This is a genomic window from Tsuneonella sediminis, from assembly GCF_051912845.1.
In the GTDB taxonomy this organism is placed as follows: domain Bacteria; phylum Pseudomonadota; class Alphaproteobacteria; order Sphingomonadales; family Sphingomonadaceae; genus Tsuneonella; species Tsuneonella sediminis.
This window is the reverse complement of the sequence record NZ_JBNCBU010000002.1, coordinates 57,159-167,353: the sequence shown is the minus strand read 5'-3', so window position 1 is coordinate 167,353 and position 110,195 is coordinate 57,159. Positions and strand designations below refer to the sequence as shown.

Here is a 110,195-nt window from a genome sequence, read left to right as displayed (position 1 = left end):
GACGGTCCGCGCGACAAGCGAGTCGTCGACGACCATGACGCGCACGGTCTGGCGTCGGTCGCGTGGCGCGGTTGACGCTCCGGCGGTGGTGGCACCCCGGTTCATACGGGAACTCAGGAAAAGCCGACAAGCTGGAGCTTGATCTGCAGCGTCTCGTGGTCGAACGGCTTCATCACGTACTCGTCCGCACCCGCGCTGATCGCCTCTCGAATGTGGGCGACGTCGTTTTCGGTGGTGCAGAAGACGACCTTGGGCTTGTTGCCGCCATCGCGCTGCCGGAGCTGGACGATGAACTCGATCCCGCTCATGACCGGCATGTTCCAGTCGAGCAGGATTACATCGGGCATCAACTGGGCGCACCTCTCCAGTCCCTCGCGCCCGTTTTCCGCTTCGTCGACCGTGAAATCGAGCGATTCCAGGATGTGTCGGGATACCTTGCGGATCACCCGCGAATCATCGACGACGAGGCAGTGTTTCATGGGTTGGTGCGATCCGTTCATGTTTTCATGGGTCTCCTAGGACCCGCAGGTAAGAATCTCGTTAAGCCGCCCTTGCGTGAGGCCCCGCGAGGAGGGCAGAGAGCGAGAGCAGCAGTGCCGGACCGCGAGAGGTCTCGATCAGGCCTTCGCCCACGCGCTGCCACCGGGGTCCGGCTTCCCCGGGGACGGGCACGGGTCCGGCAACCAGTTCGGCAACGTCGTCGACGGCATCAACGACCAGAGCATAGCGGTGCCCCTCGTGGTCGACGATGGCGGCCCGAGCGCCCGGTTCGGGCTTCGCCGGCGGGGCGAGACCGATTGCAGCCGCCGCGTCGATGACGGTGAGCGTTATCGACCGTAGCGCACTGAGGCCCCTTACGTATCCGGGAGCGCTCGGGATCGCCGTCACGTGATCGATCTCGACGACCGAAAAGACGTCGGCCGTGCGGAGGGCCACTTGCCGCCCGGCAAGGCTCAGGACAAGAACGAGGTCGCTCATGCCGCCCTCCCGGTGCGCAGCGCCGCAAGCCGCGCGAGTAGGCCCGCCCGGTCGTAGCGGTAGAGAAGCGGACCGTCGGGCGAGGTCGCTTCCGGATCGGCGCTGAGCGTGATCAGGCTGTCTGCAGGGTGATCGGTGAAGGGGTCGTCCGCGGACGCGATCGCGACGTCCACCGCGCCCGCGTAGCTTTCGTCGACGACGGCATAGCCCGCGCTTTCGACCAGCGGCGCCAGGATGGAGCGAGCCCACGGATCGCCTGCGGGGATGCGGCAGGTCATTCGGCGGGCCTCGCGCGCCGGGGCGGCATGCGCGGCGAACAGCCAGTGTCCGTCGAGCAATTCTGCCGGTTCACCGTCGATCAGGACGGTCCCCTCGACCGGTCCCGCCCGCCCGCTGGGCACGATCTCCTCGGGCAGGTCGACGGTATCGATGACGCGCGCGAAAACATAGGCGATCTCGCTCTGTCCGTCGCCGAGACGGAGGAGCGAAACCTGGCCATCGGGAAGGGTGCTTTCCCCGATGCCGGCGAGGGTCAGGATGCGGTCGCCGATCACGACCTGTGGCCGCTCGCCACCGAGATCGACGGCCCCGGCCGGCACGCGCTCGAACCGCCTGACGAGCGACAGGCGCACGGCCCGTCGGCGACCGTCGAGACCGACGAACAGCATGGCCTTGACGCACGCGCGCACCGCCTCTGCAAGTTCCTCGCTGGCCGCCGACCGGATCCGTCCGCGCACGTCGCCGACGAGACCGGACTTTCGCGAGATGCCGGCGATGTCGAGCATCAGGACCGGCTTGCCGTCGTCGAGAAGCGTGCTGCCCGCATACAAACCCGATGCCATGACCGCAGGGGCAAGCGGTTTGATCACGAGTTCCTGGTGGTCGAGCACCCGGTCGCACGCGATCGCGAAGAGGTCGCCCCCGGCGAGGCGAATGAGGACCAGCGTCGCAGCCTGCGGATCGCATTCACCCCCCATGCCAAGCACCCCGGCCAGCGAAACACAGGCAATGCGCCTGTCGCGAACGGTGACGAGAGTGGCGTCCCCCGCGCGGGCGATCTCGATGTGGCCGGCGCGGCCGTGAACGATCTCCTCGACATAGGATTGCGGCAGCGCGAACAGCTCTCCGCCGGCGCTCACCGTCAGCGACGGCACGATGCTGAGCGTCAGCGGCAGGCTGAGCAGGATTCGGGTTCCTTCGCCCGGCGTGCTTGTGACCTCGATGGTGCCGCCCACCCGCTCGATGTTGGCGCGCACCGCGTCCATGCCCACGCCGCGGCCGGACACCGAAGTGACCTCGTCCGCGGTCGACAGGCCCGGTTCGAAGATCAGCGCGCGGCGCTCGTCATCGGACAGGCTCTCGCCCTCGGCCGCGGTGAGCACGCCCACGGCGACGGCCTTGGCGACCAGGCGTTCGCCGTCGATCCCACGGCCGTCGTCTGAAACGGCGAGCATGATCCGGTTCCCGCTCTGGCGCGCGGACACCAGGATCGTGCCGATTTCGCGCTTGCCAGCCGCGTGGCGCGCCGAGGGAAGTTCGATGCCGTGATCGATGGCATTGCGGATGATATGAGTAAGCGAATCGCGGATCATCTCGATCATCTCGCGATCGAGTTCGACCTCGCCCCCTTCGAGATCGACCATGACCTGCTTGCCGAGTTCGGCGGCGAGGTCGCGCACCAGCCGCGGGATCGCAGCGTAGAGGTGATCGATCCGCTGCATGCGCAGCCGCGTGACCGCCTGACGAACTTCGTCGAGAATCCCGTTCAACCGTTCGAACGGAGCGTAGATCGGCGAATCGCTGCCGGCCTCGCGCACTCGCAGGGCGAGGTGGTTGCGCGCCAGCACGAGGTCCGAGACGCTCGCCATGACGTCGTCGAGCAGGCTTACGGGAAGCCGGATGGTGCGCTGGGCACCGCCCGATCGCGCGGCGCGAGTATCGCACGGCTCGTATGCGGGGCCGTCATCCGTGTCCTCGCCGACCCGGAGGGCCGCTATAAGATGCTCGTCGGACCCTGCGGGCATCTCTGCCCCTGCCTCGATCGCATCGACCATCGCGCCTATACGGTCGACGATGCCCAGCACCGCCGTCACGAGACGCGGGGTTGCCGAACGCTGGCCGGCGCGCACCTCGGCCAAGGCGTCCTCGGCGGCGTGGCTGAGGGCCTCGAGCCGGGGAAAATCGAAGAAGCCGCAGTTACCCTTGACCGTGTGCACGAACCGGAAAATCGCATCGAGACGCGTGCGGTCGGACGGCGCGGCTTCCCAGGCGACCAGTTCGCCGCCGATCGCTTCCATCATCTCGCGTGTCTCGGCCAGGAATTCGGCCAGCAGGTCGTCCATCAATCGCCCCCGGGTGCCCCTCGCAACGGGCTATGGCGGACGATGGTTAACGATGGGTTTGCGCCGTCGGCTGTTTGTGGCGCCGCGCGGCATGCGGCATAGCATTGCAATGGCAGATTCCCGGCGCTGGCAGTTCTGGATCGATCGCGGCGGCACCTTCACCGATGTCGTCGCGCGCGATCCCGGTGGCCGGCTCGCATGCGCCAAGCTGCTGTCGGACGACCCGGCGCACTATTCCGACGCGGCGATCGAGGCGATGCGGCGGCTGACCGGCTGCCGCGACGGGTCGCTCCCGCCAGCGGACGTCCGGATCGGCACCACAATCGCGACCAACGCCCTGCTCGAGCGCAAGGGCCAGCCGGTGCTGCTGGTGGTCACGAAGGGCTTTGGCGACCTGCTGACGATCGGCACGCAGGAGCGGCCCGATATCTTCGCTCTCGGGATCGAGAAGCCCGAGCCGCTACCTGACCAGGTTCTCGAAATCGACGAGCGGGTAACGCACGAGGGCGAGGTGCTGCGCGAACTCGACCGCACGGGCGCGCTCGCGGGCTTGAAGGCCGCTCGCAAGCGAGGCTTCAGAGCCGTCGCCATCGCGCTGATGCACGGCTTTCGCCACCCCGCGCACGAGGAGGCGCTTGCCGGCCTCGCCGCCAAGGCCGGGTTCGAGGAAATTGCCGTCAGTCACCGGGTCTCGCCGCTCGCAAAGCTCGTCGCGCGGGCGGAGACGACCTGTGTCGATGCCTACCTGTCTCCGGTACTGCACCGATATGTAGACGGTTTCGCCTCGGCACTGGGAGAGGGCCACGACCCGCTGTTCATGCAGTCGAGCGGAGGGCTTGCGTCGGGCCGGGTGCTGCGGGGCAAGGACGCGGTCCTTTCCGGCCCGGCCGGTGGCATCGTCGGGATGGCGGAGACCGCCCGCGCTGCCGGCTTCGACCGCGTGATCGGGTTCGACATGGGGGGCACGTCCACCGATGTCTCGCTTTTCGCAGGTGCTTACGAACGCGACAGCGAGAACCGCGTGGCAAACGTCCGCATCCGCGCGCCGATGCTGCGGATCCACACCGTCGCGGCTGGCGGCGGTTCGATCTGCCGCTTCGACGGCGCGCGTTTCCTCGCCGGCCCCGAGAGCGCGGGCGCCCGGCCCGGGCCGGCATGCTACCGCCAGGGGGGACCGCTGACGGTCACCGATTGCAACCTCGTCCTTGGCAAGCTCCAGCCCGCGTTTTTCCCGGCGGTGTTCGGGCCGGGGGCAGACGAGGTGCTCGACACCGCCGCCGCCGAGGCCCGGATCGATGCGGTGCTGTCCGAAATCGAGACCGCGACCGGCCGGCGCATGTCTCGCCACGAAGCCGCGGAAGGTTTCCTTGCGGTCGCGGTCGCCCAGATGGCGCAGGCGATCCGCTCGATTTCGGTTGCCAGGGGACACGACGTGGCCGGATTCGCGCTTAACTGTTTCGGCGGGGCAGGCGGACAGCATGCGTGCCTCGTCGCCGATGCGCTGGGAATAGGGACCGTGCTGATCCATCCGCTTGGAGGCGTGCTTTCGGCCTATGGCATGGGTCTTGCCGACCGCCGCGCGGTTCGGGAGGAAACGCTCGGCGTGCCGCTCGAGGGCTGCGACGCGCTGATCGGCAAGGCTTTCGAGCGCGTCGCGGGCGAGGCGCGTGGCGCTCTGGCTGAACAGGGTGTCGATCCCGAGCGGACCGTGATCGAAAGCGAAGCGCACATTCGCCTCGCGGCGGGCGACAGCGCGATTCCCGTGCCGTTGGAAAAGGAGGCTGCAATGCGCCAGGCTTTCGCAGCTGCGCACCGTGCCCGATTCGGATACGCTGCCGATGCTCCCCTCGTGATCGACATGCTGCGGGTGGAGGCCGTCGTGCCTAGCGGGCACGCGCCCGGCGGCGATTGTTCGGTGCCGGACGATCGGGGCGAACCGGTGGCGGAGGTCGCCTGCACGATGGCGGGTGAAAAACGGGCTACACCGGTCTTCGAACGCGCCACGCTGGGGCGGGGCCAGACGATCGAGGGTCCCGCGCTGGTGGTCGACCCGGTCGCCACGCTGGTGGTCGAGCCCGGATGGTCGGCCGCACAAGCCGGGGACGGCATGCTCGTCCTGTCGCGTACCGGCGCGGCGGAGGGCGCTCTCCGGGGGACGGGCATCGACCCCGCCCGGCTGGAGATCTTTGGCGGCCTGTTCATGGGCATCGCGGAAGAGATGGGCGCCGCCCTCCAGCATTCGGCAAGCTCGGTCAACATTCGCGAGCGGTTGGATTTCTCCTGCGCGGTGTTCGACGCGACAGGCAGTCTCATCGCCAACGCTCCGCACATCCCCGTGCACCTGGGATCGATGGGCGACAGCGTGCGCACGGTGATCGACAATCGCGCCGGCACGATGCAGCCGGGGGATGCTTACGCGCTCAACGCGCCCTACGCAGGCGGCACGCACCTGCCCGACATCACCGTCATCGCACCTGTTTTCGTCGCTGAGGACGAAGCCCCCTCCTTTTTTGTCGCCGCGCGGGGCCACCACGCCGACGTCGGCGGGATTGCCCCGGGCTCGATGCCTTCGAACTCCACACGGATAGACGAGGAAGGCGTCGTTCTCGACGACGTCCTGCTTGTTCGCGGCGGACGCTTTCGCGCTGACGAGCTGAGACACCTGCTCGAAAGCGGGCCGCATCCGGCGCGTAGTCCTGACCAGAACATCGCCGACCTCGCCGCGCAGGTCGCCGCATGCAGGCGCGGGGCCGACAGGCTGCTTGAACTGGTAGCAGCGCACGGCAAGGCGACGGTCTCGGCCTACATGGGACATCTCCTCGATTTCGCGGAAGGGGCGGTGCGGACCCTGCTCGGGAGCCTCAAGGGGGGCGAACACGCGGTCGAGATGGACGATGGAGCGAAGGTTCGGGTCGCGGTGCGTGTCGACCCGCAGGCCGGCCGCGCGACGATCGACTTTGCCGGAACGAGCAGCCAGCACACCGGCAACTTCAACGCGCCGCGCCCCGTGGTGCGCGCGGCCTGTCTCTATGCGGTGCGAACCCTGCTCGACAGCGCGATACCGCTCAACGACGGGTTCCTGCGCCCGATCGAGCTGCGCATCCCAACGGGCTCGATGCTGTCGCCCGAGTGGCCGGCGGCAGTCGTCGCGGGCAATGTCGAGACCAGCCAGGCCATTACCGACGCGCTGCTCGGAGCGCTCGGCGCGCAGGCCGGATGCCAGGGGACGATGAACAATTTCACCTTCGGCGACGCGGCGCACCAGTATTACGAGACGATCGCAGGAGGATCGGGGGCGGGCCCCGGCTTCGACGGCGCGGACGCGGTACAGACCCACATGACCAACAGCCGCCTGACCGACCCCGAAGTCCTCGAAGCGCGGTTTCCCGTGCTGGTCGAGGAATTCTCGGTGCGCCGCGGGTCGGGCGGCTCCGGCAAGTGGCAAGGCGGCAACGGGGCCATCCGGCGCATCCGGTTTCGCGCGCCGATGCGCGCCAACATCCTGTCCAATCGCCGACGGGTGGCACCCTCCGGCCTCGAAGGCGGATTCGACGGCGCGGCGGGCATTAACCGCATCGAGCGCGCCGACGGGACTGCCGAGCCGCTCGGGGCGACCGCCTCGGTCGATCTCGCACGGGACGACGTGTTCGTGATCGAAACCCCTGGCGGCGGCGGATGGGGCCAAGCGTGACGCTCGACGAAGCCCGCGCCCGGTCCTTCGCGCAACTGACGCTGCCGAACCTCACGCGGCGCTGGCCCTTCAAGCTCGACCAGGTGCTCGCCGGCGCCGACGACCTGTTGACCCCGGCCGAACTGCACCCCGTATTCCACGGCAGCTTCGACTGGCACTCGTGCGTGCACGGGTACTGGCAGGTCCTGCGTCTCGCTCGGCTGTTTCCCGGGATGCCGGAAGCGCGGGACATCCAGGTGCTCGCCGACGCGATGCTCACGCCCCGCAAACTCGGGGGCGAGGAGGCCCGGTTCGATCGCGCCGACGGGCGCGGCGCCCATCGTCCCTACGGGTGGGCCTGGCTCCTCGCGCTTCACGACGAAGCGGACTGCCACGCTGCGCCGTGGGGCAGCGCGCTCGAGCCATTGGCGCGAAAGCTCGCTGCGATGCTGGACGAGTATTTCCGCCTGCTGACCTATCCCATCACGGCCGGCACGCATGCCAACAGCGCGTTCGCGATGCTTCTTGCGCTCGACTGGGCCGAAAGGCGCGACGGGGATCTCGCCGCCCGGATCCGCTCGCGCGCACTGGAATGGTTTGCCGGATCGACCGACTACCGGGGCTGGGAACCGGGGGGCGACGACTTCCTGTCCCCCGCGCTGACCGCTGCCCTCCTGATGAGCCGCGTGCTCGAGCGCGATGCCTTTGCCGCCTGGTTTGAGAACTTCCTGCCCAATGCCGATCACGATCAGCCGGCCCCGCTGTTCTTGCCGGTTCGGGTCTCGGACAGGACCGACGGCAAGATCGCTCACCTCGACGGGCTCAATCTGTCGCGTGCATGGTGCTGGCTGGGAATCGGCGCTGCGCTGGGCGAGCCGGGCCGGTTCGCGCATGTCGCCGGGCGCCACGTCGCCGCCAGCCTGCCGCACATCGGCGAGGATTACATGGGCTCGCACTGGCTCGCGAGCTTCGCCCTGCTGGCACTTACCGGCGGGACAGCATTCGCCAGGCGATGAAGGCGGCTAGCGCGCCGCCGATGAGGTTGGCCGCCAGCTCGCCGGTATAGATTGCGGCCGACCCCCACAGCGGGCGAAGCACCCATGCGGCGGGCAGCATGATGAGGAACACCCGCGCGAAACTCTGCCCCAGCGACCAGTTGGCCTTGCCGACCGCGTTGAGAGCGCCATTCGCGACGATCAGCAGCCCGAACCCGGCATAGCCCCAGGCGGCGATGCGGATGTAGCGGGCGAACTCGGCGATGACGCGCGGATCGTCGGTGAAGAACCCTGCGAACCAGTTGCCCGCTGCGAACAGGACAGCCGCCAGCGTCAGTCCGTAGACGACGCAGAATGCCCCCGCCTGGAGAAAGGCGCGGCGCGCGCGCTCGAACTGGCCCGCGCCCCAGTTCTGCCCCACGATCGCGCCGATCGATGCGGACAGCGCAAGCAGGGGAACGATCGCGAAGCTTTGCAGCCGCCCGGCCGCCCCGAAGCCCGCAACCGCTTCCTGCCCCTGGCTGGCGAGCAGCGCGGTGAGGACCGACAGGCCGATGGGGTTGATCGCGTTCGAGAACGAGGCTGGCGCGGCGACGCCGGCGATATCGCGAACGGCGTTGCCGAGCCGTGCTCTGCGGATCAGCGTTGGATCGAGCGGCAGATGCGTGCCGTGCACGAGCCATGCCGCCAGCAGAACCGCGCACAGGTAACCGATCGTCGTCGCCCACGCCGCTCCGGCGATGCCGAGCGCGGGCAACCCCAGGCCACCGGTTATCAGCAGCGGATCGAGCACCCAGTTCGCCGCCGCATAGGTGACGGCGACGGCGGACGTGCGCTTGGCCTCCCCCTGCGCGCGCAACACGCCGTTGAGCCCCATCTGCAGCAGCAGCACCGGCATCCCGAGTGCGAAAGGACCCATATAGCGCTCGATCAGCGGCAACAGGTCGGGGGGCGCCTGGAGCAGACGGAAGAGGGGTCCGGCAAGCAGCCAGAGCGCGAGGCCCATGAGGGTCCCCAGGGCCAGAGCGAATACGATCCCGACGTTCGCCTGCCGGGCCGCGCGCTCCATGTCGCCGGCGCCGATCGCCCTCGAGACGACCGAATTCACGCCGACCATCACCCCCACGCCGAGGCTGGCGAGCGCGATGGTGACGGGGAATATGAACGACATTGCCGCGAGCTCGTCGCTGCCGAGCTGGCCGACAAAGTAGGCGTCGACGAGCCCCACGGACATCAGCGCTGCGGAGGCGACGACCATCGGCAGGGTCTGGGTGACGAGGTGGCCGCGGATGCTTCCGCGCGTCAGTCGGGCCGCCTCGCTCATCGGGCGGGGCGGTAGCGTGGTACCGGTGCGCGGCCAAGCTGCTTGTGCGCTCCGGCAGACCCGTGCGATAGATAGCGAAACGCATACCCAAGGAGAGGCGCGCGATGGCCACCCAGCTCAAGCCCCGGATCGAGTGCAGCGATGCCGAGTGGGAGGCGCGGCTCGAACTCGCGGCCTGCTACCGGATCTTCGACCTGATGGGCTGGTCGGAATCGATCTACAACCACATCAGCCTGAAGGTGCCGGGCGAGGACCACGCGTTCCTGATCAATCCGTTCGGGCTGCTCTACGAGGAAGTGACGGCTTCCAATCTGGTCAAGATCGACATCGACGGCAACGTGCTTGCCGGCAATTACCCGGTGAACAAGGCCGGGTTCACCCAGCATGCCTATTTCCACCGCCATCTCGAATGGGCGCACGCGATTTGTCACACGCACACGACCGAAGGGATGGCGGTGTCGAGCCACAAGGACGGGCTCCTGCCGATCAGTTTTTACGCCTGCAACTTCCAGGGCCAGATCGGCTACCACGATTTCGAAGGCGTGACGGTGCGCGCGGAAGAGGGCGAGCGGCTGCTGGCGAACCTCGGCAAGAACCGCATTCTCATGCTCCGCAACCACGGCCCGGTCGTCCTCGGCCGGACGATCCGCGAGATGTTCGTAACCGCATGGGCGCTTCAGCGCGCGTGCGAGATCCAGATCGCCACCCTTAGCCAGGGCGAGCCGATCATGGTTCCGCAGGACGTGATCGGCGTGCACCAGCGCGATCTCGGGCAGGCGCAGGCCCCGGGCGGCCCCGGCTATGCCGATTTTGAGGCGTGGAAGCGCAAGGTCGACCGGATCGACCGCTCGTGGCGCGACTGATCCGATAGAATGCTGTGACCGCGCTTACCGTCAACGGGCGGCCAGTCCGCTTCGACCTCGATCCCGATACCCCGCTGCTCCACGCTCTGCGCGAAGCGGCGAATCTGACTGGCACCAAGTACGGGTGCGGGACCGGCGATTGCCACGCCTGCACGGTCATCGTCGACGGCGAGGCGCTGAGGAGCTGCCTCGTCACGATTGCCGAGGCCGAGGGGCGCTACGTCACCACGATCGAGGGCCTGAGCCGCGATCGCAGCCACCCGGTGCAGCAGGCGCTGGTGGCGGAAGCGGCGATCCAGTGCGGTTTCTGCACCCCCGGCATCGCGATGGCCGCGGCCGCGCTGTTGGCGAAGAACGCGAATCCCACCGAGGCGGAGATCAAGGCGGCGTTGCCGCACCTGTGCCGGTGCGGAGTGTACCCAAGGCTTGTCCGCGCGGTCGAGCGGGCGGGGCGGGTGGTCCGGCGCGCGGAGACGATCAACGCCGCCCCCGCGCCCGGGATCAGTGCAGAGGATGCCGCGCGCGCCGTCCCGGCCATGGACCCGGACGGCTGACGCGAGGTTCCTAGAGCTTCACCTTCACGCCCAGGCGCACGCTGAACGGCTCGCCCGGCTGGATGTTGTTGTCGCCGTGCGCGCTCGAATAGTAGTCGCGGTCGAACAGGTTCTCGACGTTGAGCTGGAGCGCGAAGCGATCGCTGAGATCGAGGAACGCCGCCGCGTCCACCCGCACCCAATCCGGCAGCACGACCGCGTTGCTGAGCGAGGCGAACTGTTTGCCCTGGTAGACCGCGCCGAGGCCGAACCCGAGCCGGTCGGTCACGTCGTAGCGGGTCCACGCGCTCGCCTGGTGCTCGGGTACCTGCTGCAACCGCCGGCCCGCGGGGGCCGAAGTGGTGGTCGAGCGGATCTCGCCGTCGAGGTAGGTATACCCGAGGCTGGCCTGCCAGTTGGGCATCAACCGCCCGACAAGGCTGGCCTCGAACCCCGAGACGCGGCTTGAACCTGTCAGAACGGTCAGGCCCGGATTGGCCGGATCGACCGCGCGGGTGTTGGTGCGGTCGAGCCGGAACACGGCTGCGGTCGCGAACAGGGCGGGCGTCACCGCCCACTTAACGCCGGCTTCGAGGTTCTCGAATTTCTCGGGCGCAAGGCTCGCGGTGGTCGCGTCGAGGACCGAGAACTGGTCGCCCGACTGCGGGAGGAAGCTTGTGGCGTAGCCGGCATAGACCGACAGCGTCTCTGCGGGCTTGATCACGACCCCTGCGCGGGGGCTCCACTTGCGGTCGGTCCGCTCCGCCGCGAACCCGTTGACGAGATTTACCGTGGCAAGCTCGAACTCGTCGTAGCGCAGGCCGCCGACGAGCTGCACCGGCCCGAAATCGAGTTGCTCCTGGACGTAGCCCGACACCGTATCGAGCCGCGAGGTCGAGGCGCGCTGGATCGTCGTCTGGCGCGCGGCCGGGACCGAAAGGACCCGGGCGAGGGGCACCGTCACGCTCGTGGCGCCGTTGGCGAAGGCAATGTTGTAGCGGTCGGCATCGGTATTCTGTGCGCCCGCCTCGAACCCGGCAAGGAAGGTGCTGTCGATCGCGCCGAACGCGGCCTGCCAGACGAGGTTGCCCTGCACGATCCGGTTTTGCCGGTCGGTGCCGCTGGTATAGCCGTTGAGCGTCGCGGTCGTCGCGGCCGAGCCGGCGGGGACGACATTGGCGTAGAACTTGTCATGGTCGGCGAACTGGCCGGTGAGGTTGACCGACAGTCCCTCGGCGAGCTCGTGGTCGAGCTTCAGGCGCGCGATGTGCGCCACGCTCGTCGCATCGTTGAACGCCGGGTCGCCGAAGAATGTGCGATCGAAGCCGGTCAGCGGCTTGCCGTTCAGCGACGGAACGCCGCGGTCGGTAACCCGCCGGTCGTCATCGTAGGTATAGAAAGCCGAAAGGTGCGTCCGGTCGCCCAGGTTCACGGTGACCGTTGGCGAGATTCCGACGAACCGCCCCTCATAGAAGTCCCGCGCGTTGTCGAACTCCTCGTAAGTCGCGTTGAGGCGGGCAGCCACGGTCGCCGACAGCGGCTGGTTGACGTCGGTTGCGAGCGAGAACGCGCCGAAACTGTCGACATTGGCGTCGAGCCCGATCGCCGGCGCGGTGAATTCGGCAACCTTGCTAACCCGGTTGATCGCGCCGCCACCACCGCCGCGCCCGAAGATCAGCGCATTCGCGCCCTTGAGAACCTCAACCCGGGCCACGTTGTAGAGCGGCCGGTAGTATTCGGCATCGTCGCGCAACCCGTCGAGATAGAAGTCGGCGGTGCTTGCCTGGCCGCGGATGAAGACCTGGTCGCGGTGCCCCTCGCCGGTGTCGAGGCTGACGCCGGGGACGTAGCGCAGCGCCTCGTTGAGCTGGGTCACGCCCTGGTCGGCGAGCTGGTCCTCGGTGATGACGGCCACTGTCTGCGGCACGTCGATAAGCGGGGTCGGGGTCTTGGTCGCGCTGGACCCATCCTCGCTCGCATACCCGTCGCGCTGGCCTACGACGAGGATGTCGCCGGGCAGGTAGTCTCCCGGTGCCGAATCGGCGGCGAAGGCGGGGGCGGAAAGGGCAGTCGCGCAGGCGAGCGCGGCGCGGCAGAGAGACGACCTCATGAAATTTCCTTATTGCGATTCATTCTCGATTTCGCTGCCACTATTGAGAATAATTCGCATTCACAAGGCTCAATGTTGATTGGCGCGGAAAATTTTGCCCGCTAGCGGCGTCGCGAAGGAGATTTTCGGTGAAAGCAACGATCTGGCATAACCCCCAGTGCGGCAAATCGCGCGCGGCGCTGGCGATCCTCGAGCAACGCGGCGACCTCGATCTGACGGTCGTCGAGTATCTGAAGGACCCGCCCACGCGCGAAAAACTGGCCCAGCTCTACCGCGATGCCGGCATGGCTCCGCGCGAGGGCGTGCGGACCTTCAAAACCGATGCGGAGGAGCGAGGGCTGACGACCGCGGACGACGACACGGTGCTAGACGCGATGATGGCGGAGCCGCGGCTGATTGAGCGGCCGCTGGTCGAGACGGACAAGGGTGTCCGGCTGTGCCGTCCACCGGAAAAGGTCGAGGAAATCCTCTAGCTGGCGTTATGGCTGTCGCGGAGCCTCGAGCGCGGCATCGGGGTCCAGCGCGTACCAACCATGCACGAATACGACCGCGCATAGTGCGGCTATCGTGGCAAAGCCGATCGCTTCGTGGTGACCGTAAAGCCACACGCCCAGCGCCGGCGCCACGATATAGGCCGCGCCATTGAGCGAGGCGACGATGCCGCCTACCTGGCCTTGCTCCGCCCGGCTGACGGCAAGCGAGGCGCCCGCAGTGAATCCGGGCCGGTAGAGGCCGAACCCCATCGATGCGATCGCCATGCCGAGCGCAATTGCGTGGAGCGTATGCGAGAAGGCGAAAAGCACCACGCCAACGAGGGCCATCGCCATGCCCCACATTGTCGACGAGCGGGGGCCGAGCCGGAGCATCGGGATCAGGCCCCACTGGGCAAGCAGGGTCGCGATCGCGCCGCACATGAGAACCAGGCCGATCGGCCCCGTTCCGGCACCCGGGTCCGCGCGCAGACCGAGCCGGTCCAGTACGAAGAAGCCGGCAAGGCCCAGGAACGCAGCCTGCGCGTGGCCGCCTACCAGGCCCGCGACAAGCCACGGGCGCAGCCGCCGGTCGCGCCACGACAGGTCGGGAATGTCCGTGGGCAGTCCGTTCGCGCCATCGTCGTCGTCGCGATCCTGCACCCGCGGATTGGAATTGGCGCTGAAGGGAGCGGTGACCACGTCGCCGCGTGCCGCGAATTGCGGGTCGTCGTTGGGCAGGCTGGCGCGCAGTGCGACAAGCACGGCGATACCGAGGACTGCGAACGCGAAGAACGGGCCAACGAGGCCGGTGGCGGGAAAAACCAGCAGCGGCGCGACGGCGGGGCCGATTACCGTACCGAGCCCGAAGCTCGAGGCGATCAGGGCCATCGCCCGGGTTCTTTCGTAACGAGGGGTGCGGCTGGCGACATAGGCCTGCACTGCCGGCGGAGCGGCTGAACCGAAGCCGCCGTAGAAACTGCGCGAGGCTGCGAACAGCAGGAGCGTCCACAGCGGTGCCAGCCAGCCGTTGAGGCCGAGCCAGAGCATGAGCCCGCAGAGCGCGAAGCTGGCGATAAAGCCGATCAGGCCGAGCGCCATCATCGCCTTGCGCCCGCGCTTGTCCGAACGGCGCGCCCAGATGGGTGCGCAGATTACCCACAGCAGCGCCGACCAGGTGTAGGCGAGACTGATCCACACATCGGCCACCCCCAGTTCGGTGCCGATCGAGGGCATCACGGATTGCATCGCGGTGTTGCCAGCCGCGGTCACGAGCATGACCACGAACAGCAGTGCCATCCGTTCGCGCGAAATGGGTTTGCGCGGCGCCTCTACGGCAGGGGCGAGGGGATCGGCTTCGGCCATCGGCAACCGGCTAGACGCGCGGGTCCAAGCTTGCAATCGGACAGCGAAGCTGCCAGTTCCTGCGCCGTCGATTGCCCTGTCTCACGGGGTGCCGGACAGGGCGCGTTGCTTGACCAATTCCAGTGATTTCGCGATTCGCCGTGGCGAGACCGTCAGCGGCCGCGTCGCGCGTTTCTTCGGACAATGGGGCGTGTTTTTCCGCGGGTTCGTCGAGCATCCCAAGATGGTCGGCTCGATCATACCGTCATCGCGGTTCACCATCGACAAGATGCTCGGGCCGGTGAAGTGGGACGAGTGCAAGCTGTTCGTCGAGTACGGCCCCGGTGTGGGGACCTTCTGCCGGCCTGTCCTCGAACGCATGCGGCGCGACGGCACGCTGATCGTGATCGACACCAATCCGCTCTACGTCGAATACCTCAGGAAAACGATTTCGGACGGCCGCTTCCACGCGGTCCTCGGCAGCGCCGCCGACGTGGAGGAAATCGTTCGCGCCCACGGCTTCGACCACGCCGATTACGTGCTGTCGGGCCTGCCCTTCTCCACCCTGCCCGATGGCGTCGGGCCGGAGATTGCCGCCGCGACGCACCGCGTGCTGCGGTCGGGCGGCGCGTTCCTGGTCTACCAGTTCAGCGCCGCCGCGCGCGACTTCATGGCCAAGCACTTCGCCCGCATCGATAGCGGTTTCGAATCACTCAACGTCCTGCCCTGCCGCCTGTTCTGGGGCTGGAAGGACTGATCGTCAGCTGAACGTCTCGCTCACGGCTTCCGGCGCGGACCCGGCAAGCTGGCGGTGCGCGGCCGCCAGAACTGCGAGGAAGATCGTGTAGAACACGGCGTTGATCAGGCCCGAGACGAGGGCGTTGCCGACCTGCGCGACCTCGGGTCCGGCCAGTGCCAGGACCAGTCCGGCAACCATTCCGATCACGCCGCCGACGACAAGGACCGCCACGAACAGGAGGAGGACGAACAGGAACAGCCTGATCGAGTTTCCTTTCGTCAGACGCCACGAACGGCCCAAGGCGGAGAGGGGGTTCACCACACGTTCGATGGCGATGACCGGCGGAACCATCAGGAACTTGGTGAAGAGGTAGGCGAACGCCACCACCGCCACCAGCCCGAGCAGGACTCCGGTCGCCACCGAAACTCCCACGCCCACCGCGATCGGCAGCAGGAACAACAGTCCGTAGATGCAGCTCATCAGAAGCTGTGCGCCAATGTACGGCAGGAGCAGGCGGGCACCTGCGCCCAGCGCTTCGCCCACGGTCGGCCGGCTGCGGTCGGACAGCAGCGCAAGGAGGCCCAGCACCCCGATCGTCTGCAGGACGACCATGATGAGCAGCAGCCACCAGAACTGGCCGTAGAGGCCCATCATCGCCTCGCCCATGACGCGCGGGTCGGGGTTGCTCGCCTGCGAGGCTTCGAGGGCCGTCATCTCGTTTGAAAACACGAGCATGAAACCGACATAGGGGAGGAAGAAGAACACGCCGGCGACGATCAGCAGCACCTGCCGGTTGGCCGCCAGCAGGCGAACCGCCTCGTTCCACGCCGCGCCCATGTCGAATTTCATTCCCGTGCCTCCCTGTCGTCTTCAATTCCGGTCTTGATAACCGCGCGACGCGGCCCCACGCAATCGGCGATGTCGACGAACCTGCCACATGGGATCGAACTGCGGGTTTCCGAAGCGCCCGTGCCCTATCGTACCGCGCTTGCCCAGATGGACGCGCGCAATCGCGCCATCGCCGCGGGCGAGGCCGACGAACTCGTCTGGCTGCTTGAACATCCGCCGGTCTATACCGCCGGCACCAGCGCGGCGGCAGACGAGATGCTCGACCCGCGGTTCGAGATAGTCGAGGCGGGGCGCGGAGGGCGCTATACCTATCACGGACCCGGCCAGCGGATCGGTTACGTGCTGATCGACCTCTCGCGGCGGGGGAAGGACGTGCGAAACTTCGTTCACTCGCTGGAGGGCTGGGTGATCGCGGCGCTCGGCGATCTCGGGATCGAAAGCTGGCGGGCCCCGGGCCGGATCGGCATCTGGACCCGCGACGGAGACGCGGAAGCCAAGATCGGCGCGATCGGGGTGCGCGTCCGGCGCTGGGTAACCATGCACGGGTTCTCGGTGAACCTGTCGCCGGACCTGTCGCACTTCGCAGGCATCGTGCCGTGCGGGATCGCCGAATACGGCGTCACCAGCATGGAGAAGCTCGGCAAGCCGCTTGCCACCAACGCATTCGATGCGGCATTGCTGGCGCGCGCAGGCGAATTCATCGCCGCGCTGAAACCCTGCGAGACCGCGTGACCACGACCCGAAGTCTGATTGCCCTGCCGCTCGTCCTTGCCATCGCGGCCTGCGGGGGGAACGACCCCGGGGCCGAAGGCGAACGCAAGACCGCTGCGGGCGAGGTGCTTGGCGGCTCGATCAGCGACGACATGCTGCCGCTCGACACGGTGACCTCGCAAAGTCCCCCGCTGCGCAACGGCGGCGCCGACAGGACGGACCGCAAGTCCGAGGATACCGGCGCCGGCGATACGTCGGCGGCGGAGCCGGAGGCCGAGGCTGACGAACCGCAGGCGGTGGCCGAACCGACCGAATAGCAACTATTCGGCCGCGATCCGTTCTTCGTCCATCGTCGGATAGTCGACGTAACCCGCGGGGCCGGGCAGGTACCAGCTCTTGGGAACATCGACGTTGGGCGCCCACTCGGCCCCTACCCTGATGCGTTCCGGCAAGTCGGGATTCGAGATGAACGGCCGGCCGAAGCTCACTGCGTCGCAGCGACCGCTCGCGATGTCGGCGGCCGCGGCTTCGGCGGTGTAGTCGCTGTTGAGGACGAGCGGGCCGGTGTATATCTTGCGGATTACGCCGTCTTGGTGGGGAACCTCGGTCTGGCCGAAGGTGCCGTCGGGTCCGGGCTGGCGCAGTTCGACGAAGCCCAGCTTCAGGTCCTCGCAGACTTGCGCCGCCGCGCCGAACGTCGCTGACGGGTTGCCATCGTCGCACCCTTGCGTTTCGCCGTTGGGCGACAGGCGCACCGATACGCGGGGCGCGCCCCAGACCTCCACCAGCGCGGTCAGCACTTCGCGCAGAAAGCGCGCGCGGTTTTCCGGCGCGCCGCCGTATTCGTCGGTCCGCAGGTTCGTCGAATCGCGCAGGAACTGGTCGACGAGGTAGCCATTGGCGCCGTGCAACTGGACCCCGTCGAACCCGGCGGCCTTCGCGTTCTCGGCTGCCTTGCGATAGTCCGCGACGACCCGCGCGATGTCCTCGACCGACAGCGCGCGCGCCTGCTCGTGGTCCTGCCGCCCAGTGGGCGTATGGGCATGACCGGGCGCCTTCGTGGCACTCGCGGACACCGGCGGATTTCCTTCGAGCATGCTCGGGTGGACGAGCCGGCCCATGTGCCATAATTGCAGCACGATCGCGCCGCCTGCTGCATGCACCGCGTCGGTCACCTTCTTCCATCCGGCGACATGGGATTCGGTCCAGATGCCCGGCCCGTTGGGCCAGCCGCGACCTTCGGGGCTGATCGCGGTCGCTTCCGATATGATCAGGCCCGCACCAGCGCGCTGGCGATAGTATTCCACCATCAGGTCCCCCGGATCGGCGTCGGGATAGTTCGACCGTCCCCGTGTGAGCGGCGCCATCAGGATGCGGTTCCTCGCATGGATCGCGCCGAGATCGATCGGCTGGAAAAGGGCTTCGTGCATGGGCGGAATTTTCCTGCTGGTTTCGATTGGCAACCCAGCTAGGGGCGAGGGATGGCGGGCACAACCATCGAGGCGGACAAGAATAGCTACTCGGGGGGAGCGTGGCACTTGGCCGCGCTGCTCGGGGGCAACGTAGCGCTCGCACTCGGCCCGTGGCTTGTGCGGCTGACCGACACCGGGCCGGTTGCGGCAGGCTTCTGGCGCATGCTGCTGCCGCTGCCGCTGTTCGCGTTCCTGGCATGGCGTGAACGCGCCGGGAGCCGTCCGACGCGCAGGACGGTCCTCGTGCTTCTGGCCGCAGGTGCGTTCTTCGCCGCCGACCTTGCCTGCTGGCACATCGGCATCGAGCGCACGCGCCTTGGCAATGCCACACTGTTCGGCAATTCGGGCAGCGTGCTCCTGATGCTGTGGGGCATCGTCGCGCTGCGCCGCGCGCCGCGATCCGCCGAGTGGGTGGCGCTCGCCGCCTCGCTCGCGGGCGCCGCCATCCTGATGGGACGCAGCCTGGACATCTCCACCGCGACGCTGATCGGCGACCTGTTCTGCCTCGCCGCGGGGGTCTTCTACGTCTTCTACCTGATCCCGGCGCAGGCGGCGCGCGCGACGATGGGGCAGTGGAGCGTGCTCGCGCTCGTGTGCGCGGCGGCGGCGCCGGTGCTGCTCGGGATAGCGATGGCGCTGGGCGAGCCGGTGTGGCCGGGCGGGACGGGCTGGCTCCCGGTGGTGGGCCTGGCCCTGTCGAGCCAGGTGATCGGGCAGGGGCTGCTCGTCTATTCGATGAAGCATTTTCCGCCGCTGGTGGTCGGCATGGCGCTGCTGACCCAGCCCGCAATCGCCGCGGCGGTCGGATGGCTGGCCTTCGGGGAAACGCTCGGCGCGCCCGACATGGCGGGGATGGCGCTGGTCAGCGCAGCGCTGGTGCTGGCGCGGACACGGGTGCCGGTGGGGCCGAGGGTGCGGGCCTAGCGGCTGGTGGTTGCCCCGACCCTGCGCCGAACCGATCAGCCCGCGGCGAACGCGTTCGAGAACGCAGCGTGGCGGGCCTCGACCTCGTGGATTTCAGGGCCCGACAGGTGGATGCGGGCTTGTTCGAGCAGGAGATCGCCCTGGCGCTGCAGGTGCCGCTGCCGCGTCTCGTCGTCGAGGGTCGCGCCCGCGTCGCGCAGGGTGTCCAGCATGACCAGCGCGGCGATCCGGTTCGTGGCGACGCCGCTGCGGATGGCGCCGAAGCCACGCGCTAGGAAATGCGCGTAATCGTCGTCCATCGGGATCACCAGGTCGTCGCTGCCGCCCTCGGTGTCCGTGTTGATCCGCAACTTGAGATCGCGCTCGCCGAGCCGCGCCGTCGCCGCACCCAGCCAATGGAGCGCGGTGATCGCGGTGAACGGGTCGTTGATCCCGGGCGACAGCGCGCGCAGCCCGATCTCGACGAGTTCGTCGATCAGGAACTGAAGGTCTTGATACGGCGTCCGCGCGCTGCCCAGCGAGAGGCACTCGCGGATGCGGTCGGCGGGCGCTTCTACCGCTTCGTCGACTCCTTTGCTCTCGCCTTTGCCCCCATCATCGCCCTTGCCGTCCTGCGGGCACCAGTAGGCGATCGTCACCGATGGATGGATGAAATCGCCCGAGCGCACGTCGAGCACGATCCGGCCTGCGTTATCCGCGGCAATCTCGTGCAGCCGCTTCAGGTCGAGCACCTGGACGTAACCGGTGTCCTCGGCCCGGATCGGCACGCCCCCGTTGGACGCGGGAATCCGGTCTCCGGTGTTGGCGTCGGGATAGAGGTCGTCGATCTCCGTTAGCAGGCGGCGGCCGATGCCGGCGAGGACGGTGTTGATCCGGATCGACGAGGGCACGTGGTTGAGGAAGTAGACCAGCACCGCCACCGCGACCGCCATCAGGAGGTAGGCGACCAGCAGCGACAGCTGTGGCACGAAGCCGGGAAGGGCATCCTCGCCCGGTGACAGCAGCGTGGTCTCGTCCTCGCGCCGCACGCTGCGCAGCACCGTCACGGCATAGACGAAGGTGCCGATGAAGGTCGCCAGGCTGATCTGGTTTCCGCGATCCTCCATGAAGTTGTTGAGCAGGCGCGGGCCGTAGTTACCACTCGCGTAGGCCACGGCCGCGATCGTGATCGAAAACACGGTCGAGGCGACCCCGATCATCGAGGCCGCGATGATGTTGAGCATCGTGCTCGCGCTTTGCGGACGCGCGGGCTGGAGCGCCGACACGTCGCCGAGCCAGCTGGCAAAGCCGTTACGGTCCAGCCAGAGGGTGAGCACCGCCAGGCCGAGCGAACCCAGCGCGAACAGCGACGGATAGAACCAGTAGCTGGCGTTGACACGGTGCCAGAATGCCCCGAGCCAGGTCATCACGCGCCGTGTCCGGTCTTTACCAGATCCATCAGTCCCCGTCGGGTCCAGACTGGCTGGCATCCGGCGCGATCGCTCCGAGATCGCCCTTGCCGATCGTTCCGCTCGCCATCTCGAGCATGCGGTCGAGGCTCTGTTTCGCCTTCAACCGAAGGCCTTCCTCGATCTCGATCCGGGGTTCGAGATCGCGCAGCGCCACGTAAAGCTTCTCCATGGTGTTCAATGCCATGTAGGGGCAGATGTTGCAGCTGCAGTTCCCGTCCGCCCCGGGCGCGCCGATGAACGTTTTCTCGGGCAGCGCAAGCTCCATCTGGTGCATAATGTGCGGCTCGGTCGCGACGATCAGCGTGTCGCCTTCGAACGTCTTGGCGAACTGGAGAATTCCGCTCGTCGAACCGACATAGTCGGCGTGATCGATGATCGAAGGCGGGCATTCGGGATGCGCGGCGACCGGCACCCCCGGATGCCGCGCCTTGAGCTTCAGAAGCTCGGTCTCACTGAAGGCCTCGTGCACGATGCAGACACCCGGCCACAGCAGCATCTCGCGCCCGAACTTGCGGCTGAGATAGCCTCCCAGGTGACGGTCAGGGCCGAAGATGATCTTCTGGTCCTCTGGTATCTGGGAAAGGATCGTCTCGGCCGAGGAGCTCGTGACGATCACGTCCGACAGCGCCTTAACCTCGGTCGAGCAGTTGATATAGGTCAGCGCGATGTGATCGGGATGCGCCTCGCGGAAGGCCTTGAATTTTTCCGGCGGACAGGAATCCTCGAGGCTGCACCCGGCGTCCATGTCGGGCAGCACCACAATCTTTTCCGGTGAGAGAATCTTAGCCGTGTCGGCCATGAACTTCACCCCGCAGAATGCAATCACCTCGGCATCGGTATCGGCCGCCTTGCGCGAAAGCTCGAGGCTGTCGCCTACGAAGTCCGCGATGTCCTGGATCTGGGGTGTCTGGTAATAGTGCGCCAGGATCACCGCGTTGCGCTCCTTGCGCAGGCGGTCGATCTCGGCGAGCAGGTCGTCGCCGGTCGGCACTCTGGTTTCGACGCTCATTTCGGCTCCCGTGTCTGGGTTTGCTGATCCCTATAGCCGCAACGGGCGAGAGCGCGAGCGCGTTCCGCTACATCGCGAAACCCGGCGGGACATAGGGTTCCAGCGGACGCTCGGCGCCGGGGCTGCCGGCGACCACCCATTGCGTGAACGCGATACCCGGGCCGCTATAGGCGATGAGCATCGAGACTGCGAAGGTCGCGGCATAGATGCCCGTGCCCCACCAATAGGCCGGGTGGACGCGGCCGCGACGGCGCTTGTCGGCGACAACGGCGATCGCGGGAAAGACCAGGGTGGCCACGAAAGTGACGGACCACGCCTGAGGGATCAGGGGCAGGGGTAGCAGACGGCCGATGCCGGGGCCGGTGAGGACGGCCATCGCCACCAGCATCAGGCGCCGATGCCAGCCGTTGTGCCGCGGACTGAGCAGCGCCCAGAGTGCGAGCCCCGCGAAACACGCGAGCAGCATGACATTGCTGATGAGGAATTCGTTGAGCGCGAAGAAGAAGGGCCCACCGTGGCGCCGTGCGGCCACCGTCATGATCGTTACGCCCGCTGCGAGCATGGCGGGAATCCAGAGATAGGCGAACTTGCCCAGGGCGCGATGGAGCGCGCGCCGGCCGGTGGCGATCGTGAACGCCTGCGTCAGGTAAAGCGCGATCCAGCCCATGAAAATGACCGCGTGCACGTGGTAGGCGAGCGGAGAGGCGAATGTCGAGCGCCCCGTCGCGAGGTTGAGAACGAACCCCGCGACGATCGTGCTGGCCATTGCCAGCGCCATGATGAAGAAGAACCGCCGCTCGCTTCGTTCGAGCGAGAGCGCTGGTGCGTCGGACGCCAATGTAGCCATCTATGCCACCCCCGTTGCCAGCCGGGAGATACCAGATCGGCGGGACCCTTCCTTGTAGGAATCCCCCAGGGCGATCAGCGCGCCGGGCGTGCTTCGCCGTCGAAGCGCACCAGGACCTTGACGTCACCGAAGCCGGCGACCTGGAGCGGGATCGCGAGGTTCTGGCGCACTGCCTCCTTCGCCGCCTGACGAGCCATCGCCAGCACCTGCGGGTTCTTGGCGAACTGTGCGGCCTTGCGTTCGGCCTGCAGCGAGTTGTTGCGCGACAGGTCCTGGGTGGCTCCGCTGGTAACCCAGTTGCCCTGGGTGAATACCTTCTGCTGCGCCTCGTCGAGGTTGGGCTTCGAGATTCGCAGAGGCGGCAGGACGACCGACAGGGTGTCGGTTGCATCGTCCCAGTCGAACCGGTCGCGGTCCATGCTCGAAAGATCGAGGCGGTACTCGACGGTCGCGGGGATGATAGAGGCCTGACGGCTCTTGAGCAGGTCGAGGCCGAGCACCCCCCGGCTGTCGGTGCTCTCGGCGACGACTTCGAACCGGCTCGAGAAAACGTTCAGCGAGTTCTGCTTCTCGAAGGCCAGCATCGCGCTGCCGACCGGATCGCCTTCCTCCTCGTAAAGAAACGCCCTCCAGCCAAGCCAGGCCACGGCCGCCAGGAGCACGATGACGAGGAGCCACGGCGTCGCCTGGACGCGGGGGCGCGGGCGATCGTCCGCGATCGGCGCGCTGCGGTGCGTGTCGAGGTCGGTGCGATCTTCTTCTTCTACGATGCGGTCCATGCATCACCTGAACGGGCAACCATCCCGCGACGTTCCAGATCGATGAGGTGCGCCGTTACGCTCATCTCCGCGGCGCCGGTCAGACGGGGGTCGAGCCCCTTGTACATCCGAGGCACGAAGCCGGCAGCGGCCTGCGGTCCGCCGGACAGTATCCGCATGATCTGGTTCTCGCGCTGGCGGCGATGGCCGATCATTCCGCGCACGAGCTGGCGGGGCTTGTCTATCTGGGGCCCGTGCGCCGGGTAGAAGACCCGGTCCTCGCGAGCATAAAGCTTGTCGAGGCTTGCCATGTATGCGCCCATGTCGCCGTCGGGCGGCACGACCACGCTGGTCGACCAGCCCATCACGTGGTCGCCGGTGAACAGCGCGCCGCTTTCTTCAAGCGCGAAGCACAGGTGGTTCGACGTGTGGCCGGGCGTGGCGATGGCGGTCAGCGTCCAGCCGGGGCCTGTCATCGCCTCGCCGTCCTCGAGCACGCGGTCGGGCGCATAAGTGCGGTCGAACGCCGCATCGGCGCGCGGGCCGCTGTCGTCGAGGACCAGCGGCGCGCACCCGACGACCGGCGCGCCTGATCGCGCGGCCAGCGGCGCGGCGGCGGGTGAGTGGTCGCGGTGGGTATGGGTGCACATGATCGCAGTAACCCGCGCGTCTCCGACCGCGTCGAGGACCGCGTCGATGTGGCGCGGGTCGTCGGGGCCCGGGTCGATCACCGCAACCGCATCGTGTGCGCCGACGATGTAGGTTTCGGTCCCCGTGTAGGTGTACGGCGAAGGATTGGGCGCAAGGACGCGCCGCACGAGCGGCTCGAGCCGCTCGGCCTTGCCGGTGGGCCATGGTTTGGGGGGAGGACCAGCCATTCCTGCTACTTGGGGACGGCGGGGGGCGAAGTCGAGAGCCGGCGGGCGGGGCCGCCGGTTCAGGCCGCGCCGAATTCGCGGCCGAGCCGTTCGCGCAGGCGATGGACGGCCGCCGGGCGCACGGCGAAGCGATCGCGCCAGGCCGCGTCGAGCCGGGCGATACGCCCGTGGAAGGCCTCGGTCTCGGCGATGAGCTCGCAGGTGGCGGGCTCGAGCAGGGCGAGCTGTTCAGGATCTGCCCGGCGATCGGGCGGCAGCACGCCGCTGCGACGCAATTGGAACTCGCTCAGTTCGCCGCTGAAATAAGCTCGGTGATTGAGCAGCCAGGCAAGCACATGCATCATCCGCGTGGTCGTGCGCAGCCCTTCGACCGACAGGGCGATACGGACGAGGTCTTCGTTGCCCGCGCGCGCCGGCGCAAGGTCGAACGCCGAACGTACTTCGTCGGCGAGCACCAGCGCCTCGCAGTAGAGCGCCTCGATGATCGGCTGGTTGATGTCGGTCGGGTTGTTCATCCGGCCTTTACCGCTATCGACCCGCGACTCGCGCCGCCACCGGTTTAACCGAACAATCCTGCGGCTTTTTCGCGGGCGTCCCGTAACGGAACGGTTTTACGCGATGATGTCCGGCAGCAGCTGGTCCTCCACGATCGCGATCTGGTCGCGCAGCCGCAGCTTGCGTTTCTTGAGCCGGGCGATCTGCAACTGGTCGGTCGAGCCGCTCGAGGTCAGGGCGTCGATCGCCGCGTCGAGATCACGGTGCTCGGTCCGCAGCATGGCCAGCAGCTTCTTGAGTTCCTGCTCGGTCACGCCCGGTTGGCCTCTCCCTTTCGACAAGGGCCAGAATCGCCTCGTCCCGCGTTTTTGCGCAGCCCGTCGATTAGGCATTCGTCAGGGCTTCGCAAGCCATGATCGATATGGTTCTATAGGCCCAACGGCGGCCTCGTGCCCCTTACGGCACGAGTCGCTTCCGGGTTGCCACCTGAAAGGAGACACAGATGCTGTCATCGTCCCACGCCAATGCTCTGGAATCCAAGCATGCGAGCCTCGAGGCGCGCCTGCACGAAGAGATGAACCGGCCCCAGCCGGATGCGGCGACGGTCCAGCAGCTCAAGCGCGCGAAGCTCAAGATCAAGGAAGAACTGAACGAGATCTGACAGCCTGACCCGCCTCGTTCGCCTGCCCTAGGGAGGGTGGCGCGCATCGGTCACCCTGCGGGGCCGACCGTGCGCGTCATGGGGGTCGGCGACAAGGTCCAGTGCGCCACGCCGATTGCGCCTGGGCCATTGCCAGTTGGCGGCGCTGACCCTACTCGGTCCCAAGCATGACCGCCGCCGCTGCCGCCCGCACGATCCTGACCCGCCTGCACGAGGTGATGGCATCGCGGCTCCACCCTCAGGGCAAGCTCGACCAGGTCGTCCAGATCATCGGGGAAAGCCTCGATAGCGAGGTGTGCTCGATCTACCTCCTGCGCGAGGGAATGCTCGAACTGTTCGCCACCCGGGGGCTCGAGCAGAGCGCGGTCCACGTCACTCGCCTGGCGATCGGGGAGGGCCTCACCGGGACCATCGCCGAACATATCGAGACGCTCAATCTGGCCGAAGCGGCCGCGCATCCCGATTTCGCCTATCGCCCCGAAACCGGCGAGGAGAAGTTTCACTCCTTCGCGGGCGTGCCGATCGTCTATCGCGAGCGGGCCGTGGGCACGCTGTGCGTCCAGCACGCCGATCCGCGGCGCTACGAGGACGTCGAGATCGAAGCGCTGCAGACGGTCGCGATGGTGCTGAGCGAGCTGATCGCCCACGCCGGCCTTGTCGACGAGGAGACCAGCTCGCTCGGAGAGGCGCTGACCGGTCCGCAGGTGATCACCGGTCTGACACTCGTGAAAGGGATCGCCGGCGGTACCGCGACCTTCCACCAGCCCCGCGTGCACATCGAACACGTCGTGGCGGAGGACACCGAGGCGGAACGACAGCGGGTCTACCGCGCGTTCGACAAGATGCGCGACCAGATCGAGGCGATGGCGAACCAGGCCGAGTTCGGCACCGGGGGCGAGCACGACGAGGTGCTCGAGACCTACAAGATGTTCGCCTACGACGAGGGCTGGGGCCGCCGGATCAACGAGGCGATCGATTCGGGGCTGACCGCGGAAGCGGCGATCGAGCGGGTGCAGCAGCGCACCCGCATGCGCATGCGCGAGATCGACGACCCCCTGCTCGCCGACCGGATGCACGACCTCGAGGACCTGTCCAACCGGTTGCTGCGCATCGTTTCCGGCCAGCTCGGGACGGCTGCGACACAGGGCCTCAAGCGCGACACGATCCTGATCGCCCGCAACCTCGGCCCGGCCGAGCTGCTCGAATACGATCGTCGCCGCCTCAAGGGCGTGCTGCTCGAGGAAGGATCGCTCACCGCGCACGTGGTGATCGTCGCCCGTGCGATGGGAGTGCCGGTGCTTGGCCGGGCGAAAGGCCTGCGCGGGGTCGTGCGCGAGGGCGACGAGATCCTGCTCGACGCCGACAAGGGCATCGCCCACGTCCGCCCGACCCAGCAGACCCAGGACTTGTTTGCCGAGCGCTTCGCACAGACCCGGCAGAAGCAGGCCGCCTATGCCGAATTGCGCGACGTCGAACCGTTCACCCGGTGCGGAACGCGCATCCAGGTTATGATCAACGCGGGTCTGCGCGACGATATCGCCGCGCTGAACCTCGTGGGAGCCGACGGGATCGGGCTGTTCCGAACCGAGTTCCAGTTCCTCGTCTCGGCGACCCTGCCGCAGCGCGAGCGGCAGACGCGCCTCTACCGCGACGTGCTCGAGGCCGCCGGCGACCGGCCCGTGATCTTCCGTACGGTGGACATCGGCGGTGACAAGGCGGTGCCCTATCTCGATTCCGAGACTGCCAACGGCGACGAGAACCCCGCGATGGGCTGGCGCGCCTTGCGGCTGGCACTGGAGCGCGAGGGCTTGATGAAGGCGCAGGCGCGGTCGCTGCTGGAAGCAGCGGCGGGCAAGTCGCTCTACGTGATGTTCCCGATGGTGTCCGAGCCATGGGAATTCGATGCCGCCAAGGAGGTCTTCGACCAGCAGCTTGCATGGCTCAAGGGACAGAAGAAGCTCCTGCCCGACGAGATCCGCTACGGCGCCATGCTCGAGGTGCCGGCGCTGGCCGAGACGCTCGACCTGCTTCTTCCGCGCGTCAGCTTCATTTCCGTGGGCACCAACGACCTCACGCAGTTCCTGTTCGCCGCCGACCGGGCGAACCCCAAGCTGGCCGAACGCTACGACTGGCTGAGCCCGGGGATCCTCCGCTTCCTCCGGCGGATCGTGCAAGGCACCGTGGGATCGGGGGTCGACCTCGGGATCTGCGGCGAGATGGGCGGGCGCCGGCTCGAGGCGCTGGCGCTGCTCGGGATCGGGTTCCGGCGACTATCCATCACACCGGTGGCGGTCGGCCCGATCAAGGACCTGGTGCGCAAGGTGGACCTTGCGGAAATCTCCGCCGCGATGAACGCCTGGCTGTCCTCGCCGCCCGCCTCCTTGCGCGAGGAACTGTCCGTGTGGGCCGAGGCAAGAGGTATCGAGGTCGATTGAAACGCCGTGAACTTCATCGCGCGCGGGGCGCGCTTCGTCGCCAGCGCTCACACGCAATCGTGTCGGAAAGCTTGACAGTTCTCCAGCGCACCTCTTGAGTCGCCCGTGGGGGCGGTAGAGTCAATTTCGGGACGCCGCATGGAAATGGAAACGGGTTCGCTCGACGAACAGCTGCCGCTGCATGGCATCGGCGACAAGTTGCGCATAGCGCGCGAAAACGCCGGGCTGACCGTGGCGCAGCTGGCCGCCGAGACGCGCATTCCGCAGCGCCATCTCGAGGTCATCGAGGCGGGCGACTGGAACGAGCTTCCGGCGCGCACCTACGCGACCGGCTTCGCGCGCACGTACGCCAAGGCGGTCGGACTCGATCCGCGCGCCACGGTCGATGAGGTTCGCGCCGAACTTGCCGCCAGCGAGCCGGGAGACAGGGCGCGGGCAAGCGGCTTTGAACCCGGCGATCCCGCGCGCGTGCCGTCGCGGGGACTCGCGCTGTTCAGCCTGTTTGCGGTCATCATCCTGCTTGTCGGCGGGGTCATGTTCTACACGCGGGTGCTGGCGCCCGGAGCCGGTCCGGGCTCGCTGCTCGACGAGCAGCGCGCCGCCGAACAGGCTGCTGCAACGAAAGCACCCTCCGCGCGCACCCCGCCGGTTGCCGCACCTACCGGGGGAGCGGTCGTGTTCACCGCGCTGGACAACGGTGTCTGGGTCAAGTTCTACGACGCCAGGGGGAGCCAGCTCATGCAGAAGCAGATGGCGAAGGGCGAGAGCTTTACCGTTCCGCCCGACGCCGACGGCCCGCAAGTCTGGACCGGACGGCCCGATGCCTTCGCCATCACGGTGGGCGGGCGTCCCGTGCCCAAGCTGGCCGAGGACGATGTCATCGTGAAGGACGTGCCCGTGACCGCCGAGGCTTTGCTGGCGCGCGGGACCGATGGCGCCGCGACACCGGCGGCGAACCCGGCTGCCCCGACTGCCACCACCGCGGAGGCGGAGGGCACCTGAACGCTGTCCCCACCTTTGCCCCCGCGCTCGCTCGACAAGCGGCAGCGCTCCGATTTAACGACGCGGCCACGTTCATCGGCGGTTCGACCGCCGGAAGCGAGACGGCCTGAAGACTAGATGAAGACGACGGGAACAGGTTCGATGGGGATCACGACGTTTCGCGCGCTGGCCGCTCCGCTGGCGCTTCTGGCTGTGACCGGAGTTACCGCTCCGGCATACGCGCAGGACAGCGCAACCGAGGCGCGGCTCAAGAAGGCCGAGGCGGAGATTCGCGCGTTGCAGCGCAAGGTGTTCCCCGGCGGGGACGGCAAGTACTTCGAGCCGCAGATCAGCGCCGCGCAGCCGACCAGCAGCTCGGCTTCGGGAGCGCCCTCGACGACCGCCGTGACCGATATCCTCGCGCGGCTCGACGCGATGGAATCCCAGCTCGCCCGGCTGACCTCGCAAACCGAGGAGAACACCAACGCCATCCGCCAGCTCGGATCGCGTCTGGCTGCGCTCGAGGTGACGTCCGGCGCGGCCGCTGCGGCCGGACAGTCCACCGGCGGCGTTGCCGGGACCCCGCCGGCAACGCCGGCCCCGACGCTTGCGGCAAGCCGGCCGGCGCCCACGCCGACCCAGGCGGCGGCCCGGCCGGCCGGGCCGACCGCCGAGCGACTGGCAGCGGTCCAGGCCATCGCCAAGCCGCAGACCGACGATCCCGGCGACGACGAATACAGCTACGGCTTCCGCCTGTGGGATGCGGGCTTTTACCCCGAGGCGCAGCAGCAGCTTTCGCTGTTCGTGGAAAAATACCCCCGCCATTCACGCATCAGCTATGGCCGCAATCTTCTCGGTCGGGCCTATCTGGACGACGGCAAGGCCAAGGAGGCCGCGCCATGGTTCCTCAAGAATTACCAGACAGACAAGCAGGGTGCGCGGGCACCTGACAGCCTGCTGTTCCTTGCCGAGGCGATGATGGCCATGAAGGACACCAAGCGTGCCTGCATCGCGCTTGCCGAGTTCGCCGACACCTATCCGGCGATTGCGTCGGGCCGCCTCAGGAGCCAGTACGAAAGCGATCGGGCGAAGGTGAAGTGCAATTGATACGGGCGTTGCTTCCGAGCTGATCGATCGCTTTTCCGCCGATCTCGCGCGACTCTGGCCCGGGATCGACGGCGGCGGTCCCCTCGGCGTGGCCCTGTCTGGCGGACCCGACAGCCTTGCGCTGATGCTGCTGGCGGGAGCGGCCCTTCCGGGACGCACAATTGCCGCGACCATCGACCATGGCCTGCGGCCGGGCAGCGCGGCCGAGGCCGCCTTTGCCGCACGAGTCTGCGGGCGGCTGGGGATCGATCACGAGATCGTTTCGGTGGAGGTCGAACCCGGAAACCTCCAGGACCGCGCACGGGCGGCGCGCTACGATACGCTTCGCCGCTCGTTCGCCGCGCGCGGATGCGCCGTGATGGCGACCGCGCACCATGCGGACGATCAGGCCGAGACCGTACTGATGCGGCTCGCGCGGGGAAGCGGCCTTGCCGGACTGGCCGGCATCCGCGAGCGCCGCCTGACGATCGGTGACGAGCGCGCGGCAAAATTCCTGATCGTGCGCCCGCTCCTCGGCTGGAGAAGGGCGGAGCTTGCCGACATCGTCGCCAGGGCGGGTATCGAGCCGGTGCGCGACCCCTCCAATGCCGACGAGCGGTTCGACCGGGTCCGCGCCCGCGCGCATCTCGCGGCGCTACCCGATCTCGATCCCCGCATGATCGCGCGCAGCGCCGGCCTGCTTCAGCAGGCGGAAGCGGTCGTGGACGATGCCGTCGCCGCCGCGATCGCGTCGAGCGTCGACAGCGATGGCGACACGACCTGGTTCCGCTTCGGATATGCGACGGCACTGGAGGTCGAGGTGGTTTCCGTTATCCTGCGGAGCCTGGGGGCCGAGGCCGCGCGCTCCGCGGTCGCCCGCATGGTCGGCCAGTTGCACGCTGACGGTCACTCCACGCTTGCCGGCGTCAGGGCCAGGCGTGCGCGGCGCCGTTCCGCCGACGGGGCGCGGTTCCTTGCGTGGCGCTTCGAGCGGGAGCCTCCCCGGCGCGCGTGAACGCGGCGCCGATCAGATGATCTTGTCGCCCATCCCGATCATCTCACCGCGGGTGATGACGACCCGGTCGCCCGGTTTGGCGATGGCGAATATCCGCGAGACGAACTCGTCGGGCCCGGCGATGCAACCGTGGCTTGCATACCCGTTCTCGACCACGCTGCCGCCGTGGATCGCGACGCCGTCCCGGGTCAGGAACATCGACCATGGCATCGGCGCGTTGTCGTATTTTTCCGAGACATTGTGGCGCTGCTTGTACAATATCGGGAACGTGCCGAGCGGAGTCGGGTATTCATCGGTCCCGATAAGCACGGCGGCCGCCCCGATCTCGTAGCCGCCCTTGAATATCGACAGCACCCGCGCGTCGAGGTCCACCGTCATCACGATCGGCCCGTCGGGCACGCCCTCGTCGTCCCAGTGCCATTCGCCGTACTTGATCGGGCCGTCGATGGGCAGGATGCGCTTGACCGTGAAAGGGTTTCCGCCCGGCGATATGGCTGCTTCATCCGGCTTTCCGGCAGCTGATGGCATTGCCTCGCCACGCGCGGCCGGAGCCGAGAGGGCGGGGGCGGAGGCACGGTCGCGGCCGTGGCTCGCCGCGCCGGTGGCGAGCGCTGCTCCACCGAGGCCTAGCAGCACCGCAAGCACGCCGCCGACCGCCCATTTCAGCATCGATTCCATCGGCCTATCTAGACGGCTTGGGGTCCATGGGGCCAGCCCGCGCGGTCAGCGCGTCCCCCTGCGGGACGGCGGGATCGCAATGATTAACCCGTGCGCGCAACGGTGACCGTCTTGTTGCCGAAGTGCGAAGGGCCAAAGCTGGTGAGAAAGCTGACGTCGGCGGCATCCCGGCCCACGCCGATCTTCACCGTCTCTTCGGCGCTGGCCATCCCGGTCGCGTCTACAATGTACCACGCGCCGCCCCCCGGCGTGGTGCGATCGGCAAGGAAGACCTCGGCCACGGCGTGAAAATCGGGCGGTTCGACCCCGGGCGCGAAGCACGACACGTACCGCGCCGGGATCGTCGATGCCCGGGCCAGGGTAATGAGGACGTGGGCATAGTCACGGCAGATCCCGCGCCGCTCGACAAAGCTGTCGAGCGCGGTGGTGGTCGCCGTGCTGCTCCCCGGCTCGTAGGTGAAGTGCTGCGCGATCCAGTCGCGGATCGCGACGATCCGGTCGCCGCCGCTGGTCCCGCCGAATTCGTCCTCCGCGAACGATTGCAGCCGATCCGCAGGGCAGTAGCGCGAATCGAGCAGGTACTCGAGCGGATCGCCCGGCAGGTCGTGGGGAGGCAACTGGTCGAGTCCTGCCAGTTCGGGGGCAAGCCGGTGGACATCGACCGTCGCGTTATAGTCAACCTCGAAGCGGCCTTCGGCGTGAACGAGGATGCGCTCGCCGATGGCCTCGTGTGCGGGAACGCGGGCGCAGTGATCGCCGCAGGTCAGGACCGTCTTGGCCGAATGGATCGTCTGTTCGGGGATGGCGGCCGCCTCGAACTGAAGAATGAGGTCGGTCGGCGCATCGAGATGGAAATCGAACTTGGCGGAGATGGATATCGTCATGGTCTGGCCCGAACGGTTTGCTGTGGCGACGGTTTCCCCTGCCGCCCCCCTGTCTTTTGAATCTTCGCCGCGCTAGTCGCATCGCGAGCAAAGGAGAAGCGCATGCCGGGCCTGTGGTTCGACGAATTATCCGTTGGGCAGACGTTCGATCACCCGATCCGCCGCACGGTGACGGAGACCGACAACCTGCTGTTCACGACGCTGAGTCACAACCCCGCAGCGCTGCACCTCGACGCAGAGGCGATGAAGGCCAGCGAGTACGGCCGCATCCTCGTCAATTCGTGCTTTACGCTGTCGTTGATGGTTGGGGTCTCGGTTGGCGACACTACGCTCGGCACCGCGATCGCCAACCTCGGCTGGGACGAGGTTCGCTTTCCCGCCCCGGTGTTCGTCGGCGATACACTGCGGATCGAAACCGAGGTGCTTGAATTGCGCGAAAGCAGGTCGCGTCCCGGCGCGGGCGTCGTCACCTTCGCCCACCGCGCCTACAATCAGGACGGAACGCTCGTTGCCCAGTGCAAGCGTAGCGGCCTCCAGCGCAAGAGGCCGGCATGACCCAGGCCCTGCACGGCGCGCTCCGCAGCCTTCTCTTCATTCCTGGGGACAGCGACAAGAAGCTGGGTAAGGTGGCGGGGTGCGGCGCCGACGCGGTCATCCTCGATCTGGAGGATTCCGTCGCCCCCGCGGCAAAGCCCGCTGCGCGCCAGAAGGTCGCCGACTTCCTCCATGGCTTCGACCGGGAGGCAGCCGGTGCGCCGGGCCTTTGGGTGAGGATCAACCCGCTCGCCAGCGGCCTTGCCGAAGCCGACCTCGCTGCTGTCGTGCCGGTGCGACCCGAGGGGATCATGCTGCCCAAGCCCGACGGTCCGGAGGACTGCGCGCGACTGTCGAGCCTGCTCGATCACATGGAGCTGGCCCACGGACTGGCGCCCGGGTCGATCGGGATCATTCCCGTTGCCAGCGAGACGGCGATCGCGCCGTTCCGGCTGGGCGACTACGCCACCGCCGACCTGCCGCGGCTGCGCGCTATCACCTGGGGCGCGGAGGACCTTGCCGCGGCTCTCGGGGCGATCGGCAACCGGGGGCCTGACGGCGAATTCCTGTTCACCTATCGCATGGTCCGCTCGCTCACCCTGATGGCCGCGCATGCCGCCGGTGTTCCGGCGATCGAGACGCTCCACGCCGATTTCCGAGACGAGGCGGGCCTGGTGGCGAGCAGCCGGCAGGCGTTCTCGGAAGGTTTTTCAGGCCGGCTGGCGATTCACCCCGCGCAGGTAGGCCCGATAAATGCCGGTTTCACGCCGAGCGAAGACGAGGTTGCCTTTGCCCGCCGCGTGGTCGCTGCATTCGAGGCGGAGCCGGGCGCCGGCGTGGTCGGCCTCGATGGAAAGATGCTCGACATCCCGCATCTCAAGGCGGCCCAGCGAACACTCGCCATTGCCGAGCGGGCATGAGGGTCGAGGGCGGTACGCTGGCGTTCGAAACCGCGGGCGCGGGGTTCACCGACATCACTGCGGATGTCGCTGCATGGCTGAACGATTCGCAACTCTGTGATGGGGTGCTGACCCTGTTCTGCCGCCACACGAGCGCGAGCCTGCTGATCAGCGAGAACGCCGACCCGGCGGTCCGCCGCGACCTTTCGCGATGGCTCGCCCGCGCGGCGCCCGAGGGAAGCCTGTACGAACACGATTGCGAGGGGCCTGACGACATGCCCGCGCACATCAAGGCAATGCCGACCGGTACCGCGCTGACGATCCCGTTCTCGGACGGGCGAATGACCCTCGGTACGTGGCAGGCGGTCTATCTTGCCGAGCACCGCGAGCGGAACCATCGACGCGAGATCGCCGTAACAGCCATGGGGACATGAATAAGTATGCCCGCGCTATCCTCTGAAGGTGAGCGTCGCTAGGCAAAGGCCACACGATTTCGTCAACCGCCACCGGAGCGCAATGACCGAAGCCCGCACCAGCGCCGATTTCACCGCCGACAGGCTGCTTCTGTTCGGCGCTACCGGCGATCTCTCGCAACGCATGCTCCTGCCGTCACTGTGCGCGCTCGCGCACGACGGGCTGCTCTCGTCCGACCTGCAGATCGTCGGCACGGCGCGCAGCGAGATGACCGATGCCGAGTTTCGGGATTTCGCCCGCGAGGCGCTCGAGAAGTACCTGCCGCCCAATCGCCGCGGCGGGATGGCCGAGTTCCTCAACCGGCTGAGCTACCAGGCGCTCGACGCTTCGACGATTGCCGGCTTCGATGCCCTGGCGCGGAAGGTCGGCACGCCGGACAAGGGCCTGGCGATATTCCTCTCGACCGCGCCGAGTCTTTTCGAACCGACGATTGCCGGCCTTCAGGCGGCGGGGCTGACCGGGCCGAACGTGCGGATCGGTCTTGAAAAGCCGCTCGGCACCGATCTGGAATCGAGCTGCGAGATCAACGACGCCGTGGCGGCGGCCTTTACCGAGGACCGCATCTTCCGCATCGATCACTATCTCGGCAAGGAAACGGTGCAGAACCTGCTCGCGCTGCGCTTCGCGAACGTGATGTTCGAACCGATCTGGAACGCCAATTACATCGACCATGTCCAGATCACGGTGGCCGAGACGGTCGGGCTGGAAAGCCGCGTCGCCTATTACGACGACAGCGGCGCGCTGCGCGACATGGTCCAGAACCACATGCTCCAGCTCCTCGCGCTCGTATGCATGGAGCCGCCGACCAGCTTCGACGCGACCGCGGTGCGCGACGAAAAGGTCAAGGTCCTGCGATCGCTGCGCCCGATCGGCGACGGCGAGACGGTGACCGGCCAATACCGGGCCGGCGCCGTCGAAGGCCAGGCGGTCCCCGGGTACGACGACGAGCTGGGCAGGGATTCCGACACCGAGACCTTCGTCGCGATCAAGGCTCACGTCGACAACTGGCGCTGGAAAGGCGTGCCATTCTACCTGCGCACAGGCAAGCGCCTGCCCGAGCGGGTGACCGAGATCGTCGTCCAGTTCCGCTGCATTCCGTTCTCGATCTTCGAGAGCCGCGGCGCAAAGACCCAGCCGAACCGGCTCGTCATCGGCATCCAGCCCGAGGAAAACATCTCGCTCCGCCTGATGGCTAAGGTTCCCGGCCTCGATCGCGAGGGGCTCAGGCTGCGCCCGGTGCCGCTCGACATCTCGATGCCCGACGCCTTTGCCGGCGCAGTCAAGCGGATCGCCTACGAGCGGCTGCTGCTCGACCTTGTCGAGGGCGACCAGACGCTGTTCGTCCGCCGCGACGAGGTCGAGGCGCAGTGGGAATGGATCGACGCGATCCGCGCCCGGTGGACCGAGGCCGGGCTGAAGCCGCGGACCTACACCGCGGGATCGTGGGGGCCGAGCGCTGCGATCGCCCTTGCCGAGCGCGACGGGGTTAGCTGGCATGAGTAGACTTCACGACACCGTTCACCGCGTGACCGAGCGGATCGCGGCCAACAGCCGCGACAGCCGGGGGCGCTATCTTTCGCTGATGGACCGCGAGCGCGAGCGGGCGCCCGATCGCAACTCCCTCGGCTGCTCGAACCTTGCGCACGGTTTCGCCGCCGCGCTGGAGGACAAGCCCGCGATCGCGAGCATGCGCGGACCCAACCTCGCCATCGTTACTGCCTACAACGACATGCTGTCGGCCCACCAACCCTACGGGGCCTATCCGCCGCAGATGAAGGTCTGGGCGCGCGAGGTCGGGGCGACCTGCCAGGTTGCCGGCGGCACCCCCGCGATGTGCGACGGCGTGACGCAGGGACAGGACGGGATGGAACTCAGCCTGTTCAGTCGCGACACGATCGCTCTCGCCACCGCCATCGCGATGAGCCACGCGATGTACGATGGCATGGCGCTGCTCGGCATCTGCGACAAGATCGTTCCCGGCCTTGTCATGGGGGCACTGCGTTTCGGCCACCTGCCGGCGGTGTTCGTTCCCAGCGGCCCGATGCCGACGGGGATCGCCAACAAGCAGAAACAGAAGGTCCGCCAGCTGTACGCCGAGGGCAAGGCGACCCGCGCCGAACTGCTCGAGAGCGAAAGCGCAAGCTACCATTCGCCGGGTACCTGCACGTTCTACGGTACCGCCAACTCGAACCAGATGATGATGGAGATGATGGGGCTCCACGTGCCGGGCGCCGCCTTCGTGCCGCCGGGTACCCCGCTGCGCCAGGCGCTGACCCGCGCGGCGGTGCACCGGCTGGCAGAGGTTGCCGACGATCCCGAATATGCGATGGCGCGGACCTGCGACGAGAAGGCTTTCGTCAATGCCGTCGTCGGCCTGCTCGCGACGGGCGGTTCGACAAACCATGCGATCCACCTGCCGGCCATGGCCCGCAGCGCCGGGATTGCGCTCGACTGGAACGACATCTCCGAACTTTCGTCGGTCGTGCCGCTGATCGCGCGGGTCTATCCCAACGGATCGGGCGACGTGAACCATTTCCATGCCGCGGGCGGCATGGGCTACGTGATCGGCGAACTGCTCGAAGCCGGACTCGCTCACCGCGACATCCGCACGATCTGGGGCGGCGACCTCGCCGGATACGCCAGGGAGCCATGGCTCGATGGAGAGACGCTCGCCTGGCGCGAGGTCGGCGAAAGCGGCGACGATACCATGCTGCGGCCCGTTTCGGCGCCCTTCCAGCCCGATGGCGGGATGCGTCTGGTCGAGGGCAACTTGGGCCGCGCCTGCTTCAAGACCAGCGCGGTCGACGAGGAACGCTGGACGATCGAGGCTCCGGCCCGCGTGTTCGACACCCAGCACGCCGTCGCCGAAGCCTTCGCGAACGGCGAACTCGATCGCGACGTGGTCGTCGTGGTGCGCTTTCAGGGACCGCGCGCGAACGGCATGCCCGAACTGCACAAGCTGACACCGCCGCTCGGCGTGCTGCAGGACCGGGGCTACAGGGTCGCGCTCGTCACCGACGGACGGATGAGCGGCGCGAGCGGCAAGGTGCCCGCCGCGATCCACTGCACGCCCGAGGCGCTGGGCGGAGGGCCGCTCGCCCGGTTACGCGACGGCGACATGGTGCGGCTCTGCGCGAACACCGGCGCACTCTCCACCGATGCCGACCTGTCCGCCCGCGAGCCGGCGGCGATGCCCGTGGACGAGCAGGGAATGGGCCGCGAACTCTACGCGATGTTTCGCATCGGCGCCGATTCCGCCGAACGCGGCGCGAGCGCGATGCTGGCGGCGGGAGGGCTGTGATGGCCAGGAAGGCGAGCGACCTCGTCGTGGTCGACATCGGCGGCACCCACGCGCGCTTCGCGATCGCGACTCTCGCCCGCGACGGTTCGATCGCGCTCGGCGAGCCCGAGACCCTCCACACCGAAGATCACGCGAGCTTCCAGACCGCGTGGGAGGATTTTCGCGAGCGGCAGGGCGGCACGCTGCCCGACGCGGTCAGCATGGCGATCGCGGGACCTGTCGGCGGCGAGGTGATCCGTTTCACCAACAACCCGTGGATCATCCGTCCCGGCCTCGTGCGCGAGAAGCTCGGCGTCGAACGCTTCACCATCGTCAACGACTTCGAGGCGGTCGCGCACGCGGTCGCCCGCGCTCCCGAAGAACAGTTCATCCACCTGACCGGCCCCGAGGGCCCGCTTCCCGGGACGGGCCGGCTGACGGTGCTGGGACCGGGCACCGGTCTTGGCGTGGCGCATCTCTACCGCGAGCCCGATGGCACCTACCGCGTATCGGCTACCGAGGGCGGGCACGTCGATTTCGCCCCGCTCGACCAGATCGAGGACGCGATCCTCGCGCGGCTGCGCAAGCGACACAACCGGGTATCGGCCGAACGGGTCGTGTCCGGTCCGGCGATTTCCGACATCTACCAGACTCTCGCCGCGCTCGAGGGCCGTGCGGTGCACGAAGAGGACGACATCGCGATATGGACCCGCGGGATGGACGGATCCGACAGCCTCGCTGCAGCCGCCGTCGACCGGTTCTGCATGTCGCTGGGATCGGTGGCGGGCGACATGGCGCTCGCACACGGGGCCAAGGGCGTGGTGATCGCCGGCGGGCTCGGCTATCGCATCCGCGAAACGTTGCTCAGGTCCGCCTTTGCCGAGCGGTTCCGTGCCAAGGGCCGCTTTGCCGAGATGATGGCGGGCATCCCCGTCAAGCTGATCGTCCACCCGCAGCCCGGCCTGTTCGGAGCCGCCGCCGCCTTCATCTCCGAGCATTCGGGAGCGCGCAAGTGACCAGTATCGCATCCATCATGCAGGCCGCGCCGGTAATCCCGGTGATCGTGATCGACGACCTGGCCCACGCCGTCCCGCTCGCCGAAGCGCTGGTAGCCGGCGGATTGCCGGTTCTCGAGGTCACCCTGCGCACGCCGGCCGCGCTCGACGCCATCCGCGCGATGAAGGAGGTCGCCGGCGCGATCGTCGGGGCGGGGACGGTCACCAATCCGGACCAGCTTCAAGAGGCGATCGACGCCGGTAGCGAGTTCATCGTCTCGCCCGGCCTGACGGACCGGCTCGGCAAGGCGGCGGTCGACAGCGGCATCCCCTTTCTGCCCGGGATCGCCAACGCGGGCGACATCATGCGCGGGCTCGACCTTGGCCTTTCGCATTTCAAGTTCTTCCCCGCGATGGCCGCAGGGGGCCTGCCCGCGCTGAAGGCGCTCGCCGCGCCGTTCGGGCAGTGTCGTTTCTGCCCCACGGGGGGCATCGGCCTCGATACCGCGCCGGATTGGCTGGCATTCGAACCGGTCCTCTGCGTCGGCGGAAGCTGGGTCTCGCCCAAGGGCGCGCCCGATCGCGTCAGGGTCGAGGCGCTGGCCCGCGAAGCCGCGGCGCTGAAGCCGTGAAAACGGTTGCCGATCTCGTCGAACGCCTGCGCGTTCATCATCGGCAAACCGCCGACACGCCGCTGTTCAATCCGGTCTTTCAGCTGTCGCTCGACCTGTCGCGCGAGCTCGAGAGCGGCAAGCTCGGGCTTGGCGGCTTGGGCGCGATGATCGCTGAACTCGAATGCTCGGGAATGCAGAGTCGGGCCGAGCGGCTGCGCCGGCTGGTCGAGCCGACCCAGGCTCCCGAGACGCTCGCGGCACTCGTGGCAGAGGAAGCGGACTTCGATGCGTTCGCCGCTCGCTGGTCGCGCCCGCAGCTCCACGCGGTGTTCACCGCGCACCCGACCTTCCTGCTCGGCCCCGCCGAGGCCGATTCGGTCGCCGATGCAGCGAGCGGGCCGGGCGGGATTGACGAGAGTGTCTGTGTCGTCGCGGGAGAGCGGCCCCCGGTAACTCTCGATTATGAACACGGACGCGCGATGCGGGCGATCGGCCATGCGCAGGACGCGCGTGATCGCATCGTCCGCGACCTGCTCGCCTCGGCGAAGGAGCGATGGCCCGATCGCTGGACCGAGTTCGATCCGCTGCCGTTCCGCTTCGCCACATGGGTGGGCTACGACATGGACGGCCGCACCGACATCAAGTGGCACACCTCGATTGCCTATCGCCTGGGCGAGAAGGCGATGCGGCTCTCGCGATACGCCGATGTGCTTGAGGATATTGCGCCTGGTCACGAACTGGTCGGAACGCTGCGCCGCGCCGGAGAGCACGCTGCGCTGCACGCCCATGCCTTCACGGACGATCTCTCGGACCCTGCGGCGCTGTCGGGAGCAGCCAACCGCCTGACCGCGGATCATCCCGACAAGCTGCTTTCGCTTCGCCCCGTGATCGAGCAGCTCGAGCGCGAGGCGGACGGCGACCGGGCGGTGGCCATGCGCACGCTGGCCGCGGCAATGCGCGCGGACGGCCTGGGAATGGGCTGGATCCACTTCCGGGTGAACGCCAGCCAGCTTCACAACGCGATCCGCCGCCGGCTTCCCGAGGGGCACGAGATCGACATCGGCAGCCGCGGCGCAATCGCCACGCTCCGCGCGATGCTGACGGGCGTCACGCCGCTGAAGGCCAATTTCGCCGCACTCGCGGTCGAGAGTTCCACCGCGATCCGCCAGTTCCTCGCGATGGCGCAGATCCTCCATCACGTCGACGCCGACGCCCCGATCAGAATGCTCATCGCCGAGTGCGAACAGCCGGCGACCGTGCTGGCCGCGCTCTACTTCGCCAAGCTGTTCGGCATCGCGGACAAGGTCGACGTATCGCCACTGTTCGAGACCGAGAGCGCGCTCGAGCACGGCGGCCGCCTGTTCGATTCGCTCCTCGCAGAGCCGGCCTACCAGACCTATGCCCGCGCCCGCGGCCGGGTCGCAGTGCAAACGGGATTTTCCGACGCGGGCCGGTTCGTGGGGCAGATTCCGGCGAGCCTCGCGATCGAGCGCCTCCAGGGGCGGCTCGCGGCCGCGATGGAAGCCAACGGACTGACCGACGTCGCCGCGTTGATCTTCGACACGCACGGCGAGAGCATGGGGCGCGGTGCCCACCCGTCCGGGTTCGCCGACCGGCTCGAGTGGCCGCTGTCCCCCTGGGCGCGCCGCCGGTTCGTGCGGGCGGGAATCGCGCTCGAACCCGAGGTCAGCTTTCAGGGGGGCGACGGCTACCTGTTCTTCTTCACACCCGAACTGGCACTCGCCACGCTGACCCGCATCGCGTCGCTGCGTCCGGCCGACACCGATGCCGATGCGCCCGCGGACCCGTTCTACCGCCGCACCGACCTCAGCCTCGACTTCTACCGGGCCATCAAGGACCACCAGCGCGACCATCTCGAAAGCCGGACATATGCCCGCGCGATCACCGCGTTCGGCCTTGGCATGCTGGTAGAGACCGGTAGCCGCAGGTCGCGCCGCCAGTCGGACCTCGCCGCCGACCGCGACATGTCGCTGCGCCAGATCCGCGCAATCCCGCACAACGCCATTCTCCAGCAGCTCGGCTATCCGGTGAACATCATCGCCGGCGTGGGCAGCGCGGCGGACGGCAATCTCGAGGACATGGCCGCGCTGCTGCGCGAAAGCCCGCGCGGGCGGCAGATCGTGCGGCTAGTCCGCGCGGCGAATGCGCTGGCCAGCATCAAGACGGTGGCCGCCTACGGCGAGCTCTTCAATTCGGCCTACTGGGCAAGCCGCACCTATCGCGGGACGGAAGAACATCTCGCTCCCGCCTGCGCGGCGCTGGCCGAGTATCTCACCAAGGACGATCGCAACGGCGTGTTCCGCCGACTCGCGTCGCGTCTGCGTGTCGACGCGCTCAAGTTGCATCGCCTGCTCGACCTCGTGCCCGACGACAGCCTGCTGCCCACTCGCGAACAGGTGCGGCGCGAGATCGGAGTGCTGCAGGCGCTGCGGCTGGCGCTCCTTCAGCACATGTTCCTCAAGGCGGTAAGCATCCCGGCGTTCGCCCGCGCCAACGACATCAGCCGCGACGACGTGCTGGAGATGGTCTTCACCCTTCGGATCGACGACGCCCTGGCGCAGCTGCGGCGGGCCTACCCGGCCCAGGTCAGCCGGACGAGCGACTACGCGGTTGACGAGCCCGGCTCCTATCCGGACGGCGAAGGCGAGGGCTACGCCGCGATCCATCGCGAATTCATCGAGCCGATCGAGGCAGCCCACGCCCTGTCACTGAGAGTTTCGGTGGCGATCGCCAACCTTTTCGGTGCGCACGGCTGAGGCGAGACCGCCAGGCGCGTCAGTCGATCCCGTCGAGCTTGTCCTCGATGTAGAGCGGTCCGTGCCCGTAGAGATAACCGGGGTCAAAGTCGCCGTGGCGCTCCAGCTTCGTCCGGTTGGGCACGACGACCAGCCCGCGGCGAAACTCGGCGATTTCCGCGCGCCGCAGTTCGGACAGCGCCCGGTTCATGTGAATCGCGGTCGTGCCGCACATGTCGGCAAGGTCGGTCTGGGTCAGCGGGGCACGAAACCCGTTCGCCCGACCGAGTCCGACCATCTCGAGACGCCGCCAGATTTCCGACAGGCGGTGCGACACGCGGCGGCTGGCCTTCAGCTGCTCGAGCTTGAGCGTCCACTGCCGGTGGATCGCGGCATCGAGCAGCGTCGAGAACCAGAACAGCCGCGAAAGGTGGGGTTCGTTCGCGTGAATGTCTGCAATTCGCGCATGCGAGACAAGCCCTACGCGCGCCGGTCCCAGCGTGACGACGTCGTGATCGAGGCGCTTCAGGGCAAAGGCATGAAGGTCGACGAAATCTCCCGGCACCTGGATGCCCACGATATAACGCCGGTCGTGCTCTGTGATCGTGCGCACGATGAAACCGTCTATCAGCATGGTCGACCGGTCGGTCAGCTGGCCCCGGGCCAGGAGGCACGCCTGGCCTTCCAGGTCCACGACTTCCTCGATCGATTGCTCGAGCAGTTCCTTTTCCCGCTCGCCCATGGCGTGGCGGGACCGTCCCATGAGGAAACGGCCCGTCAGGGGGTATCGTCTGACATCGTCCACCACGTCCTCGTTTTATCGAACGGATGTGCATTCGGTTCCGGGCCGGCTTGAAAAAACCGCGACCGGGGTGGACGGTGCCGGGTGATGGAGGGACTCGTCGTTCTGGCCCTGATTGGGGTCGTGGCTTTCGTCTGGCGACGGGTGAGCCGGCTCGAGCGCGAGCTGGCGCAGCTGCGGAGCGAACTGCGCGGCGGCGTGTCGCGCCCGGCGCCGGGCGCGGTTCCTGCCGGACGCGCGATGGAACCCGACTTGCCCGTCCCGGCCGCTGCGCACGGACCGGCAGCCGATGCCGCGGCGCTTGCAGGTCTGTCGTCTGGCCCGCCTGGCGCTTTGCACGAGCGCGCCGCGGGATGGGGCCGCCTGGCGGTGCCGCGCTTCGATTTCGAGGACGTCTTCGGGCGGTTGCTGCCGATATGGGTCGGCGGAGTGACCCTCGCGGTGGCGGGGATTTTTCTTGTCCGCTGGTCGATCGACGCGGGCCTGCTGACCCCGGCGGTGCGAGTGCTGCTCGCGGGACTGTTCGGTCTCGCCCTTGTCGGCGGCGCCGAGGCCGCATTTCGCTGGCGCGAAAGGGTTGCCGACCCGCGCGTCGCGCAGGCGCTGGCCGGCGCAGGCCTCGCGACGCTTTATGCCGCCTTTTATCTTGCCGGAAGCGCTTACGGGCTGATCGGCTCGGGCGCGGCGTTCGTGGCACTGGCCGGCGTGACCGGCGCGGCGATCGGACTGTCGTTCCGATTCGGACTGCCGAGCGCCATCCTCGCGCTCGTCGGCGGGTTCGCCGCCCCCGCGCTCGTGGGCAGCGAGGACGCTAACCTGCCCCTCCTCACACTCTACCTCGCGCTGGTGACCGCAGGCCTCGCCTTTACCGGACGCCGGCAGGGCCGCGCCTGGCTGGGCATTGCCGCGCTTGCCGGGGGGCTGGGATGGGGCGCGTTGCTCATCGCGGGCGGAACGGAGCGAACGCCGGAAACCGCCGTGCTGGGCGCCTATCTGGTGCTTTTGGGCGCCGTCCTGCCGGCTCTCTCGGGGACCGGCGCCCGGCCTGGCCGGCTCGTCCGGGTCGGCGCATCGGGCCTTGCTGCGCTGCAACTCGCCATACTGGTCCAGCAGGGCGGGTTCGGCGGACTGGAATGGGGGCTCTACATGCTGCTGGGCGCCGCGCTCGCGTGGTTTGGCTGGCGCGAGCCGGCGATGCGCGAGGCGAACGCGGTCGCTGCCGCTGTCGCCATGGCGCTCGTTGCGTTATGGCCATCGGCGCAAGCGCAGGAATTCGGTCTCGTCGCGGGGGGTCTCGCCGCCATCTTCGCCGGCGTGCCGCTCGTGCAGTTGGGGCGCGCAGCGGGCCGGACGATCGACGTTGCGCAGGCGGCGCTCGTTGCCCTCGGGCTTGCGATCGCGATCCACCTGCGCTTCATCGACGGGCTTGCCGATGCCCCTTCGCCCGGGCTCGCGCTCGCGCTCGTAGCGACCGCTGGCATCGCGGTGGGGGCGGCCCTGCTCGCAGGCCGGTCCGCCGGAATCGATCCACGTTGGGTATGGACTGCTCAGGGCATCGCCGCGATTGCCGCCTATGACGCCGCCGCGCAGGTCCTGCCGGAAGGCGCAATGCCGTGGGCGGCGGCGATCGTCGCGGCGAGCTTCGCGCTGCGCACGGGACGGGCCTTCGGCGCGATTGCGGCATTGTGGGCCATCGCTGCGCTGTGGGCGCTTGATCCCCTCGGCACCTGGCTCAGGGCTGGGCTAGAGGGATTGGTCGGCGTGCCGGTAACGGTGGAAAAGCTGCCGGCATTGCGGACAGTTGCACTCGACCTCCTGCCAATCGCTTTCCTATCGGCCGCGTGGCGCCGGGCTGGCGTGCCGCACGCCGCGCTGCGACGGGTCCTCGAGGCGGCGGCGTTTGCAGGCTGCCTCGTTGCCGTGCACGTGGGCTTCCGCGTACTCTTTGCGGGAGTAGCGGGCGCCGATTTCGTCGATACGGGGGTGGTTGAACGCTCACTCTGGCAGGCACTCCTTGTGGGAGGCGCATGGCTCGCGCTCGCCCGGGGCCTTACCCGTGCGGGTCTGGCACTCGCGATAGGTGCGCTTTTACATTTCGGCTGGTTTTCGCTGGTCCTCCATAACCCGCTTTGGAGCGAGCAAGCGGTCGGTCCGCTCCCGATCGCGAACGCGCTTGTCGCGATGTATGCCGCCCCTCTCGCCGCGCTTCTTCTCGTCGGTCACCGGCTGGCGAAGGAGCCGCCCTGGCTGGGGTGGAGCATCGATGCGGCGACGATGGCCGTTCTCGCCGCGTTTGCGCTGTCCGAACTGCGACAGGCCTTTGCCGGTTCGCTCCTGATGGCCCCGCCCGTCTCACCGACCGAGGACCTGCTGCGCTCGTTCACCGCCATCGTGCTGGCGGCGCTGTTCCTGCTGTGGGGGTCTCGCGGGCGGGGAGGGCGCACCTGGCGGGTGGGTTCGCTGGCGGTGATGGTCGCCGCGGTGCTCAAGGTGTTCCTCGTCGACGCTGCCGGCCTCGAGGGGCTGGGCCGGGTCGCCTCGTTCATGGCGCTTGGCTTCAGCCTCATCGGCATCGGCTGGTTCTACAACCGCCAGTTGCGGACGGCTGCGGCGTGATGGCAGACGGGTCGATCCGGCGGCTCGTCCCGGGGTCCGGATGGCCAGCTTCGCGCAGCCCTTTGGCTAAGTCACGGAAGTTGCAAGAGACCGGCCACGGGCCGCGAAGCTGATTTTTTGACGATGGTTTGCCGATCCCGGTTCAGGAATCTGTCACCCGCGTAACATTTAGTGTAGGCACGGGGGCCTGGATGGAGGGTTGTGCGATGATTCTGTCCCGGATGGGAGGGTTTGCCGTGCTGGCGCTGACTTGCGCCGCGGTACCCGCTCACGCCGACGTGATGGAGATCGGTCCGCAGGGGCCGCGCTGGATTTCCGGCGCGCATGCGGCCGCGCCCGTGCCGGCTTCGGCGCCCGCACCCGAACTGGTCGAGCTCGCGGCGGACTTTCCGGTACCGCCGCATGCCATAGCCGATGCTGCAGCACAGGCGGGTCTGGTTCCCGCGCTCTACGCCGCCAAGGTGCACGAACTCGCCCGGCGGTTCGACCTTTCGCCGGCGCTGATCGAAGCGATGGTCTGGCAGGAAAGCCGCTGGAATGCTGCCGCGCGCTCGCCGGTCGGCGCGCGCGGGCTGGCGCAGCTGATGCCGGGCACGGCAAGCTACCTTGGGGTCGACCCCGACGATCCGTTCGCCAATCTCGAGGGCGGCGCGCGTTACCTGCGCGAGCAGATGGACCGCTTCGACGGCGACATCGAAAAGGCGCTTGCAGCCTACAACGCCGGACCCGGTCGCGTGATCGCGGCTGGGGGCATCCCGCGCATACGCGAAACCCAGGGGTACGTGGCCGCCATCATGGGCCGCCTCTCCGATCACTCACGAAAGCCGAACTGACCCGTATGATCCGCTTCACCCGCTTCCTTCCTTTGTCCCTGGTCGCCGTCTCCAGCGCCGCCTTCGCGCAGGATCCGCAAGGGTCGGGTCCGATCGTCGCCGCGCTGTCGTGGCTCCAGGGCACGCTGCTCGGCAACGTCGCCACCGCGGTCGCGGTGATGGCGGTCGCGGCGGTCGGCTTCATGATGCTCACCGGCCGGCTCAACTGGCGCTTTGGCGCGACCGTGATCATCGGCGTGTTCATTTTGTTCGGTTCGGCGAGCATCGTCGCCGGCATCCAGGGCGCTGCGGCGGCGAGCTGAGCAATGGAACTGGTCCGCCATCCCGTCCATCGCGCGCTGACCCGCCCGCAGATGTTCGCGGGCGTGACGTACAACTATTTCATCATCAACTTCGCGCTGACGACCGAGCTGTTCCTGATCACCGGTAGCTGGTGGGCGCTGCCCGCGGCGGCAGTGTTCCACCTCGTCGGCTATTTTGCCTGCCTGCGTGAGCCTCGCGTATTCGATCTCTGGCTGACCAAGGTCAGCAGATGCCCCCGCGTCCCGAACTGGAAGCGCTGGGGCTGCAACAGTTACGCCGCCTGACGGAAGGATTGGCGAGTATGAGCAAACGGTCATGAGCAAGTGGATTGGCGCCGCCGCCTGGAGCGCGAAGGAAGCCCGCGCCGGCGACCGCCTGCCCTATGCGCGGCTGATCGACGGCAGCACGCTGCTGCTGCGCGACGGCAGCGTGATGACCGCGCTCCAGGTTCCCGGCCTGCTGTTCGAGACCGAGGATTCGGACGCTCTCAACCACCACGCTGCGACGCGCGAGGTCATGCTGCGCTCGACGCTCGATGCACGCTTCGTGCTGTACCATCATGTCATCCGCCGCAGGGTGGAAATCGAGCTTGAGGCCGCGTTCCCCGACCCGCTGACAGCGCACATCGACCGCCGCTGGAAGGAACGGCTCGCGGGCGGCTCGCTATTCGTGAACGACCAGTTCGTTACCCTGATCCGCCGGCCCGCCCGGGGGAAAGCGGGCCTTGCCGAACGCGCGGGCAAGATGTGGTCGCGCAAGGGGCGCCGGGAGATCGAGCCCGATCCCCGCGACGTGCGCGCGCTCAAGGCCGCCGCCACGGGACTCGTCGCATCGCTGCAGGCCTATGGCGCGGCGCTGCTCGACGACTACCAGGGGCCGAGCGGGGCGACCAACAACGAGATCCTCGAGCTGCTCTCCGCGCTCTACAACGGCGAGATGCGGCCGGTGCGCCGCCCGGCCGAAGACACCGACATCGGCCAGATGCTGCCCTATCGCCGGGCGAGCTTCGGACTCGACGCGATGGAGTTGCGGGGAAGCGGCGAGCCTGATTTCGCCGCGATCCTCAGCCTCAAGGATTACCCCGAGGCGACCAGCCCCGGCCTGCTCGATGCGCTGCTGCGCCAGCCGTTCGAGATGATCGTCTCGGAAAGCTACGCCCCGTCCGAGCGGACGACGGCGCGGGAGCGGATGGATCTTGCGATCCGCCGCCTCAAGTCGGCCGACGAGGAGGCTATGGCCGAGCGCGCCGACATGCTCGCCGCGCGCGATGCGCTGGGCAACGGCGCGGTCGGCTTCGGCGATCACCACCTGACGGTTCTGGTGCGCGAGGCGACCCTGCCGGAGCTCGACGAGGCAACCGCGGCCTGTGCGGCGGCGCTCGCGGACACCGGCGCCATCGTGGTGCGCGAGGATACCAACCTCGAACCGGCGTTCTGGGGCCAGTTTCCCGGCAATGAGGCCTACATCGCCCGCCGTGCGATGATCTCGAGCGCCAACATGGCGAGCTTCGGATCCCTGCACGGCATGGCTCTCGGCCAGGCCGAGGGCAATCACTGGGGCGAGGCGGTCACGCTGCTGCAGACCACCAGCCGCACCCCGTTCTTCTTCAATTTCCACACCGGGGACCTTGGCAACTTCACCGTCATTGGCCCCTCGGGATCGGGCAAGACCGTGGTGATGAACTTCCTCGCCGCACAAGCGCAGAAGTTCGCCCCGCGCACGATCCTGTTCGACAAGGACCGCGGGGCCGAACTGTTCATCAGGGGCATCGGCGGGCGCTATGATCGGATCGCGAGCGGCGAGCCGACCGGGTTCAACCCGCTCGCCTTGCCGGATACGCCGACCAACCGCGCGTTCCTGCGCGACTGGCTCGGAGTTCTCCTCAAGGCCGACGGACCGGAGGAACTGGCGACGATCGCCGGCGCAGTCGATGCGGCCTATGCGAACGACGCCTCGCTGCGCCGCCTCCGGCACTTCCGCGAACTGCTTTCGGGCGCCCGGCGTCCCCGCCCGGGCGATCTGGCCGACCGGCTGTCGGCGTGGATCGCGGGCGGCGAGCATGCCTGGCTGTTCGACAACGAGAGGGACGAGCTCGACCTCGGGGCGCGGGTGCTGGGTTTCGACATGACCGCGCTGCTCGAGAACCCGCGGCTGCGCACCCCTACGATGATGTACCTCTTCCACCGGATCGAGGAGCGGCTCGACGGCAAGCCGACAATGATCCTGATCGACGAGGGCTGGAAGGCGCTCGACGACGAGGTATTCGCCGCGCGCATTCGCGACTGGCTGAAGACGCTGCGCAAGCGCAACGCGCTGGTGGGCTTTGCGACGCAGTCGGCGCGCGACGCGCTCGAGAGCCGGATCGCGACAGCGCTCGTCGAGCAGACCGCGACGATGATCTTCATGCCCAATGCCCGCGCGCGGGCCGAGGACTACTGCGACGGGTTCGGCCTCACCAGCCACGAACTTGCGCTGATCCGCAGCCTGCCGGCGCACAGCCGTGCGTTCCTGATCCGCCAGCCCGATGCGAGCGTGGTGGTGCGGCTCGACCTGTCCGGCGCACCGGAAGTGCTTGCGGTCCTGTCGGGACGCGAAAGCACCGTGCGCCGTCTCGACCTGCTGCGCGAGGCGGTGGGCGACAACCCCGCCGACTGGTTCCCCGCGCTGACCGGCCACGCATGGCCCGGGGGATCGGGGATCGAGGGCAGTGCGCTGGAAGGAGGCGGCGGCGACATCCCGTTCCGCCAGGCAGCCGAATGAGCGCGGCCTGCGACCAGGCGGCCCAGGGGGTCGGCAATGGCGTTGCCGCAGCGCTTCAGGCGGTCGATTGCGTGGCCGGCGAAACGATGGCCTCGGCGTTCGGGCGGCTATTCGCGCCTGGCGGGGCGATGGTCACGACGCTTACGATCCTGCTCGGCCTGTTCGTCGCCTGGTTCGGCATCAACCTGCTGCTCGGCCGCGCAAACCTATCGGTCCGCTCGCTCACGCCCCGGATGATGACCATCGGCGCGGTGCTGACCGTTGTCACCAGCTGGGTCGCCTACAGCACGCTCGTTCTGAACTTCACCGTCGCCGGGCCCGACTGGATCGCCGGCGTGATCACCGGCAGCCGCGAGAGCGCGACGCAGGTCTTCGCGCAGAAGATCGACGTGGTTTTCCAGGCACTGCAGCGGGCAAGTCCGCAGGTCGAGGGTAAGAACATCGGCGCATTCTCGCCCGAGGGCATGATGTGGCTTGGCGCGATGCTGTTCCTGCTCGGCACTGTGGGCGTGCTCGTCACCGCGCGCATCGCGCTCGCCGTGCTGGTCGCGGTGGGGCCTATTTTCGTCGTCATGGCGCTGTTCGGCAGCACCCGGGGGCTGTTTACCGGCTGGCTCAAGGGACTCGTCATGCTGGCGCTCGTACCGTTGTTCGCGGTGCTGGGGGGAAGCGTCATGCTCGAACTCGCGGTGCCGATCCTCGCCGTGCTGGTGCAAACGCCGGGACAGATCGATCCACAGGCGGCGATGGCATTCTTTCTCGTCGGCGCGGTTCACATGGCCCTGATGATTATGGTGCTCAAGGTCGCCGGGACCATGGTTGGCGGATGGCGGGTCTTCGGGCTGGTGCCCGAGAAGGGTGAGCGGGGCGGGGGCACATCGTCCGCGGCCGCCCCGACGGTGGTTCCAGCCGCCACCCCGGCCTCGACAGGGGCGAACCAACCCTCGAATGCAGGAGAGCGGCGCATCCCGGTGACCGCGTTCGCTACCGCGCCGGCCGCCAACGACATCGGCATCGCCGCCGCAGGCGGCGGCACCCGCGACACGCGCGTGGTCGCGGCCCCCGTTGCTTCAGCCGCCGGTCAGGCGGGTTCGGCGATGGGAAGCACCGGGCGCGCACGTGGCATCGGCAGCCGCTACAAATCGCCGCCCCCGCGCCTATCGGAGAAAGTGAAATGATCCGCGCAAGCCTTGCGCTCACCCTGCTCGCGGCGATGGGCACCGCCTTCGCCCCCGCGCACGCGGACGACGCGCGCATCGTCGAAAAGTTGTACGATGCCGGAAAGGTCGTCCGCATCGAAGGCCGGACCAAGGTCCAGGCGACGATCCAGTTCGGCGAGGACGAGCATATCGAGAACGTCGCGATCGGCGACAGCGAGGCCTGGCAGGTCACCCCCAACAAGCGGGCCAACCTGCTGTTCGTGAAGCCGCTGAGCCCGAGTGCCGCAACCAACATGACCGTGGTGACGGACCGCCATACCTACCTGTTCGATCTGGTCGCCTCTGCGCGTGCGCAGCCGATCTACGTCCTCAAGTTCGCCTACCCCGAAGAACCCAGGCCCGCGGCGCAGCTCGCAGCGAACGAGGCGCCCACCGAAGAGGAACTCGCGGCCGCCACCAACCCGCAGGCGGTAACCGACCCGGCCGATCTCAATTTCGCTTGGGAAGGCAAGGGCGACCGCAAGCTGCTTCCGGCGCGAACCTACGACGACGGTGCGGCGACGTTCCTCGCTTGGCCGGCGGGCAGCCCGGTGCCGGCGATCCTGATCAAGGACGAAAAGGGCACCGAAGGCCCGGTCAACTTCACCGTGCGGGGCGACGTGATCGTCGTCGACGGGGTCCCGCGCGAAATCGTCCTGCGCTCGGGCAAGGATGCCGCCACGCTCGTCAACGCAGCACCCGTCCGCGCTGCGCCCGCACCGGCTTCGCCGCAGGCCGCGCTCGCCCGCTCGGATGCGCAGATCAAGGAAGGGAACCGCTGATGCGCCTCGCCATGCGACTGCCGGCGAAGAAGGCCGGAGAACCCGCCTCGGGCGATCTCGACCCCCGCGAGGGCGAGAGCGCCGAGATCATCGATCTCGCCAGCCGCAATGCCTTTCCCGCGGTCACCCAGCGCAAGGGGAAATCCGACGGGCTTGGCCTGGCTGCCGGCGTTGCCGTCATCGGGCTGCTCGGGGCGGTTACGCTGTGGAGCATGAACGCCGCGCGCACGGAAAAGGCCGAAGGCGTGGGAAGCCCGCAGCCTGTCGAACAAGCTCCCGCGGTTCCGGCGCAAGCCGTCACCACCGTCGTGCCGACGCCCCAGCAGGCCGCGGTCGCGCCCCGGCCCGACCCGGCCCCTCAGCCGGTCTATGCCCAGCCGATCCAGCCGGTACAGGGCGTCCAGGCCAACCCCTATTCGAACCCCACGGTGGTATTCGACGCCAGCAGCCTGCCGGGCGGCGGGCTGGGCGAGGCGGCACCGGGGCCCGCCGGCGAGGGTCCGGCCGGCGCCGGCAGCGCGAACGACTTTGCCAGCAAGATCGGCGGCGTCGGCGGCGCTCCGGCACAGGCCCGGGCGATGGTCAATCCGCAGACCACCGTCACCCAGGGCACGCTGATTCCGGCGGTGCTCGAGACGGCGATCAACACCGACGTGCCGGGCTACGTGCGCGCGGTGGTGAGCCAGGACGTGCGCAGCTTCGACGGAACCCGCGTGCTGGTCCCCCGCTCCAGCCGGCTGATCGGCCAGTACCAGTCGGGCCTGCAGGGCGGGCAGAAGCGCGCCTACGTGATCTGGACGCGACTGATCCGGCCCGACGGTGCCTCCGTCAACCTTGCCTCTCCGGCGGTCGGCTTCGACGGCACGACCGGGCTCGAGGGCAGGGTCAACAGCCATTTCTTCCGCCGGTTCGGCTCGTCGATGCTGCTTTCGGTAATCGGCGGGCTGGCGACCGGCGGGGCATCGGTGGTGCTGGGCGGCGGGGCCAGCGCTGCACAGACCGCGGCGCAGCAGGACGGCCAGATCCCGCCCACGGTGCGGGTGCGGGCGGGCGAGCCGATCCGCGTGTTCACCGCGCGCGACCTCGACTTCTCGTCGGTGAAGTAGGCGCAGGTCCGCGGGCAGTGGCGGCCGACGTCCATTCCCTGTCCACCGCAAGCGGCAGCGCTGCGGAGCGCAGCGTCTACCTCGATGCCTACCTTGCGCCGTTCCAGCGCTGGCTCGACGTGGACACGGTGACCGAGATCCTCGTCAATCGCCCGGGCGAGGTGTGGATCGAGGATGCGGCGCAGGGCGGCATGCTGCGGGTCGAGGCGCCGGAGATCGACGACAGGCTGGTCCAACGCCTTGCCGAGCAAGTCGCCCGCGTCAGCCACCAGGGCATCAACCGCGAGCATCCCTTGCTCGGCGCAACCCTCCCGGACGGCGCGCGGGTGCAGTTCTGCGGCCCCCCCGCGGCGCGCCGGCACTGGGCCATGGCGATCCGCCGGCATCGGCGGCTCGACCTTCCGCTCGACGCCTACGACACCGGCCCCCTGGGCGGCGAACGGAGCCTACCGATCCCCGACGCGCAGGGCCAGCCGATCGCCTTCCTGCGCGAGGCGATCCGCCAGCGCCGTACGATCCTTATCTCGGGTGGGACAAGCACCGGCAAGACGACCTTCCTCAATGCGATGCTGGGCGAGATTCCAAAGGGCGAGCGGGTAATCCTTGTCGAGGATACGCCCGAATTGCGCCTGCCGGGCGAGAACGGCGTCGGACTCGTCGCGGTGAAGGGGGAACTGGGCGAGGCGAAGGTCACAGCCAACGAACTGCTTCAGGCGGCGCTGCGCCTGCGACCCGACCGGATCGTGCTCGGCGAATTGCGCGGTGCGGAAAGTGTCAGCTTCCTGCGCGCGATCAATACCGGGCACCCGGGAAGTTTCTCGACGATCCACGCGAACTCGCTCAGGGGGGCGCTCGAACAGCTTGCGCTGATGGTGATGCAGACGGGCATCGGCCTCAGTCGCAGCGACACGATCGCCTATGCTGCCGGCGTGATCGACGTGATCGTCCAGCTGGGCCGTGATGGCGAGGGCAAGCGCGGGATCACCGCGATCGCCGAAAGCGAAACGCTGGTCTGAACAGGTGTCATCCGGTTGCCATGGCGAAGCCGGGTAGCAGGATCGCGGTATGAAGGAAGCGCCGGGCCGCCTGGTCGGGCGATTTTCTATGCGGATTGCCCGAACGGCGAGAAGTCCGTCTTCCGGTCGAAGATCTCGACCCCCTCGCGTCGCTTGAGGAACCCGACCACTGCATAGGTGACCGGGGTCAGCAGCGCCTCCCAAGCGGTCTTGATCGCCCATTGCGAAAGCACCACCATCGCGAGCTGCTCGACCGGCCAGCCGGCGAGGCCATAGAAGGCGAGCGGGTAGAAGATCAGGCTGTCGAGGCCCTGGCCCACGAATGTCGACCCGATCGTGCGCATCCACAGGTGTCTGCCCTCCGTCATCACCTTCATCTTGGCGAGGACGAAGCTGTTGGCGAACTCGCCGGCCCAGAACGCGACGATCGAGGCCAGCACGATGCGCCACGAATTGCCGAACACGAACTCGTACGCGTCCTGGCCCGGCCACCCGGCGGCAGGTGGCAGCGCGACAACCACCCATGCCATGAACGCCATAAAGGTCAGCGCCGCGAATCCCGTCCAGATGACTCGCCGCGCCCGCGCGTAACCATAGACCTCGGTCAGCACATCGCCGATCACGTAGCTCAGCGGAAAGAACAGCACGCCCGCGCCGAACGCCCACTGCGCCCCGCCGGGCAGCACGACGTAACTGGGCTTCGAGGCGCCGATGACGTTCGACAGCAGCAGGATGGCGACGAATGCCGCCATGATAAGGTCGTAGTAGCGGAAATGCCGCGGTCCGGCGGCCTCCCCCTCGATCGCTACCACCGGTTCGCTCATGGGAATTGGAGTTATCGCGATTTGTGCCCCGCGAAAAGCACGCTATGCGCGTGTCCGCAGCGCGCCCGTAGTTCAACTGGATAGAGCACGAGCCTTCTAAGCTTGGAGTTGCAGGTTCGAGTCCTGCCGGGCGCGCCATCTTTCCCCTTGGGCGGCGTGCGAAGGAAGGCTGCGAATGCCTCGTTAAACGCCGAGATAGGCCGACATCAGCATCAGCACGATGAAGCCTCCCGCGAAGGCAGGGCTGGAAACCTTCAGCGGCGCACCGGGCTTGTCGGCCTCCGGAACGATCTGCTCGATCGTCGCCAGAAGCAGGAGCCCCGCGAAGAAGGCCAGCGCGAAAGCCATCAGGCTGGTGCTCGCTCCGTTCAGTAGAAGGAATCCGGTCGCGGCCCCCAAGACCGGCGTCAGCGGGTACGCGGTCGCCGCCCAGAGTCTATTTGATCGCTGCACGCCTGCCGAGCGGAAGTTTGCCGTGACCGCAAAGCCGCCGGGAAGGTTTGCGATGATCTGGCTGAAGGCGAGAAGCAGACCGAGGTCACTCGACACGGCGGTTCCCGCACCTGTGGTGAGCCCGTCTATCAGGAGATCGGTGGCAACGGCTACATAGACGGCCCACAGGCCCACGCGGGTCGTGTCCGAACCGAATTGGCCCTGGATGAAAACGGTCCCGCGCATGAGGACGATCGAGAAGATCGCGCCGCCCATGAATCCCAGGGCCAGCAACCAGTGATCGCCGCCTTCGACGGCGCGCGGCATCAACTCGACCGCGACGACCGCCGCAGCGATCCCCGCCGCCGCATGCAGCGCGGCCCCCGTCAGCCAGTCAGGTGGCTGCTTCCATTCTGCCAGCAGCGCTCCGGCGATCGTCCCCGCCGCGGGAAGAAGCGCGAGGAGCAGGACATAGCCAAGGCCCATTACCCGGCCCGCGTCATCGAGAAGGCTTTCGACGCTTCACCCCCTCTCGACCCGGGAGCGTGTCTGCGGTTCCCGCAGATAGCCGAATTCGTGTGCTCGTCCTTATGCTGAGACGAACGGGAGCCTTCGAGCATCCGGAGGTCGAAATGTGGCCTTCGGCTGCGCTTCCCGGCGCGTTATCGCATCGCGGTGCGATCCACGCGCGGGCGGGACGCAGATCATCCGCGCGCGGCGGACGCGAGCGGCTCTCCGTGGACCGGGTACCCCGCGTCGTCGGGAATCCTCAGCCAGCGTTCGCCGCCGCGCTCTTCCATCCACGGTGTGATCGTCTTGACGGGAATCGCCTCGGCATGGGCACGGGCTTCGGCAAACGAGCCGAACTGCGCGAGGCGCTCGAGGTTGCGCCGGGTCGGGAAGATGACCGCCAGCTCGCCGCGCGCAGCCATATCGAGCGCACCGGCGGCGCTGGTCCAGAACAGGTGCGTATTCTCGCTCCCGTCGATCTCGAGCTCGACTGCGCCTGTGCCGAGGTCGGCGAGATAGAATCGCGTGTCGAAGATGCGCGGGATCCGCTCGTTCTTCGGGTGCCAGCGTGCAAACGGAACCACGGCTTCGAGATCCAGCGTCCAGCCCATTTCCTCGAGCACCGGGCCCAGCAATCCCTTGCGCTCGAGCAGGACGCGCGCCTCGCGGGCCGCGCCGGCGGTTACCGCGCCGGTCAGGCCGATGGCAAGGCCGGTTTCCTCCAGCGTCTCGCGGACCGCGGCGATGCGGTGCGCCGCTTCGTCGGTGTCGAGCCCATGCGAGACCTCTGCCGCGAGTTCGCGGTCCTCGGGGTCGACGCGGCCCCCGGGAAAGACCGCCATGCCGCCTGCGAACGCCATCGAATTGTGCCGGGTAACCATGAGGATCTGCGGGGGTCCCCCGGCCGGATCATTGCGGAAGACGATTACCGTGGCTGCGGGAATCGAGGGGCGCTGGAGGTCGTCTGTCATGGCGTCGTTTGTGGCGCGCGGTGGGTTGCATGCCAATACCGATTCATGCCCGCCGGATGTCGGGAAACCTTACACTTCTGCGGCGCTGGAAAAATCATTAACCATTGCAGGGCGCTAAATTGCGCGCCCGGCGGCGATTGGCACGGATCGTGCTGCAGTGAAGATACCCCAACGGTCTTCCACCGAGGCGGGATCACTCGTCTCCCGATCCTGCCTCCCCGACCCAAGAACCCAATGAAAACGACCCGTCCGGCCAACCCAGCCGGACGGGTCTTTTCTCGTGCGCGAAAAAGTGTGCCGGTCGGGCGCCTCAATCGGCGGTGGCGACACCCTTCTCGGTGAGCATGGTCTGCAATTCGCCGGCCTCGAACATTTCCATCATGATGTCGCTGCCGCCGACGAACTCTCCCTTGACGTAGAGTTGGGGGATCGTGGGCCAGTCGCTGAAGGACTTGATACCCTGCCGGATTTCCATGTCCTGCAGCACATCGACGCTCTCGTACGAAACGCCGCAGTGGTCGAGGATCGAAACCGCGCGGTTGGAAAAGCCGCACTGCGGAAAGAGGGGGGTGCCCTTCATGAAAAGCACGACATCGTTCTGCTCGACGATATCGGCGATGCGCTGTTTGACGTCGGACATGGCCGGACCTTGCTTGCTATCAGGATGTGTCGTCGGGCGCTGGCCCGACCGCGTGGGGAATCAGTTGGGTACGGCGGTGGTCAGTTGCAAGGCGTGAAGTTCCCCGCCCATCCGGTGCCCCAGGGCATCGTAGACCAGCTTGTGCTGGCGGACCCGCGGGAGCCCGGCGAACGCGGCGCTGACCACGTGGGCGGCATAGTGGTCACCGTCGCCGGCAAGGTCGCGGATCTCGATTTCGGCATCGGGGATCGCGGCGCGGATAAGCGCCTCAATCTCGCTGGCCTGCATGGGCATCGGCTCAGCTCTCGCTCATGAGCTGGCGGCGTGCCTCGACGCCCTTTTCCTCAAGCGCGGTGCGGACTTCCGCCTCGCTCACCTCGCAGCCAGCCTGGGTGAGGTCGCCCAGCACCTTGCGGATGACGTCCTCGTCGCCGGCTTCCTCGAAGTCGGCCTGGACGACCGACTTGGCATAGGCATCGGTTTCCTCGGGCGTCAGGCCCATCTTCTCGGCGGCCCAATGGCCGAGCAGGCGGTTGCGCCGTGCGGCCACGCGAAAGGCGGTTTCCTCGTCCATCGCGAACTTGCGTTCCTCGCCGCGCTCGCGATCCTTGAAATCGGTCATCTGGTGTCTGCCTGCCTGTTTGAGTTGGTTGGTGCCGGCCCACGCTTTGCACGCGGCTTTCGTGCTGGCAAGGGTGCCTTGGACGGCTGCCCTCATCCAGCGGGAAATGCGCACGGGCGCAGGGGGGCGTCTCAGTCCATCGTCACCACGAGCTTGCCGACCGCTTTGCGGTTCTCGAGCCTGGCGATCGCCTCGGCACCGCGCTCGAGCGGAAAGGTCTCCGAGATCAGCGGATCGATCTTGCCCGCCCTCATCAGGTCGAACAGTTCGGCCGCCTGCGCACGGAACTTTTCCGGCTCGCGCGCGGTGAAGGCACCCCAGAAGACCCCGCAGATGTCGCAGCTCTTGAGCAGCGTCAGGTTAAGCGGCATCTTCGCGATACCCGCGGGAAAACCGACCACCAGAAAGCGACCCTCCCACGCGATCGCGCGCAGGGCGGGTTCGGAATACTGTCCGCCGACGATATCGTAGACGATGTTGGCGCCCTCGGGCCCGCAGGCTGCCTTGAACCTGGCGGCAAGATCCTTGCTCTCGTCCTTCGTCATCTCGCCCCGGGGATAGATGACGACGTCGTCGGCGCCGGCCCGCCGGGCCACCTCGCCTTTCTCCTCGCTCGAGACCGCCGCGATGACCTTGGCGCCGAAAGCCTTGCCGAGTTCGACCGCCGAGAGCCCGACACCGCCCGCCGCGCCGAGAACGAGCATCACGTCGCCCGGCTTGATGTGGCCGCGATCCTTGAGACCGTGAATGGTGGTCCCGTAAGTCATCATCAGCGATGCGGCTTTTTCGAACGGCACGCCCTCAGGCACCGGGAACAGCCGCCGCGCATCGACCGCGACCTTTTCGACCAGACCGCCGTTGCCGATCCCGCCGAACACGCGGTCGCCGGCCTTGAATTGCTCGACGCCTTCGCCGACCGCCTCGACCACGCCGGCGATCTCACCACCGGGTGCGTAAGGACGCTCGGGCTTGAACTGGTACAGGTCGCGAATCATCAGCGTATCGGGGAAATTGATCGCGCACGCCTTCACCGCGACCACGACCTGTCCGGGTCCGGGTGTGGGTTCGTCCACCTCGTCCAGGGTCAGCGTATCGGGGCCGCCGACGGCATGGGTGCGCAGAGCTTTCATAAGATGGGGGCCTTCATGCAGTCATCCTCCGTTCCGTGCGCCAGCCAGGGCAGCTCGCGCGCCTGCCGGTCCTCGTAATGAGCGATCGCGTCATCGCGGGCGAGCGTGAGTCCGACCTCGTCGAGCCCGTCCATGAGACAGGCCTTGCGGAACGGGTCGATCTCGAACGGGAAGCGATCCTGGTAAGGGGTCGTGACGACCTGATTATCGAGGTCGATCGCGACCGGGTCGGTCTTCGCGACCTCTAGCAGGCGGTCGACCTGCGCCTGCGGCAGCACGACCGCAAGGATGCCGTTCTTGAACGCATTGCCGGCGAAAATGTCGGAAAAGCTTGGCGCGATCACTGCCCGCACGCCCATGTCGAGCAGCGCCCAGGCGGCGTGCTCGCGACTCGATCCGCAGCCGAAATTGTCGCCTGCGATGAGGATGGGCGCGCCGGCGTATGCGGGATCGTCGAAGACGTTGCCGGGCCGGGCGCGCACGGTCTCGAATGCGCCGCGGCCCAGCCCTTCGCGGGTCACGGTCTTGAGCCAGTGCGCGGGGATGATCACGTCGGTATCGACGTTCTTCGCGCCGAACGGGATCGCCCGTCCCTCGACTTCGCGCAAGGGCTCCATCAGTCGGTTTCGGGCGGTTCGCCGGACGGGATCGACGGGAGCTGGTCGGGTTTCGGCTTGTCCTTGCGCTTGGATGCATAAAGGAGTGCCGCGGCGACGGCGGCCGATCCGATCGCGGCGCCTGCGGCGATTGCCTTGCCGGTGAGCTTCTTTGTCATGCACCCATCAATGCGGCGCGGCGCGGTGCCACGCAAGGGGTCACCTCAGGAAATCGGCTAGCCCGGCCCATAGCCGCTCTTTGTCCGCCAGCGGCATCGCCGCATAGGCGGGCGAGGAAGACGGCAGGTCGACCAACGCCAGCGGGCTGCCTGCCAGTTGCAGCCGGCCGATCGCGCTCGCCTTGCGGCCATTGAACGCCACGGCGCGCAAGTCCGGCAAGATGCCGACCAACGCGCGGACGGGGGCGGGGGCGGCTTCGCGGATTGCGGAATCGAGGCTGCCGGTTCTCCGCGCCGAGGCGACCGTGTCCCAGAGCGCGATGCCCGCGTCTGTCAGCGCGCCGAGCCTCCCTTCATATTCCAGGCCGGAAAGATCGCGCCCGATGGCGCGGCCGACAAGGTGCCAGAATCGGTTCTGCGGGTGCGCGTAATAGCGCCGCGCGGCGAGCGAGGCCTCGCCGGGCAGGCTGCCGAGAATCAGGACCCGCGCATCGGGGCGGGCGACTGGCGCGAAGGCGGACTTGCGCCCGGTCAGGGGGTGAGCTCGCGGACGTCGGTGAGCCGACCGGTCACCGCAGCGGCCGCCGCCATCGCCGGGCTGAGGAGGTGCGTCCGCGCCCCCGGCCCCTGACGGCCGACGAAGTTGCGGTTGCTCGTGCTCGCGCAGCGTTCGCCGGGCGGAACCTTGTCGGGGTTCATCGCGAGGCAGGCCGAACAGCCCGGCTCGCGCCATTCGAGCCCGGCGTCCGTGAACACCTTGTCGAGACCCTCTTCTTCCGCCTGCCGTTTGACCAGGCCCGATCCGGGGACGACGATCGCCCATTTGACCCCGTCGGCCTTGTGGCGGCCGCGCAGGACTTCCGCCGCAGCGCGCAGGTCCTCGATCCGGCTGTTGGTGCAGCTGCCGATGAACACGTTCTCGATTGCGACCTCGCTCATCGGCTGGCCTGGTTCGAGGCCCATGTATTCGAGGCTCCGGCGCGCGGCATCCTGCTTCGACGGGTCGGAGAAGCTTTCCGGGGCGGGCACGCTGCCGCCGATCGGGACGACGTCTTCCGGGCTGGTGCCCCAGGTCACGGTCGGCTCGACGGCAGCGGCGTCGATGACGACCGACTTGTCGAATGTCGCTCCCGCATCGGTTGCCAGCGAGCGCCACCATGTCACGGCGCGATCCCAGTCGTTCCCTTGCGGAGCGAGCGGACGGCCCTTGAGGTAGGCGAACGTCGTCTCGTCCGGCGCAATCAGGCCCGCGCGGGCGCCCGCCTCGATCGACATGTTGCACACGGTCAGCCGGCCCTCGATGCTCATCGCATCGAACACAGGGCCGCGGTATTCGATCACGTGGCCGGTGCCGCCCGCCGTGCCGACGACGCCGATGATATGGAGGACGAGGTCCTTGGCGGTGACCCCGGGTCCGAGCGCGCCCTCGACGCGGACTTCCATCGTCTTCGACTTGCGCAGCAGCAGGGTCTGCGTGGCCAGCACGTGCTCGACCTCGCTCGTGCCGATCCCGAACGCGAGCGCGCCAATTCCGCCGTGCGCGGCGGTGTGGCTGTCGCCGCAGACGATCGTCGCGCCGGGCAGCGAAAAGCCCTGTTCGGGCCCGACGACGTGGACGATGCCCTGGGATGCGTCCGTTGCGCCAATATAGCGAATGCCGAATTCGGGAGCATTCGCCTCGAGCGCGGCAAGCTGGGCGGCGCTTTCGGGATCGGCGATCGGCAGGCGGCTGCCGTCGGGTGCGCGGCGGGAAGTCGTCGGCAGGTTGTGGTCGGGGACGGCCAGCGTCAGGTCGGGGCGTCGCACGCGGCGGCCCGCGACCCGCAGCGCCTCGAACGCCTGCGGACTGGTAACCTCGTGGACGAGGTGGCGATCGATGTAGATCAGCGCCGTACCGTCGTCGCGGGTTTCGACGACGTGGGCGTCCCAGATCTTCTCGTATAACGTGCGCGGACGGCTGGCCATGAAACGGGGCTAGGCCCGGCGGCCCCGGGGAAACAAGATGGATAATCTTGTCCACTGTCTGGCTGTGCGTTTACCGGCGCGGACCGGCGTTGCCGGGAGGCGATGAAAATAAAACCGGTGTCGGTCATGGAAAAGCAAGGACGCACGCATTAACTGACAAGCATGTCAGCAGCGGCCCCTTTTCATTTTCCGATTCGGATCGTCCCCGGCGACATCGATTTCATGGGGCATGTGAACAACGCGCGCTATCTCGGCTGGGTGCAGGACGCGGTGCTGGCGCACTGGAACAAGCTGGCTCCTCCTGACGCGGTGGCCGAGCGGCTGTGGGTCGCGCTGAAGCACGAGATCACCTATCGCCGTCCGGCGTTTCTCGAAGACGACGTGATCGCCAAGACGGTGCTCGAAAAGATCCACGGCGCGCGCGCGTTCTACCGCACGGTGATCCAGCGCGGCGAGGAAGTGCTGGCCGAGGTCAGTTCGAGTTGGTGCTGCGTCGACGCGGCGAGCCTGCGCCCTGCGCGCATCGGCGAAGAGATCTCGCGGTTCTTTTTCCCCGACGACTGACCTATATTGGCCGTCGATGGACTGGCTTTTTCCCGCGCTGATCGTGCTTGCGACCGTGATCGCGATGGAGTTCGTCGCGTGGTCTAGCCACAAATACATCATGCACGGGTTCGGTTGGGCCTGGCACCGCGATCATCATGAACCGCACGACGGCTTTTTCGAAAGGAACGACCTCTACGCAATCGTCGGCGCGGCGCTCAGCATTGCGATGTTCGCGCTCGGCAGCCCGATGATCCTGGGAGAAAGCGCGTGGTGGCCGGGCACCTGGATCGGCCTCGGCGTGCTCGTCTACGGGATCATCTACACGCTGGTACACGATGGGCTGGTCCACCAGCGCTGGTTTCGCTGGGTGCCAAAGCGCGGCTATGCCAAACGGCTGGTGCAGGCGCACAAGCTGCACCACGCGACGATCGGCAAGGAGGGCGGGGTGAGTTTCGGCTTCGTCTTCGCCCGCGACCCGGCGAAGCTGAAGGCCGAACTGAAGCGCCAGCGCGCAGGCGGTATCGCGATCGTGCGCGAAGGCTCCGGGCCTGCCATTCGACAATAGACTGGACACGATTCCCGCAATCGGGAAGACAGCGGACAAATGGGTCGCGACCAAGCCGCAGTCGAGAAAAGCGAACCGCCCGGCCAGGCCCGGCTGACACGTGCCGACCTGCTGCGAATGGATCTTATCGCGCCGCCCGAGCAGGCGGCCAGCCTTGCCACCACCTTCTACCGCGTGCGGTGCGACGAACCTCATATCCGTGACGTGCAGCCTTCGTCGATCGGGATCCTCATCCTACTCGGGAAGGGTACGGGCACCCTGCGATTCCTCGACGGCCGGGTCGAGCGCGGCCCGGGGTTTACCCTGGTGACGCCGACCTCCGCGGCGACGACGCTGGAAATGGAAGGTCCGTGGGATGCATTCGGCGCGATGCTGAGCCCGGTGGGCTGGGCGAGCCTGACGGGCCTCTCGGCGGCGGACCACGGCAACCGCGTCCGCGCCGCAGCCGAGGTTGTCCGCGCTCCGCTCGCCGAAGCCGGGGAAACGATCCTGCGTGACTACGACCGGCTGTCCGACGCCGACAAGGCCGCTATCTTGGCGCAGGGAATGGCCGCCGCGGCGAGGCCCCTTCCGCCCCGTCATATTGAATTCATCCGGACCGTTGCGGCCTGGCTGGCGAAATCGCTCTCACCCTCGCTGGCCGATCTCTATGCCAGCTCAGGCTACGGCCCGCGCCAGGTCCAGCGGCTCGCCGAGCGATATTTCGGCCTCGCCCCAGCCACGCTCGTGCGCAAGTACCGTGCGCTGCGGGCGGCGGTCCTGCTGGCGAAGCCCGGCCTTTCCGAAGAGGACTTGGGCGCAATCCAGGACCACTTTTACGATCAGCCGCACATGATCCGCGAAATTCGCATGTTCGCCGGACGCACGCCTGCCCGGATCGCGGATCCGGACATGCCTTTCCTTTCGCGGTTCCTCGACCTGCGCCACTTCCGCCAGGCCGGCCCGCGGCTGGCCCCGATCCCGGAAAACCTGCGCGCCTAGCTCTGACCGCGGGCGATCCGCGCAGCATGGTCCTGCACTAGCGCGATCATGTTCGGCACCCCTTGAGTGCGGTTGCTGCTGAGCTGGTTCTTCAGGTCGAAGGGCGCAAGTGCCGAGGCGACGTCCATCGCGGCCACCTCGGCGGCCGGCCGGTCCTGGACCGCCGCGATGACGAGCGCGACGATACCCTTGGTGATCGCGGCGTTGCTGTCGGCCAGAAAGTGCAGCCGCCCCGCGTCGCCCGTCGGATAGACCCACACTGCCGCCGAGCATCCGCGCACCAGCGTCGCGTCGGTCTTGAGCGCCTGGGGCATCTCCTCGAGTTCGCGGCCAAGCTCGATCAGCAGGCGATAGCGGTCGTCGGGATCGAGGAACTCGTATTCCTCGGCAATGTCTTGCAGGCTCCGCATGGCGCGCGCCCTTAGCGCGCGGCGGCCTATCCTGCCAGCCCGCCCGGACGCGTCAGCGCGTAGTACAGGACATAGAACCAGCCGAAGAAGCCCTGGATCGCCGCCCACAGGATCGACTTGTGGAGCGACCACGAGATGGCCACGGCGATCGCGCTTCCGAGGCCGATGCCGGCCTTGGTAACGTCGGCGTGCACGGCGGCCATCAGAGGTCGACTCCGCTTGCGATCGCCTCGAGCTTGCGGATGCGCTCCTTGAGATCGCTGAGCTCGATCCGCGCCGCGCCCAGCGCGCTGCCGGTTTCGGGTTCGCGCGCGGATTCGCCGCCGCGCGCCATTGCGCCCGCCACTCGCTCCAGTTCGTGCTCCTTGAGGTCAAGCCAGCCCTGCCAGCCGCGCAGCATGGCGAAGGCCACGATGGCGACCGCGGCGAGCGAGGTGGCGGCAAGCAGGATAGGTTCGGTCATGAGAGGATCTCCCAATCAGGATTTCTCGCTGTCGCGCAGCGCCTCGATTTCGTCCGAGACCCGGCGCGTTTCGATGGCAGCGGAAGTGTTGGCGTCGGTCGCGATCCGCTCGAGCACCTTGATGCGCTCGCGCAGGTCGTCGATTTCTCCGCGCAAGGCGGTCTTCTCGCCATCGTCGGCCGGGGCCGCGTGGTTGCGCTTGCCGGCCTCGGACTGGATGCGCACGATCCGCAGCACCATGAAGGCGAAGATCGCGGTCATCACGACGAGCGCGGTCCAGAAGCTCACTGGACGTTCTCCCGGCCGTCGCGCAGGCGTTCGATGTCCTGCGTGAGATGATAGCCGCTGTCGGTGACGATCCGCTCGACTGTCGCGAGCCGGTCCTTCATCGAGCCGATCTCTGCACGGAGTTGGGCGTTTTCCTGAGACAGGAGCGTGATGCGCTCCTTGGCCTCGGCGTCGGTCCTTGGATAAACGGCCTGGCCCCAGGCCCCGTCGAGCGGATAGCCGTTCTTGATCCGCAGCCAGGTCGTGGTCACCCAGCCGAGGCTGATGGCCACCACGCCCACGGCAATCATCGGCGCAAGGGCCTCCAGGATCGCGATCTTTTCCATCACGCACGCTCCTTGCGCAGGCTTTCGATCGACACGCCGTTGTCCGCCTCGTGGACCCGGCGCTGGTCGCGGAGCGCCTCGATCTGGGTGGCGACATCGTAACCCTTGTCGGTGACGATGCGCTCGAGCACGCGGACGCGGTCCTCGAGCGCCTGTACCTGGCTCGAATACTGCGCGGCCTTCTCCGCGGTCGCATCGGCGGTCGCGCTGATCTGCATCTTGGCGAGTTCGCGCTGGTGGCGGGTCCACATCCGCACGATCGGGATCGACAGCGCTATAATCGGTATCAGGAGGGCAAGTGTGCCGTTGTCCATCGAAAAAATCCCCCTCGGAAAGATGCGATCAGCGCAGCCGCTCGATCTCGGCGTTCAGGCGCGGATTGCTGGTGACGTAGTAAGTCTCGACCTCGGCCAGCCGGCGATCGATCTCGCGGAATTTGCCGCGGATCTCGCGCGCGGTGCGCTTGGGACTTTGCCGGACCCGCTGCCAGTACTTCGTTTCCTCCTGGTCTCCGTAGAGGTGGGGCGGCTTCTTGTTGAGAAGCAGTCCGGCGATGAAGTAGGCCGGCAACAGGATCGGGGCGATCGTCAGCAAGAGGACGATGAACCCGAGCCTCACCCACAGCGCGTTGACGCCCGTGTAGTCGGCGATGCCTGCACAGACGCCCATCAGCTTGGCGTTCTGCTTGTCGCGGTAAAGCGTGGTGCGCGGGCTGTTCACTGGCGGGCTCCCTTCTTTTCGGCGATGAGGTTCTCGAGTTCGCGAAGCGGGGCGGCGTCGAGCTCGCTGTCGCGGGTCAGGCGGGCGGGCTTGAAGCTCGGGTCGTCGCTGGCGACCAGACGCTCGACCGTCTCCATCCGTTCGTCGAGCCGCTTGGCGAGGCTGTAGAGTTCCTCGAGCAGCGCTTCGTCATCGGTGGTGATCGTGGCCGCGGTTTTCCACCGCGTGATGTAGTGCAGGATGATCCACGGCAGTCCGATGAACAGCGTGGACATTACAATTACGACGTCGAAATCCATTGCCCCTTACTCCTTGTCCCCGGCGTCTGACTTGCGGTCCAGGCCGAGCGAACGCTTCATTTCCTCCAGTTCCTCGTCGATCTTGTCGGCACCCGCGAGGGCGGCGATCTCGTCGGCAAGGGTCGGCTTGCCGGTGCCGTCGGCGATGCTCAGCGCGTCGGCGCGGCCCTCGGCATAGTCGACCCGGCGCTCCAGCTGGTCGAACCGGGCAAGCGCCTCGTCGGCGCGTTCGTTGGTCATCAGGCTGCGCAGCTTGACGCGGTTCTCGGCGCTCTCGAGCCGCGCGGCGATTGCCGTCTGGCGGCTGCGCGCCTCACGCAGGCGGACCTGCAACTTCTCGATGTCCTGCTCGTAAGCGCGCAGGGCATCGTCCAGAACGGCGATCTCCTGGCGCAGCTGTTCGGCCATGTCGCCAGCCTTTTTCTTCTCGACCAGCGCGGCGCGGGCCAGATCCTCGCGATCCTTGCTGAGAGCAAGCTGGGCCTTTTCCGCCCAATCGGCCTGGAGCCGCTCGAGCTTGACCGTATGGCGGTGCATTTCCTTCTGGTCGGCGATCGTACGCGCGGCGCTGGCCCGGACCTCGACGAGGGTTTCTTCCATCTCGAGGATGATCATCCGGATCATCTTCGACGGGTCGTCAGCCTTGTCGAGCATGTCGTTGAAGTTCGCCGCGATGATATCCCGGGTGCGGCTGAAGATTCCCATGAAGGCGACTCCGTAGTTGGCGATGTCTCGCTGGGCGGCGGACTGGGTGGGGGTGGGGCTGCGGCGCAGCCGCTCTACTTCCTCGTCGAGCCGGCTGGCTCGCGGGGATGACGGGGGGTGGGCCGGAGCGCCTGACGCGCGGGGGGACTGGGTCCCGCGCGAGGGGGACTCGTCGCGCTCCGGCCCGAGGGGGTCGTTGGATGGAGGCTTGTTCATGCCAGCTCCACGGAGGCGACAGGGCCGTTCGCGGCGAACGCCGGAGCGGCTTCAATCTGCGCACTCAGTGCCACGAAGAGGGCCATCGCGGCGACACTCGCCATTGCGGCGTGGCCGAGGCGGGTCTGCAGGAAACGACGGTCGAACATGAATACCTCCGGTGAATGACATTCACACATCAGCAAGGGGCATGCCAATTGCGGATTTACGGATACGGGGCGGGGTTCAAGTGGCGCCATGATGGTTTTTGTTGCCGAGAGTTGGGAATTTTCGCTATTCCTTGGGTATGGAGAGGGAAAACCAGTTCATCGGTCAGTCCGACGCGTTTCTCGACGCGGTCGACCGCGCGAGCCAGGCCGCGCCGATGGACCGGCCGGTGCTCGTCATCGGCGAGCGCGGCACGGGCAAGGAATTGATCGCGGAGCGTCTCCACCGTCTGTCGACGCGGTGGGACGAGCCGCTCGTCACCATGAACTGCGCCGCGCTGCCCGAAACCCTGATCGAGGCCGAGTTGTTCGGTCACGAAGCCGGTGCCTTCACCGGCGCGACGCGCGCGCGCGCCGGCCGCTTCGAGGAAGCGGATCGCGGCACCCTGTTCCTCGACGAGCTCGCAACCCTGTCGATGCAGGCGCAGGAGCGGCTTCTGCGGGCGGTCGAATATGGCGAGGTGACCCGCATCGGGTCGAACCGCCCGATCCGGGTCGACGTGCGCATCGTCGCCGCGACGAACGAGGATCTGCCGAGGCTGGCCGAGCAAGGGCGCTTCCGCGCCGACCTGCTCGACCGGCTCAGCTTCGAGGTGATAACCCTTCCGCCCCTCCGCGTACGCGAGGGCGACGTGATCGTGCTCGCCGAGTTCTTCGGCCGGCGCATGGCGAGCGAGCTTCGCTGGGACAAGTGGCCAGGGTTCGCCGATCACGTGCGCGAACAGTTCGAAAAGCATCTCTGGCCGGGCAACGTGCGCGAACTGCGCAACGTGGTCGAACGCGCGGTCTATCGCTGGGGCGATTCGGAACAGCCGGTCGCGCACGTGGTGTTCGACCCGTTCGAAAGCCCGTGGAAGCCTGCCGCCACGACTGCTCCGGCCGTTTCGGACGGCGGGGGCACGCGGCCTGCACCGCCGGCCGCGCCCGACTTCGATTCGATCGACGACCTGCGCGCCGCGGTCGACGCGCACGAGCGCGCGATCGTCGAGAATGCGCTGGGACGCAACCGCTGGAACCAGCGCCAGACAGCCAAGGCGCTGGGTCTGACGTACGACCAGCTGCGGCATTGCATCCGCAAGCACGGACTGGCGGAAAGCGAGTAAGCCGCTTGCCTTTGGAGTGACTCGCGCCTATCTGGCCAGCGATCCCGACATCGCGAGACTGGAGGGGCTGGCGCCGAAAGGGGCCGGCACCGAAGGCGCATGGCGGATGAACCGGAGACCGAATGGCAGATATCGCGCGCCTCATCGAACTGATCGAACCCGAAGCCGACGCGCTCGGGCTCGAACTCGTGCGCGTGAAGATGATGCCGTCCGAAGCTGGCGACGGCGGCGAGGCGCTGCAGATCATGGCGGAAGACCCCGCGACGGGTCAGCTGGTCATCGACCAGTGCGCCGCGCTCTCGCGCCGCGTATCGGACATGATGGATGCGCGCGAGGAAGCCGGCGAAGTGCTGATCCCCGGCGCCTATCACCTCGAGGTGTCGAGCCCCGGCATCGATCGCCCGCTCACCCGCGACAAGGATTTCGCGAACTGGGCCGGCCACGAGGCCCGCATCGTCATGGACAAGGGCTTTGACGGCCAGCGCGTGCTCAAGGGCGACCTCAAGGGCATCGAGGCCGGCCAGGTGACGATCGCCGACCGCAAGGCGGGCGAGGTCACCGTGCCGCGCGCGCAGATACATTCGGCGCAGCTCGTCCTCACCGACGCGCTGATCGCCGCTACCAAACCGCTCGACATGACCGGCGCTGAAGAGGTGTCGGCGGGTGCCGGGGAAGAATCTCTCGAGACAGAGGAAGAGTAAGGACCAATGGCCAGTTCGATTTCCGCCAACAAGGCAGAACTGCTCGCGATCGCCAACTCGGTCGCTTCGGAGAAGATGATCGACAAGGCGATCGTCATCGAGGCGATGGAAGAAGCGATCCAGAAGGCCGCTCGCGCGCGCTACGGCAATGAGAACGACATCCGGGCCAAGCTCGACCCGCAGACCGGCGACCTGCGCCTGTGGCGCGTGGTCGAGGTGGTCGAGGAGGTCGACGACTATTTCAAGCAGGTGAACCTCGAGCAGGCGAACAAGCTGCAGGCCGACGCCAAGGTGGGCGACTACATCGTCGACCCGCTGCCCCCGGTCGACCTCGGCCGGATCGATGCGCAGTCCGCCAAGCAGGTGATCTTCCAGAAGGTCCGCGATGCCGAGCGCGAGCGCCAGTACGAGGAATTCAAGGACCGAGCGGGCGAAGTCATTACCGGGGTCATAAAGTCGGTCGAGTTCGGCCACGTGATCGTCAACCTGGGCCGCGCCGAGGGCGTGATCCGCCGCGACCAGCAGATCCCGCGCGAGGCTGCCCGTCCCGGCGAGCGCGTGCGCGCGCTGATCACCAAGGTGGAGCGCAACAACCGCGGGCCGCAGATCTTCCTGTCTCGGGCGCACCCGGAGTTCATGAAGAAGCTGTTCGCGCAGGAAGTGCCCGAGATCTACGACGGCATCATCACCATCCAGGCCGCCGCCCGCGATCCGGGATCGCGCGCGAAAATTGGCGTGATCAGCCGCGACAGCAGCATCGACCCCGTCGGCGCCTGTGTCGGCATGAAGGGCAGCCGCGTGCAGGCTGTCGTCCAGGAGCTGCAGGGCGAGAAGATCGACATCATCCCCTGGAGCGAGGATACCGCGACGTTCGTCGTCAACGCGCTCCAGCCCGCCACCGTCAGCCGCGTCGTCCTCGACGAGGAGGACGGCCGGATCGAGGTGGTGGTACCCGACGACCAGCTCAGCCTTGCAATCGGCCGGCGCGGCCAGAACGTGCGCCTGGCAAGCCAGCTGACCGGCCACCAGATCGACATCATGACCGAGGAGGAAGCCTCGGAGAAGCGCAGCAAGGAATTCGCCGAGCGTTCGAAGATGTTCGAGGAAGAGCTCGATGTCGACGAGACCCTCTCGCAGCTTCTCGTGGCCGAAGGCTTCGCCGAGCTCGAGGAAGTCGCCTATGTCGAGCTTGCCGAACTCGCGACGATCGAGGGCTTCGACGAGGAACTCGCCGAGGAACTGCAGAGCCGCGCGATCGAGGCGCTCGAGCGGCGCGACGCCGCCTACCGTGCCGAGCGCCAGGCGCTCGGGGTCGAGGACGCGCTGGCCGAGATCCCGCACCTGACCGAGGCGATGCTCGTCACGCTCGGCAAGGCGGGGATCACCACGCTCGACGACCTGGCCGACCTCGCGACCGACGAGCTGATCGCCAAGAAGCGCGAGACGCCCCGCCGGCGCCAGGCGCCGACCGACGGACCGCGCCTGCGCTCGGATCGCCCCAAGCCCGAGGACAAGGGCGGCGTGCTTGGCGAATACGGCCTGACCGAAGAACAGGGCAACGAAATCATCATGGCTGCCCGCGCCCACTGGTTCGAGGACGAAGAACCCGCATCCGAGGAGGCCGCTCATGCGGACTCCGAACAATGAGCGCCTGACGCCCGACATCGCCGAGGCGCCCAAGGCTCCCCGCAAGGCGGAGCCCGAGCGCAAGTGCATCCTCTCCGGGGAGCATGGCGGGCGCGCCACGCTCGTCCGGCTGGCGATCTCGCCCGATGGCGACGTGCTGCCTGACGTCCATGCGAAGGCTCCCGGCCGCGGCGCATGGCTTGGCGTATCGCGCGCCGAGCTCGAAGCGGCCCTCGCGAAGGGCAAGCTGAAGGGCGCACTCGCGCGGGCCTTCAAGGGCGCGTCGCTGTCGGTGCCCGACGACCTGCCGCAGCGCATCGAGGAGGGACTCGCCAGGGCCCTGCTCGACCGGCTGGGACTCGAACTGCGCGCGGGGCACCTTATCTTGGGATCCGACAGGATCGCCGAACACGCGCGCGGAGGGGCGGTGGAACTGCTGCTCCATGCCGCCGATGCGAGCGCCGACGGCAGCCGCAAGCTCGACCAGGCATGGCGCGTGGGGCGCGATGCCGAAGGGTCGGGCGAGACCGGCACGCGCTTGCCACTGGACCGGGCGGCTCTGTCTGTGGCAATGGGCCGCGACAACGTCGTCCACATGGCGCTGGCCGATCCGGCAGCAGCCGAGCGGGTATCGCTCGCGCTCGAGCGCCTGATGCATTTCCTGGGGCCGCAATCGGCGGCTGATACTGGCGGTGGGATCGAACCCGCCGTGCTGGACGACTGATCGAAGGACGAAGACGAGTTTTATGAGCGACAGCACCGACACTCCGCGCGAACGCAAGCCGCTTGGCCTCAAGCGGTCGATCGACGCCGGCGAGGTCAAGCAGACCTTCAGCCACGGCCGCACCAACAAGGTCGCGGTCGAGGTCAAGCGCCGCCGCAAGCTCGTCAAGCCGGGGGAGGAGGCAGCCGCCCCGACGCCGCCCCCGCCGCCCCCGCCGCCTCCGCCGCCGCCGGCAGCCTCTGCGCCCGCGCCCAAGAAGAAGGCCGCTCCTTCAAGCGAAACCCCGCAGGAGCGCGTCGCGCGCCTGCAGCGCGAGGCCGAGGAAGAGCGCCTGCGGCTCGCCGAGGAAGCGCGCGTGCGCGAGGAGGCCGAGAAGGCCGCCGCGCTCGAGCAGGAGAAGCGCCGCGCCGAGGCCAACCGCGAGGCCGAGGAAGAAGCTGCCAGGCGCGCCTCGGAAACGCCCCAGGCCCCTGAAAACGTTCCGGCGAGCCAGCCCGTCGAAGACGATGCCGGGAGCGGCAGCGAGGCCGACGCCGAGCCCGGCACGCCCGCCCCCGCGCCGCGCAGGTTCACGCCGGTCGCCCGGCCCGAGCCCAAGAAGCCCGAGCCGAAGAAGAAGGAAGAAAAGCGCGGCGCCCCGGCGCCCGAGCGTGGCGGCGATCGCCGCTCGGGCAAGCTGACCGTGACCCGTGCGCTCAACGAGGACGAGGGCCGCAGGGCGCGCAGCCTCGCCGCGCTCAAGCGGGCGCGCGAAAAGGAGCGCCGCCTCCACGGCGGTCCGGCGCAGAAGCGCGAGAAGCAGGTTCGCGACGTCGTCGTGCCCGAGGCGATCACCGTCCAGGAACTCGCCAACCGGATGGCCGAAAAGGGCGCCGACCTCGTGAAGGCGCTGTTCAATATGGGCATGATGGTTACCGTCAACCAGACGATCGACCAGGACACCGCCGAGCTGCTGGTGGAGGAGTTCGGCCACAACATCCAGCGCGTGTCGGAAGCCGACGTCGACATCGACCGCACCGAGGACAAGGACCCCGAGGACACGCTGAAGCCGCGCCCGCCGGTCGTGACGATCATGGGCCACGTCGACCACGGCAAGACCAGCCTGCTCGACGCGCTGCGGGGAACCGACGTGGTCAAGGGCGAGGCCGGCGGGATCACCCAGCACATCGGCGCCTACCAGATCCAGACCAAGGGCGGCGACAAGGTCACCTTCCTCGACACCCCGGGCCACGCAGCGTTCACCGAGATGCGCGCGCGCGGCGCCAACGTCACCGACATCGTGATCCTGGTGGTCGCGGGCGACGACGGGATCATGCCGCAGACGATCGAGGCCATCAATCACACCAAGGCGGCGGGCGTGCCGATGATCGTCGCGATCACCAAGTCCGACCGCGACGAGTACAACGCGCAGAAGATCCGCGAACGCCTGCTCGAGCACGAAGTCATCGTCGAGGCGATGAGCGGCGACGTGCAGGACGTCGAGGTCTCCGCCAAGACCCGGGCGGGCCTCGACGATCTGATCGACAAGATCCTGCTCCAGGCAGAGTTGCTCGAACTCAAGGCCAACCCCGATCGCGATGCCGACGCCATCGTGGTCGAGGCGCAGCTCGACAAGGGCCGCGGCCCGGTCGCCACGGTGCTCGTCACCCGCGGCACGCTCAAGCGCGGCGATACGTTCGTCGTCGGCACCGAGAGCGGCCGTGTGCGCGCGCTCGTCGACGACAAGGGCAAGCAGGTAAAGGAAGCCGGACCCTCGGTCCCGGTCGAGGTCCTTGGCCTCGGCGGCGTGCCGATGGCGGGTGATCAGCTGACGGTCGTCGAGAACGAGCAGCGCGCCCGCGAGGTCGCCCAGTACCGCCAGGAAAAGGCGACCGAAAAGCGCACCGCGCTTGCGCCGACGAACTTCGACACGATGTTCGCCGGGCTGCAGTCGAACGTTGTCGAGTTCCCGGTGCTGGTGAAGGCCGACGTCCAGGGCTCGGTCGAGGCGATCGTCACCGCGCTGCACAACCTGTCGAACGACGACATCAAGGTGCGCGTGCTCCACGCGGGAGTGGGCGCGATCACCGAAAGCGACGTGACGCTGGCAGCCGCGAGCAACGCGCCGATCATCGGGTTCAACGTGCGTCCGAACCCGAAGGCCCGCGATCTCGTCAAGCGCGACAACGTCGAGATGAAGTACTTCGACGTGATCTATCACCTGACCGAGGAGATCGGGAAGGAGATGGCCGGCGTGCTCGGCCCGCTCAAGATCGAGAACGTGCTCGGCCGCGCCGAGGTCAAGCAGGTGTTCCCCGCGGGCAAGAAGGACAAGGCCGCCGGCCTGCTTGTCGTGGAAGGCACGATCCGCAAGGGCCTGCACGCCCGCCTCACGCGCGACGACGTCATCGTGTCGGCCACGACGATCCAGTCGCTGCGCCGGTTCAAGGACGACGTCGACGAGGTCCGCGCGGGGCTGGAGTGCGGCGTCGTGCTGGCCGACACCAACGACATCAAGCCGGGCGACCAGCTCGAGGTGTTCGAGGTCGAGGAACGCGAGCGCACGCTGTGAGGGTTTCGCCGAAGGTGATACTTTCGGCGAGGAGATTACATGGAACATCAAGAAGCCATCGAGGCATACAATGCGCTTTCGTTCCTGTTGCGAGATTTCGAACGAAATCTCGCTGAGGGCGAAAGTATTCTAGTCAGTGGAAGCGGGCCGAACTCGCGAGAGTTTTTCGTTCACACCATTCAACGCGTTCGAAACCTTGTGATGGTCGTTGGAGATGACGACGACGGCCAGCTACGCCAGTTAATTTTCGCGCCCGACCAGATCTCGATTCAAGTGAGCAGCCATCGACGAGAGGGCCCTCGTAAGCCAATCGGCTTTCACTCAGAGTGATGGCGCGCAATACCTCCACTCCCGAACAGCAGTCGGTTCGCGTGCTCAAGGTGGGCGAGCGCGTGCGGCACATCCTGTCCGAACTGCTCGCGCGCGGCGAGGTGCACGACGAGGTGCTGACCGCGCATTCGGTCTCGGTCACCGAGGTCCGGATGACCCCAGACCTCAGGAACGCCAACGCCTACGTCAAGCCGCTGCTTGGCGAGGACGAGGCGGTGGTGATCAAGGCCCTGCGCACGAACACCGCGTTCTTCCAGCGCGAGGTGGCGAAGCGGCTCGGCCTCAAGTTCGCGCCCAAACTCCAGTTCAAGCCCGACGAAAGCTTCGACGAGGCGGACCGGATCGAGCGTCTGTTGAATGACCCGAAAGTCGCGCGTGACCTGGACGCCGACGACTGATGGCCAAGCTCTATTTCTACTATGCCAGCATGAACGCGGGGAAATCATCGACCCTGCTGCAGGCGGATTTCAATTACCGCGAGCGCGGGATGCGCACGATGCTGTGGACCGCGCAGCTCGACACGCGCAGCGAGGGCATGGTGCGTAGCCGCATCGGGCTGGAGGCGGACGCGCACCGCTATACGCCCGAAACCGACCTGTGGGCGGCGGTCATCGCGGCGCACCGTGCCGAACCGCTGGACGCGGTGCTGCTCGACGAGGCGCAGTTCCTGACGAGAGACCAGGTCTGGCAGCTCGCGCGGCTCGCCGACGAGGGCGATCTGCCGGTCATCGCCTATGGCCTCAGGACCGATTTCCAGGGCGAGCTGTTTCCGGGCTCGGCGGCGCTGCTCGGCATCGCCGACAAGCTCGTCGAGCTGAAAGGCGTGTGCCACTGCGGCCGCAAGGCGACCATGAACCTGCGCGTCGACGCCAGCGGAGCCGCGGTGAAGGAAGGCGCGCAGACGGAGGTCGGCGGCAACGACCGCTACGTCGCCCTTTGTCGCAGGCACTTCAGCGAGGCGCTGGGGCGCACTACATAGGGCTCCATCATGTCCGACACATTGCAGCTCGCGCTGGTTCTCGTCCCCTGCCTGATCGTAGCGATCGTGTTCCACGAGGTGGCGCATGGATGGACCGCGCTCGCGCTGGGCGATCCGACCGCGAAGGAACAGCGGCGTCTCAGCTTCAACCCGATCCGGCACGTCGATCCCATTGGAACGCTCGTGGTCCCCGGAGCGCTGGCGCTGTTCGGCGGACCGATCTTCGGCTGGGCGAAGCCGGTTCCGGTCAACTTCCGGCGGCTCGACAACCCGCGCTCGGGAATGATGCTCGTCGGCGCGGCGGGTCCGGCCATGAACTTCGCGCTAGCGGCGCTTGCCGCGGTCGCCCTGGGGCTGACGCTGACCGCGGGGTCCGCGCTGGGCTTTGCCGCCAGCGGCCTGCCGACGATCGTCGATGCCGACGGGGTCACCTCGCTGCTGGGCACGGGCCTGCTGGTGTTCATATTGATCAACACCTTCCTCGCGCTGTTCAACCTGTTGCCGATCCCGCCGTTCGACGGATCGCACATCGTCGAGGGTCTCCTGCCACGCTCGATGGCGCGCCATTATGCAAAGTTGCGCAACGTCGGGATGCTGCTGTTCATCGCCCTCATCGCGGCGACCTGGGCCTTCCCCGAAGCCGGTATCCTGAGCCGGGTGATCGGGCCGCCGGTCGAATGGGTGCTCGACCGCTATCTCGCGCTCGCGACGCTGGTCGCGGGAGGATGACCGGACCTGCCGCTTCTCCGCACGGCTGGCTGATCCTCGACAAGCCGCGCGGTCTCGGCTCGACCCAGGCGGTGAGCGCGGTCAAGCGGGTCATGCGCGAAGCCGGCTACGGCAAGGTCAAGGTGGGTCACGGCGGCACGCTCGACCCGCTGGCCGAGGGCGTCCTGCCGATCGCGCTGGGCGAGGCGACCAAGCTTGCCGGGCGGATGCTGGATGCCAGCAAGGTCTACGAGTTCACCATCGCGTTCGGCGAGGAGACCGCGACGCTCGATATCGAGGGCGAGGTCGTGGCGACATCGGACCGGCGCCCCCCGCTGGCCGCGGTCGCGGCGATCCTGCCGCACTTCACCGGCCCGATCGAGCAGGTCCCGCCGGCCTATTCGGCGCTCAAGGTCGCCGGCAGGCGCGCCTACGACCGCGCGCGTGACGGAGAGGAAGTCGAACTGGTGTCGCGACAGGTCACGGTTCATGACCTGCGAATGGCGAGCGGGAGGGTACCGCGCGAGATCGGTTCCGCGTTCGCCACCACCGCCGGGCGTCCCGACCCGTTCGATCCTGCCGCGCCGCTCGAACTGGCGGACAGCGTCACCCTTGTCGCAGCGGTCAGCAAGGGGACGTACATCCGCTCCCTTGCACGGGATATCGCACACGCGCTTGGAACTGTCGGGCACGTCACCTATCTGCGGCGCACGAAGGCGGGTCCGTTCCGCGAAGATCAGGCGATTTCGCTGGACTTGCTGAACGAAATCGGTAAGGGCGCGCCGCTTGAAGACCACCTTCTGCCGCTGGAGGCTGGGCTGGACGGTATCCCGGCCCACGCTCTCGACCGGACAAGCGCGCAGGCGGCCCGACAGGGCCGGGTCGTGTCCGGCAATGCCCTGCCCGACGGGCTCTTCCTTGCGACGGCGGACGGCGTCCCGGTCGCGCTGATGGAATCCGACGGGGCGACCGCGAAAGTGGTCAGGGGCTTCAACCTCCCCGATACCGCGAAGAAAGACGAAGACACATGACCGTTACTGCCGAAAAGAAGCAGGAAATCATCAAGGACAACGCCCAGGCCAAGGGCGACACCGGCTCCCCCGAAGTGCAGGTCGCGATCCTCACCGAGCGCATCCGCAACCTTACCGAGCACTTCAAGGACCACCACAAGGACAATCATTCGCGCCGCGGCCTGCTGATGATGGTCAACAAGCGCCGCAGCCTGCTCGCCTATCTCAAGAAGAAGGACGTCGAGCGGTACAACGCGCTGATCCAGAAGCTCGGGCTTCGCAAGTAACCAGTTTCTCGGAGGGGCGGCTTCGGTCGCCCCTTCGTTTATCCGGCCGGTCGCATGGGGCGATCCAGGCCATGGGGCGCGAAAAGCCCCGCACCGGACCGGGACGGAATCCCCGGCAGCAAACCCCGTCGATGCAATAGGGCCGGCGGGCGAAGGAAAAACCAGATGTTCGACACCAAGAAAGTAGAGCTGGAGTGGGGCGGCAAGACCCTCACTCTGGAAACCGGGCGCATTGCCCGCCAGGCCGACGGCGCGGTTCTCGCGACCTACGGCGAAACCGTGGTCCTGTGCGCCGTCACCGCGGCCAAGACCGTCAAGGAGGGGCAGGACTTCTTCCCCCTGACCGTCCACTATCAGGAAAAGTTCTCGTCCGCCGGGCGCATCCCGGGCGGCTTCTTCAAGCGCGAGCGCGGGGCGACCGAAAAGGAAACGCTGACCAGCCGCCTCATCGATCGCCCGGTCCGTCCGTTGTTCCCCGAAGGGTTCTACAACGAGATCAACGTGATCGCGCAGGTCTTCAGCTATGACGGCGAATGCGAGCCCGACGTGCTGGCGATGATCGCCGCGTCGGCGGCCCTCACCATTTCGGGCGTTCCGTTCATGGGCCCGATCGGCGCCTGCCGCGTCGGCTTCAAGGATGGCGAATACATCCTCAACCCGAAGCAGGCGACCGCGCTTGCCGATGGTGGGCGCCTCGACCTCGTCGTCGCCGCCACCCACGACGCCGTGATGATGGTGGAATCGGAAGCCAAGGAACTGAACGAGACCGAAATGCTCGGCGCGGTGGCCTTCGCCCACGACAGCATCCGCCCGGTCGTCAAGGCGATCGTCGAGCTGGCCGAGAAGGCCGCCAAGGAGCCCTGGGAAGTCGCCTCGCAGGACGGCAATGCCGACATGAAGAGCGCGATCAAGACGATGATCGGCGAGGATGTCGCGCGCGCCTACAAGATGACCAGCAAGGCCGATCGCCGCGACACGATCGAGGCAGCTCGCGACAAGGTCAAGGCGCACTACGCCTCGGACGAATTCGACGGCCAGCAGCGCATGACCGCGATCAAGCTGACCAAGAAGATCGAGGCCGAGATCGTTCGCGGCGCGATCCTCAAGGACGGCACCCGCATCGACGGCCGCAAGCTCGACGAGGTTCGCCCGATCGAGGCGACGGTCGGCGTTCTGCCGCGCGCGCACGGTTCGTCGCTGTTCACCCGCGGCGAGACGCAGGCGCTATGCTCGACCACGCTCGGGACCAAGGAATCCGAGCAGATGATCGACGGGCTCGAAGGGCTGACCTACGAGCGCTTCATGCTGCACTACAACTTCCCGCCCTACTCGGTCGGAGAAGTGGGCCGCTTCGGCGCGCCGTCGCGGCGCGACACGGGCCACGGCAAGCTCGCCTGGCGCGCGTTGCACAACGTGCTGCCGAGCCATGACGAGTTCCCGTACACCATCCGCGTCCTGTCGGACATCACCGAGTCGAACGGCTCGAGCTCGATGGCGACGGTATGCGGCGGGTGCCTTGCGATGATGGACGCAGGCGTTCCGATCGAACGTCCGGTCAGCGGAATCGCGATGGGCCTTATCCTCGAAGGCGACGACTTCGCGGTCCTCTCCGACATTCTCGGCGACGAGGATCACCTCGGCGACATGGACTTCAAGGTCGCGGGCACCGAAGCCGGCATCACCACCATGCAGATGGACATCAAGGTCGCCGGCATCACGCAGGAGATCATGGCCAAGGCGCTCGAGCAGGCGAAGGCCGGCCGTGCGCACATCCTCGGCGAGATGCAGAAAGCCCTGGGTTCCGCCCGGACCGAGCTGTCGGCCCACGCGCCGCGGATCGAGACGATGCAGATCGACAAGTCGAAGATCCGCGACGTCATCGGCACCGGCGGCAAGGTCATCCGCGAGATCGTCGCCGAGACCGGAGCCAAGGTGGACATCGACGACGAGGGGATCATCAAGATCAGCTCGTCCGACCTCAGCCAGATCGAAGCGGCCCGCAAGTGGATCGCCGGGATCGTGGAAGAGGCCGAGGTCGGCAAGATCTATGACGGCAAGGTCGTCAACATCGTCGACTTCGGAGCGTTCGTGAACTTCATGGGGGGCAAGGACGGTCTCGTCCACGTGTCCGAAATGAAGAACGAGCGCGTCGAGAAGCCCACCGACGTCGTGTCGGAAGGACAGGAAGTGAAGGTCAAGGTCCTCGAGATCGACAACCGCGGCAAGGTCCGCCTGTCGATGCGCGTGGTCGACCAGGAAACCGGCGAGGAGCTCGAGGACACCCGTCCGCCGCGCGAACCGCGCGGTGACCGGGGCGACCGTGGCGACCGTCGCGGCCCGCGCGGCGACCGCGGTGGCCGTGGCGGCGATCGGGGTGGGCGCGATCGCGGTCCGCGGCGCGACCGTGAGGATCGCCCCCGCGAGGGCGGCGAGAGCCACATTCCGGACTTCCTGAAGGACTGATCCGGTCAGGTAAGGTCAAGGGCCGTCGGAGCGATCCGGCGGCCCTTTCCTTTTGCGCCCGCCGGTGCGAGGGGGCTCGGCATGATCCCCCGCGAAACGCTCGCCATCGCCCGCATCCCCGGCGGCGACACGCTGACCCTGATGCGGCACGGCAGCGACCATGTCGTCATGCTCGGCCGGGACGAGCTGATGGGCACGCGGATGCGGTTCTCGGAGGAACAGCTCGCGGAGCTCACCCTCGCCGAGTTGGGAACCGACGCGCCTCGGCTGCTCATCGGCGGCTACGGCATGGGGTTCACGCTTCGCGCAGCGCTCGCGACGATAGGGCCGCAGGGCCGGGTGACAGTGGCCGAAATCGTGCCGGAAATCATCGAGTGGGCCCGGGGCCCGCTCGCGCACCTTACCGGCGATACGCTCGACGATCCGCGCGTCCGGGTCGAGCTGTGCGACGTCGCGGCGCTCATCGACGATGCGCTCGACGGCTCCTCGCCGCCGTGGGACGCCATCCTGCTAGACGTCGACAACGGGCCCGATGGGATCGTGCGGACCGGCAACGAACGGCTCTACACGCGCACGGGCCTTGCCCGGGCCCGAGACGCTCTGCGGCCCGGCGGAGTGCTGGCGGTATGGTCCGCCGCGCCCGATCCGAAGTTCGCGCGCAGGTTGAAGGATGCGGGCTATTCTGTCGACGAACGCACGGTGCGCGCGCGCCCGAACAACAAGGGCCCGCGCCATACGATCTGGTTCGCCCGAAAAGCCTGAACCGCCGCTAGCTCTGGACTCCCGGTCCGGCCGGGTTGCCCAGAAAATCGCGCTTGCTCAGCGGTACGCCCTTGCTGCGGAGCAGGCCGTAGAACGTCGTCGCGTGGAACTGGAAGTTCGGCATGTTGAAGCCGAGCAGGAAGCGCTCCCCGGGCAGCGTGAAGCGTGTCGTACCGCCAAGGACGAAGTCGATCGGGCGATCGCCCAGCGCGTCGACTTCCTCCGGCGTTGCCGCGTCCATGCGCCTTGACGCACCGGCGACCATGGCCCGCATGGCGTCCCAGTCTGCCGGGATGTCGGTAAAGTCGGGGGTGAATGCGCCGCCCGCCAATTGGTCGAGCGCATAGCCGCTGTGCACCCAGCACGAGCGGATGTGCCACGGCAGGGGCCACATGTCCTCCGCCAGCCGTGCTTCGATCAGCTCGCTGGCGGGAGTGCCGCTGTCGGCGCAAATGCCCTCGGCCTTGTCGATCAGGCCCGGCAGGGCGGCGAGCAACTGGCGCACCGTGGGTACGAAAGCGGCATAAAGATCGATAGCCACGATAATCTCCCGTCTTGGAATGAAAAAGGCCCGCCGGTCTGCACCGGCGGGCCTCTGATATTACATGCTCGGGCGCCCCATGCTCAACGGACGCGCGGCCCGCCGAACGGAAGAGGCGGAGGGGGGCGGCGCGCGCCGCGCGGCAGCTGCGCCTGGTACGCCCGGCCGCAATGCTCGACGCAGTAGGGGAAGCCCGGGTTCACCGCTTCGCCGCAGAAATGGAAATCGGGCTCGCCCGGGTGACCCATCGGCCAGCGGCAGACCTTTTCGCTGAGATCGAGCAGACTGGTCTTGTCAGCGATCTCAGGGCTTGGCTTGGCAGGGACCAGCCGCCGCGGGGGCGCCGGGGGGATCGGAGCCTGCTGATCGCCGGGACCCTGGCGGAGAAAGCCGCCCGGGCCGACCGATACGATCTTGGGCAGGTCGGGGGTTGGGTTCGGGATCGGCTGGCTCGGGGTGTCTGCGCGCGGGGCGGGGCGCGCTTCGGCCGCGGGCGCGGGGGTAGCGGGAGCCGGGCGCGGCGGTGCCGCCTGCGGAACCGACTTCTTCGGTGCCGGCTTCGCCGCGGCGGCCGGGGCTTTCTTCGGCTCGGGCTTCTCGTCGTTCGCCTTGACGGGCGAGGGGCGCGACTTGAGCCCCAATCGATGCGCCTTGCCGATCACCGCGTTGCGGCTCACTCCGCCAAGTTCGTCGGCGATCTGGCTGGCGGTCGCGCCGCCTTCCCACATCTTTTTCAGCGTCGCGATGCGTTCGTCGGTCCAGCTCATCGAGGGATATCTTTTCCTGTCGTCTCCGGCCTCATCGCCCGGGATACTTGCCTGTGACGGCGCTTGGCCCTAGTCGCCGCGCCATGGCCGATCAAGCCCAGCCCGTTGCGGCCACCGCTGCTACTCCCACGCCGTTTCGTCCGCGCGGGGAGCCGGTGATCCACGGCATAAACCGGATCGGTGTGTGGAGCCTCTATATTAAGGAGGTTCGCCGGTTTCTCAAGGTGCAGACCCAGACAGTCTGGGCCCCGGCGGTCACCACGCTGCTGTTCCTGGTGATTTTCACCGTCGCCATGGGTCGCAGCGGCCGGATGGTGCTTGGCGTCCCGTTCGCGACGTTCGTCGCCCCTGGCCTCATCGTCATGGGAATGATGCAGAACGCATTCGCCAATTCCAGCTTCAGCTTCCTGTCGGGCAAGATCCAGGGGACCATCATCGATCTTCTGATGCCGCCGCTGTCCCATGGCGAGCTGATGACCGGGATCGTGGGAGCGGCGGTCACCCGGGCGATCCTGGTCGGCGCCACGGTGGCGCTGGCGATGCTGCTCTATCCCGGGGTGAGCCTGGCGATGGCGCACCCGTGGGCGGTCGCCTGGTTCGGGCTGATGGGCGCGATCATGCTCGCGTTGCTGGGCCTGGTGACCTCGATCTGGGCGGAGAAATTCGATCACGCGGCGGCGGTGACCAATTTCGTCGTCGCGCCGCTCAGCCTTCTCTCGGGCACGTTCTATGTGATCGACAACCTCTCGCCCGTATTCCAGGCGATCAGCCGCGCAAACCCCTTCTTCTACGTGATCTCGGGATTCCGGTTCGGCTTCCTGGGCGAAAGCGACATCGGCAATACCAACCTCGCGGTGGTCTGGAGCGCGATCGGCCTGGGGTTGTTCAACGTGGCGCTCGGGGCGGCAACCTATGCGGTGCTGCGCAGCGGGTGGAAGCTGAAGAGCTAGTGCGTGAGCCCGCGGCGGAGCCGGTAGCGTCCGTCGGCAAAATCATCGAACAGTTCGCTCACCTGCGGGTGATCGACAGGGCCGTTCTCGGAATCGGCGAGCAGGTTCTGCTGGCTCACGTAGGCGACGTAAGACGAATCGCCGTTCTCGGCGAGCAGGTGATAGAACGGCTGGTCCTTGTGCGGACGCACGGCCTGGGGAATTGATTCGTACCATTCGTCGCTGTTGGCAAAGACAGGGTCGATATCGAACACCACGCCGCGGAAATCGAAGATCCGGTGACGCACGACCTCGCCGATTGCGAATCGCGAGCGCGCATGCCGCGGAGCCTCGATCGTGCGGCCAGCCGTGGGCGAAAAGAACTGCGCGCGGTCCATCGGGTGAAGGATATAGGCCGCCGCAGGTGCGAAACAAGCCGCGCGCCGTTCCCGTCCCCCAATGGTTGCGCAAGAGGTCTTGGCAAGCGCCGAGCGCTCGGCTAGGCGGCGCGCTCGCTTCGGCCGGCTCCCTCGTGGAGCCCAGCGCACGAACCTCGCGGAGAGGTGGCAGAGTGGTCGAATGCGCCGCACTCGAAATGCGGTGTACGGGCAACCGTACCGTGGGTTCGAATCCCACCCTCTCCGCCAGCCACCCGCAGCACAAGTCTGCGCCCCCGAGACAGGAACGGCTGGGAGCGCCGAACCTCTATTCCCCGAGCCGCTCCGGCCCGGACGGACTTTTCACGCCTCCGGGTTCTTGGCGCTCACCCGGACTCGCCGGCGGTAGGTCACGTTCACCCTGTCCGACAGGATGAGGTAGGGCAGCCATACAAACGCGCTGATCAGCACTTTCTGGATGTTGCCTTCAAGCAATGCGTGAAGCGGGCGAGCGACCTCTGCGGGGATGCCGGGTGTAGCGACGATCGTGCTGCCGATGAAAAGCTGCAACAGGATATCAAGGCCCCAGGCAAATAACAGCATCCGCGGGAAAAGGGGCACCGTACGCAAGGCCATGACGAAACAGACCATGTAGAAGAAATTCATCACGATGACGTCGCCTGCCATCATCATGAACAACCTGTTTCCCCATGTTGGAGCTTCGCCGCCCATCGCGGGCATCGCGACAAGAAATTCGAAACTGCGGACGACGACGTTGAGCAGCATGCCGACGAGCAGCGAGGCGATGAACCCGGTCGGCCCGAAGGCCGGGTTGCTTTGCGCCTCGATCACCCCGAGCCGCCGCCAGCGGCCGTAGACCGACAGGCGGATCGACGGCTGTGCAGTGAGGATGCCGCGGGGAAAGCTGCCCGCCGCGACGACAAACCCTGCAAGCGGCGCCAGCGCGATCAGCGCGTACGGGGCAATCAGCAGGAAGACGTCCATGGGCGATGAAACCGCAGTGGCGGGAAACAGCACGCGCGGGACGCAGGCGAGCGCGAAAACGGCGAGCCAGGCGACGGCCAGCGCGGGCATCCGCATCTCGAGATACGAAGCCACAGCGCGGCTGCGTCGGCGCAGGCTCTCGATCCACCGTAACATCATTGCGCGCAGCGCCGCGACTCGGGGCGAATCGCCTGTGGAAAAGCCCGAAAATGCGATTGATTTATGCTGCTGCGAGTATGTCACGATTGCCACTCGGGATGTCCCAGATCGAGAAAATGGTGATCCAAGGCATTACAAATATTAGTTAATTTCCCCTAAATGAAACAGCATTGACGGCTAACGTTAGTTAGGGGACGATTCACGGTGTTCCGAGGGAACCCGTGTTTAATGGACCGGCGAAAGCACCGGTTATTCAAACGATAACAGGTCGCGCCGGTTCCAGCAGACGCCGCTCTCGGAGCGGGGTGCAGCCAGCAAAACTAACGGCGATGCCCCTTACATCTTTGGACACGTGCGCTCCATCCAGCGCACGCAATTAGGGGTGAATAACCATGAAAACGTTCCTCAAGACCTATTTCTCGGACGAGTCGGGGGCCTCGGCGGCCGAATACGCGCTGATCCTCGCCGTCGTCGGCGTCGCGATCGGCGGTGCCGCACTTGTCCTCGGAGAGCAGGTGAACACTGCGATCACCGGAGCGGCGCAGGACGTTAGCTACTGCAACGACGGTGACACCGAGTGCACCAAGCCCGTTCTCAAGTGATCTGCGCTCCCCAGCCGGTCGGACAGCGTTCGGCCGGTCTGGGGCACACCTAGTTCAACTGGGGGATCACCTAACTCGAAAAGAGGGAGCGTACCCATGGGGGGGCAACGTAACCTGATCATCGCCGGGGTCGCAGTTCTGCTTGGCCTGTTCGCGGTGTTCATCGCAAACGCGTATTTCAGCGGTATCGAGGAGCGGCAGGCGCGAGTCGCCGAAAAGCAGAAGCTTGCGCGGATCGTCGTCGCCAGCCAGCCGCTCGCCTTCGGCACCAGGCTTTCAACGAACAACGTCCGCCTCGCCAACTGGCCCCAGGCATCCGTTCCGCAAGGCGCCTTTCGGACCATCGAGGCCGCGCTTCAGCAGAACCGGGTCGCGCTGCGTCCGATCGTCGTCGGCGAGCCGGTGCTGGCCGACAAGGTCAGCGGTCGTGGTGGCCGCGCGACGCTCGCCGCGAACCTGCCCGAAGGCATGCGGGCGGTCTCGGTGCCCGTGAACGAAGTCACGGGCGTCTCGGGCTTCGTGCTGCCGGGCACCACGGTCGACGTCCTGCTGACCCGCCAGATGCCGGGAGAAGGTGCCCAGCAGCAAGACCAGATGGTCGACGTGGTCATGGAAAACGTCCAGGTCCTCGCGATCGACCAGAACGTCGACGAGAAGAGCGGTGAACCCAAGCCGGGCAGGACCGCGACGCTCCAGACCGACCTTTACGGCGCCCAGCAGCTTACGCTCGCGCAGAAGCTCGGCTCGCTCAGCCTTGCGCTGCGCAACGTCGAAAGCCAGGAACCGGGCAATAACGCCACGGTCACCGCGCGCGACCTGCCGGGCGGACGTTTCTACCGGCCCGCCCGTGCGCAGCGCAGCGCGGTGCCGGTCAATTACTCGCCATCCGTGACTGCACCTGTCGCAGCGGGCGCGGCGACGCTTCGGCCGACCGCGCCGGCGTACAGCGGGCCGAGCATGGCGGTCTATCGCGGGGTGGAAAAGTCCGACTACGAGATCGGCCGTCTGGGGGGGCGGTAAGATGATGAGGACAATCGCAAGCGCCTTGACACTGGCCCTGGCGGGGGTCGCCGCAGCACCGGTGATGGCACAGAGCGGCGGCATCCACGCCGGCGCGCTCGAGGTGCCGGTCAACAAGAGCCAGGTTATCACGGTCGACCAGCCGATCGGCAAGGCGCTGGTCGGAAATGCCGAGATCGCCGACGTGCTGCCGATCACCGAGCGCAGCGTTTACGTTCTCGGAAAGCAGATGGGGACCACCAGCCTCACGTTGTACGGCCGCGACAATCGCGTCCTTGCGGTGATGGACGTCGCGGTCGGACCGGACGTCGACAGTCTGAAGGTGCAGTTCAGCCAGCTGATCCCGGGACAGCCGATCGACGCGCGTATTTCAAACGACGCGGTGATCCTTTCGGGCACGGTCAGCGACCCCGGCGCGGCCGACCGCGCTGCGCAGATTGCCAGGGCGTACGCCGGCGACAAGGTCATCAACCTGATCAGCGTCGGCGGTAGCCAGCAGGTCATGCTCGAAGTCCGGTTTGCCGAAGTGCAACGCAACATCGGCGAGCAACTGGGCGCTCAGGGTTTCCTCGACAGCAACGGTTTCAGCGGAGTGACGGGCGGGACCGCGGGACTTACTCCGAAGGACACGACCGTCACCACCGACTTCGGAGGGGTGAGCACGACCACCACCGTCACCGAAGGCGTTCTGACGCTCGGCTCGATCACCGACACGTTCGGGATCTTCCGCGGCGCGTTCAACATTGCCGGGCTCAGCGTGGACGGTCTGCTGAACACCCTGGAGCGAAAGGGCATGGCCAAGACGCTGGCCGAGCCGACGCTTCTCGCCCTGTCCGGGGAAAGGGCATCCTTCCTTGCGGGCGGCGAGTTTCCCGTGCCCGTCATCCAGAGCGGCGGGGCAAACGGCAACGGTAACGGCAACGCGATCACGGTCGAGTTCAAGCCCTTCGGCGTCAGCTTGGGTTTCACGCCAACGGTACTCGGCGACAAGGTGATCAACCTCGTTGTCGAGCCCGAGGTGTCGAGCATCGACCCGTCGGCCTCGATCACGATCAACGGCCTGGTCGTTCCCGGGCTGCAGACCCGGCGGGCGGCAACCACCGTCGAACTTCGCGACGGGGAGAGCTTCGCGATCGCGGGGCTCCTGCGGAAGGACTTCGCGACCACCGTCCGGCAGCTGCCGATCCTGGGCTCGATTCCGATCATCGGCAGCCTGTTCCGCTCGTCCAGCTTCCAGAAGGGCGAAACCGAACTGCTGATTGTGGTGACCCCGCACCTCGTCGCACCGTTGCGGCCCGAACAGGTCGTGCTGCCTACCGACCGGGTGAAGGACCCGCGCGCGGCGGATACGCTGCTGCTCGGCGAGGACTTCCAGCAACAGGAGCTCGCTCCGTCCGCTGCCCCATCGCCGGGCGGAGCGGGACCCGAACAGCCAGCGGAGGATCCGGGCTATGACTATTAAGCGGTCGCTTATCGCGCTGGCGCCCCTTGCGCTGCTTGGGGCGTGCAGCACCACGAGCCCGACCGGCATGCTCGAGGACCAGAACCTCGGTGAAGCCAAGGCCGCGACGATGGCCGCGCAGATCATCGATCCCGCGCCGGTGTACGAGTTCCTCGACCCGGCAACCAGCGGCCAGCATGCTGCCGAGGCTGTCGAGCGCTATCGCACCGACACGGTCAAGAGACCCGAGCGCGTCAGCTCGACCAGCCGCACGTCGGGCGGCGGCAGGGGGCCGCAATAGGGCGAATGAAACCATGACGGACCGCCGGCTTACCGAATACGCGAGCGAAGAGAGCGGGGCGATCGCGCCGCTCTATGCGCTAGCGCTGTTCGGGCTGATCGGCATGGCCGGTATCGGGTGGGACTATTCCCGGCTGATGGCGCTCGACAGCGAATTGCAGAACGCCGCCGACCAGGCGGCGCTGGCCGCCGCTACCCAGCTCGACGGGACGCCGGGCGCGCGCGACCGGGCCAGGCAGGCGATCACCGACTATCTCGCCGACGCCACGACGGACTTCGTCAACAAGACGCGCATGGCCAACGATGGCGAAGGCCAGGCAATCACCGACTACGCCGATCCTGTCTTCTACCAGAGCTACGATTCGGCGTCCGATGCCTTTGGTCCGGAAGCGACCAGCGACGCCAACGCAAAGGTCGTGTCCGTCAAGGTCAACGGCCGCAAGGCATTCTATGCCCTGACCCCGGTGGTGGGCGCGATCAACAATTCGGGGGACCTTACCGCGAGCGCGGTCGCGGGCATGAATTCGACAATCTGCAAAGTCCCGCCGCTGATGATCTGCAACCCGAACGAGGCATCTGGCGGCGACTTCCCGACCCCGTCGGACGAGGGCAAGGGCCTGCGGCTCGAACCCGGGCCGGGGACGGGCGCCTGGGGGCCGGGCAATTACGGTTTTCTCAATTTCGGCGAGAGCGGGGCCAGCGCGCTCGAAAAGTATCTCGGTGCCAACAGCGACATTGCGCCATGCGCCGATGTCGACGCGATCAGTACCCAGCCCGGTGCGCCGGTCAGCGTTGCGGCGGGCCTGAATACGCGGCTCGACATCTACGACAACGGCCTCGTTTCCTATTGCGAGCGCGGGAACGGCCAGTGCAGCCCGGCAATGAACACCCGCAAGGACCTCATCCACATGGTTCCGTCCAACGGGGCGAACGCGGGCAACTTTCCATCCCCGGTGCAGGCCAACGACTGCAAGGTTCAGACGACCAACGGCGGTCCGGCCAAGGCCGATGGCGAATTTGTCGAAGAGGCGAAGATCACCGGCAATACGGCGGGCTGGCTATTGCCGCCGTTTCCATATCGCCCGTCCACTTCGACCGCCGCCAACCTGCCCAGCATGGGGTTCCCGCGCGATCTGTGTCATGCCGAAACGCTCGCCGGCACGTGCCCGGGCGGCAAGTTCGGCAACAAGATCTGGGATTACACCCTGTATTTCGACGTCAACTTCGGCGCGAATGGACCTGCTTATCTGTCGCAGGCAGTCACGGCGGCGGGACGCAATTCGGCTGCGGACCTCACGCGTTACGATGTCTACAAGTGGGAAATCGCCTCCGGCAACACCGGGCCTGGGCCGACGTTCACCATCGCGGGAAGCGGTGCGGGCAATTCGAAGACGTTCCGGTCGTTCTCGGCGCCCAAGTGCGCGGCGGGCAAGGCGGAGTCTGCGTCCGAAGGGATCAAGGATCGCCGTGTGCTCACGGCTGCGGTGGTCAACTGCACCGCGATCGGCCTGGCGGGCAATACGCCACTTCAGCAGGCGCCTCAGTGGGTCGACGTGTTCCTCACCGAGCCCTCGCTCAACCGCAGGATCAACGGTGCCCAGATCACCAAGGCGAACCAGATCTACGTCGAAGTCGTGGGTCCGGGCTCTCCGCCGGGCGGGGGCGATGCCTATCAGTATTTCGGTCGCAACAAGCCGGTCCTGCTGCGATGATCCGCGGGTTCCTCATCGACCCCAGGGGGTCTTCGGCGGTCGAGTTCGCGCTCGCGTTGCCGATGATGCTCGTCCTGATGTTCGGGGGGCTGGAGGCCGGGCATTTCTTCTGGACCGAACACAAGCTCGTGAAGGCCGTCCGCGATGGGGCGCGGTACGCGGCCCGGCTCGACGTCCACATGCTGTGCGATTCTTCCGGCAACGCGATCGAGGATTCGACCGTCTATGCCGACATCCAGGCGGTAACGAGCACGGGCCTCCCCGTGTCGGCTGGTGCCGGTCCGAAGGTCCCTAACTGGTCCGCTTCCGGGGTCGGCATCGACATGCGCTGCGGCGAATTCATGAACAGCGGCATCTACTCGCAGTACGACCAGGCCGGACCGATCGTGATCGTATCGTCCGGCTCGGTCCAGTACCCATCGCTGTTCGAGGCGCTCGGCGCGATAACCTCGAGCATCCAGATCAGCGCGGAATCGAGCGCGGCGGTGACAGGGATATGAGCCTCGTCCCCCGCTTCCTTTCCGACACGAGCGGAGCCGGCGCCGCCGAGTTCGCTCTTATTCTGCCGGCAGCTCTCCTGATGCTGCTCGGGACGATCGACGTCGGTCGGTACGCGTGGGTCATCAACGAGTACGAGAAAGCGACGCAGATGGGCGCGCGCTACGCGATAACGACCAACGTCGCAGCCAGTGGTCTCAAGACCCAGACGTATGTCGGAAACACCAGCTGCCCGGGCGTGGCAGCCCTCAAGTATGGAGACAGGATCTGCGCCAATGCGCTCGCAGAGACAACCTGCACCAAGGGCTCTGCGACCTGTGCCTGCACGGGCAACTGCCTGACCGATCAGACGCGCGATTCCGACGCAATGCAGGCCATCATCGACCGCATGCGCGTGTTTGCACCGCAGATCGAAGAAGGATCCGTCCAGGTCATCTACCGGGGATCGGGCATCGGATACGCCGGCGATCCCGACAAGCCGGAAATCGCTCCCTTCGTGACCGTCCGGGTGGCCGGTGCGCAATACTCGCCGATCATCCTCTCTCCATTTGGAGGGACGATTGGTCTTCCCGACTTCAACTATACGCTGACGCTCGAGGACGGTGTCGGCGCCATCGGCAACTAGGCAGTCGCATGGGCAATGAAACCGCCTTCGGATTGAGCAAGACAATGGCGATCGGCTTGCCGGATGACATCTGCATCGTTGCCAGTTCAACCGAGATCGAGCGCCTTCGCGAGGCTGCCGGCTCTCGCCAGCTCGCCCAGTTCAGGTGCGTGTCGCTTCCCCCGCAGGACCGAGTGCCGGCGGAAGTGATCGCCGAGGCGAGCGTCCTGGTCATGCAAGTCGATCCGGACGATCCGGAATCCTTGCGCCGGATTGGCCAGGTCCGATCGGCACGGCCGTCGCTGCCGCTGATCGTGGCGCTGCATGATGCGGGCGTCACCGCGGTGCGCACACTGGTTCGCCAAGGTGTCAACGACGTATGCACGTTGCCCTTCGATTATGACGATCTGGTCAACCAGCTATGCGACCTCTCTGCCAGGATGCGAAACGAGGCCGTTTCACAAACGCCCCTCGCGCCATTGGTTGCAGTCGTCAGGAGCACGGGCGGGTCAGGTGCCACAACTGTCGCAACCCACCTCGCTTCGGCCTTGTCCCATCTGAAGAATACGAAGGCCGGAGCTTGCCTCGTCGATCTGGACATTCAGTTCGGCAACGTGGCGGCCTCGCTCGGAGCCCTGGCGACCACGAGCGTGATGGGCCTGCTCGAGGCAGGCGCCCGCCTCGACGCGGAATTCCTGTCAAGCGCGACGGTCGACACGGGGCGGGGATTCGACCTGATTGCAGCCCCCGATTCCATAGCGCCGCTCGAAAGTGTCGACGTCGACCATCTGCTGCACCTCCTTCGGATCGCCCGACAGGAATACGACAGCGTCATCATCGACCTCCCGGCCAACTGGACCAACTGGACGCTTTCAGCTGCGCTATCTGCAACGGATATCCTGCTCGTGACCGAGCTGACCATATCCGGACTCCGGCAGGCCAAGCGCCGGCTCGAACTTTTCGATACCGTTGGCATTTCCCGCGAGCGGGTTCGAGTTGTGGTCAATCGGGTAGAGCGCCGCCTGTTCCCGATGATCGGCGTGGATGAGGTCAAGAGAGCACTCGGCCATACGGTTTACGCGACGCTTCACGCCGAACCCAACGTCCTGTCCAGTTCACAGGACCAGGGCCTGCTCGCCTGGGAAGCCCATCGGAAAAGCAAGTTTGCAGCAGATATCGAGGCGCTCGCTCGCAATCTCATCGAAGATTGGAGGGCTGACACATGACACTCTGGAGCGTCAAGAGATCCGACGAACCGTCGCCGGGAGACACAGGTTCGATCATCGCGGACGATGCCGAGAAGACAGTCCTGGCGATACCGCAAGAGAGAGTGGAACTCGACCGGATGGTCGACCTCAAGGTATCGATCCATCGGTCGCTCTTGGATCGGATCAACCTGGCGGCCCTGGAGACTCTTACGCGCGAGCAGATCCAGGCGGAGATCGCCGAAATCGTCGGAGAACTTCTCGAAGCGAGGCGTGAGCCGATCAATCTGCGGGAAAAAACTGCTCTGGTTCTCGACGTGCTCGACGAGCTTCTCGGGCTTGGACCGCTCGAGCCATTGCTCAAAGATGAGACCATTACCGACATTCTGGTCAATGGCCACGAAACGGTGTTCGTCGAGCGACACGGCCTCCTGGAAAGGGTCGCGACCCGTTTTCAGGACGAACGCCACCTCCTGAGGATAATTCAGAAGATCGTTAGTGCGGTCGGTCGCAGGATCGACGAGTCATCGCCATTTGTCGATGCACGGCTGGCCGACGGTTCGCGCGTCAATGCGATCGTCGCACCATTGGCCATCGACGGATCGCTGCTCTCGATCAGGAAGTTCGCGAAGCAGCCCATCGGCATCCAGCGCCTCATCGAACTCGGGAGCATCCCCGAAGCCATGGCCCAGGTGCTCGGCGCAATCGTCCGAAGCCGCCGGAACGTCCTGATTTCGGGTGGTACAGGGTCAGGCAAAACGACCCTGCTCAATGCCATGAGCTCGTTCATCGACGAGAGAGAACGGATTGTCACGATCGAAGACTCTGCCGAACTTCAGCTGCAGCAGGAACATACTGCCCGTCTCGAGACTCGGCCCCCGAACATCGAGGGAAAAGGCGAGGTCACCCAGAGGGACCTGGTGAAGAATGCGCTTCGCATGCGCCCCGATCGCATCATCGTGGGCGAGGTCCGTGCCGGTGAAGCCTTCGACATGCTTCAGGCGATGAACACCGGTCACGATGGCTCGATGACGACCGTGCACGCCAACACCCCGCGGGATGCGCTGGCCCGTGTGGAACAGATGATCGGCATGAGCGGAGTTGAAATTTCGTCCCGCTCGGCCCGGGCCCAGATTGCCTCTGCGATCAATGTCGTGGTGCAGGTGGGGCGCCTCACGGACGGGCGACGCCGGGTCATGAGCATTTCCGAAATTGTCGGCATGGAAGGCGATACGATCTCCTTGCAGGAAATCTTCCGCTTCAAGACGAGCGGACGCGATCAGGACAACTTCATCATCGGACACTTCGAGGCGACGGGAATTCGGCCCAAGTTCCTTTCGGACGCGACGTCGCATGGCATCGAACTGCCCAGCGATCTGTTCAGGCCGGATCTGAGGATTTGACATGCAGGACGCCCTGATCAAGATCCTGATCCTGTCGGCAATCTTTGCGTCGGTGTTCCTGCTCGCACAATTCATCGTCGGGGGTGTCTGGCGACGCCGTGCCGAGTCCGGGGCCGTGAACCTTCGGCTCAGGATGATCCGGCAGGGGGGGACACGTGAACAGGTCGTCGCCCGACTTCGCAAGAACGTGCCGCAACAATTTGCAGGAATGCCGCCATTCCTGGCATCGCGGTTGCAGGCCTTCCAGCGAATGCTGATGGCATCGGCACTTCCATTCACGCCGCCTCAGATCATGGCGGCGATGGGCGGGCTCTTCCTTCTCATGTGCGCCTTTCTCCTTCTGGGTGCGCGGGCGAGCGGTTTCCCGCTGGATCTGGGCGTTCTCCAGATGACGGTCGCGCTCGCATTTGCGGCTGCGATCGGACTGCCGCTGCTGATCATCAATTCCATCTCGCAGCGTCGCCGCAAGCGGATCGAGGAACAGTTCCCGATTGCGCTCGACGTGTTCGTGCGGGCTTTGCGATCGGGCCATCCGATCGCCTCTGCGATCGAACTGCTGACCCACGAGATGGAAGACCCTATCGGCAGCGAATTCGGCATGGTCGCCGACGAGGTCGCCTACGGTGCTGAATTGTCCGAAGCGCTCGAAGACATGGCCGAGCGATGGGACCTCGATGACATGCGCATGTTCGTGGTCTCCCTGTCCGTCCAGTTCGAGACGGGCGGCAACCTTGCCGAAATCCTGCAGAATCTGTCGGATGTCATCCGCTCGAGGGCGAGCCTCTACATGAAGGTTCGAGCGCTCAGCTCCGAAGGCCGGATGACTGGTTTGATGCTGACCGTGCTGCCTGTCCTGACGTTCGTAGGGATGTTTCTCGTCAATCCCGGGTTCTATCTGGACGTCGCGACCGACCCGATTTTCGTCATCGGCTTTCCCATGTTGCTGTTCGTCTACCTGATCGGTTTCGTGATGATCAGGAAGATGGTGGATCTGAAGGTCTGATCGATGTTCGAACTCGCCGTTACCAACAGCATTGCCCGTCTCGCGATCCTCATCCTCGTATTCGGGCTCGTCGTGGTTGCAGCCTTTGCAGTGATGGCGCTCGTGTCGCGGCGGGCTGCCGTTCGCAAGGAACTACGCCAACTGACGACGGCTAACCTGGTGGTGCATGGAGGCGAGGGCGAAAGCCTGCGGGCTTCGAACGATACCAAGTGGGCGAGGCTCGCCGACACCATTGAGCGGGCCGGCTTGAATCTCGGCGACACCAAGAGCGATCGCCTTCGCGACCAGCTCGTCGCGGCGGGATATCGGGCACCGTCCGCTCCGCGGATCTACACCCTTGTACGCCTCGCGCTCGTGGTCCTCCTTCCGCTTGGGTACGTCTTCCTGGCTTTTTCCGGCGAGGGCGAGCCGCCGTCGTTCCTCAAGGTCTATATCATCGGCTCTCTTCTCGCCCTGCTTGGCCTTTACCTGCCCAACCTGTTTATCCGGGCAAAGGCCGACCGCAGACGGGAGGCGATCGTCAACGGCTTCCCGGACTGCCTCGACCTCATGCTGGTTTGCGTGGAAGCGGGCCTCGGGATCGAAGCGGCGATGGACCGCGTTGGGCGCGAGATGGTGGATTCCCACCCGCTGGTCGCCGAAATGCTTTCCGTTTCGACGCTTCAATTACGCGCTGGAGCAAGTCGCGAAGATGCCTTCCGGCGCCTTGCCGATACCGCCGGGGTCGACGAGATAAGATCCTTCGCGACGCTGCTCATCCAGTCCGACAAGTTGGGCACGAGTGTTTCGGCGACTTTGCGGGTCTATGCTTCGGAAATGCGCGAGCGCCGCCGGATGCGAGCCGAAGAGAAAGCGCACCGCTTGCCTGTCCTCATCTCGATACCGCTGGTGATGTTCATGCTGCCCACGATGATCGGCGTTTTGATGCTGCCGGCCGCGATCAGGTTCGTACGCGAAATTATTCCCATGCTCACTCAATGAACAGGAAATGGGGGGATTGATCATGAAGAGGTTCGTCGCAGCGGTCATCTTGGCCTCAACGCTTGGGGGGTGCCATTCGATCTTCGGGCACGCTGCAAAGCTCGAGGTTCAACCCGTGGGCCTCGCGAGCCAGGCTGCGCAACCGGAGATCGCGCTTGCAGAGGCCCGCGAGCATTTGAGAGCCGGTCGCCCAGGGCTCGCGATCGTCGCGTTGCAGGTCGCGAAAGAGGATCCGACAACGATCGCGGAGGCCGCCAACATGATGGGGGTGGCATATTCGATGCTAGGGCGCGGCGACCTCTCGGAGCGGTTCTTCCAGCAGGCAATCGCCATCGATCCGGCAGAACCGAAATATGCTGCCAATCTGTCGCGGTATTATCGAAGCCGTGAGGCGGCGCTGGCTCGCCTCGAGCGAACCTCGGTGCCACCGGTCCCCTTCGCCGACGGCGAAACAAGCGGGGAAGCGATTGCGACCGCGACTCCGGTTGACCGGATCATTCGTGCCGGTCCGGGCGTGGTACGCGTCACTTCGCCTGTAGCAGCGACGGCGATGAGCCGAATTTCGCCCCGCGAGATCGCCATTCGGACCGCCGGAAACGAGCATCAGCATGCGGCGAGCGACGGGCGCCGCCACAACCCGCGTTTCGTGAGCATCGAAGCGCACCCCACGTATCCGGTGCGCATCAATCTGGCGTCCGTGACGAAAAAATGACGCCATTCCTCGCCGGTACGGTCGTCCTAGCGGGATGCGCGTTGTGCGCCGCCTGGCTGGATGTGACGAGCCGCAGGTTGCCCAACTGGCTCTCCGCATCGACCGCGATCTCGGGCATATTGTTTCTCTATCTCACGAGCGGAATCGGGGCGGTTCCATGGGCAGCCGCTCACGCGATGATCGCGTTGGTGGTGGGGGGCATCTTGTTTCGTTTCGGGCTTGTCGGCGGAGGCGACGGCAAGTTCTACGCCGCGTGTGCGGCATGGATGCCGATTCAGCAGGGTTTCGAGTTGCTGTTCGCGGTCTCGCTTGCCGGCCTCATCCTCGTGGCGTTCTGGTTCTCGGTAATGCGGGCCCGGCGTGCGCTCGACGAAAGCCGGAAGGGAAAGTTCGGGCAGGTGCCCTTTGGCCTCGCAATCGCAGTCGGCGTCGTGGCGACGCGGGTGATGTATGAATAACCGCGCGAACGTCGGATACCACTGGTGCGCATCGGCGCGCAATCTGGCGGCCGCGGCATTCATTCTCGCATCTATCGCACAGCTGCCGACTGCCGTGCACGCCAACGAACTCGGTGCCGCGATTGATCACGAGGCTCCCTCTGCTGAAGGCTCGGGCGAACGCCCCGTCAACGTTCGCGTCGGGCGAGCGCTCGACCTCGAGGGCCGGGCGGTCTACTCGGGCAAATCGTCATTTTCCGACATGGCTGGGATTTCCACCTTTTCGACGTCGCCGATTGCGTCTTCCCAAATTCCTGCGGCAGGCGGTTTCCGAACCGGTATGCCGGTATCCCGCGCAGCTATCACGAGCGGCTTTGGAAGGCGCTCGCATCCCGTCCTGGGTGGTGTCCGAATGCATTCCGGGGTCGACCTCGCCGCTCCGCTCGGTTCACCGGTCGTTGCGACGATGGATGGCCTCGTGGAACTGGCCGGCTGGAATGGCGGTTACGGTCTTGCCGTTCGGTTGGCGCACAAGGGTGGCCTGGAAACCCGCTTTGGTCATCTTTCGAAAATCACTGTTTCGCCAGGCAACGAAGTTCGGCGAGGCGAGGTGATCGGCTATGTCGGATCCACAGGCCGCTCGACCGGACCGCATCTCCATTACGAGATGCGCCACAACGGCATTGCGATCCCGCCTCGCTTCTAGATCTCGTAACGCTTCGTTCGTCCCCCCGGAATACCGCTCACGCCTCGATCCTCGCCGTTCCGCCTTGTCCGATTCAGTCTCGCTGCATCGCAGCGTCCGGAGCGGCGAGCCTGGCTGATGCCAACGTCGGCTCAGGCAGCTGCGCGATCCCGAGTTGGCGCGCCGGACGTCCGCTCGGAAGGGTCGCTTCGCGAGGGGGAAGCACGATCTTGGAACGGTCTCCAACCTTGCTGGTTGGTTAACAAAGCTCGCCCGTCATGGTGCCGAGCTTTGCACGTCTGGCGGTGGTTCGAGAGCTGCTCGAACACCTTGGAGGCCGCCGACGCCGACAGGCAGAACAGCCTTCAGGCAGAACAAAGGAGCTAGCAATGAATATTCTTAAGATCTTGACCGTTTCGTCCGTTCTCGCGCTCGGCGCATGCGGGCAGGACGACGCGGTTGAGCAACGAGGCGACCAGCTCGAAGAGCGCGCTGACGCAGTCGACCAGGCTTACGAGCAGGACGCCATGGCCCTTGAGGAGGCTGCCGACAACGCTGCCACCGACGCCCGCGAGGACGCACTGAACGCGCGCGCCGAAGCGCTCGACGATGTGGGCGACCGGAAGGCAGACGCGATCAACGAACGTGCCGACGAAATGAACTGACGCCGCAAATCGCTCATGGGCGTGTAGGATCCTTCCCCCCTATGATCACGCCCGAAGGGCCCCGCCTTGGCGGGGCCCTTCTATTATCTTGCCAGGATAAAATCATGCGCGGCAGGAAATAGACACGAAATATGATAATCAATTGTCGTATCCTTTGGTGAAGCCAATATATCGTGATTGCAGGTGAGATAAGTATTCTAACTCACCCTGTTGATCAGGGAGCAGAGCTAACCCAGTTCGGAACAACGATATCCGGCCCACGTTAATCTTGCAGCAACATCAACGGGGAGACCTAATGTGGCTGACAGGAATACTGATCAACGCGATGTGAAAGCAACCGTGGTCACTACGACCGATGCGCCCGCACTCTTGAGCCGAGTGTCCTGGGGCGCAATATTCGCCGGCACCGTCGTGGCTGTGGGCTTGCTGGTATTGCTCGGCATGCTGGGCACAGCAATTGGCTTCCGCGCCATTGATCCGCAGGCCGGCGCGGCTTTCGACGGCGTGGGAATTGGCGCGGGAATCTGGTGGATCGCCAGCAGCGTGATCGCGTTGGGCGTCGGCGGATACGTTGCCGGCCACCTGTCAGGAATCCCGGAAAAGCGCTCCGCGACGGCTCACGGTGCCAGCGTGTGGGGGTTGCTGACCATGATCATGCTCTGGCTCGCGGCAAGCACGGTGGGAACTGCCGTGAACACCGCGTCGGGAGCGGTCGTGGGCGCTGCCCAGGCGGCAGTCACTGCAACGAACACCGCCGCATCCGCGGTCCTGCGTCCCGGCGGCGTCAGCGAGCGCGAGGCGGAAAACCAGGTCGAAAGCGCGGTGGGCGCCGTTCGCGAGCGCGTCGAGCAGGTGGACCAGGCCCAGCTGCGCGAAGATGCCGGGAGGACCGCCGAGAACGCTCTCGACGCACTTTCGAGCGCCAGCTGGTACGCGTTTCTAGCGTCGCTGCTGTCGCTCGTGGCGGCCGTGGTCGCAGCCGGCGCCGGAGCGCCCCGTAGGCCCTTCATGACAGCCCGCGAGGAAATCGACCTCCGCTAGCCCTTGCCGGCACCCCCGGGCCGGAGCCCGGTTTCCCGCTCCGGTTACCGATCCAAATATTTCGAAGGAGAACTCGAATGACACCGATCAAGATCATGTTCCTTTCAGCGGCCAGCCTGGTCATCGCAACAGGAGGTCCCGCGACTGCCCAGGAAAAGGATTATCAGGCCAAGTCGCCCGAAGTCGTCGAACGAAACACGCACGGAAAGGCGACCAAGGTGAAGGTCGGCGAGACCGTGTACGACGTGTGCATGTCCGACCGGCAGGACAATTGCATCAACCCCCGCGCCGCCGGCCTCGACTGGGGCGATCGGCCGCTGACTTACTGGCCCGGCAACCGCAGCTGAACCATTCGGGTAATCAAAGAGGCGATCCCGGCGTGAACCGCTGGGGTCGCTTCAGTTTCGGCCGGACGTCGAGGTGGGACAAAGCGTCGCGCGAAGTGCGCGGTGGTCGGAGCCGTTGTCCGGGAGAACTTCGAACGATGCGACATTCAGCCTTCCCTTGACCATGAATTGGTCCAGCGGCCAGCCGAGGAGCAGGAATCCGGCGGGAAAGGTGGGGTAGGTGCCGCGACCGATGCGGGGGTCGCGCCATTCACCGGTTGACCTGAACGCCGTGGTCGTGCGCGACCAGGGCACGTCGTTGAAATCGCCCATTACGAACGCGTCCGGAAGCCGGTCGGGGGTCTCGACACCAGCACGGATGATGTTCTTGTCCCTCAGCTTCGTATTCCAGCCGGGCAGGGGCGGTTTGGGATGCAGGCCGATGAACTCGATCGGACCCGCTCCCCTTGGCTGGAGCGTCGAATAGAGTGTGGGCGTGTCGCGGTAGGTGTTCTCGACCACGTTGGCCTTCAGGACGGGCAACCTGCTGGCGAAGACCAGTCCGAAGGCTTCCGGTTGAGGGTGCCGGGTGACATGGGGATAGCCCGACAGGACCGGATCGAGCGCATCGATCCAGCGCTGGTCAGTCTCGACCAGGAACAGAAGGTCGGGGTCGTGGCGCCGGATCTGATCGACGATTTCCCCGTGGTTCCGGTTCTTAACCTTCACGTTGACCGACATCGCGGAAAAGCAGCGCGCATCTTCGGCAGCGGGAGCCGCGCCCAAGGCGACCTGCGTTTCCGCGAGCGGCCAATAGGGCCAGATCCTCCACGCGTTCAAGCCGATCGCCAGCGCAAGGCAGATAGCTGCCGCCCACCCCGCGCGCGATTTAAGAAAAAAAGAAGTGATCAGAAGGACGACAGACAAGTAGATCAGAGGTTCTCGAACCAGATCGACACTTCTGATAAACCAGGCATCACTCGGGACAAGGGAAATCAGCGTAGAAATTAATAAGATTACTGCAATCCCGATTAAAAACTTGCCCAAGGTTTTCACTCTCTAATTCTCCATTCCACGCCAGGTTAATCGATGTCACCGGCCAATTTGTCAGCATTCTGAATCGCTGCACAGGATAAACTCATTTCGCGAGTGAGTGCGACCCCTTTTTCGGAAAGGTGCGGCGGCATCCGTGGACGCATCTGCGGGCGAATTGAACACGGGGCGGGCCATGCCGCCACAGCGCGCAGCGGTTCTCGCAAGTCATCGCCGAGAAGATGGGGAAGTGGTGCCTCGGGGCGGATTCGAACCACCGACACTGCGATTTTCAGTCGCATGCTCTACCAACTGAGCTACCGAGGCTGGTACTTCCGCGCCGGAGCAAGGCACACCGGCGGTTGGCGAGGCGGCGCTATGGCGGCGCTTCGCCCCGTTGGCAAGGGGTCAATCGGACTCTGTGCCGGGCTCTGCGGACTGGACGACCTCGTCGGGATGGGCGGGGCGACCCGGGACGGCATAGCCGTCGGAGAACCAGCGTACGAGATCGCGGTCCTTGCAGCGGGCCGAGCAGAACGGCGCGTGGGCATCGCTGCGGGGCTTCTTGCAGATGGGGCAGGGTCGGGCAGGGGCAGTCATCGCGGAACGATCTGGGCATGGCCGCCGTCGAGTGCAAGCGTATGATCGGCCTCGATCCGCACCGCTCGTCCCGTGCGTCGGGACAACTCGGCCAGCCACTCCGGGCGCAGCGCGGCCAGCACCGCCGAATGCGCGGTGAGCAGGATCGTGCCCGCTCCCTCGAGTCCTTCGGCCCGCCGAAGCAGCATCCGCGCCGCGGCGGGCGCACGATGATGCGCGAGCCGCTGGATGAGCGAAGGGCCGGTGCTTCGCGCGACGATCTGGATGAAGCCGAAGCCGTTCATCGCCGTTCGTTCGTGCGGCCAGTCGCCGAGCGACCGCTCCAGCGCCCGGTCGACCGCCTGCCGGTCGGCCTTCGCTTGCAGGGTCGGGAAGTCGATCCCGATGGAGCCGCCGACCGCGAATCGGCGCAGCGCATCGCCGATTGCGGGAACCGCCGCCAGCGCGAGGTCGCGCGGAGGCAGGTCGCCGTCGATGTCGATCACCGTCATCCCCGGCGTCACCGCAAACAGCAGCGAGCCTCCGGAAAATGCGACCTCGGCGTCCCACGCCGCGTTCCAGACGTCCTCCCACAAGCCGGGAGCGAAGCGCCGCACCGGCTTGCCGGCTTCGATGACGTCAGGGATGGCGTTACCCGGCGCGCCGTCCGACCAGCGGCCCTGTGCGCGCTTGAACCGGCCGCGCTCGGCCATAGCGCTGCGAGTAATCGCGACGGAGATCGTCGCGCCTTCGCTGGCGGGACGGGGAAGCCGGTCGACCAGGATTGCCTCGCCCGCAGGGGTCATCGCGAGGCCGCGCGGGCTACCCGCGGTACGCTTTACCAGCGTCGCCTCCACGATGTCGCCTGCGCGCAGATCGCCCGGCCAGCGAACGTTAGTGGCGACGACGCGGTCCTCCCGGACGAGCAGGGCCCGGTCCTCGCCGATCCCGCGCTCGACCAGCCAGTCAGCCAAGGGCAAACCCCGCCGCCCTGAGCAGTGCGCGTGTTTCGAACAGCGGCAGGCCCACGACGCCCGAATGACTGCCTGCGATCCAGGCGATAAGCCCTTCGGCGCTGCCCTGGATCGCGTAACCGCCGGCCTTGCCCTGCCATTCCCCGCTCGCGAGGTAGGCGGCGATCTCTTCCCCGGACAGCCGTTTGAACCGCACCTGAGTTTCGCTCAACCGTTCGCGGACGGTGCCGTCGGGCGCGCGCAGGGCAACGGCCGACAACACCCGGTGACGGCGGCCCGAGAGCAGTTCCAGACAGGACCGCGCTGTTGCCTCGTCGTCGGCCTTGGGCAGGATGCGGCGACCGGCCGCGACCACCGTGTCGCCGGCAAGGACGAACGCGGCCGCATCGGCGGCGGCGAGCGCCTTTTCGCGGGCCATGCGCACGGCATAGTCGCGGGGTAGCTCGCCCTTCAGCGGAGTCTCGTCGATGTCAGCGGGCACGACGCGAACCGGCTCGGCGCCGAGCCGTGCCAGCAGCTCGCGGCGGCGCGGACTGGCGGAGGCGAGTACGAGATCGGGCACGTCTTGCCCGGCCGGATTACTGCGGCCCCGGGCCGCCGCGTCCCGGCATGAAGCGGTAGGTGATCCGCCCCTTGGTGAGGTCGTAGGGCGTCAGTTCGACGAGCACTTCGTCGCCGGTCAGCACGCGAATGCGGTTCTTGCGCATCTTGCCGGCGGTGTGGCCGAGGATCTCGTGGCCGTTCTCGAGCTCAACCCGGAACATCGCGTTCGGGAGCAGCTCCACCACCCGCCCGCGCATTTCGAGGAGTTCTTCCTTGGCCATGTAGCTCGTCGGTTCCTTTGCGTAGGTTGGTCGAATTGGAGGCCGCCCTTAGACGCAGGGGCAGCAAAAGGAAAGCGCCACCGTCATTCGCCGGAAAGGTTTGCGCGACAAAAAGTTACTTTGCGACGGGTTGCACCGGCGCGGGCGAGTGCGCAATGGCCCTCCGCACGGGGCAGGACACAGGCTTTTCGAGGATTTCCCACATCTTGCGTTCCTTCGTCTCCGCATCGTTCATCGCCATTGCTGTCGCCGGATCCGCCTCTGCCCAGGATGCGCCGGGGGTCGGCCAGGCGGCCCCTTCCGAACAGTCCGAGCCCGGTCCCGGCCCCGGCGACGAGATCATCGTGATCGCGGAACGGATCCCCGGTCAGGTGGTCACCGACGTTCCGCCGGTGCTCGAGCTGGAGGAAAAGGACATCGCCGCCTATGGCGCGGCGTCCATCGCAGATCTCGTCGCGCAGCTTTCTCCGCAGGTCGGCTCGGGCCGCGGGCGGGGCGGACGGCCCGTGTTCCTGGTCAATGGGCAGCGCATTTCGAGCTTCCGGGAAATGGGCCGCTATCCGCCCGAGGCGATCCGCAAGGTCGAGGTGCTGCCCGAGGAAGTGGCGGTGCAGTTCGGCTATCCGCCCGACCAGCGGGTGATCAACTTCATTCTCAAGCCGAACTTCGCCAGCCGGGAGATCGAGGCCGAGTACGGCATGCCGACCCGCGGAGGATACAGCGCGCAGGAACTCGAAGCCTCGATCCTGACGATCGACGCGCAGCGACGGGTCAATGCCAGCATCGACTATAGCCGAAAGAGCCCGCTCACCGAGGGCGAGCGCGGCGTCGTCCAGTCGGTCCCGACCGACCCGGCAGTGGCGGCCGCCGGACTCGACCCGGCCGATTTCCGCACCCTGGTCTCGCGCGAGGAGAGCGTCGAGGCAAACGCCACGCTGACGCAGGGGCTGGGCGAAATGGGGCGGGGCGGGCAGTTGACCGTGAACGGCCAGGTCAGCCGGGTGGTGCGCGACAGCCTGTCGGGCATCGACGCCGTCACGCTCGACCCGATCGAGCGGCGGACCGCAACCGATGCCTATGCGATCGGCAGCGCGTTCAACAGGCAACTGGGCGATTGGCGGCTGTCGACCACGCTCGATGCTAATCGCACCGATTCCGACAGCCGCATCGACCGCCGAGGCGGAGGCGGCATGGATCGGGCGCTCAGCCGCACATGGAGCGCAAGCCCCAAGGCAACGCTCGCCGGCTCACCGTTCGCCCTTCCCGCTGGTTCGGCCAACCTGACGCTCGACGCGGGATTCGACTGGGCGCGCATCGAGAGCAGCGATTCGCGCACGGCGGCGCTCGGGGAAACCCGGCTGACCCGCGGCAATGCCAACGGCGGGGCGAGCCTCAGCCTGCCGGTCGCGAGCCGCCGCGACGGTGTCCTGAGCGGGATCGGCGACCTGTCGGTCAACTTCGGCGGAGGGATCGATCATCTATCCGACTTCGGGACGCTGACAGACTGGAACGCAGGCCTGAACTGGAGCCCGGTCGAGAAGCTGTCGCTGCAAGCCAGCATCATCGGGCGAAAGGCAGCGCCGGGGCTCGGACAGCTCGGCAGTCCGGCGATCGTAGACTTCAACGTCCCGGTCTACGATTTCACCACCGGCGACACCGTGCTGGCGACCGTCACGACCGGTGGCAATCCGAACCTCAGGGCCGAAACCCAGCGCGACATCAAGCTGTCGGCTAACTACGACCTCGACCTGTTCGACCGGGCGAACATCCTCGTCGAATACTACCGCAACCGCTCGACCGACACGACCGAGAGCTTTCCGCTGCTGACCCCTGCGATAGAGGCGGCGTTCCCCGGCCGCGTCACGCGCGCGGCCGACGGCACGCTGCTGGCGCTCGATCGCCGGCCCGTGACGTTCAGCGAACGCGAATCGTCGCGCATCCGCTACGGCGTCAACCTGTTCGGGCGGGTGGGCAAGCCGAACCCGCAGGCAGCGCGCGGCGGCGGCGGAAGCGGTTTCGGCCGGGGTCCGGCAGCCGAACCGGCGTCGGCCCCCTCGGGCGCCGTCGTTCCGCCGGTCATCGGCCGACCGGGCGGCGGCCAGTTCGATCCCGCCCGCTTTGCCGAAATGCGGACAAGGTTCTGCGCCACCCCCGACGGCCAGATGCCCGACTTGTCGGGCGTTCCTGCGGGGATGCTGGACCGCCTCAAGGGCGAGGACGGTGAGGTCGACCCGGCCAAGGTGGCCGCGCTCAAGACCCGTTTCTGCACGGCTGACGGCGCGCCCCGCGAAGGCGGCGGACCCGCGCGGCTGACCCCCGAACGGTTTGCCGCGCTGCGAAGCGCGCTGCGCTGCGGCGAAGATGGCAAGGAGCCCGATGTCGCGGCGCTGCCGCCGGAAGTCGTCGAACGAATCAAGGGCCCTGACGGCACGATCGATCCCGCACGCCTCGCCGAGCTGAGAACGCGCTTGTGCGCCATTCCGGTCCCACCCGCAGGCGACACGGCGCAAGGCCAGGCCGGAGAGGGCAGGCAGCGACCGGGCGGCGGCCCGCGCGGCGGTCCGGGCGGAGGCGGCGGTCCCGGCGCGATGTTCGGTGGCCGCGGCGACGGGCAGGGCCGCTGGAACCTATCGCTCTATCACACGATCCAGCTCGACAACTCGGTCCTCGTCGCACCGGGCGGGCCCGCACTCGACCTGCTGGACGGTGACGGCCTCAGCGATGGGGGCATTCCCCGCCATGCCCTCGAATTCGAGGGCGGCCTGTTCAAGGACGGCATTGGGACGCGCCTCTCGGGCCGCTATGCAGGGCCGACAACGGTCCGGGGCAGCGGCTTGCCGGGGTCGGGCGACCTGCGGTTCGGCGCGCTGGCGACCTTCGACCTTCGTGTCTTCGTGAATCTCGAGCAGCAGGAATGGCTGACGGGGACGGACGGACCGGGTGCATGGAAGGGCATGCGGCTGGGACTGCGCGTCAACAACCTGTTCGATGCCCAGCAGCGAGTGACCGATGAGAACGGCGCGGTCCCGCTGCGGTACCAGCCGGGGCTGGTCGATCCGGTCGGCCGCTACGTCGAAATCGAGCTGCGCAAGCTGTTTTGACGCAGTTGCTTCAGTCGGACCGGGCGGCCTGCTCGGCCGCCCAGGCCCGCTGCTCAGCGATCCACGCGTCGCGCGCGGCGAACCAGCCCGCGCGGCGCAGAGCCCAGTCGGCAGCGGTCATGGGCGCGGGTTCGGTCAGCCACTGCGTCCGCTGGTCTGCCATCGTGGCCTGATCGAAGCCGAACGTCTTGCCCCACAGGGCAAGGTCCTTCTCCAGCGCGGTCCGGATCGCCTTGGCGCTTGCGTCGTCCCCCGAGGGCGCCCGAGAGGCGGCGAGCGCCGCGATCCGGTCCTCGTCGGTTCTCGCGACGTAACGCTCGATTGCGGCGCGGTACGCTTGTGCCTGGCGCTGGGCCTTCGATTGCCCGGATCGGACGAGCGACGCCCTCGCATCGCCTTGGCGCGCGAGAGCATCCTCGGCGGCAGTGCGGAGGTCGGAATGCTGGTTCGGAACGTCGGTTACAGCGCCCATGCCGCGGTTGTCGGTCGGAAGGTCGGTCGGCGGGGCTCCCCCGCCCGGGGGGGAACCCGGCTGGATCTGGGCGACCGCTGGCGTTCCGAGCGCCGCCGCCGCGACAAGTACCAGCGTCCGCAAGATCACCGCCCTCTCCCGTTGCCCTTGCCGGGACACTATCACGGGAGCCGTGATGAGCAATGGCGGCAGGCCCCGGCTAGTGCAGGCGTGTCTTTGGAAACGCGAAGGCGGCCAGCCCGCGCGGCTGGAAGGGGGTCCAGTCGTCTTCGGCCTGCGCAAGCCGGTCGGCGATCGCGAACATGACCGCGGGATTCACGCCCAGGCCCACATGGCTCGCGAATACCTCGATATTCTCGGTCCGGGGATTGCGGCCGCGCCGCTGGACCGACCCGCGCCAGTGCACCACGCCGTCCGCCTTTGTGAGGATCGAAGTCGTCGGGACCGGCGGCGCTTCGCCGAGCTTGCGGAACTTGCCGTGCTTCAACGGCTCGGGCTCTTGCCCATTGAGAAGCTCGAACAGGTGCCGCGCGCTCGAGTGGTTGCGGTCGTCGCTGATCGGGCTGCCGAGCGTGATCACCTGGCGGACCCTGTCCGGGGCCTGCTTGGCGAGCTCGCGGGCGAACACGCCGCCCAGGCTCCAGCCGACTATGCTGATCTTGCCCCCGGTGCGCCCGTAGAGTTCCTCGACGCACCCCATCATCGCCTGCACGCGCCCGTTGTCGACCCGGACATTGCGGCCGAGCTTCCATCCTACCGCATCGTAGCCAAGCTGCGACAGGAGCCGCCGCATCGGCCCGGTCGAGCTGTCGCTCGCGAGGAAGCCGGGGAGCACGAGCACGCCGTGCCCGTCACCGCGGGGGAGGAACGAGAGGAGGGGGCGCAGCGCGACGAACGCCGCCAGTTCACCCAGCGCGCGGCTGGGTTCGGTGAGGGCGAGCAGCCGGCTGGGCGGATGGGCGGCCCGGCGGGGGGCGGTTGCGGCTGTCACGTGTGCGATCCCTTCGATTTTCGTGTAGGTTTTGTTTTCGAACGCTTTGCCGCCGATTTGGTGCCAGCCTTGCCTTTAGCCGAAGGGGGGCGGGCCTTGCGCGGGGTGGCGGTTCGCGGCGCGGCGCTGGCCGGTTTTCCCTTGCCGGATGGCGATCCGGTCGCCTTCGCGGCGGCGCGCAGTTCCTCGAAGCTCTCCTCGATGCATCGGGCGTAGAAATCGGGGTCCGGCAGCAGTTCGCGGCAGGCAGTGAAGGTTATCGTGGCTTCGTTCACGTAACTCTGCACCGTATGGCCAAGACCCATGCCGTCGGTCAGGCACAGCAGACCGAACATGCTCTCGAGCCGGGCGCCGGTCGAATAGATCGGAACGGGCGGCCCGGGCACGTTGGTTACCACGGTCGAGAACATTGGCGTCATGCCCCGGTTGGCAAGGCCGAGCCGGGTGTAGAGCTGGGCACCGAGGCTCATCCACAGGGCGGGCGAAACCTTGCTCGCCTCGGTCATGTTGCGCGCCCCGATGGCCTCGGTCATCGCCTTGGAGTTGACCGTCCGCTGGTGCACGAAGCGAAGGCGTTCGGCGGGGTCCTCGATATGCGTCCCCAGCGGAGCGACCATCGCCGCGACCTGGTTGCCCATGTCGCCCTTCTCGCTCTTCGAACGGACCGAGATCGGCGCCATCGCGGTCAGCGTCTTCGCAGGCAGGTCGTCCTTTGCGATCAGGTACTTGCGCAGCGCTCCTCCCACGATGGCGAGAAACACGTCGTTGACCTTGCTGCCCTCGGCAAGCGCGCGGATGGCCTTGATGTCGGCAAGCGGCAGGCTGCGTCCCTCGACCACGCGGTGGGCAGATATGACCTTGTTGAAACGGGTCTTGGGCGCGACCAATTCGCCCGAGACGCTGAACTCCTTTGCGACAAGGCCCTTGAGCGCCTTGGCCAGCCCCGGCGCGGCCTTGGCGGCCACCTCGAGTTGCTTGAGCGGATTGGTCACCGCGTTGAAATAGCTCTTGCCGAGCAGTTCGGCGGGGTTTGGCACCTTTTCGGGCTTCCAGCTGTCGAGCTCGGCCGGCGGGCCCTCGTCGGCGCGCAGGGTATGCATCGCCTCCATCAGGTCGATCCCGCTCATCCCGTCGATCGCCGCGTGGTGGACCTTGGTCACCATGGCATAGCAGCCCTTGGGCAGCCCCTCGATCCCGTCGAGCCCCTCGATCACGGTGAATTCCCACGGCGGGCGGGTGAGGTCGAGCGGGCGGGCGAAGATACGTGCCGCCTGGATGCACAGCTGGCGCCAGTCGCCCGGCTCGGGCAGCGCGACGTGGCGGACGTGGTACTCGAGATCGAAATCGGGGTCCTCGATCCAGTACGGATAGTCGAGGTCGAACGGCACCCGCACCAGCCGCTGGCGCATCGTTCGCGACAATTGCATGCGGCTCTCGAAGAAGGTGAGGATGTCCTTGAAGCGGACGAAGCCGCCGGGCGCGGTCGCGGGGTTGTAGATCAGGATCGATCCGATGTGCATCGGCGAATTCTTCGTCTCGAGCGCGACGAAGCTGGCGTCCATCCCCTGGAGCTGGCGCAAAGGCATCTCTCCCGCATCCCGCCTTCGCGGGCGGGTTTCAGGGAGAAACGTATCACAACGTATCCGCTTGGCAATGCGCCTTGCTAGAGCGCATCCCCGGCAGCGACCCCGCTCGCCCAGGCCCACTGGAAATTGTATCCCCCGAGCCAGCCGGTCACGTCGACCGCCTCGCCAATGGCGTAGAGGCCCGGGACGGTCTGCGCTTCCATCGTTCTCGACGACAGTTCGGCGGTCGATATCCCGCCCACGGTGACTTCGGCCTTGGCGAAGCCCTCGCTGCCGTTGGGGCGGAAGGTCCAGGCTGACAGGCGCGCCTCGGCCTCGCGCAGCGCCGCGTCGGGCTGGTTGCCCAGTTCCCGCTCCATGCCGCAGCGCTGGGCCAGCGTATCCGCGAGCCGTTCGGGCAGGGTGCCGCGCAGCAGCGTGCGCAGCGTCGTCCGGGGCGCGGTGCGCTTGGCATCGGTGAGCCAGCCGGGCGAGCGGTCGGGCATGAAGTTCACCCTCACCAGCTCGCCAGGGCGCCAGTAGCTCGATGCCTGGAGAATTGCCGGACCCGACAGCCCTCTGTGAGTGAACAGCGCCGCTTCGCGGAACGCCGGACCGTTCGCCTGAGCCGTCACCTCGGCAGAAACTCCCGAGAGTTCGCGGAACAGCACGTCCTCGCCGCCGAGCGTCAGCGGCACGAGCGCTGGCCGGGGCTCGACCACCCTGAGCCCGAAACGGCGCGCGAGGTCGTAGGCATACCCGGTCGCGCCCATCTTCGGGATCGACGGCCCGCCAGTCGCGATGACGAGCGCCGGGGCACTGTCGGCCCCGACGAGGAAGCGACCGCCGTCGTGGCCGACCTCGCCGGTCTCGACGCCGCAGCGAACCTCGACAGCGCCTTTCGCGCACTCTGCGAGCAGCATCTCGACGATCTGCCGCGCCGACCCGTCGCAGAAAAGCTGGCCGAGCGTCTTCTCGTGCCAGGCGATGCGATGGCTCTCGACGAGGTCGAGAAAGTCGCGCGGGGTGTAACGGGCAAGCGCGCTCTTGGCGTAGTGCGGGTTGGCGCTGATGTAGTTAGCGGGGCCAGCGCCGATATTCGTGAAGTTGCAGCGCCCGCCGCCCGATATGAGGATCTTCTTGCCGACCTGCCCGGCGCGCTCGAGCACGAGCACCCGGCGCACCCGCTGTCCGGCGCGCGCGGCGCACATCAGGCCGGCGGCCCCGCCACCAAGGATGATCGCATCGTAGTCCATCGCGAACGCGCGTTAGGGCGGGGCGGCGCGGTGCGCCACCCGCGAAACGGCGGCCAGCGGCCAATCATCGGCAAACCATCAGGGCCGCATCATGGTCACGTCCCGGGGAAAGGTGCGATGCATGGGCGTGACACGCCAGGAGAAGATCGATGCGGGAAAAGACCTTACGGCAGGCATGGGTGGGCGCGGCTGCTCTGGCTGCGATCGGCGCTCTCGCGGGATGCGGGGGCGAAGGCAGCGGTTCCCCGGCCGCCTCGGCTCCGGGGCCGGTGGCGGGACCAGTGCCCGTTCCTGCGCCTACGCCCGCGCCAACGCCGTCACCTACTCCGGCGCGCGATCCGAAGTTCGCCAATGCCAGCATCGGGGACACGTTGGTCGGACCGGCCAGTTGCGGAATCGCTCCCGTTTCGCGAGACACGTCAGGAGCGGTCACAGGCATCGGCGAGATCAGGGAAACCTTCAACGAGATCAACTACGAGATCGCCTATCTAGGCACTGACCGGTACCGCATACAGTCGAACGATTACCTTGGATTCACGATGACCTTCGGGCCCGAGAACCGGCAAAGTTTTCCCTCGCCCGCCTACGTCCGTTATGCCCATCCGGTGCCAGCGGAACTTCTGCTCAGCCAGTTCGACCTTCTGTTCGCGATGCTGGGCAGCTATGCCGATGCGAGCCA

General features: G+C 67.0%; 120 protein-coding genes and 3 tRNA genes (2 of these 123 cut by a window edge). 69 read left to right on the top strand and 54 right to left on the bottom strand.

What is annotated here, in order from left to right:
* The 4 genes from cheB to ACPV3N_RS11425 all read right to left on the bottom strand — a co-directional run.
* On the bottom strand, positions 1-105 hold the start of the coding sequence (gene cheB / locus ACPV3N_RS11440; RefSeq protein WP_440117865.1) for a chemotaxis-specific protein-glutamate methyltransferase CheB. 1,029 nt of this gene lie to the left of the window's left edge; only the first 105 of its 1,134 coding nucleotides appear in the window; its start codon is at positions 103-105; the stop codon falls past the left edge of the window.
* 8 nt (positions 106-113) lie between these two features.
* Entirely contained in the window at positions 114-479 is a 366-nt protein-coding gene (locus ACPV3N_RS11435) for a response regulator (RefSeq protein ID WP_440117863.1), read from the bottom strand.
* A 61-nt stretch (positions 480-540) separates the two neighbouring features.
* Positions 541-978, bottom strand: coding sequence for a chemotaxis protein CheW (locus tag ACPV3N_RS11430; RefSeq protein ID WP_440117861.1), 438 nt, complete (start codon positions 976-978; stop codon positions 541-543).
* Positions 975-3,320, bottom strand: coding sequence for a chemotaxis protein CheA (locus ACPV3N_RS11425; protein ID WP_440117859.1), 2,346 nt, complete (start codon positions 3,318-3,320; stop codon positions 975-977). Before ACPV3N_RS11425 ends, ACPV3N_RS11430 begins: the two co-directional genes overlap by 4 nt.
* A 109-nt stretch (positions 3,321-3,429) precedes the next feature.
* Here ACPV3N_RS11425 and ACPV3N_RS11420 point away from each other — a divergent pair, with 109 nt between their 5' ends.
* Both ACPV3N_RS11420 and ACPV3N_RS11415 read left to right on the top strand, forming a co-directional pair.
* Positions 3,430-7,011, top strand: coding sequence for a hydantoinase B/oxoprolinase family protein (locus tag ACPV3N_RS11420; protein WP_440117857.1), 3,582 nt, complete (start codon positions 3,430-3,432; stop codon positions 7,009-7,011).
* Positions 6,996-8,006, top strand: coding sequence for a DUF2891 domain-containing protein (locus tag ACPV3N_RS11415; RefSeq protein ID WP_440117855.1), 1,011 nt, complete (start codon positions 6,996-6,998; stop codon positions 8,004-8,006). Before ACPV3N_RS11420 ends, ACPV3N_RS11415 begins: the two co-directional genes overlap by 16 nt.
* On the opposite strand, the gene ACPV3N_RS11410 is transcribed toward ACPV3N_RS11415, so the two are convergent.
* Positions 7,975-9,309 carry an MATE family efflux transporter gene (locus ACPV3N_RS11410; protein WP_440117853.1) on the bottom strand — a complete coding sequence of 445 codons (1,335 nt, stop codon included), beginning with the start codon at positions 9,307-9,309 and terminating at the stop codon, positions 7,975-7,977. The genes ACPV3N_RS11415 and ACPV3N_RS11410 overlap by 32 nt on opposite strands.
* Positions 9,310-9,413: 104 nt before the next feature.
* On the opposite strand from ACPV3N_RS11410, the gene ACPV3N_RS11405 reads away from it, so the two are divergent.
* Both ACPV3N_RS11405 and ACPV3N_RS11400 read left to right on the top strand, forming a co-directional pair.
* Complete coding sequence (locus ACPV3N_RS11405; protein WP_440117851.1) at positions 9,414-10,172, top strand: class II aldolase/adducin family protein; 759 nt, start codon at positions 9,414-9,416, stop codon at positions 10,170-10,172.
* Positions 10,173-10,186: 14 nt separating this feature from the next.
* Complete coding sequence (locus ACPV3N_RS11400; protein ID WP_440117849.1) at positions 10,187-10,726, top strand: (2Fe-2S)-binding protein; 540 nt, start codon at positions 10,187-10,189, stop codon at positions 10,724-10,726.
* Between the two features lie 10 nt (positions 10,727-10,736).
* Here the strand turns inward: ACPV3N_RS11400 and ACPV3N_RS11395 are convergent, their stop codons facing one another.
* Entirely contained in the window at positions 10,737-12,815 is a 2,079-nt protein-coding gene (locus ACPV3N_RS11395; protein WP_440117847.1) for a TonB-dependent receptor, read from the bottom strand.
* A gap of 128 nt (positions 12,816-12,943) precedes the next feature.
* On the opposite strand from ACPV3N_RS11395, the gene arsC reads away from it, so the two are divergent.
* On the top strand, positions 12,944-13,288 hold the full coding sequence (gene arsC / locus ACPV3N_RS11390) for an arsenate reductase (glutaredoxin) (protein ID WP_440117846.1): 345 nt from the start codon (positions 12,944-12,946) through the stop codon (positions 13,286-13,288).
* Positions 13,289-13,294: 6 nt separating this feature from the next.
* Here arsC and ACPV3N_RS11385 read toward each other — a convergent pair whose 3' ends face one another.
* Positions 13,295-14,650: an MFS transporter gene (locus ACPV3N_RS11385; RefSeq protein ID WP_440117844.1), complete on the bottom strand. Its 1,356-nt coding sequence runs from the start codon at positions 14,648-14,650 to the stop codon at positions 13,295-13,297.
* 133 nt (positions 14,651-14,783) lie between these two features.
* On the opposite strand from ACPV3N_RS11385, the gene ACPV3N_RS11380 reads away from it, so the two are divergent.
* A complete protein-coding gene (locus ACPV3N_RS11380; RefSeq protein WP_440118013.1) occupies positions 14,784-15,386 on the top strand; it encodes a class I SAM-dependent methyltransferase in 603 nt (200 codons plus the stop codon).
* 3 nt (positions 15,387-15,389) lie between these two features.
* Here the strand turns inward: ACPV3N_RS11380 and ACPV3N_RS11375 are convergent, their stop codons facing one another.
* Positions 15,390-16,217: a DUF7847 domain-containing protein gene (locus tag ACPV3N_RS11375; protein ID WP_440117842.1), complete on the bottom strand. Its 828-nt coding sequence runs from the start codon at positions 16,215-16,217 to the stop codon at positions 15,390-15,392.
* Between the two features lie 69 nt (positions 16,218-16,286).
* Between ACPV3N_RS11375 and lipB the strand changes: the two genes are divergently transcribed.
* Together lipB and ACPV3N_RS11365 are read left to right on the top strand one after the other, a co-directional pair.
* Complete coding sequence (gene lipB / locus ACPV3N_RS11370) at positions 16,287-16,949, top strand: lipoyl(octanoyl) transferase LipB (RefSeq protein WP_440117840.1); 663 nt, start codon at positions 16,287-16,289, stop codon at positions 16,947-16,949.
* Positions 16,946-17,245 carry a hypothetical protein gene (locus ACPV3N_RS11365; RefSeq protein ID WP_440117838.1) on the top strand — a complete coding sequence of 100 codons (300 nt, stop codon included), beginning with the start codon at positions 16,946-16,948 and terminating at the stop codon, positions 17,243-17,245. The genes lipB and ACPV3N_RS11365 overlap by 4 nt, the downstream gene beginning before the upstream one ends.
* Before the next feature lie 3 nt (positions 17,246-17,248).
* Here the strand turns inward: ACPV3N_RS11365 and ACPV3N_RS11360 are convergent, their stop codons facing one another.
* Complete coding sequence (locus ACPV3N_RS11360) at positions 17,249-18,358, bottom strand: alkene reductase (RefSeq protein WP_440117836.1); 1,110 nt, start codon at positions 18,356-18,358, stop codon at positions 17,249-17,251.
* Between the two features lie 51 nt (positions 18,359-18,409).
* Between ACPV3N_RS11360 and ACPV3N_RS11355 the strand changes: the two genes are divergently transcribed.
* A complete protein-coding gene (locus tag ACPV3N_RS11355; protein WP_440117834.1) occupies positions 18,410-19,324 on the top strand; it encodes a DMT family transporter in 915 nt (304 codons plus the stop codon).
* Between the two features lie 35 nt (positions 19,325-19,359).
* Here ACPV3N_RS11355 and ACPV3N_RS11350 read toward each other — a convergent pair whose 3' ends face one another.
* From ACPV3N_RS11350 to ACPV3N_RS11320, 7 genes are all read right to left on the bottom strand, one after another.
* Positions 19,360-20,730, bottom strand: coding sequence for a DUF2254 domain-containing protein (locus ACPV3N_RS11350; RefSeq protein WP_440117832.1), 1,371 nt, complete (start codon positions 20,728-20,730; stop codon positions 19,360-19,362).
* Positions 20,731-20,761: 31 nt separating this feature from the next.
* On the bottom strand, positions 20,762-21,784 hold the full coding sequence (gene nadA, locus ACPV3N_RS11345; RefSeq protein WP_440117830.1) for a quinolinate synthase NadA: 1,023 nt from the start codon (positions 21,782-21,784) through the stop codon (positions 20,762-20,764).
* Positions 21,785-21,851: 67 nt separating this feature from the next.
* On the bottom strand, positions 21,852-22,631 hold the full coding sequence (locus ACPV3N_RS11340; RefSeq protein ID WP_440117828.1) for a hypothetical protein: 780 nt from the start codon (positions 22,629-22,631) through the stop codon (positions 21,852-21,854).
* 74 nt (positions 22,632-22,705) lie between these two features.
* Positions 22,706-23,410: a DUF4230 domain-containing protein gene (locus ACPV3N_RS11335; RefSeq protein ID WP_440117826.1), complete on the bottom strand. Its 705-nt coding sequence runs from the start codon at positions 23,408-23,410 to the stop codon at positions 22,706-22,708.
* Positions 23,395-24,267 carry an MBL fold metallo-hydrolase gene (locus tag ACPV3N_RS11330; protein WP_440117824.1) on the bottom strand — a complete coding sequence of 291 codons (873 nt, stop codon included), beginning with the start codon at positions 24,265-24,267 and terminating at the stop codon, positions 23,395-23,397. Before ACPV3N_RS11330 ends, ACPV3N_RS11335 begins: the two co-directional genes overlap by 16 nt.
* Before the next feature lie 59 nt (positions 24,268-24,326).
* On the bottom strand, positions 24,327-24,782 hold the full coding sequence (locus ACPV3N_RS11325; RefSeq protein ID WP_440117822.1) for a DUF1465 family protein: 456 nt from the start codon (positions 24,780-24,782) through the stop codon (positions 24,327-24,329).
* 96 nt (positions 24,783-24,878) lie between these two features.
* Entirely contained in the window at positions 24,879-25,076 is a 198-nt protein-coding gene (locus ACPV3N_RS11320; protein WP_440117820.1) for a YdcH family protein, read from the bottom strand.
* Positions 25,077-25,264: 188 nt separating this feature from the next.
* On the opposite strand from ACPV3N_RS11320, the gene ACPV3N_RS11315 reads away from it, so the two are divergent.
* From ACPV3N_RS11315 to tilS, 5 genes are all read left to right on the top strand, one after another.
* Positions 25,265-25,423, top strand: a complete 159-nt coding sequence (locus ACPV3N_RS11315; RefSeq protein WP_440117818.1) for a YdcH family protein — start codon at positions 25,265-25,267, stop codon at positions 25,421-25,423.
* A 167-nt stretch (positions 25,424-25,590) separates the two neighbouring features.
* Positions 25,591-27,858: a phosphoenolpyruvate--protein phosphotransferase gene (gene ptsP, locus ACPV3N_RS11310; protein ID WP_440117816.1), complete on the top strand. Its 2,268-nt coding sequence runs from the start codon at positions 25,591-25,593 to the stop codon at positions 27,856-27,858.
* 144 nt (positions 27,859-28,002) lie between these two features.
* Positions 28,003-28,860, top strand: a complete 858-nt coding sequence (locus ACPV3N_RS11305; protein ID WP_440117814.1) for a helix-turn-helix domain-containing protein — start codon at positions 28,003-28,005, stop codon at positions 28,858-28,860.
* A 117-nt stretch (positions 28,861-28,977) separates the two neighbouring features.
* Positions 28,978-29,946, top strand: coding sequence for a tetratricopeptide repeat protein (locus ACPV3N_RS11300; protein ID WP_440117812.1), 969 nt, complete (start codon positions 28,978-28,980; stop codon positions 29,944-29,946).
* 88 nt (positions 29,947-30,034) lie between these two features.
* The gene (gene tilS / locus ACPV3N_RS11295) at positions 30,035-30,940 is read left to right on the top strand and encodes a tRNA lysidine(34) synthetase TilS (protein ID WP_440117810.1); all 906 of its coding nucleotides are present in this window, start codon (positions 30,035-30,037) and stop codon (positions 30,938-30,940) included.
* Between the two features lie 12 nt (positions 30,941-30,952).
* On the opposite strand, the gene ACPV3N_RS11290 is transcribed toward tilS, so the two are convergent.
* Together ACPV3N_RS11290 and ACPV3N_RS11285 are read right to left on the bottom strand one after the other, a co-directional pair.
* On the bottom strand, positions 30,953-31,618 hold the full coding sequence (locus ACPV3N_RS11290; protein WP_440117808.1) for a L,D-transpeptidase family protein: 666 nt from the start codon (positions 31,616-31,618) through the stop codon (positions 30,953-30,955).
* Positions 31,619-31,701: 83 nt separating this feature from the next.
* Entirely contained in the window at positions 31,702-32,502 is an 801-nt protein-coding gene (locus ACPV3N_RS11285) for a transglutaminase-like domain-containing protein (RefSeq protein ID WP_440117806.1), read from the bottom strand.
* 102 nt (positions 32,503-32,604) lie between these two features.
* Between ACPV3N_RS11285 and ACPV3N_RS11280 the strand changes: the two genes are divergently transcribed.
* The 8 genes from ACPV3N_RS11280 (at position 32,605) to ACPV3N_RS11245 (ending at position 42,075) form a co-directional block, all read left to right on the top strand.
* Entirely contained in the window at positions 32,605-33,057 is a 453-nt protein-coding gene (locus ACPV3N_RS11280; protein WP_440117804.1) for a MaoC family dehydratase, read from the top strand.
* Positions 33,054-33,956: an HpcH/HpaI aldolase/citrate lyase family protein gene (locus ACPV3N_RS11275; protein WP_440117802.1), complete on the top strand. Its 903-nt coding sequence runs from the start codon at positions 33,054-33,056 to the stop codon at positions 33,954-33,956. Before ACPV3N_RS11280 ends, ACPV3N_RS11275 begins: the two co-directional genes overlap by 4 nt.
* Positions 33,953-34,369 carry a secondary thiamine-phosphate synthase enzyme YjbQ gene (locus ACPV3N_RS11270; RefSeq protein WP_440117800.1) on the top strand — a complete coding sequence of 139 codons (417 nt, stop codon included), beginning with the start codon at positions 33,953-33,955 and terminating at the stop codon, positions 34,367-34,369. Before ACPV3N_RS11275 ends, ACPV3N_RS11270 begins: the two co-directional genes overlap by 4 nt.
* Before the next feature lie 82 nt (positions 34,370-34,451).
* On the top strand, positions 34,452-35,912 hold the full coding sequence (gene zwf / locus ACPV3N_RS11265; protein WP_440117798.1) for a glucose-6-phosphate dehydrogenase: 1,461 nt from the start codon (positions 34,452-34,454) through the stop codon (positions 35,910-35,912).
* Positions 35,905-37,710 carry a phosphogluconate dehydratase gene (gene edd, locus ACPV3N_RS11260; RefSeq protein WP_440117796.1) on the top strand — a complete coding sequence of 602 codons (1,806 nt, stop codon included), beginning with the start codon at positions 35,905-35,907 and terminating at the stop codon, positions 37,708-37,710. Before zwf ends, edd begins: the two co-directional genes overlap by 8 nt.
* The gene (gene glk, locus ACPV3N_RS11255; protein ID WP_440117794.1) at positions 37,710-38,705 is read left to right on the top strand and encodes a glucokinase; all 996 of its coding nucleotides are present in this window, start codon (positions 37,710-37,712) and stop codon (positions 38,703-38,705) included. Before edd ends, glk begins: the two co-directional genes overlap by 1 nt.
* A gap of 17 nt (positions 38,706-38,722) precedes the next feature.
* Positions 38,723-39,316 carry a bifunctional 4-hydroxy-2-oxoglutarate aldolase/2-dehydro-3-deoxy-phosphogluconate aldolase gene (eda, locus tag ACPV3N_RS11250; protein WP_440118011.1) on the top strand — a complete coding sequence of 198 codons (594 nt, stop codon included), beginning with the start codon at positions 38,723-38,725 and terminating at the stop codon, positions 39,314-39,316.
* The gene (locus ACPV3N_RS11245) at positions 39,313-42,075 is read left to right on the top strand and encodes a phosphoenolpyruvate carboxylase (protein WP_440117792.1); all 2,763 of its coding nucleotides are present in this window, start codon (positions 39,313-39,315) and stop codon (positions 42,073-42,075) included. Before eda ends, ACPV3N_RS11245 begins: the two co-directional genes overlap by 4 nt.
* A 19-nt stretch (positions 42,076-42,094) precedes the next feature.
* Here the strand turns inward: ACPV3N_RS11245 and ACPV3N_RS11240 are convergent, their stop codons facing one another.
* Positions 42,095-42,859: a Crp/Fnr family transcriptional regulator gene (locus ACPV3N_RS11240; RefSeq protein WP_440117790.1), complete on the bottom strand. Its 765-nt coding sequence runs from the start codon at positions 42,857-42,859 to the stop codon at positions 42,095-42,097.
* A gap of 84 nt (positions 42,860-42,943) precedes the next feature.
* Here ACPV3N_RS11240 and ACPV3N_RS11235 point away from each other — a divergent pair, with 84 nt between their 5' ends.
* From ACPV3N_RS11235 to virB11, 9 genes are all read left to right on the top strand, one after another.
* On the top strand, positions 42,944-45,472 hold the full coding sequence (locus tag ACPV3N_RS11235) for a DUF2339 domain-containing protein (RefSeq protein WP_440117788.1): 2,529 nt from the start codon (positions 42,944-42,946) through the stop codon (positions 45,470-45,472).
* 206 nt (positions 45,473-45,678) lie between these two features.
* Positions 45,679-46,305: a lytic transglycosylase domain-containing protein gene (locus tag ACPV3N_RS11230; protein ID WP_440117786.1), complete on the top strand. Its 627-nt coding sequence runs from the start codon at positions 45,679-45,681 to the stop codon at positions 46,303-46,305.
* Between the two features lie 5 nt (positions 46,306-46,310).
* On the top strand, positions 46,311-46,607 hold the full coding sequence (locus ACPV3N_RS11225) for a TrbC/VirB2 family protein (protein WP_440117784.1): 297 nt from the start codon (positions 46,311-46,313) through the stop codon (positions 46,605-46,607).
* A gap of 3 nt (positions 46,608-46,610) precedes the next feature.
* Positions 46,611-46,892, top strand: coding sequence for a VirB3 family type IV secretion system protein (locus tag ACPV3N_RS11220; protein WP_440117782.1), 282 nt, complete (start codon positions 46,611-46,613; stop codon positions 46,890-46,892).
* Positions 46,893-46,923: 31 nt separating this feature from the next.
* Entirely contained in the window at positions 46,924-49,368 is a 2,445-nt protein-coding gene (locus ACPV3N_RS11215; RefSeq protein WP_440117780.1) for a VirB4 family type IV secretion/conjugal transfer ATPase, read from the top strand.
* Entirely contained in the window at positions 49,365-50,546 is a 1,182-nt protein-coding gene (locus ACPV3N_RS11210; RefSeq protein WP_440117778.1) for a TrbL/VirB6 family protein, read from the top strand. The genes ACPV3N_RS11215 and ACPV3N_RS11210 overlap by 4 nt, the downstream gene beginning before the upstream one ends.
* On the top strand, positions 50,543-51,349 hold the full coding sequence (locus ACPV3N_RS11205; protein WP_440117776.1) for a TrbG/VirB9 family P-type conjugative transfer protein: 807 nt from the start codon (positions 50,543-50,545) through the stop codon (positions 51,347-51,349). Before ACPV3N_RS11210 ends, ACPV3N_RS11205 begins: the two co-directional genes overlap by 4 nt.
* Positions 51,349-52,455, top strand: coding sequence for a TraB/TrbI/VirB10 family type IV secretion system protein (locus tag ACPV3N_RS11200; RefSeq protein ID WP_440117774.1), 1,107 nt, complete (start codon positions 51,349-51,351; stop codon positions 52,453-52,455). Before ACPV3N_RS11205 ends, ACPV3N_RS11200 begins: the two co-directional genes overlap by 1 nt.
* 17 nt (positions 52,456-52,472) lie before the next feature.
* Positions 52,473-53,471, top strand: coding sequence for a P-type DNA transfer ATPase VirB11 (virB11, locus tag ACPV3N_RS11195; RefSeq protein ID WP_440117772.1), 999 nt, complete (start codon positions 52,473-52,475; stop codon positions 53,469-53,471).
* Between the two features lie 86 nt (positions 53,472-53,557).
* On the opposite strand, the gene ACPV3N_RS11190 is transcribed toward virB11, so the two are convergent.
* Entirely contained in the window at positions 53,558-54,295 is a 738-nt protein-coding gene (locus tag ACPV3N_RS11190; protein WP_440117770.1) for a queuosine precursor transporter, read from the bottom strand.
* A gap of 61 nt (positions 54,296-54,356) precedes the next feature.
* Here ACPV3N_RS11190 and ACPV3N_RS11185 point away from each other — a divergent pair.
* Positions 54,357-54,433 (top strand) — tRNA-Arg (locus tag ACPV3N_RS11185).
* 45 nt (positions 54,434-54,478) lie between these two features.
* Here the strand turns inward: ACPV3N_RS11185 and ACPV3N_RS11180 are convergent.
* The 10 genes from ACPV3N_RS11180 to leuC form a co-directional block, all read right to left on the bottom strand.
* Positions 54,479-55,213: a ZIP family metal transporter gene (locus ACPV3N_RS11180; RefSeq protein ID WP_440117768.1), complete on the bottom strand. Its 735-nt coding sequence runs from the start codon at positions 55,211-55,213 to the stop codon at positions 54,479-54,481.
* Positions 55,214-55,431: 218 nt separating this feature from the next.
* Entirely contained in the window at positions 55,432-56,208 is a 777-nt protein-coding gene (locus ACPV3N_RS11175; protein WP_440117766.1) for an NUDIX hydrolase, read from the bottom strand.
* Between the two features lie 310 nt (positions 56,209-56,518).
* Positions 56,519-56,848 carry a Grx4 family monothiol glutaredoxin gene (gene grxD / locus ACPV3N_RS11170; protein ID WP_440117764.1) on the bottom strand — a complete coding sequence of 110 codons (330 nt, stop codon included), beginning with the start codon at positions 56,846-56,848 and terminating at the stop codon, positions 56,519-56,521.
* 60 nt (positions 56,849-56,908) lie between these two features.
* Complete coding sequence (locus ACPV3N_RS11165; RefSeq protein WP_440117763.1) at positions 56,909-57,142, bottom strand: BolA family protein; 234 nt, start codon at positions 57,140-57,142, stop codon at positions 56,909-56,911.
* A 4-nt stretch (positions 57,143-57,146) separates the two neighbouring features.
* Positions 57,147-57,470 (bottom strand): DUF1476 domain-containing protein, encoded by a 324-nt coding sequence (locus ACPV3N_RS11160; RefSeq protein WP_440117762.1) that lies wholly within the window; start codon positions 57,468-57,470, stop codon positions 57,147-57,149.
* A gap of 131 nt (positions 57,471-57,601) precedes the next feature.
* Entirely contained in the window at positions 57,602-58,600 is a 999-nt protein-coding gene (locus ACPV3N_RS11155; protein WP_440117760.1) for an NADPH:quinone oxidoreductase family protein, read from the bottom strand.
* Positions 58,597-59,217 (bottom strand): 3-isopropylmalate dehydratase small subunit, encoded by a 621-nt coding sequence (gene leuD, locus ACPV3N_RS11150; RefSeq protein WP_440117758.1) that lies wholly within the window; start codon positions 59,215-59,217, stop codon positions 58,597-58,599. The genes ACPV3N_RS11155 and leuD overlap by 4 nt, the downstream gene beginning before the upstream one ends.
* The gene (locus ACPV3N_RS11145; protein ID WP_440117756.1) at positions 59,217-59,375 is read right to left on the bottom strand and encodes a hypothetical protein; all 159 of its coding nucleotides are present in this window, start codon (positions 59,373-59,375) and stop codon (positions 59,217-59,219) included. Before ACPV3N_RS11145 ends, leuD begins: the two co-directional genes overlap by 1 nt.
* Before the next feature lie 40 nt (positions 59,376-59,415).
* Complete coding sequence (locus ACPV3N_RS11140; RefSeq protein ID WP_440118009.1) at positions 59,416-59,910, bottom strand: DNA-deoxyinosine glycosylase; 495 nt, start codon at positions 59,908-59,910, stop codon at positions 59,416-59,418.
* The gene (gene leuC / locus ACPV3N_RS11135) at positions 59,907-61,340 is read right to left on the bottom strand and encodes a 3-isopropylmalate dehydratase large subunit (RefSeq protein WP_440117754.1); all 1,434 of its coding nucleotides are present in this window, start codon (positions 61,338-61,340) and stop codon (positions 59,907-59,909) included. The genes ACPV3N_RS11140 and leuC overlap by 4 nt, the downstream gene beginning before the upstream one ends.
* Before the next feature lie 162 nt (positions 61,341-61,502).
* Here leuC and ACPV3N_RS11130 point away from each other — a divergent pair, with 162 nt between their 5' ends.
* Genes ACPV3N_RS11130 through ACPV3N_RS11120 form a run of 3 tightly spaced genes read left to right on the top strand, consistent with a single transcriptional unit; the run spans position 61,503 to position 63,432 of the window.
* Complete coding sequence (locus tag ACPV3N_RS11130; protein ID WP_440117752.1) at positions 61,503-61,904, top strand: acyl-CoA thioesterase; 402 nt, start codon at positions 61,503-61,505, stop codon at positions 61,902-61,904.
* Between the two features lie 16 nt (positions 61,905-61,920).
* Entirely contained in the window at positions 61,921-62,451 is a 531-nt protein-coding gene (locus tag ACPV3N_RS11125; RefSeq protein ID WP_440117750.1) for a sterol desaturase family protein, read from the top strand.
* A gap of 39 nt (positions 62,452-62,490) precedes the next feature.
* Entirely contained in the window at positions 62,491-63,432 is a 942-nt protein-coding gene (locus tag ACPV3N_RS11120) for a helix-turn-helix domain-containing protein (RefSeq protein ID WP_440117748.1), read from the top strand.
* On the opposite strand, the gene ACPV3N_RS11115 is transcribed toward ACPV3N_RS11120, so the two are convergent.
* Genes ACPV3N_RS11115 through ACPV3N_RS11070 form a run of 10 tightly spaced genes read right to left on the bottom strand, consistent with a single transcriptional unit; the run spans position 63,429 to position 67,008 of the window.
* Complete coding sequence (locus ACPV3N_RS11115; protein ID WP_440117746.1) at positions 63,429-63,842, bottom strand: SufE family protein; 414 nt, start codon at positions 63,840-63,842, stop codon at positions 63,429-63,431. The two genes, ACPV3N_RS11120 and ACPV3N_RS11115, sit on opposite strands and share 4 nt — an antisense overlap.
* Before the next feature lie 26 nt (positions 63,843-63,868).
* Positions 63,869-64,045 carry a hypothetical protein gene (locus ACPV3N_RS11110; protein ID WP_440117744.1) on the bottom strand — a complete coding sequence of 59 codons (177 nt, stop codon included), beginning with the start codon at positions 64,043-64,045 and terminating at the stop codon, positions 63,869-63,871.
* Positions 64,045-64,320 carry a hypothetical protein gene (locus tag ACPV3N_RS11105; protein ID WP_440117742.1) on the bottom strand — a complete coding sequence of 92 codons (276 nt, stop codon included), beginning with the start codon at positions 64,318-64,320 and terminating at the stop codon, positions 64,045-64,047. Before ACPV3N_RS11105 ends, ACPV3N_RS11110 begins: the two co-directional genes overlap by 1 nt.
* Positions 64,321-64,593 carry a hypothetical protein gene (locus ACPV3N_RS11100; RefSeq protein WP_440117740.1) on the bottom strand — a complete coding sequence of 91 codons (273 nt, stop codon included), beginning with the start codon at positions 64,591-64,593 and terminating at the stop codon, positions 64,321-64,323. It lies immediately after the preceding gene.
* Positions 64,590-64,919, bottom strand: a complete 330-nt coding sequence (locus ACPV3N_RS11095; protein ID WP_440117738.1) for a hypothetical protein — start codon at positions 64,917-64,919, stop codon at positions 64,590-64,592. Before ACPV3N_RS11095 ends, ACPV3N_RS11100 begins: the two co-directional genes overlap by 4 nt.
* A complete protein-coding gene (locus tag ACPV3N_RS11090; protein ID WP_440117736.1) occupies positions 64,919-65,233 on the bottom strand; it encodes a hypothetical protein in 315 nt (104 codons plus the stop codon). Before ACPV3N_RS11090 ends, ACPV3N_RS11095 begins: the two co-directional genes overlap by 1 nt.
* Positions 65,234-65,261: 28 nt before the next feature.
* Entirely contained in the window at positions 65,262-65,639 is a 378-nt protein-coding gene (pspC, locus tag ACPV3N_RS11085; RefSeq protein WP_440117734.1) for an envelope stress response membrane protein PspC, read from the bottom strand.
* Positions 65,636-65,938, bottom strand: a complete 303-nt coding sequence (gene pspB, locus ACPV3N_RS11080; RefSeq protein ID WP_440117732.1) for an envelope stress response membrane protein PspB — start codon at positions 65,936-65,938, stop codon at positions 65,636-65,638. The genes pspC and pspB overlap by 4 nt, the downstream gene beginning before the upstream one ends.
* Positions 65,939-65,944: 6 nt before the next feature.
* Entirely contained in the window at positions 65,945-66,859 is a 915-nt protein-coding gene (pspA, locus tag ACPV3N_RS11075; RefSeq protein WP_440117730.1) for a phage shock protein PspA, read from the bottom strand.
* A complete protein-coding gene (locus ACPV3N_RS11070; RefSeq protein WP_440117728.1) occupies positions 66,856-67,008 on the bottom strand; it encodes a hypothetical protein in 153 nt (50 codons plus the stop codon). Before ACPV3N_RS11070 ends, pspA begins: the two co-directional genes overlap by 4 nt.
* 137 nt (positions 67,009-67,145) lie before the next feature.
* Between ACPV3N_RS11070 and pspF the strand changes: the two genes are divergently transcribed.
* The 13 genes from pspF (at position 67,146) to ACPV3N_RS11005 (ending at position 80,309) form a co-directional block, all read left to right on the top strand.
* A complete protein-coding gene (pspF, locus tag ACPV3N_RS11065) occupies positions 67,146-68,168 on the top strand; it encodes a phage shock protein operon transcriptional activator (RefSeq protein ID WP_440117726.1) in 1,023 nt (340 codons plus the stop codon).
* A 122-nt stretch (positions 68,169-68,290) separates the two neighbouring features.
* Complete coding sequence (rimP, locus tag ACPV3N_RS11060) at positions 68,291-68,869, top strand: ribosome maturation protein RimP (RefSeq protein ID WP_440117724.1); 579 nt, start codon at positions 68,291-68,293, stop codon at positions 68,867-68,869.
* A gap of 6 nt (positions 68,870-68,875) precedes the next feature.
* Positions 68,876-70,516, top strand: a complete 1,641-nt coding sequence (gene nusA, locus ACPV3N_RS11055; protein ID WP_440117722.1) for a transcription termination factor NusA — start codon at positions 68,876-68,878, stop codon at positions 70,514-70,516.
* Complete coding sequence (locus ACPV3N_RS11050; RefSeq protein WP_440117720.1) at positions 70,497-71,219, top strand: DUF448 domain-containing protein; 723 nt, start codon at positions 70,497-70,499, stop codon at positions 71,217-71,219. Before nusA ends, ACPV3N_RS11050 begins: the two co-directional genes overlap by 20 nt.
* Before the next feature lie 22 nt (positions 71,220-71,241).
* Positions 71,242-73,770, top strand: coding sequence for a translation initiation factor IF-2 (gene infB / locus ACPV3N_RS11045; protein ID WP_440117718.1), 2,529 nt, complete (start codon positions 71,242-71,244; stop codon positions 73,768-73,770).
* 39 nt (positions 73,771-73,809) lie between these two features.
* Positions 73,810-74,100 (top strand): hypothetical protein, encoded by a 291-nt coding sequence (locus tag ACPV3N_RS11040; protein WP_440117716.1) that lies wholly within the window; start codon positions 73,810-73,812, stop codon positions 74,098-74,100.
* Positions 74,100-74,498 (top strand): 30S ribosome-binding factor RbfA, encoded by a 399-nt coding sequence (gene rbfA, locus ACPV3N_RS11035; protein WP_440117714.1) that lies wholly within the window; start codon positions 74,100-74,102, stop codon positions 74,496-74,498. The genes ACPV3N_RS11040 and rbfA overlap by 1 nt, the downstream gene beginning before the upstream one ends.
* Positions 74,498-75,079 carry a thymidine kinase gene (locus tag ACPV3N_RS11030; RefSeq protein ID WP_440117712.1) on the top strand — a complete coding sequence of 194 codons (582 nt, stop codon included), beginning with the start codon at positions 74,498-74,500 and terminating at the stop codon, positions 75,077-75,079. Before rbfA ends, ACPV3N_RS11030 begins: the two co-directional genes overlap by 1 nt.
* 9 nt (positions 75,080-75,088) lie before the next feature.
* On the top strand, positions 75,089-75,808 hold the full coding sequence (locus ACPV3N_RS11025; RefSeq protein WP_440117710.1) for a site-2 protease family protein: 720 nt from the start codon (positions 75,089-75,091) through the stop codon (positions 75,806-75,808).
* Positions 75,805-76,818, top strand: a complete 1,014-nt coding sequence (truB, locus tag ACPV3N_RS11020) for a tRNA pseudouridine(55) synthase TruB (protein WP_440117708.1) — start codon at positions 75,805-75,807, stop codon at positions 76,816-76,818. Before ACPV3N_RS11025 ends, truB begins: the two co-directional genes overlap by 4 nt.
* Positions 76,815-77,084, top strand: a complete 270-nt coding sequence (gene rpsO / locus ACPV3N_RS11015) for a 30S ribosomal protein S15 (protein WP_440117706.1) — start codon at positions 76,815-76,817, stop codon at positions 77,082-77,084. The genes truB and rpsO overlap by 4 nt, the downstream gene beginning before the upstream one ends.
* A 165-nt stretch (positions 77,085-77,249) precedes the next feature.
* Positions 77,250-79,547 carry a polyribonucleotide nucleotidyltransferase gene (pnp, locus tag ACPV3N_RS11010; protein ID WP_440117704.1) on the top strand — a complete coding sequence of 766 codons (2,298 nt, stop codon included), beginning with the start codon at positions 77,250-77,252 and terminating at the stop codon, positions 79,545-79,547.
* Between the two features lie 81 nt (positions 79,548-79,628).
* Positions 79,629-80,309 (top strand): spermidine synthase, encoded by a 681-nt coding sequence (locus ACPV3N_RS11005; protein WP_440117702.1) that lies wholly within the window; start codon positions 79,629-79,631, stop codon positions 80,307-80,309.
* Between the two features lie 7 nt (positions 80,310-80,316).
* Here ACPV3N_RS11005 and ACPV3N_RS11000 read toward each other — a convergent pair whose 3' ends face one another.
* Both ACPV3N_RS11000 and ACPV3N_RS10995 read right to left on the bottom strand, forming a co-directional pair.
* Complete coding sequence (locus tag ACPV3N_RS11000) at positions 80,317-80,850, bottom strand: DUF1993 family protein (RefSeq protein WP_440117700.1); 534 nt, start codon at positions 80,848-80,850, stop codon at positions 80,317-80,319.
* Between the two features lie 83 nt (positions 80,851-80,933).
* Positions 80,934-81,617, bottom strand: coding sequence for a GcrA family cell cycle regulator (locus ACPV3N_RS10995; protein ID WP_440117698.1), 684 nt, complete (start codon positions 81,615-81,617; stop codon positions 80,934-80,936).
* Positions 81,618-81,700: 83 nt separating this feature from the next.
* Here ACPV3N_RS10995 and ACPV3N_RS10990 point away from each other — a divergent pair, with 83 nt between their 5' ends.
* Entirely contained in the window at positions 81,701-82,567 is an 867-nt protein-coding gene (locus tag ACPV3N_RS10990) for an ABC transporter permease (protein ID WP_440117696.1), read from the top strand.
* Here the strand turns inward: ACPV3N_RS10990 and hspQ are convergent.
* Positions 82,564-82,944 (bottom strand): heat shock protein HspQ, encoded by a 381-nt coding sequence (hspQ, locus tag ACPV3N_RS10985; RefSeq protein ID WP_440117694.1) that lies wholly within the window; start codon positions 82,942-82,944, stop codon positions 82,564-82,566. The two genes, ACPV3N_RS10990 and hspQ, sit on opposite strands and share 4 nt — an antisense overlap.
* 159 nt (positions 82,945-83,103) lie before the next feature.
* Here hspQ and ACPV3N_RS10980 point away from each other — a divergent pair.
* Positions 83,104-83,193: transfer RNA gene (locus ACPV3N_RS10980), tRNA-Ser, on the top strand.
* A 93-nt stretch (positions 83,194-83,286) separates the two neighbouring features.
* Here the strand turns inward: ACPV3N_RS10980 and ACPV3N_RS10975 are convergent.
* Entirely contained in the window at positions 83,287-84,042 is a 756-nt protein-coding gene (locus ACPV3N_RS10975; protein ID WP_440117692.1) for a DUF2569 domain-containing protein, read from the bottom strand.
* Positions 84,043-84,479: 437 nt separating this feature from the next.
* On the opposite strand from ACPV3N_RS10975, the gene ACPV3N_RS10970 reads away from it, so the two are divergent.
* From ACPV3N_RS10970 to ACPV3N_RS10890, 17 genes are all read left to right on the top strand, one after another.
* On the top strand, positions 84,480-84,689 hold the full coding sequence (locus ACPV3N_RS10970) for a Flp family type IVb pilin (RefSeq protein ID WP_440117690.1): 210 nt from the start codon (positions 84,480-84,482) through the stop codon (positions 84,687-84,689).
* A gap of 96 nt (positions 84,690-84,785) precedes the next feature.
* A complete protein-coding gene (gene cpaB / locus ACPV3N_RS10965; protein ID WP_440117688.1) occupies positions 84,786-85,709 on the top strand; it encodes a Flp pilus assembly protein CpaB in 924 nt (307 codons plus the stop codon).
* A gap of 4 nt (positions 85,710-85,713) precedes the next feature.
* On the top strand, positions 85,714-87,171 hold the full coding sequence (locus ACPV3N_RS10960) for a type II and III secretion system protein family protein (protein ID WP_440117686.1): 1,458 nt from the start codon (positions 85,714-85,716) through the stop codon (positions 87,169-87,171).
* Positions 87,161-87,451 carry a hypothetical protein gene (locus ACPV3N_RS10955; protein ID WP_440117684.1) on the top strand — a complete coding sequence of 97 codons (291 nt, stop codon included), beginning with the start codon at positions 87,161-87,163 and terminating at the stop codon, positions 87,449-87,451. Before ACPV3N_RS10960 ends, ACPV3N_RS10955 begins: the two co-directional genes overlap by 11 nt.
* 13 nt (positions 87,452-87,464) lie before the next feature.
* Positions 87,465-89,162, top strand: a complete 1,698-nt coding sequence (locus tag ACPV3N_RS10950; RefSeq protein WP_440117682.1) for a pilus assembly protein TadG-related protein — start codon at positions 87,465-87,467, stop codon at positions 89,160-89,162.
* Entirely contained in the window at positions 89,159-89,662 is a 504-nt protein-coding gene (locus tag ACPV3N_RS10945) for a TadE/TadG family type IV pilus assembly protein (protein WP_440117680.1), read from the top strand. The genes ACPV3N_RS10950 and ACPV3N_RS10945 overlap by 4 nt, the downstream gene beginning before the upstream one ends.
* The gene (locus ACPV3N_RS10940; RefSeq protein WP_440117678.1) at positions 89,659-90,285 is read left to right on the top strand and encodes a TadE/TadG family type IV pilus assembly protein; all 627 of its coding nucleotides are present in this window, start codon (positions 89,659-89,661) and stop codon (positions 90,283-90,285) included. Before ACPV3N_RS10945 ends, ACPV3N_RS10940 begins: the two co-directional genes overlap by 4 nt.
* Positions 90,286-90,293: 8 nt before the next feature.
* Positions 90,294-91,490: a CpaE/TadZ family protein gene (locus tag ACPV3N_RS10935; RefSeq protein WP_440117676.1), complete on the top strand. Its 1,197-nt coding sequence runs from the start codon at positions 90,294-90,296 to the stop codon at positions 91,488-91,490.
* A 119-nt stretch (positions 91,491-91,609) separates the two neighbouring features.
* Positions 91,610-92,872 carry a TadA family conjugal transfer-associated ATPase gene (locus ACPV3N_RS10930; protein ID WP_440118007.1) on the top strand — a complete coding sequence of 421 codons (1,263 nt, stop codon included), beginning with the start codon at positions 91,610-91,612 and terminating at the stop codon, positions 92,870-92,872.
* 1 nt (position 92,873) lies between these two features.
* Positions 92,874-93,875, top strand: coding sequence for a type II secretion system F family protein (locus tag ACPV3N_RS10925; RefSeq protein ID WP_440117674.1), 1,002 nt, complete (start codon positions 92,874-92,876; stop codon positions 93,873-93,875).
* A 93-nt stretch (positions 93,876-93,968) separates the two neighbouring features.
* Positions 93,969-94,856 carry a type II secretion system F family protein gene (locus tag ACPV3N_RS10920; protein ID WP_440117672.1) on the top strand — a complete coding sequence of 296 codons (888 nt, stop codon included), beginning with the start codon at positions 93,969-93,971 and terminating at the stop codon, positions 94,854-94,856.
* 115 nt (positions 94,857-94,971) lie between these two features.
* The gene (locus ACPV3N_RS10915; protein WP_440117670.1) at positions 94,972-95,568 is read left to right on the top strand and encodes a hypothetical protein; all 597 of its coding nucleotides are present in this window, start codon (positions 94,972-94,974) and stop codon (positions 95,566-95,568) included.
* Complete coding sequence (locus ACPV3N_RS10910; protein ID WP_440117668.1) at positions 95,565-96,026, top strand: A24 family peptidase; 462 nt, start codon at positions 95,565-95,567, stop codon at positions 96,024-96,026. The genes ACPV3N_RS10915 and ACPV3N_RS10910 overlap by 4 nt, the downstream gene beginning before the upstream one ends.
* Positions 96,019-96,711: a M23 family metallopeptidase gene (locus ACPV3N_RS10905; protein WP_440117666.1), complete on the top strand. Its 693-nt coding sequence runs from the start codon at positions 96,019-96,021 to the stop codon at positions 96,709-96,711. Before ACPV3N_RS10910 ends, ACPV3N_RS10905 begins: the two co-directional genes overlap by 8 nt.
* Before the next feature lie 368 nt (positions 96,712-97,079).
* Positions 97,080-97,355 carry a hypothetical protein gene (locus ACPV3N_RS10900; RefSeq protein ID WP_440117664.1) on the top strand — a complete coding sequence of 92 codons (276 nt, stop codon included), beginning with the start codon at positions 97,080-97,082 and terminating at the stop codon, positions 97,353-97,355.
* Between the two features lie 441 nt (positions 97,356-97,796).
* Positions 97,797-98,396: a hypothetical protein gene (locus ACPV3N_RS10895; RefSeq protein ID WP_440117662.1), complete on the top strand. Its 600-nt coding sequence runs from the start codon at positions 97,797-97,799 to the stop codon at positions 98,394-98,396.
* Between the two features lie 77 nt (positions 98,397-98,473).
* Entirely contained in the window at positions 98,474-98,743 is a 270-nt protein-coding gene (locus ACPV3N_RS10890; protein WP_440117661.1) for a hypothetical protein, read from the top strand.
* Positions 98,744-98,794: 51 nt separating this feature from the next.
* On the opposite strand, the gene ACPV3N_RS10885 is transcribed toward ACPV3N_RS10890, so the two are convergent.
* The 6 genes from ACPV3N_RS10885 to infA form a co-directional block, all read right to left on the bottom strand.
* Positions 98,795-99,778, bottom strand: coding sequence for an endonuclease/exonuclease/phosphatase family protein (locus ACPV3N_RS10885; protein ID WP_440117659.1), 984 nt, complete (start codon positions 99,776-99,778; stop codon positions 98,795-98,797).
* Positions 99,779-100,005: 227 nt separating this feature from the next.
* Positions 100,006-100,081 (bottom strand) — tRNA-Phe (locus tag ACPV3N_RS10880).
* An 81-nt stretch (positions 100,082-100,162) separates the two neighbouring features.
* Positions 100,163-100,354, bottom strand: a complete 192-nt coding sequence (locus ACPV3N_RS10875) for a DNA gyrase inhibitor YacG (protein ID WP_440117657.1) — start codon at positions 100,352-100,354, stop codon at positions 100,163-100,165.
* Positions 100,351-101,307 (bottom strand): Rne/Rng family ribonuclease, encoded by a 957-nt coding sequence (locus tag ACPV3N_RS10870; protein WP_440117655.1) that lies wholly within the window; start codon positions 101,305-101,307, stop codon positions 100,351-100,353. Before ACPV3N_RS10870 ends, ACPV3N_RS10875 begins: the two co-directional genes overlap by 4 nt.
* The gene (locus ACPV3N_RS10865; RefSeq protein ID WP_440117653.1) at positions 101,300-101,869 is read right to left on the bottom strand and encodes a Maf family protein; all 570 of its coding nucleotides are present in this window, start codon (positions 101,867-101,869) and stop codon (positions 101,300-101,302) included. The genes ACPV3N_RS10870 and ACPV3N_RS10865 overlap by 8 nt, the downstream gene beginning before the upstream one ends.
* 16 nt (positions 101,870-101,885) lie before the next feature.
* Positions 101,886-102,131: a translation initiation factor IF-1 gene (gene infA / locus ACPV3N_RS10860; protein WP_067681512.1), complete on the bottom strand. Its 246-nt coding sequence runs from the start codon at positions 102,129-102,131 to the stop codon at positions 101,886-101,888.
* 206 nt (positions 102,132-102,337) lie between these two features.
* Between infA and ACPV3N_RS10855 the strand changes: the two genes are divergently transcribed.
* Complete coding sequence (locus ACPV3N_RS10855) at positions 102,338-105,232, top strand: TonB-dependent receptor plug domain-containing protein (RefSeq protein ID WP_440117651.1); 2,895 nt, start codon at positions 102,338-102,340, stop codon at positions 105,230-105,232.
* A gap of 10 nt (positions 105,233-105,242) precedes the next feature.
* On the opposite strand, the gene ACPV3N_RS10850 is transcribed toward ACPV3N_RS10855, so the two are convergent.
* The 4 genes from ACPV3N_RS10850 to ACPV3N_RS10835 all read right to left on the bottom strand — a co-directional run bounded on the left by ACPV3N_RS10850 (position 105,243) and on the right by ACPV3N_RS10835 (position 109,516).
* Positions 105,243-105,833 carry a hypothetical protein gene (locus ACPV3N_RS10850; RefSeq protein WP_440117649.1) on the bottom strand — a complete coding sequence of 197 codons (591 nt, stop codon included), beginning with the start codon at positions 105,831-105,833 and terminating at the stop codon, positions 105,243-105,245.
* A gap of 70 nt (positions 105,834-105,903) precedes the next feature.
* Entirely contained in the window at positions 105,904-106,695 is a 792-nt protein-coding gene (locus tag ACPV3N_RS10845) for an esterase/lipase family protein (protein WP_440117647.1), read from the bottom strand.
* Positions 106,692-108,281, bottom strand: coding sequence for a WS/DGAT/MGAT family O-acyltransferase (locus tag ACPV3N_RS10840; protein WP_440117645.1), 1,590 nt, complete (start codon positions 108,279-108,281; stop codon positions 106,692-106,694). Before ACPV3N_RS10840 ends, ACPV3N_RS10845 begins: the two co-directional genes overlap by 4 nt.
* Before the next feature lie 77 nt (positions 108,282-108,358).
* A complete protein-coding gene (locus ACPV3N_RS10835; protein WP_440117643.1) occupies positions 108,359-109,516 on the bottom strand; it encodes a BaiN/RdsA family NAD(P)/FAD-dependent oxidoreductase in 1,158 nt (385 codons plus the stop codon).
* A 149-nt stretch (positions 109,517-109,665) separates the two neighbouring features.
* On the opposite strand from ACPV3N_RS10835, the gene ACPV3N_RS10830 reads away from it, so the two are divergent.
* Positions 109,666-110,195, top strand: partial view of a hypothetical protein gene (locus ACPV3N_RS10830; protein WP_440117641.1) — the 5' portion only. The gene runs 466 nt beyond the window's last position; the window shows 530 of its 996 coding nt (coding positions 1-530); the start codon lies at positions 109,666-109,668; its stop codon lies off the right edge, out of view.

Coding starts and splice junctions, on each gene's coding strand:
- ACPV3N_RS10890 (WP_440117661.1), top strand. CDS start 98,474: ATGACACCGATCAAGATCATGTTCCTTTCAGCGGCCAGCCTGGTCATC.
- ACPV3N_RS11090 (WP_440117736.1), bottom strand. CDS start 65,233: ATGGACAACGGCACACTTGCCCTCCTGATACCGATTATAGCGCTGTCG.
- ACPV3N_RS11165 (WP_440117763.1), bottom strand. CDS start 57,142: ATGCCCATGCAGGCCAGCGAGATTGAGGCGCTTATCCGCGCCGCGATC.
- ACPV3N_RS11215 (WP_440117780.1), top strand. CDS start 46,924: ATGAGCAAGTGGATTGGCGCCGCCGCCTGGAGCGCGAAGGAAGCCCGC.
- ACPV3N_RS10905 (WP_440117666.1), top strand. CDS start 96,019: ATGAATAACCGCGCGAACGTCGGATACCACTGGTGCGCATCGGCGCGC.
- ACPV3N_RS10840 (WP_440117645.1), bottom strand. CDS start 108,281: ATGCCTTTGCGCCAGCTCCAGGGGATGGACGCCAGCTTCGTCGCGCTC.
- ACPV3N_RS10935 (WP_440117676.1), top strand. CDS start 90,294: ATGGGCAATGAAACCGCCTTCGGATTGAGCAAGACAATGGCGATCGGC.
- ACPV3N_RS10925 (WP_440117674.1), top strand. CDS start 92,874: ATGCAGGACGCCCTGATCAAGATCCTGATCCTGTCGGCAATCTTTGCG.
- nadA (WP_440117830.1), bottom strand. CDS start 21,784: ATGAGCGTCGAAACCAGAGTGCCGACCGGCGACGACCTGCTCGCCGAG.
- ACPV3N_RS10920 (WP_440117672.1), top strand. CDS start 93,969: ATGGCGCTCGTGTCGCGGCGGGCTGCCGTTCGCAAGGAACTACGCCAA.
- ACPV3N_RS11395 (WP_440117847.1), bottom strand. CDS start 12,815: ATGAGGTCGTCTCTCTGCCGCGCCGCGCTCGCCTGCGCGACTGCCCTT.
- ACPV3N_RS11230 (WP_440117786.1), top strand. CDS start 45,679: ATGATTCTGTCCCGGATGGGAGGGTTTGCCGTGCTGGCGCTGACTTGC.
- ACPV3N_RS11355 (WP_440117834.1), top strand. CDS start 18,410: ATGGCGGGCACAACCATCGAGGCGGACAAGAATAGCTACTCGGGGGGA.
- ACPV3N_RS11025 (WP_440117710.1), top strand. CDS start 75,089: ATGTCCGACACATTGCAGCTCGCGCTGGTTCTCGTCCCCTGCCTGATC.
- ACPV3N_RS11210 (WP_440117778.1), top strand. CDS start 49,365: ATGAGCGCGGCCTGCGACCAGGCGGCCCAGGGGGTCGGCAATGGCGTT.
- ACPV3N_RS11120 (WP_440117748.1), top strand. CDS start 62,491: ATGGGTCGCGACCAAGCCGCAGTCGAGAAAAGCGAACCGCCCGGCCAG.
- ACPV3N_RS11360 (WP_440117836.1), bottom strand. CDS start 18,358: ATGCACGAAGCCCTTTTCCAGCCGATCGATCTCGGCGCGATCCATGCG.
- cpaB (WP_440117688.1), top strand. CDS start 84,786: ATGGGGGGGCAACGTAACCTGATCATCGCCGGGGTCGCAGTTCTGCTT.
- ACPV3N_RS11280 (WP_440117804.1), top strand. CDS start 32,605: ATGCCGGGCCTGTGGTTCGACGAATTATCCGTTGGGCAGACGTTCGAT.
- ACPV3N_RS11040 (WP_440117716.1), top strand. CDS start 73,810: ATGGAACATCAAGAAGCCATCGAGGCATACAATGCGCTTTCGTTCCTG.
- ACPV3N_RS11305 (WP_440117814.1), top strand. CDS start 28,003: ATGGAAACGGGTTCGCTCGACGAACAGCTGCCGCTGCATGGCATCGGC.
- pnp (WP_440117704.1), top strand. CDS start 77,250: ATGTTCGACACCAAGAAAGTAGAGCTGGAGTGGGGCGGCAAGACCCTC.
- ACPV3N_RS10960 (WP_440117686.1), top strand. CDS start 85,714: ATGAGGACAATCGCAAGCGCCTTGACACTGGCCCTGGCGGGGGTCGCC.
- rimP (WP_440117724.1), top strand. CDS start 68,291: ATGGCAGATATCGCGCGCCTCATCGAACTGATCGAACCCGAAGCCGAC.
- ACPV3N_RS11385 (WP_440117844.1), bottom strand. CDS start 14,650: ATGGCCGAAGCCGATCCCCTCGCCCCTGCCGTAGAGGCGCCGCGCAAA.
- glk (WP_440117794.1), top strand. CDS start 37,710: ATGGCCAGGAAGGCGAGCGACCTCGTCGTGGTCGACATCGGCGGCACC.
- ACPV3N_RS11315 (WP_440117818.1), top strand. CDS start 25,265: ATGCTGTCATCGTCCCACGCCAATGCTCTGGAATCCAAGCATGCGAGC.
- ACPV3N_RS10950 (WP_440117682.1), top strand. CDS start 87,465: ATGACGGACCGCCGGCTTACCGAATACGCGAGCGAAGAGAGCGGGGCG.
- ACPV3N_RS11285 (WP_440117806.1), bottom strand. CDS start 32,502: ATGACGATATCCATCTCCGCCAAGTTCGATTTCCATCTCGATGCGCCG.
- ACPV3N_RS11205 (WP_440117776.1), top strand. CDS start 50,543: ATGATCCGCGCAAGCCTTGCGCTCACCCTGCTCGCGGCGATGGGCACC.
- ACPV3N_RS11340 (WP_440117828.1), bottom strand. CDS start 22,631: ATGGCTACATTGGCGTCCGACGCACCAGCGCTCTCGCTCGAACGAAGC.
- zwf (WP_440117798.1), top strand. CDS start 34,452: ATGACCGAAGCCCGCACCAGCGCCGATTTCACCGCCGACAGGCTGCTT.
- ACPV3N_RS11005 (WP_440117702.1), top strand. CDS start 79,629: ATGATCCCCCGCGAAACGCTCGCCATCGCCCGCATCCCCGGCGGCGAC.
- ACPV3N_RS10955 (WP_440117684.1), top strand. CDS start 87,161: ATGACTATTAAGCGGTCGCTTATCGCGCTGGCGCCCCTTGCGCTGCTT.
- ACPV3N_RS11270 (WP_440117800.1), top strand. CDS start 33,953: ATGAGGGTCGAGGGCGGTACGCTGGCGTTCGAAACCGCGGGCGCGGGG.
- lipB (WP_440117840.1), top strand. CDS start 16,287: ATGTCGACGAACCTGCCACATGGGATCGAACTGCGGGTTTCCGAAGCG.
- hspQ (WP_440117694.1), bottom strand. CDS start 82,944: ATGGACCGCGCGCAGTTCTTTTCGCCCACGGCTGGCCGCACGATCGAG.
- ACPV3N_RS11050 (WP_440117720.1), top strand. CDS start 70,497: ATGCGGACTCCGAACAATGAGCGCCTGACGCCCGACATCGCCGAGGCG.
- ACPV3N_RS11435 (WP_440117863.1), bottom strand. CDS start 479: ATGAAACACTGCCTCGTCGTCGATGATTCGCGGGTGATCCGCAAGGTA.
- infA (WP_067681512.1), bottom strand. CDS start 102,131: ATGGCCAAGGAAGAACTCCTCGAAATGCGCGGGCGGGTGGTGGAGCTG.
- ACPV3N_RS10930 (WP_440118007.1), top strand. CDS start 91,610: ATGGTCGACCTCAAGGTATCGATCCATCGGTCGCTCTTGGATCGGATC.
- ACPV3N_RS11335 (WP_440117826.1), bottom strand. CDS start 23,410: ATGGACCGCATCGTAGAAGAAGAAGATCGCACCGACCTCGACACGCAC.
- ACPV3N_RS11110 (WP_440117744.1), bottom strand. CDS start 64,045: ATGGCCGCCGTGCACGCCGACGTTACCAAGGCCGGCATCGGCCTCGGA.
- ACPV3N_RS11160 (WP_440117762.1), bottom strand. CDS start 57,470: ATGACCGATTTCAAGGATCGCGAGCGCGGCGAGGAACGCAAGTTCGCG.
- ACPV3N_RS11410 (WP_440117853.1), bottom strand. CDS start 9,309: ATGAGCGAGGCGGCCCGACTGACGCGCGGAAGCATCCGCGGCCACCTC.
- ACPV3N_RS11350 (WP_440117832.1), bottom strand. CDS start 20,730: ATGACCTGGCTCGGGGCATTCTGGCACCGTGTCAACGCCAGCTACTGG.
- pspF (WP_440117726.1), top strand. CDS start 67,146: ATGGAGAGGGAAAACCAGTTCATCGGTCAGTCCGACGCGTTTCTCGAC.
- nusA (WP_440117722.1), top strand. CDS start 68,876: ATGGCCAGTTCGATTTCCGCCAACAAGGCAGAACTGCTCGCGATCGCC.
- ACPV3N_RS11175 (WP_440117766.1), bottom strand. CDS start 56,208: ATGACAGACGACCTCCAGCGCCCCTCGATTCCCGCAGCCACGGTAATC.
- leuD (WP_440117758.1), bottom strand. CDS start 59,217: ATGGAGCCCTTGCGCGAAGTCGAGGGACGGGCGATCCCGTTCGGCGCG.
- ACPV3N_RS11130 (WP_440117752.1), top strand. CDS start 61,503: ATGTCAGCAGCGGCCCCTTTTCATTTTCCGATTCGGATCGTCCCCGGC.
- ACPV3N_RS11275 (WP_440117802.1), top strand. CDS start 33,054: ATGACCCAGGCCCTGCACGGCGCGCTCCGCAGCCTTCTCTTCATTCCT.
- ACPV3N_RS11425 (WP_440117859.1), bottom strand. CDS start 3,320: ATGGACGACCTGCTGGCCGAATTCCTGGCCGAGACACGCGAGATGATG.
- ACPV3N_RS11125 (WP_440117750.1), top strand. CDS start 61,921: ATGGACTGGCTTTTTCCCGCGCTGATCGTGCTTGCGACCGTGATCGCG.
- ACPV3N_RS10995 (WP_440117698.1), bottom strand. CDS start 81,617: ATGAGCTGGACCGACGAACGCATCGCGACGCTGAAAAAGATGTGGGAA.
- ACPV3N_RS11200 (WP_440117774.1), top strand. CDS start 51,349: ATGCGCCTCGCCATGCGACTGCCGGCGAAGAAGGCCGGAGAACCCGCC.
- ACPV3N_RS11070 (WP_440117728.1), bottom strand. CDS start 67,008: ATGTTCGACCGTCGTTTCCTGCAGACCCGCCTCGGCCACGCCGCAATG.
- ACPV3N_RS11325 (WP_440117822.1), bottom strand. CDS start 24,782: ATGAACAACCCGACCGACATCAACCAGCCGATCATCGAGGCGCTCTAC.
- rbfA (WP_440117714.1), top strand. CDS start 74,100: ATGGCGCGCAATACCTCCACTCCCGAACAGCAGTCGGTTCGCGTGCTC.
- ACPV3N_RS11145 (WP_440117756.1), bottom strand. CDS start 59,375: ATGACAAAGAAGCTCACCGGCAAGGCAATCGCCGCAGGCGCCGCGATC.
- ACPV3N_RS11225 (WP_440117784.1), top strand. CDS start 46,311: ATGATCCGCTTCACCCGCTTCCTTCCTTTGTCCCTGGTCGCCGTCTCC.
- rpsO (WP_440117706.1), top strand. CDS start 76,815: ATGACCGTTACTGCCGAAAAGAAGCAGGAAATCATCAAGGACAACGCC.
- ACPV3N_RS10835 (WP_440117643.1), bottom strand. CDS start 109,516: ATGGACTACGATGCGATCATCCTTGGTGGCGGGGCCGCCGGCCTGATG.
- ACPV3N_RS11115 (WP_440117746.1), bottom strand. CDS start 63,842: ATGCGGAGCCTGCAAGACATTGCCGAGGAATACGAGTTCCTCGATCCC.
- ACPV3N_RS10910 (WP_440117668.1), top strand. CDS start 95,565: ATGACGCCATTCCTCGCCGGTACGGTCGTCCTAGCGGGATGCGCGTTG.
- ACPV3N_RS11180 (WP_440117768.1), bottom strand. CDS start 55,213: ATGGGCCTTGGCTATGTCCTGCTCCTCGCGCTTCTTCCCGCGGCGGGG.
- ACPV3N_RS11095 (WP_440117738.1), bottom strand. CDS start 64,919: ATGGAAAAGATCGCGATCCTGGAGGCCCTTGCGCCGATGATTGCCGTG.
- edd (WP_440117796.1), top strand. CDS start 35,905: ATGAGTAGACTTCACGACACCGTTCACCGCGTGACCGAGCGGATCGCG.
- eda (WP_440118011.1), top strand. CDS start 38,723: ATGCAGGCCGCGCCGGTAATCCCGGTGATCGTGATCGACGACCTGGCC.
- infB (WP_440117718.1), top strand. CDS start 71,242: ATGAGCGACAGCACCGACACTCCGCGCGAACGCAAGCCGCTTGGCCTC.
- ACPV3N_RS11190 (WP_440117770.1), bottom strand. CDS start 54,295: ATGAGCGAACCGGTGGTAGCGATCGAGGGGGAGGCCGCCGGACCGCGG.
- pspA (WP_440117730.1), bottom strand. CDS start 66,859: ATGAACAAGCCTCCATCCAACGACCCCCTCGGGCCGGAGCGCGACGAG.
- ACPV3N_RS10900 (WP_440117664.1), top strand. CDS start 97,080: ATGAATATTCTTAAGATCTTGACCGTTTCGTCCGTTCTCGCGCTCGGC.
- ACPV3N_RS11330 (WP_440117824.1), bottom strand. CDS start 24,267: ATGGCTGGTCCTCCCCCCAAACCATGGCCCACCGGCAAGGCCGAGCGG.
- ACPV3N_RS11405 (WP_440117851.1), top strand. CDS start 9,414: ATGGCCACCCAGCTCAAGCCCCGGATCGAGTGCAGCGATGCCGAGTGG.
- ACPV3N_RS11220 (WP_440117782.1), top strand. CDS start 46,611: ATGGAACTGGTCCGCCATCCCGTCCATCGCGCGCTGACCCGCCCGCAG.
- ACPV3N_RS11030 (WP_440117712.1), top strand. CDS start 74,498: ATGGCCAAGCTCTATTTCTACTATGCCAGCATGAACGCGGGGAAATCA.
- ACPV3N_RS10875 (WP_440117657.1), bottom strand. CDS start 100,354: ATGACTGCCCCTGCCCGACCCTGCCCCATCTGCAAGAAGCCCCGCAGC.
- ptsP (WP_440117816.1), top strand. CDS start 25,591: ATGACCGCCGCCGCTGCCGCCCGCACGATCCTGACCCGCCTGCACGAG.
- ACPV3N_RS11375 (WP_440117842.1), bottom strand. CDS start 16,217: ATGAAATTCGACATGGGCGCGGCGTGGAACGAGGCGGTTCGCCTGCTG.
- ACPV3N_RS11430 (WP_440117861.1), bottom strand. CDS start 978: ATGAGCGACCTCGTTCTTGTCCTGAGCCTTGCCGGGCGGCAAGTGGCC.
- ACPV3N_RS11290 (WP_440117808.1), bottom strand. CDS start 31,618: ATGGAATCGATGCTGAAATGGGCGGTCGGCGGCGTGCTTGCGGTGCTG.
- ACPV3N_RS10990 (WP_440117696.1), top strand. CDS start 81,701: ATGGCCGATCAAGCCCAGCCCGTTGCGGCCACCGCTGCTACTCCCACG.
- ACPV3N_RS11300 (WP_440117812.1), top strand. CDS start 28,978: ATGAAGACGACGGGAACAGGTTCGATGGGGATCACGACGTTTCGCGCG.
- ACPV3N_RS10970 (WP_440117690.1), top strand. CDS start 84,480: ATGAAAACGTTCCTCAAGACCTATTTCTCGGACGAGTCGGGGGCCTCG.
- ACPV3N_RS11415 (WP_440117855.1), top strand. CDS start 6,996: ATGGGGCCAAGCGTGACGCTCGACGAAGCCCGCGCCCGGTCCTTCGCG.
- ACPV3N_RS10895 (WP_440117662.1), top strand. CDS start 97,797: ATGCTGGGCACAGCAATTGGCTTCCGCGCCATTGATCCGCAGGCCGGC.
- ACPV3N_RS10945 (WP_440117680.1), top strand. CDS start 89,159: ATGATCCGCGGGTTCCTCATCGACCCCAGGGGGTCTTCGGCGGTCGAG.
- pspB (WP_440117732.1), bottom strand. CDS start 65,938: ATGGATTTCGACGTCGTAATTGTAATGTCCACGCTGTTCATCGGACTG.
- truB (WP_440117708.1), top strand. CDS start 75,805: ATGACCGGACCTGCCGCTTCTCCGCACGGCTGGCTGATCCTCGACAAG.
- ACPV3N_RS11155 (WP_440117760.1), bottom strand. CDS start 58,600: ATGAAAGCTCTGCGCACCCATGCCGTCGGCGGCCCCGATACGCTGACC.
- leuC (WP_440117754.1), bottom strand. CDS start 61,340: ATGGCCAGCCGTCCGCGCACGTTATACGAGAAGATCTGGGACGCCCAC.
- ACPV3N_RS11420 (WP_440117857.1), top strand. CDS start 3,430: ATGGCAGATTCCCGGCGCTGGCAGTTCTGGATCGATCGCGGCGGCACC.
- ACPV3N_RS11235 (WP_440117788.1), top strand. CDS start 42,944: ATGGAGGGACTCGTCGTTCTGGCCCTGATTGGGGTCGTGGCTTTCGTC.
- grxD (WP_440117764.1), bottom strand. CDS start 56,848: ATGTCCGACGTCAAACAGCGCATCGCCGATATCGTCGAGCAGAACGAT.
- ACPV3N_RS10940 (WP_440117678.1), top strand. CDS start 89,659: ATGAGCCTCGTCCCCCGCTTCCTTTCCGACACGAGCGGAGCCGGCGCC.